Genomic DNA, 115343 nt, shown 5'->3' with positions numbered 1-115343 from the left:
TTTCATGAACTGCTCCTTGATCTGCAGCTTGATGGATTAAACAAGCGCCAAGGACAATCATAGCTGTAACAATTAAACCCCAGTATATAAACGCTTGTGATACACCAACTGATTCAATTAACTGTGCGTTAATATATTTAAAAATTAAGCTACCCGAACCATATGCAGAGACAGAAATACCAGCAATTAAACCTTTACGCTTTGGAAACCACTTTATTAAATTGGATAATGAAGTGATATATGCTGTACCATCTGCATAACCTACAACAACCCCTGCTAGTACATAAAGCAATATTAATGAGGAAGCTTGTGAACTAAGTATTAATCCAATTCCTAATGCTAGTCCAGCTATCATAATAAGTTTACGAAGTCCCCATTTTTCTTGCAATTTACTCGCAAACAAAGTTGAAAACGCTAAAGACAGGCTAGTAATTGAGAAAGTTATAGCAACAGCGTTAAGACTCCAACCGTATTTACTCACTAAGGGCTGATTGAATAAACTCCATGTATATATCGTACCAAGCCCCATTTGTACTATGACTGTGCCAAGGACAACAAGCCATGGATTAACATTTGATTTTTTCATATCATTCCGCCTCCTCTTTCTATTTCAATGCTATTCGCTAAATTTTCTTTTTTTATGTTCATATTGGCCACCTCATTTGATTTAACACCTTCATTGTATAAGATGTTTCCGCTTATGTAAGCACTTACAAGATGGAGCGTCAAAAATATGGAATCAGTTACAGAAAACGAAAGGTGAAATACAAAAAACTACTTGTTAAATACGTAGTAGTTTTTATAATGTTTTACATCAATACGACTTACGGAGCTTTCACATCCTCTTTTACCAAAAAAATTATCGAATTATCTATGGCTGACTTCAATATTTTGCTTATCCTATTCTTATTTAACTCTTCAACGTTTATAACATGTTGCGTCTGTATTTCTTGATACAAATCATTTAATAGTCTTGTAATCAAAAATTCCATCTTTTATACATTTTAACTTCCATATATCTTGTTTTTTTAACGAAACATACAGAATTACAACGTTTTTTTCACGATTTTATACATAAAAATAGAAAATATATAATTCATTTACATAATGTTGCACTTTAATTTTTACTAAACAACAAATATTTTATTGATAAATAAAACTAAACATTCACTAATATATCTATACGTGGTTTAATATATATAATAAACAAACATTTCTGACTTTTATAAGGAGGTACTATGAAAGCAAACGTAGGCGATACTATACTATTTCAACGAAATAACTTAAAGATCACAGCATCTGTACTAAAACTATACACTGAATCGGTCTTAGTTGAAGTCACAGATGTAAGCGGTGGTACTTTTGAATTTGACCGAACAATTGTAAATCATAAAAACTATAAAATTTTAAATGCAAATAAATAAAACAATACAAAATAGCCCCTGCTTAACAGCGGAGGCTATTTTGTATAATAACAATTCATTAATTTACATATCCTAAAACACTAACAATCTTGCTTGCTTTTAAATTATTAATGTAATAATAAATTTCTAATCCTCTTCTCTCAGCTCTTAGCACTTTACCTTTCATTTTTGATAAATGCTGCGAAACAGTCGATTGAGGAATATTTAATATTTCTGTTAATTGTGTTACATTACAAGTTTTGCGTGCACTTAATTCATTTACAATTTGTAATCGTATTGGATGCGCCATTATTTTTAAAATATCCACATCTTCTTCAGTTACTAAACTTTTTTTTATCTCGCTCGTATATGTTGTCATAAGACATTCCCCTTTTATATCGATTCCTTTTTCTTTAGATCCATTTCTAAAGAAAACCACAATACCCAATATGTAACTCAGACCCTTATATAGAAATAACAGGATTTTATTTCATTAAAAACAGAAATGCTATTTATTTTATTTATTTGGTACATATACATAATACAATTTTAATATGTGCTGCATGTGAAGTTAGCATAGATTTATGGTGAAGATTCTTCATTCATTTATACATAAACTGATAGGACTTCTTCGTAGTTCATTTATTATTTCGATTGGCTTATTGTCTTTTATATAGATGCGAGGTATCCTTCTACTTAACATACAAGTAATCTCATAATTAATTGTACTTAACATATCTGCAACGCAATCTACACTTATTGATTCCTCGCCTTGATTACCATAAAAGACCACTTCATCTCCAACATGTATTGGCATGATTTTTGTTACGTCCAACATTAACTGGTCCATACAAATACGTCCTATAATAGGAACTTTCATACCCTTTATTAATACAAACCCTTTATTCGAGAGTTGCCTGCTGACACCATCCGCATATCCAACCGGTATCGTCGCAATCCATTCTTCTCCTGTCGCTGTATATGTTGCTCCATAGCTAACCCCATTTCCTTTTTTTACTTTTTTGATATGCGCAACTTTTGATTTAAATGTCAGGATAGGATGTAACGAAATAGCTTCTTGATTGACATCTGCAGATGGATAGAGACCGTATAACGCGATTCCAAGGCGGACCATATTTCCTTTTGTTTCTCGCATATCAATTGTAGCAGCACTATTATTGGCATGAATCCATGGAATAACAATTTGTAACTCTTCTGCTTTGCTTACGGCTTTTTGAAATACCTCTTGTTGCATGAGAGTATACATTTTATCCCTTTCATCTGCACAAGCGAAGTGCGTGTACATTCCTTCAACCTGAATATATTTTGTACACTTTAATGTTTGTAAAAACAATGTGACTTCATTAAGTTGTAAACCAAGTCGGCTCATTCCAGTGTCAATTTTAATATGGATGTACGCATTCTTTTCCATTTGTGAAGCAACCTCTTCTATAGCATGCAAATCCTCGATTGTATATACTGTCATGCTTAAATCATACGTAATTGCATCTACTATCGCTTCATACGGTGTGTATCCAAAGATTAATATTGGTACAGTTATACCAGCTTCTCTAAGTTCAATTCCTTCATCTACAAACGCAACTGCCAAGTGACTTGTGCCTGCCTCTATTACCGCCTTCGCAATCGGAACTGCCCCGTGTCCATAGGCATTCGCTTTTACAACTGTCATAATTGCTGTACCAAATGGAATAGCTTGTTTGTACTGTTGGAAATTACGTTGCAGTGCATTTAAATCAACTTCAATAATAGTATGTCTACCGTAGTTAACGTTCATAATTTATTTACCTCCTATATTAAGCTATCAAAAATGCTCTTCCTGAAGAGCCAAGTTCATGAATCCGTAAAAGTCATTAGTATTCAAACGAAAATCCGTCGGTTATTATTTTTTTAGTATTCCTTCAGTTATTTTTACCTCGTAGCCTTTTGTGAGCTAAAATCGTTAAAAATCACATTCACTCTCACCCTCATATTTTTACATATCTTCACCTATCCAAAAAGGTACACACATTATGTATTTTTACAGTCTAGTGGTATGGTGAAGAGGTATAGATATACCTCTTTGTAATACAATTGCTTTTCGAAGTAATACTATATGAGTAATAAATATATCTACTGTATAAAAATATTCATAAGATGACGTCATGTCCTACAACTATATAATTTAACAATTCATTTTTAAGGTAATTTTAATGTATATTAACCATTTGAATATAGTAATATATAGTTTGCGAATTGATAATTAGGAGGCTGTTTTAAAGTGAATTACAAAAAGGGTATTTTAGTTGGTCTTATATGTGTATTTGTATTTTCATTAAGTGGTTGTAATTTTATCGATGGGTTTAAAAGCGGATTTGCTTCTAAAACGGAAAAGGTAGAAAACCAGGAGGAAAAATAAATCCGTACAAAAAAGACGACATTTTATATGTCGTCTTTTTTGTTTCAACTTTAAAGTGAACTCTCATTATTACTTTATTGCACCAAAGCCCGTCAGTCATTCCTTAGTTCAAAACCAGTAAAAGCTTACACTGTTTTCCATAATGATAAAGCATAAATCCAGTTTGGATCCCCATTTCCTTGGTAATTTTGGACAGCTTCATACACTTTCCCTTCGTGCATGACTCTATCTCCCTTTTTATATGCCTTTTTTGAATTCCACGCTTCGTATGAAGCGCTTTCAGTTTTTGTGGTAACTGTGAATACATCGCTTTGTATTGATTCATTACCAGCTACATCAACAACTTTCACCGCATATTTATATGTAGTATTAGCAAGCAAATTTTTGTCCATATGAGAAGTAGTGCTGGATGTTCCAATTTTTTTCATTACGCCTGATATTTCTCTGTAAATATCGTAATGGTCTACACCGTCATTATCGTCAGACGGACTCCACATCAGATCAACACTTGATGCTGTCGTTCCCATGCTGTGTAATCCTTTTGGCTGTGTAGGTGCTTTTGTATCAAGAATCGCTACTGATGTTTTCACTTTAACTGCCGTACTTTCTTTCGATACATTTCCAGCTGTGTCAATCGCTTTTACAGTATAAGAGTATTCAGTACTTGGTTGTAATTGTTTATCAATAAAATGAGTGCCTGGTACTGTGTCAATAATCTCTCCATTGCGTAGGACCTGATAACCTTTTACCCCTACATTATCTGTAGAAGCGGTCCATGCTAGTTCTACACTATTTGCTGTAACTTTTGTTGCCTCAAGTCCATTTGGATTACTTGGTACTTCTGTGTCTGGTTTTTCATTATTGACTAGATTTACATCAATTACATTATAGAATGCATTTGCTGTATCAGCTACATCCCATACCGCTAAAATAACATGGTATCCACTACGATCAGTAGGTACGTTAATTTTGTGATTTAAATTGTTTAAAGCTGCAGAACCATCATGTTGTACAGTTCCAATTGGCTCAAAGTCTGCTCTTGTTAGCGCTTTATTTGGATTCCAACCTTTTTTCGTAATATAGTAATGCCATTTGCTTGTTAAGTGAGGAGCTGTATACTTCCATGTGAACGTATTTTCTCCACCTGTTATCGTATTTTTAAACCAACGCTCTGTTGTTTGTTGATCCAAAATACCACCAAATTTCCCGCCTGCCGAAGCAATCTGCCCATCAACTGGGCCAACTTGCGGAAATCCTTTTGGAGCGCTTCTAAACTTTGAGGTTCATACATAATACTTCCGCAGTTCACGTTCAGTGCGCCGTAAGTGGGGCTACATAAAGCAGAACGACTTCCAGGTTTTTCAACAAAACTGTGTGCATATGCATTTTGAGGAATGAGAGTCGTGCCTATGATTCCAGCCGTTAATGCAACGGCTCCCAGGCTTTTCTTGTTCATCTTCATATTTAGTAGGTGTTTTAAAATTCGATTATTCATGTTCGTATCCCCTTCTTGTTATACTTCGTAGTGTGATGAGGGCTTTGATGCAAAAGAATAACAATAAAGACACTTGTTTTGGGGAGTGCGTAAGAAACGCACACTTAATAATGAACGAATGTTTCATTCATTATTATTGAATATTTAACTTTACGGATATATTATGACATATAAGCTACTAAAACTTGTGCAGAAGCGTTGAACTTAATACTAACACTAGCTAAATATTAAATTCACTTAGATGCTTATACATACAACCTCTTCATTTTTAACACATGTTAGGCGTTTGTATATACTATTACAAAACACATTTTTATAAAGGAGGGAATCATATGCCTACAATGTTACAAGAAGAAGTTGAAGAAGCACGAGAAACATATGTCAGTCGTATCATATTAGTAGGTGGATCAGCATTATTTTTAGCGGGTGGTGTTATATCGGCAATTTCTGCTTTTAAAACTTATAATCGATTATCACATACGCCGCCTACTTCAGATAACTCATAGTTCCTTATTTCATACAAACGCCGCCTCCAATAAGGAGACGGCGCTTTATTTATTATTTCACTAAATTTTTCAGCAATTAAATCTTGTTACTTCACCACAAACTTAGTCTGACTACAACCATCCTTCTGCTTCGTTACTTCTAATACAGCTGGCATTGCGTTTTTCAGTTCTTGAACGTGTGAAATTACACCGATAAAGCGACCTGATTTTTGCAAGTCGATTAGGGCGTCAACTGCTTTCGTTAATGACTCTTCATCTAATGAGCCGAATCCTTCATCGATAAACATCGTTTCGATGGAAATACCACCCTCATACGCTTGAATTACATCTGCCATTCCAAGTGCTAAGCAAAGTGATGCGTTAAATTTCTCACCGCCAGATAATGTTTTTACATCTCGGGTTTGACCTGTATATGCATCATGTACATCTAATCCTAATCCACTTTGCCGATTCCTCTTTTCAACTCGTTCGCTTCGTTTTAAATAAAATTGTCCATTTGATAATTTACGTAGTCGTTCGTTCGCAATTTGAACAATTTGTTCTAAATACTCAATTAAGATGTAACGTTCAAAGGATATACGACTATCGTTATCCCCTTTCATTACTTCATATAAATCAACAAGTTCTTGGAATGCTTTTTCTTCCTCATGAATTTGTTCATCAATTCGTTTAATATTTTCATGTAAATCCGTAATATATGATACGGCGTTTTGAGCACGTTGTCGTTTTTCTTTAATAATATCAAGGCTAATTTCCAATTCTTTCACTTGCTCATCTAATGAAGAAATGTCCATATACTCTTTATCTTTTAAGTCTGCTTTTAATTCTTCAATTTGTTTTGTAAGTACTTCTAGAGATGAGTGATAACTTTGGATTTCTTGTTGTAACTTATCCATCTCAGCATCATTTAATTTGGATTCTTTATATGTTAATTGATCTGTAAATCCGCTTTGTTCTAGCTCTTTCATAAAGCGTGTGAAAGTCTCTTCTTTCTTCTCTTTTGCACTATTAAATTGATTAGAAGCATTATCATGTTCTGCTTGAATACGTATATTTTCATTTTGACAATGTTGATACGCCTCTTGTACTTTCTCCCATTCATCTTCCATTAACCTAAGTTGTTGCAGAGCTTGGTCAAACTGTACTTTCCAAGCTTGTACCGTTTGCAAGCTTTCCGGAATATTTTGCTTATCATGTTCATATGACGTACGAAGCTGCATACACTCCATTTCAGTACGGTGCTGCACAGTTTCTACTTCACGCTTTTGTTTCTGGAGTTCTTCTACTTTTTCTTCTACGCTTTTTATATTCACAGCAATTTGCTTACGCGTTTCTTCACTTGCTTTTAACGCATTAACTTCTGCTGCTAATTGCTTTCCTTTTTGAACGAGCGCACTATATGTTTCTACTAATTCTTCCGAGCGATAGCCTCGCTTTAGCACTTCTTCTATCACTTGTTCATATTGAACTCGGTAGAAATTCCACTTTTCTTCTAATTGAACATGTAATTTTTCCGCAATATTTTTCTTTTCTCTTAGCTCATTTAACTCTTTTTCATCAATTGCATTACTTTGCTCTGTAGCTTTTTTCGGGTGGTCCACACTACCACATACAGGACAAGATTCACCATCATGTAAATGAAGAGCTAATATACCAGCTTGTTCACTTAACCAGCGGCGTTCCATATTTTCATATGTACTAACTGCCTGTTGCATCTTATGAAACGCACTTTCTTTTTCTAGCTCGTATTTTTGTTTTTCTTGCCATACATCATATGCCTGCTTTAATACTTTTGCATCTTCTCGCATATTCGTTAGTTCTTCTACTTTAGCCACATATTGTTCAAGGGCTGCTTCTAATTGCTGTAATTCGCCAGACATTCTTTGTTTTTCATTTTTATGCGCTTCTAGTTGTTCATCTAACTTTTGCATACCTTCTTTTAATTTTCCTATTTGAATTTCAGCATTTTGCAAATTTAACTTTTTCTCAGCTAATGATGCAATAATTGGCTGTAACTCTTCTAGTCTTTGAACTTGTTTTTTAGCATTTTCTCGCTCGGATGCCTTATTCTTTAATGCTTCATATTTCTCCTGAGCAAGTGCAAAACTGTTCATTATATGCTCTTTTTTTGCGATTATCTGTTTTAACAAACTTTCAGACTGCTGTTCATATTGCATCGCTTCCTCATACCATTGCTCAAATGGTAATAATCGCTTCGCCTGTTCCGCATGTTTAAAAGATTTTTCTTTCATTTCGATTACGGCACGGTTTTCTTGTAAAATACTGTACTTCTCATTCTTTTGTTCTAAATCTTTGAATTTCTCATTTACAGCTTTTGCTGCATGAAAACGTGCCTCTGCTTCTTTTAATTGTTTCGTTTTGTCATTTTGTTCTAAGTGTAATTGCCCAACCTCTGCATTGTACCAAATTGTTTCTTGTTCTAATGCCTCTACTACTTGATGTGTATTTACATGCTCTTGCTCCACTAATGTCTCTAATAATGCTCCATCACGTATTGGTAATTTAAATACATTACGGAAATATAGCTCACGTTCTTTTTGTTTTTCTTGTAAGACGTCTTTCCATTGTTTACGCTTTTGATCTAATATCTCACGCATTAATTTATAACGATCTGTTTTAAAAATGCGGCGTAGTATTTCTTCTTTATTTTCCGTTTCAGATGTTAATAATTTTCGGAACTCTCCTTGCGGTAACATGACAATTTGGCTAAATTGATGTTTACTTAATCCAATTAAATCTTCAACTTTTTTATTTACATCCGTTACATGAAAACGATCGACACATGGAACTTTTTCCTCATCAATTACTTCATATAATTCGACTGCATGTCCTGTAATTGTTTTATTTCCTTGTTTTTTATGGCCCAGTTGTCGTTTAATTTCATAACTTTTTCCTTTTAATTGAAAAGTTAATTCCACACTTGTATAAACATCATCATCAGCAAATTGGCTACGAAGCATGTTTGTATCACTGCGCTCTTCTCCACTAGCCTCTCCATATAATACATAACAAATCGCATCAAAAATCGTTGTCTTTCCAGCTCCTGTATTTCCAGAAATAGCGAAAATACGATGCTCACCAAGATCTTTAAAATCGATTACTTCTTTCTGTTTATATGGACCAAACGCGGTCATTATAAGCTGAATCGGTCTCACCCTCGCTCACCTTCCCGTTCTTGCACTGTTTGCAAAACATCTAAAAATAGACGTTCTTTCTCTTCTGATAAATCTAGCCCTTTCATTTCTTTATAAAATGCTTTTAAAAGAGATAAATCATCCGTTTTATGTCTTGAAACAGTTACTTCATTTTCATCTGTGGACTCTCGTCTTTGAATAGATCTTTCAACATGCATTGCATTTGGGTATACAGAACGTATTTTTTCCATTGGCTGCAAGACAGGATTTTCATCTAATAATTTCACAAATACATAATCTTCACTCACTGGATGAAGCAATAAATCGTCTATTTTCGCTTCTACTGTACGCATTTTACGACGTGGTGTAAGTAAACGTTTTTCAATTGTTGTTTCACCTTTTTCATCCAGTTCCACAATATAATATCCTTTTTTATGCTTTTCTTCAGAAATAGAATATGCAAGTGGTGAACCTGAATAACGAATTGTCTCATTACGTACAAAATGCGCTTGATGTAAATGGCCAAGCGCCGTGTAATGAAACTTATCAAAATAATGGCTATTTACATATTCAGCACCACCAATTGAAAGTGGTCGTTCCGCATCACTCGTATTTTCCTCTGCCTCTCCTGAAGAAGTTACAAATGCATGTCCTACAAATATGTGTCTCGCTTCTTTATCCATCGTTTCAGAGAGTTCGTTCATAAAAATACGCATCGCATCATCATGAGAACGAACATCTTCATTTTTCAATATGTGTCTAACAATACTTGGATCTGCATACGGAACGAGATGGAAATGAACCTCTCCGTATTCATCATTTAAAACAACAGGATTGTATGGAAACTGGAATTGTCCAACAATATGTAATCCTTGTTTTTTCATTAAATTACTACCAAAATGTATGCGGTCCGGACTATCGTGGTTTCCTGCAACTGCAATTATTGGTGTTTGTAAATCAATAACTATCTTTTGTAATACATCATTTAATAAGTCTACTGCTTCTGTAGGTGGAATTGCTCGGTCATATAAATCTCCTGCAATAATTACAGCATCCGGTTTTTCCTCTTCAACAGCTTGTACAAACTGATCTAACACAATTTTTTGATCTTCAGTCATATATACACCATGAACAAGCTTACCTAAATGCCAATCCGCTGTATGAAAAAACTTCATATTACCCTTCTCCTTTTAGTTTACTGATTGTAGTGAAACAAGCTGATAGTTTAGTGTAGTTTTTCCGTTCTCCCATTCTAACTTTTGGACAATTGCACTACCGATTCTTTCTTCGTTTGATTTATATAAAGGCAATATTTCTTGAATAGTAAATAGATGATAACCATCTAAAATTAATTGAAATAAATTATCTTCTATATGTAATCTTACTTCTTTTTCATTTGAAATAATTTTTGTATGCATCTCAAATTTCATGCTAGATACAACCCCTTTTTTCTAATCTCTACATTTTAATAGTATAGTGGTCATGCAAGATTGACAAGTAAATACACCGCGATGTACATACTTTTTTAATTATAAATATTTTATGTTTTTTTATATGAAATACGGTATGTGAAATTATTAATCTACAAAAATAAAAATGCCCTTTCAGGCATCCTTATTTTTGTAAGTACTCTTTCATAACATAGTACAATACAGTTATTAAGACAATCGCTACAAAAAACGCAAATACGGCCACAACATACCCATCTTTATTTAATAAAAAGCATATGGAAATAGATATTATAAAAATCGGAAACACGAGACGTACCTTAGCCTTCACTTCTTCTGTCGTATCTGTATGATGAAAATACTGTGTAATTCCTACCATAAGAGATGACAAAATAATAACCGACAATAGTAAAGGTCCTGGCATTCCGATCTCTCCTTTCTCTATTTCTAATTATATACAAACCCCGCGCTCTTTAAAAGTTAGATAATTCAGCCTTTTAACTTTTTCTACATCCACTCTTTAATTTACACCACGTATACTAACTCAATATAAGTTATACATATAATAGCGCCTTCAACACGACATTTTCAAATAATAGCACTTACAGTAATGTTGTAATATTCCTCTTCATTCTCTGAAATCCTGCAAATATAACTCGTCAAAATATGCGATAAATACTAACACTAAGCACCTAATTTAGACAAAAATTATAGAGGACATTTCAGCATGTATCAAGAAATAAGAATAGAAAGATAAGTAAGGGAGGATTTATAATGACTGAACACGTTTTATTTTCTGTTAGCGAAAACGGCGTTGCATCTATTACTTTAAACCGTCCAAAAGCACTTAATTCTTTATCCCATGACATGTTACAACCAATTGGGCAAAAACTTAAAGAATGGGAGCAAGATGAGCGTATTGAACTCATCGTTTTAAAAGGAGCTGGGACGAAAGGTTTTTGTGCAGGTGGTGATATTAAAACGCTATACGAAGCACGTTCTAACGAAGTTGCATTACAACATGCAGAGCAGTTTTTTGAAGAAGAATATGAAATTGATACATTTATTTATCAATACAAAAAACCAATTATCGCTTGTTTAGATGGAATTGTAATGGGCGGTGGTGTCGGTCTGACAAATGGAGCGACGTATCGAATTGTAACAGAGCGTACGAAGTGGGCAATGCCTGAAATGAACATCGGTTTCTTCCCTGATGTCGGTGCTGCTTATTTCTTAAATAAAGCGCCTGGATATACTGGTCGATATGTTGCTTTAACAGCATCTATTTTAAAAGCTCCTGATGTATTATATATTAACGCTGCTGATTACTTTATGACATCAGATTCATTACCAAATTTCCTTACCGCACTTGAAAATGTAAATTGGAAAAAAGAAGATGTACATACTCATTTAAAAGAAGTTATTCGTACATTTGCAACTGCTCCAAACTTAGATGGCAATCTTTCTTCTTCAGTAGAAGAAATTAATTCGCATTTTGCATTCGATACAATTGAGGGAATCATTCAATCGTTAGAGAAAGATCAAAGTCCATTTGCCCAAACAACGAAAGAAAAGCTATTATCCAAATCCCCTGTTTCATTAAAGGTAACATTAAAACAGTTTATTGATGGCCAAGAAAAGTCAGTTGAAGAATGTTTCGCGACAGATCTTATACTCGCTAAAAACTTCATGCGACATGAAGATTTCTTTGAAGGAGTACGCTCCGTTGTAGTTGATAAAGACCAAAATCCAAATTATAAATATAAACAATTAAGTGATGTTTCAGAAGAAGATGTAAATCGATTCTTTAACTTACTTAACGCTTAAACAAAGAGGCCATATATTGTAGCACACCTCAGCTACTCTATATGGCCTCTTCTTTTCAGTTAAATAATTTTAAATATAATTTAATTTTATTTAACTAAAATGTATGTTAAACTAACGTTAATCGAATTTTCTAAAAACAAAAAAAAGGAGGCGGATAACATTATGGAAAATTTTTTTCTGTTTATTATTATGTCTATATGTCTTATTATTCTACCCGGTCCTGATACAGCAATGGCTACGAAAAACACATTGATTGCCGGCAAAATCGGCGGCGTTAAAACTGTTTTTGGTACTTGTGTTGCGCTTTTAATTCACACTTTAGCTGCTGTAATTGGTCTTTCGGCACTTATTGTAAAATCTGCTCTTTTATTTTCTATTTTTAAATATGTTGGTGCTGTATATTTAGTCTATATTGGTATTAAAGCCCTTTTAGCAGTAAGAAACACAGAAGACTTAAATACAGATGACGTTCCAATAAATAATGACAATAAACATACTTCTTGCTTTCGCCAAGGGTTTCTTACAAATTTACTAAACCCTAAGGTTGCAGTCTTCTTTTTAACTTTTTTACCACAGTTTTTAAATCCAAATCATAATACATTTATACAACTTCTCGTTATGGGACTTACTTATCTCATTTTAACAGTCATTTGGTTTGCTTTTTATATATTTTTAATTGATAAAATTAGTGCCTTTATGAAAAAACCGAAGACACAGCGTTATATTCAAGGGATTACAGGAATCGTCTTAATTGGGTTTGGTATTAAATTAGCCTTTGAAAGAAATAGTTAACATAATACAAACGAAAATACACTACTCCATTATGAGTAGTGTATTTTCGTTTGTATTATTTTTATAATGAGTGGGAATGCACCCCACTCATTATCATTTTACTTTATTAAAACCAGCGCTCAGTTACAACTTTTTTACGTGTATAAAATTGAACGCCATCCGTACCATTTGTACCAAGATCTCCAAAGAATGAAGCTTTGTTTCCTGCAAATGCGAAGAATGCCATTGGTGCTGGAACATTAACGTTTACACCAATCATACCAGCATCAATATTGTCTCGGAATGTTTGTGCATGTTTTCCATTTGACGTATAAATAACAGCACCATTCGCAAATTTCGATTGATTTGTCAGCTTAATACCTTCTTCTAAATCTTTTACTCTTACAATACTTAATACCGGAGCGAAAATTTCATCTTGCCAAATTTTCATTTCTTGATTTACACCATCAAAGATTGTTGCACCAACAAAGTAACCTTCTCCAACTTCTTCATTGATTTTACGGCCATCTACTAGTAAAGTTGCTCCATCTGCTACACCACTATTAATATAGCCTAAAACACGTTCTTTATGAGATTCACGGATTAATGGTCCAACATAATTATCTTCGTTGAAACCGTCACCTACTTTTAACTTCTTCGTTTCCGCTACTAATACATCAATGAATTCATCAGCAATTTCATCAACTACTGCTACTACTGAACATGCCATGCAGCGCTCTCCACTACTTGCAAACGCAGATCCAATTACACCTTGTACTGTTTTTTCAAGATTGCAATCTGGCATTACAATCGCATGGTTTTTCGCACCTGCTAACGCTTGTACACGTTTACCATTTTTTGTACCAGTTTCATATACGTAGCGTGCCACTGGCTCAGAGCCAACAAACGAAACTGCTTGAATATCTTTATTTTCTAAAATACTATTTACAACATCTTTTCCGCCTTGTACTAAATTTAATACCCCTTTTGGAAAACCAGCTTCATAGAATAACTCTACAAGTCGCTCAGCTAAAAGTGGCGTTCTTTCAGATGTTTTTAATACGAATGTATTACCGCAAGCAATTGCAAGTGGGAACATCCATAATGGAATCATCATCGGGAAGTTAAACGGTGTAATACCAGCAACAACTCCGATTGGGTAGCGCCAAATCGATCCATCAATTCCACTAGCAATATTCGGAAGAGCTTGTCCCATCATTAAATTTGGTGCTGATGTTGCAAGTTCTACCGCTTCAATACCACGCTGTACTTCACCAGTTGCATCCGTTAGCGTTTTACCGTTTTCTAGCGTAATGATTTTTGCAAGCTCATCTTTATTTTCTTGTAACAGTTGTAGATATTTGTATAGTTGTCTTGAACGATTTGGAACTGGCACTTTAGACCATGTTTTGTATGCCGCTTTTGCCGCTTCAACAGCTTTTTCAACATCTTCTTTTGGAGAAAGTGGAACGTAAGCGATGATTTTTCCAGTTGCCGGATTCGGAACCGCTTCTACTTCCGTACCAGTAGATTCTACCCATTCTCCATTAATATGATTTTTCACTCGTTTAATTTCAGTTGTAATCATTATATTCTCTCCTTTTTTATCATGGTTTTTATAAGTGCACTATTTTTGATTAGAAATTAACTGTTCGCTAACTTTCTTATATAAAGCAGCCATATCGTTTTCACCATATCCTGCCTCACTCGCTTCTTCATATACGTTTAATAGCATCTCACTTACTGGTAAGTGAAGTTCACTTTCTTTAGCTAACTCTATCGCAAATCCCAAATCTTTCTTTAATAAATTTACAGTAAAGCCTGGCTCATAATTTTCTGATGCAATGAAACTTTTATAATTACGCTCATAAATTCTACTTTGACCGTAACTTACATTTAAAATATCAAACATTTTATCTAAATCCATATTGTTCTTTTTCGCTAATGTTAAAGCTTCACTCACACCAGCTGTATAAAAACCAATTAATAGATTATTAATTAATTTAACAGTTGTACCACTATCAATCTGCTCACTAACGTGGAAAACATTTGCTCCAAGTACTTCCATGACAGATTCAGTTTTCTCATATACTTCTTTCGATCCACCAACCATAAACGTTAATGTACGGTTTTCTGCACCAATTACCCCACCGCTAACAGGTGCTGCTAAAAAGTCTACTTTCTTTTCCTTCGCCGATTCCTCTAATTGTTTGTTTAATTGTGGAGATACTGTACTTGTATCAATTAAAGCTACATTCGAGTGGCTATTTTCAAATAATCCTTCTTCCCCAAAATATACCGCTTCCACAGCACGAGGTGAAGGCAAACTTGTAAAAATCACATCGCATGTCTCTGCTAGTTTTGAGATTGATAGGCCGATAATTCCTCCTTCTTTTTCAAAGGAAGCTTCCGCCTCTTTATTCAAGTCCACTCCATATACTGTGTAGCTAGAATTAACTAAATTTTTAGACATTGGAAGACCCATGTTACCTAAACCGATAAAACCAATCTTTTTCATATCGCTTTCCTCCTATTTACACAATATATTTCCCGCGATTTATAATAACTTTCGCAATATCTCTCTTTTTCGTAAATAAGTTTGAGTATAAAGGCACTAATAATTGACGGATTTCAGCTAATATTTCTTGTCTATTTTGTTCTTCTGTGACAGCTGCTGAAAGAATGGAAATCGCAGCTTCTTCTACTTTACGATATCCTTCTTCACAAATAACACCTGTTATCATTTGCTTCGTACGCTCTTTTTCCTCACCATTTTTACTAACTGCTTTCCTCGTACGTAAAAATGCTGATTCCATGACGTACACGTCCGTCAACATATTTGATAATACGCGTGAATATTCTTGCTCTTGCTCAATTTTTAAACCTGGAGTTTTAGAGAGCGTTTTCAAAGATTGTTTCAACAATTTTTTCGCTAATAAAATGTAACGATGGTTTCTTTCTACATTTGCCACATCAATTTCTACTTCAGCATCTTCTATTTGCTCGATTTGCTTCATTAACATTTTTGCAACTGTTAATCTATTAATTTCATTCGTTCCTTCAAAAATACGACTAATCCTAGCATCACGATATAATCGTTCTACTTCGTATTCTTGCATATAACCGTAACCACCATGAATTTGTACAGCTTCATCTACGATATAAGCAAGTGTTTCAGAAGCGTTTACTTTATTCAGTGCACATTCAATTGCAAATTGAGACATTTTTTTCATAAGATCTTCATCACTCTCATGAATTGCTTCATCAATTACACCCGCTGTACGGTAAGCTGCACTTTCTGCTCCATATGTAGAAATAATCATATTGGCAATTTTCTCTTGAATCATCGTAAAATCTACTAATTCCGTTTGGAACTGTTTTCGCTCTTTTCCATATTGAACTGATAAACCGATTGCTTGTTTTGCTGTTCCAATATTTCCAAAAGCAAGTTTTAGTCTAGCGAAGTTAAGAATATTAAGAGCTACGTGATGCCCTTTCCCAACTTCCCCTAAAATATTTTCAGCGGGGATGACAACATCTTCTAAAATAAGCGTCGCTGTTGAAGATCCTTTAATCCCCATCTTCTTTTCTTCTAATCCTATTGATACACCTTCACATGTTCTTTCGACAATAAACGCTGTCATTCCTTTATTTGTCTTCGCAAAAACAACGTATACATCTGCCATATGAGCATTTGTAATCCACTGCTTCTCACCATTCAACTTCCAAGCAGTACCATCTTCATTCAATACTGCACTCGTTTTTGCACTTAATGCATCAGAACCAGCATTTGGCTCAGTTAAAGCATAAGCCCCAATCCATTCTCCCGATGCGATTTTCGGTAAATATTTTTCTTTCTGTTCTTTCGTTCCATAATATATGTAAGGCAATGTACCTACACCGGCGTGTATATTAAAAGAAACGCTAAATGCACCCGCGTAACCCATTTTCTCTGCTACAAGACCTGAGACAGCCTTTCCTAACTCGAATCCGCCATAATCTTCTGGTACCTCAATACCTAATAATCCAAGTTCCCCAGCTTTCTCAAATAATTGACGAGAAACTTTATAGTTATGTTGTTCAATATTCTCAATTTGCGGGACAATTTCTTGTTTAACGAATTGTTCTGTCGTTTTTGCAATTAAATCTTCATCCCCTGAAAAATCTTCTGGTGTAAAGAAAGTATTATTCACATCTTTATTGAGTGAAAAAAATTCATCCCATGGTAACTTCGTTTTCTCCATCTGAATCCCCCTATCATTTCGGCCTTCGTTGATCTTTGCATATGCTCGTCTACGATGAGTGGAATATCTTATTATTGAAAACAGAAGGCGATGATTTTTCACATCAAGCAGTTCGTTTTGCCAAAGATGTATTTTCATCGCCTAAATCCTTCTACCTATTGATCTTCAGATAATACTGTTTTTGCAATTCCAGTATCTAACTCTTCAAAGTCATGATATGAAATTGTTTCATATAATTCACTTCTCGTTTGCATATTAGAAAGTGCATCTTTTTGAGAACCTGTTTCCTTAATTAGCGTAAACACATTCTCATATGCTTTTGCAGCAACACGAAGTGAAGTTACAGGATAAATTACCATTTGGAAGCCCATATTCGCAAATTCCTCTGCACTATAATATGGTGTTTTTCCGAACTCAGTCATATTTGCTAGTAAAGGTGCATTCACTTTGCTAGTAAATAAACGGAATTCTTCTTCCGATTGAAGCGCTTCTGGGAATATTGCATCTGCCCCTGCTTTTACATATGCATTCGCTCTTTCAATCGCTGCATCTAATCCTTCCACGCCGCGAGCATCTGTGCGTGCTACAATATATAAACTTGGCGCAACTTCTTTAATCGCTTTAATTTTTTGAACTAATTCTTCTGTAGTAACAAGTTTCTTACCATTTAAATGTCCACATTTCTTTGGTAATTGTTGATCTTCAATTTGAACAGCCGCAACTTTCGCTTCCACCATTTCTACAGCTGTTCTCGCTACGTTTAGTACTCCACCAAATCCTGTATCAATATCAACAAGAACTGGTAAATCTGTAGCTCTAACTAGATCCCTTGCTCTCTCTGCTACTTCAGTAGACGTCACGATCCCTAAATCTGGTAGTCCTTTACTTGCAGTGTAAGCAGCTCCCGATAAATATAGAGCTGAAAAACCTGTATTTTTCGCAACAAGAGCCGCCATTGCATCATGAGCACCTGGAATTTGCAAAATTTCATTTGCTTCTACTAAAGCTCGGAAGCGATTCGCAAGCTCCTCTTGTGTTGACTGTTTATTCACAACCCAAGCCATTCTAAATTCCCCCTATTATTAAATTAAGAATAGATCTACAAATTCGTTTACATTCATATTTTCTAGTTTTTCTTCATTTAGACAAGCTTCATGGATTTTTTCTTGTTGCTTACTAGAATAATGACCTGCCATATTTGCAGTGAATTTCCGAACAACTTTTGGAATTGCTTCGTCTCTACGGAAACGGTGGCCAAGTGGGTATTCACATTCCACATTTTCTGTTACAGTACCATCTTTAAAATGAACTTGAACAGCGTTGGCGATTGAGCGCTTGTTCGGGTCAAGGTAATCTAAACTGTACTGTTTGTTTTCAACAACAACCATCTTATTACGTAATTCATCTACACGTGGATCATTCGCTACTACATCCTCATAATCATCCGCAACGATATCTCCTTTTAATAAACCTATTGCCGTAATGTATTGTAAGCAATGATCGCGATCAGCTGGGTTATTTAATGGACCTTCTTTATCGATAATACGAATTGCTGACTCATGAGTTGTAATTGTAATACGATCAATTTCATCTAATCTTTCTTTAAGTTCCGGATGTAATTTCACTGCACATTCTGCAGCTGTTTGTGCATGGAATTCTGCTGGGAATGACACTTTGAATAATACATTTTCCATTACATAAGATTCTAGCGGTCTTGCTAATTTTAATTCTTGCTTGTTAAATAACACATCTTGGAATCCCCATCCTGGTGCAGATAATGCCGTTGGGTAACCCATTTCACCTTTTAATGCAGTCATTGCAAGATGAACACCGCGGCTCGTCGCATCACCTGCTGCCCATGATTTACGTGAACCTGTATTTGGAGCATGACGATATGTACGAAGACTAGAGTTATCAATCCACGCATGTGATAATGCATTAAAGATTTCCTCACGCGTTCCGCCAAGCATTTTTGCAACTACTGCAGTCGTCGCTACTTTTACGTATAATACGTGATCAAGACCAACACGGTTTAAACTGTTTTCTAAAGCAAGTACACCTTGAATTTCATGTGCTTTAATCATCATTTCTAGTACTTCACGTACTTTTAATGGTTCTTTTCCTTCTGAAATACGAACGCGGCTAATATAATCTGCAACTGCTAAAATTCCGCCTAAGTTATCAGATGGATGTCCCCACTCTGCTGCAAGCCAAGTATCGTTATAGTCTAACCAACGGATCATACATCCGATATTAAATGCGCCTTTTACTGGATCTAGCACATAAGATGTTCCTGGTACACGTGTACCATTTGGCACGATTGTTCCTGGTACAACTGGTCCTAATAATTTCGTACACTCTGGGTATTGTAGTGCTAAAATTCCACATCCAAGTGTATCAAGTAATACGTAGCGAGCCGTACTGAATGCCTCTGCACTTGTAACCTCTTTATTTAATACATAGTCCGTAATTTCTTCTAATAATGCATCTTTTTGTTTAATTTCATTTGTTTTAATCATGCTATTCTTCCCTTTCTGTCGAAAATTCGTTATTATTAATGATGGTTGTCGGTCAAACACCCATCTGGCGGGCGGCGCTAACAACTCCCCAGTTGTTTTTATTTACTAAATGCATGTCGCTCGCCAATATAATTTACACGTGGACGGAACAAACGATTGTTCGCATGTTGCTCAATTACGTGTGCACATAGCCCTACTGTTCTAGAACTAAAGAAGATTGGTGTGTAAAGTTGAATTGGAATACCAAGCATCCAATATACTGGAGCAGCATAATAATCAAGATTCGGATAAATTCCTTTTTCCTTCTCCATAATTTTTTCTCCAGCTTCACACATTTCATATAGTGTATAATCGCCTTTCACATCACATAACTGCTTTAATGCTTCCTTCATCATAAGTGCTCTTGGATCCATCTTTTTCATATAAACACGGTGTCCAAAGCCCATAATTTTTTCTTTGTTATATAGTTTCTTCTGTAATAACTCTTCAAATTTCTCAACATTACCAGCTTCTAAAAGCATGTACATAACCGCTTCATTCGCACCGCCATGAAGACTTCCTTTTAAGGATGCAACTGCTCCTGTTAAAGCGCCGTATAAGTCGGATTGCGTTGATGCAATAACGCGTGCTGTAAATGTAGAGTTTGGCATTTCATGTTCACTATATAAAACAAGGGAACGATCAAAGATTTTCTCTTCAAGTTCAGTTGGTTTCTTTCCAGTTAACATATAGAAGAAATTCGCACTATATGACAATTCTTGAAGAGGCTCAATTGGTTCCTCATTATTTAAAATATGGTAGCTATTCGCTACAATATTTGGCACTTTACTTAAAAGCTTGTATCCTCGACTTTTATTCACTTCTAACGAGCGGTTTTCGATATCACTATCGTAACCAGCTAATGCAGACACACCTGTACGTAGCCCATCCATAGGATGCGTTTCCTTAGGCAATGCCTTTAGAACATTGAATACACCTTCTGGCACTGCATATTCTTCTTTTAATTTCTTTTCAATTGTTGCTTTCTCATCCTCATTCGGTAAACGTTCTTCTAATAAAAGGTGCACAATGTCTAAATACTCTTTTGTTTTTGAGAGTTCGATTAAATCATACCCTTGAATTACAATTTCACCTTTTACTGTGTCAAGAAACGAAATTTTCGTTTCCGCTGCTACTACACCATCTAATCCCGGGGAAAATTTTTCTTCAGCTTTCATCATTATTTCCTCCAATCCTAATAGATCTTCGTGCACATAACTGTAAGCCTTTACAATAATATGAAACTACATTTCTATTTCAATGTATCAGAGTTTTTAGAAGATTTCAATTTATTTTATAATGATAAGTTTCCTATACTTTTACCGATGTAATAATACAATTTTTCAAAAATAACTTTCATCTTTTATAAAGAAAGGACAAACATCCTTTTACAATTTTTTAAAACGAAATATAACAATTATCCATATAATCCCACTAAATATACCTTTAATCCCTTTTTCTTCAACAAACATAAAAAACCGAGCTGCACTCATGCACAGCTCGGTTTTTTATAATATTTATTTCATATTCCCATAAATATAATTCTTATATAAAATTTATTTATTTTTAATAAAATTATTATTTTACATAATTAAATTAAATTTCTTCCGTTTCTTTACGATAGCTTACAACTAATTCATAGTTTTGAAAGTACGAAAGATCATCAAAATCTATAAAAATAAACTACCGTCTTTCTCAACTGACACTATTTCCCGAACTGGTTTCTCAGAAACAATTCCTAAAAAATATCCTGGATGAATTGAGGTACTCCCTCCGTATCTTACAATAAAGTGAAACTTTAATCAGTGGGGGTTTGTTCATCCCCCACTGATTATTAGGCCGCACCAATCGGGCGTTTAGGGCAGTTGATCTCCCGCCGAATTTTGAGGTGGAGTCTTACTGCCCACAAATAGCGAGATACATCAAATAGATTCATCATGCTTTATACGCAATTCTTCCTTAAAGCATCGTCGAGCATCATGTTCAATTGAAATTTTCATCTTCGCTCTTCCTGTTTACGCAAAATCTTTTTTGCCTAATCGTTGTTTTACAAAAATGACAAATATAATTAGAGCTATTAATCCTGAAATTGCACTACCTGCGAATAAAATACGGTAACCAAACATTTGTGAAACAACTCCAAGTAAAATCGCACCTAATCCAATCCCTAAATCAAAAGCGGTAAAGAATGAAGCGTTAGCAACTCCTCTTTTACTCGGAGCAACAATTGTAAGCATCGCTGCTTGCAAAGCGGGCTGTGCTGAACCGAATCCAACACCATATAATGCCGCTGCAATCATTACACCTATCAAACCATTTGAAATCGTTAGTACAACTATCGCTAAAATAGTAATACCTAATGTTGGCAGTATGATAAAAACTTCTCCATACTTATCTAATAGTTTTCCTGAAATAGGTCGTACAATTGTTAAAGCAATTGCATATACAAGAAAGAATGTCCCAGGATTCACATCAATTGATGACGCAAATAACGGTAAAAATGTTGTTATTCCTCCATATGCAAATGATAAAAAGAAAACAACAACCGTTATTGATAAAACAGATTTTTCAAACAGCTGAATTTTCCCTTTTTCTTTTTGTGGCGTGAATGGCATTTTCGTTATTAACGATAATACGACTGCCATAAAGGATAAAAGAGTTGCTAACAAGAATAGACCATGAAATGAATAATTTTGTACAACCCATAATCCAATCATCGGGCCAATTGCCATCGCGATTGTCATCGCCATGCCATACCAGCCCATCCCTTCACCACGACGTGAATCTGGAATAATATCAGTTATCGCTGTTCCAACTGCTGTTGTAGAAACAGCCCACGTCACTCCGTGAATAACGCGTAAAACAGCTAAAAGGACAATAGTCGATGCTAAATTATACGAATACATCGTTATCCCAAAAAATATGAGTCCGAAAATAATAAAAGATCTTCTACCATATTGATCTAACATACCTCCAATAATCGGTCGTATTACAACTGCCGCTATTGTAAACATTCCCATCATCAGTCCAACTTGCGATTCATTTCCACCAATCTCTTTAATAAAGAGCGGGAGCGTTGGAACAAGTAAATAAAACCCCGTAAATAAAAATAACATCGCGATAGTCATTTGTATAAATGATTTCGTCCATAATCGTTCCATTAAAATCCCTCCATAAACACGTAAAATATTACGATTAACACATCCATTGTATATGTTTCATATTCCTTTTCCCTCCGCTAATAGGCGTATCTTTTCGTAATAAATGGTCCACCATCAATTCACATTGGTCTTACGACTTTGTACGTATGTTTTAACCGAAAATCCTATCTATATGTACCTTTATAAGCATTAAAAGAATATACTACTTTATCATTGAAACTTAGGAGTGATCATTTTCATGTGGGTATCACCAAGAATAACCGCCGTTGTCCCAGCAGCTCCCTCAATACATGTTCCTGCCGTTCATACAGCTAGTTCTGATGTTGGTATCGAACTTCCTGCCACTTGGCAACAATATCAATCGACTGACCAAGTCACCCCTTCATTTTGGCATCATGGTACACACCCGAGTAGTACTACTTTTTATGGCCCTAGTTATCCAATACCACCAACTCAAATTTTTTATCATTTCCCATCAATTTACTTTCAAAATTTCTATGGTACTTTTAACATTTAAAAATAATATTAACCTTTATAATATAAAAAGCACCAAAGGAACCGTTTTATCGGTACCTTTGGTGCTTTTATATACATTACTTATTGTCCATTATTGGCAGGGACTTCTCCTGTGTTCCCGCCAGTAGTTGGTGGCGTTGTTGCTGGTGGCGTTGGAGTTGTATTCCCTTGGCCTCCTCCACCGTTAGTCGGTGGGGTAGTATTTCCTTGATCCCCACCGTTGTTCGGTGGCGTTGTATTCCCTTGGCCTCCACCATTGTTTGGTGGTGTTGTATTTCCTTGGCCTCCACCATTGTTCGGTGGTGTTGTATTTCCTTGGCCTCCACCATTGTTCGGTGGTGTTGTATTTCCTTGGCCATTTCCATTATTTTGTTCATTTTGCTTATTTAATTCATCTTGTTTCTTTTGCTCTTCTTGCTTCTTAAGCTCTTCTTGTTTCTTAAGTTCATCTTGTTTCTTTTGCTCTTCTTGTTTCTTAAGTTCTTCCTGTTTCTTTAATTCCTCTTGATTTTTCTCTTCTTCAGTTTTTTGCTGTTGATCTTGTTTTGGTTGTTCCGTTGTATCCGGTACGCTCGTATTTGGAGATGAATCACGTTTTTCACCTTTTATACGTAACTCACTACCTTCTTGAATAACACTACTTGGCATTTTAAAGCGTGATTTATCTGTAGCCATCTCGCTCATCATTTCTTTAAAGATCAACTGTGCAATTTTCGTATTTTTACTACTAATATACTCGTCTTTACCATCTTTCGTATATCCAGTCCATACTGCCATCGTATATTGCGGTGTATATCCTGCAAACCAACTATCACGAGTTGCACTTTCTGGAATTCCATATTGTGCTAGTTGTTTTGAAGAATAGTTAGTTGTACCTGTTTTACCAGCTACATCTAAAGAGGCCACATTTGCCGATGTACCAGTACCTGATGTAACTACAGAACGAAGCATATCAGTAATCATATATGCTGTAGAATCCGCCATAACTGATTTTGGTTTTTGTCCAAAACTTTGTGACTTGCCGTCTGGATAAACTACTTTCTTAACAAAATGCGGCTTCGTATACTTACCGTCATTCCCAAATGCCGCATAAGCACCTGCAATTTCAGTTGGTGACGCTTCATTTGTACCGATCGCTGTTGATTCTGTCGGTGCTACATTAAATGTAATACCTAATTTCTCAGAGAACTCTTTCGATTTACTAATACCTACCTCTTTAGCTGTTTTAATAGCTGGGATATTACGTGACTTTGTTAGTGCTTCACGCATTGAGATTGGCCCTAAATGACTTCTATCTGCATTTCTAACTTCTTGGCCAGTTGAATACTTAAATGGAGAGTCATCAATTTGATGATAAGTAGCCCATTTTAAATATTCAATTGCAGGAGCGTAATCAAAAATTGGTTTCATCGTTGAACCAGCTGCACGATCTAATTCAATCGCCATATTATGCCCTTTAAATACTGCTTTATTTTCACCGCGCCCACTACCTATAGCGCGAACTTCTCCAGTTTTCGTATCCATAAATGTGAAAGCACCTTGGAATTTATCATTTGGATAATTAATAATATTTGTATTCAAAATATTATCAGCTAATTTCTGTGCTTTTGGATCCAATGTTGTATAAATTTCTAAACCATCAGATCCAATATTAACATCTGGTATTTCTTTTTCTACTTCTTTCACAACTGCATCCATAAATGCAGTATGTGGCATCGCTTGTAGTTCAGCTGCACTTTTAATATTTTTATCTACTGGTACTTTCGATGCTTCTTCCATTTCTGCCTTTGTAATATAACCATGTCGATTCATTAAGTTTAGTACAGTATTTCTTCTTTCTGTTGCCCTTTGAACATTTTCTTTTTTCGTTGGGTCATAGTTATTCGGTGCTTTTGGTAAGCCAGCTAGCATCGCAACTTCTGGTAATGTTAAATCTTTCAATTCTTTACCGTAGTAGTTTTGTGCTGCTGTTGCGATTCCATATGAACGATTACCTAAATTAATTTTATTTAAATACATCTCTAAAATTTCATGTTTTGAATACTGTTGTTCTAACTTATACGCTAAATATATTTCCTGAACTTTACGTTTTGATGTTTTTTCCATCGATAAGAAGTAGTTTTTAATAACTTGCTGCGTTATCGTACTTCCACCTTGTGAACCGTAATCTCCCTTAAGACTAACTAAAACTGCACGAGCAGTACCTTTAAAATCTACTCCGCTATGCTCATAAAAACGCGAATCTTCTGTTGCTAAAAATGCATTTTCTACCAATTTAGGGATTTGATCATACGTAACATTCGTCCGCTTTTCTTTCCCATATTCATATACCAAATTCCCGTCTTTATCATAAATTTTTGAGGATAACGGATTAACAAGTTTTGCTTTCTCAAGTTTTGGTGCATCCTTAATCATTACGAAAAAGGTAGCAACCCCTGCCACTAAACCTACAATACCAAGTAGTAAACAACTGATTAAAAATTTACGAAAAAACGATGTTTTACCTTTTGGTTTTGTTTTTTTAGAAGTTGGCTGTTTTTTCTTTTGAACTTGTCGTCGCTCCTCTCGAGAACGATAATTTTCTGACATCTTACTTTCTCCTGCCTTTCAATTCTCCCGTTGATTTACTTGAAAATATTGAGGTCACTTCCCAGATACATTTAATCAAGAAAGTATATTGACCTGGAGCATTCAATATTTTCCTAATTCACAGATTATACATTTTAGAATACTTCTTATACAAACTATTTTCACTTCTATTTTTTCTAATAATACTGCCCCTTAAAGCATAGAATGTAAGAAGTGAATTTTTAATACCTCGTATAAATAATATACCTTTTTTTCAAATGGTCAATATTTTCTTATTTATAAATCAAAGGTGAAATAAAAATAGCACAACGATATGTACTTCGTGTGAACTTCCTTATAATTACGTATAACAAACATTTAATATATTGCATATAATTATAATACTCTTTTAATTATTAGGATTTCAACACGAAAATCCCCTTCTCTACAAGAAACCATCTAAAATGAAAAATAAGGAGTTGCGTAATGATGGAGCTATCTCCCGTTATTTCAAAAAAATTAGTTGCTGTTGGCTATAATCCTTTTTCTATGATTTTACGTATTCAACTAAAGAATGGTATGTATGATTTCTTTAATGTGCCAGAAAGCATTTACACCGGTTTATTAAACGCACACTCTAAAAGTTATTATCATAATACTTATATTAAAAATTCTTACCGCTATACTAAAATTTAAACTTGATTGGCATACAAAAAAGAAAGGCGAATCAAATCCCCTTTCTTTTTTGTATGTCAATCGCAATTTACCTTCTATTTCTTTTACTAATTTCATCATACGCTTGAACTTGTTTTTTAAGTCGCCTGTCGGCTTTTTTATCATGTACGACAAGAACTGCGTGTATCGCTCCTGGAACCCAAAAAATTAAGGTTAAAATAAAATTAATAATCGCTTGAAACGGCTTTCCGCAAAATAAAACAGCTACCGGCGGAAGTAAAATTGCTAATAAGTACATCATGTCTGAAAAACTCCTTAATGTTTATTTTTCGATTCTTCCTCATCCATCTCCTACACTATCAAACCTATGAAATCATGTTATTTCTAAAAGCGTATATAAGAACTCATCATTACAAAAATCACATATAATAGTATAACTAAATGAGAAGCCTCTCACTAACGTTAACAAGTTATTTTCACCTGTTCATTTATATGTATATTCTACGCCTATATGAAAAAGCCTACAAAAACAATTAACCCATCCATCTTGTCCTACTTCTAAAATTGAAATACTCCAAACTTCATTGAAATGAGTATTTCATCACCTTTTCTTAGATTCCAATCGTTGTTCCTCTACTATTTCGGTTAATCCAATTGCTGAAATTACAGTACCTATTACCTGTATCCAAATACCTATTAGCCCTATTATACGTTGATCTTCTTTATCTATATTACTATCTTCATTTCCCTCTTCTTCTTTTGATATATTGTGAATACCTTCATATGCTTGTAATCCTGCACCTAAACTTTGCATTGAATTCCCTAATATAATAATCCACTGTATTCCATTTTTCTCATTCAATGCTACTTCTACTCCTAAAAAAGCTCCAATTGATTGCAAACTATTTCCAGTAATTATAAGGAAATCATTTTCTTTCATTTGTTCATTTAGATTTAAATACGTTCCTATTACATTAGAAATATTACCTAAAGCTAATAACTCAATCCCCGTTTTCGCTAGCTCTTTATTTTTATTATCTATAGTTACCTCTTGCTTCTCACATTTATCTTCATCTTTCGCATCATTAGTTGCTATAATTTGTAATATATATCCGAGAGCTTGTAATGAACTCCCTACAATAACGAGATCCGACTCAATCTTTTCTTCCCCTGCAAACCCTCTAGTTGTTCCAATTGCTGCTATAAGATTTCCTCCTACTTGAAACCAGGCACCTGTCAATTCTAAATCGCGTAGGTTCATTTCCCATCACCTATATTTAAATTTTCTAGTACATTCGAAATAAACAAATATCACCTTTAATTCATTATTCTATTTTTCATATGTAATTTTGTGCATCACATAATGTACTAATAGTACAAAAGAGCACCTTTCAGGCGCTCTTTTTGACAAGGAGTTTCTCGATGAATGTATAATTTGCAAATGCTTCCTACATACTTCAATATATGCTTGTCCTTCAGAACTGTGAATATAACATTTAATACTTATCTGAAGATTAAATGCATACTGGACATGTCAATGACTCACCGTTTTTATCTATTGATATATTTAATATATAATGAATTGCTTTATGTGACCACATTTCAGGTGTAGGAGATTCTTTTACATATTGAGGTGCACATGAGTGAAGCATTGGAGTGCTAATACTGCCACCTGGATCTAAAGCAACTACTGCCATACCATTTGGTAGTTCCATTGCCATTGACTGCGTGATACCTTCAACAGCAAACTTCGAGGCACAATATGGCGCAAGTTCAGCCTCGCCTTCTCTTCCCCAACTAGAGCTCATATTAATAATAATTCCTTCTTTCCTAGCTATCATCGCCGGGACGAACGCCCTAATGACATTTACTACCCCGTTCACATTTACACTCATTACACTTTCAAATTCTTGAGCCGGAACTTTCCATAGCGGTGCACTTTGATTAACAATCGATGCATTATTTATTAACATATCGGGAGCCCTATACCTATTAATAATACGACTTGCCCATTTACTAACTTGGTGATGATTTGAAACATCAATTATTTGAAAATCATGTGAAGCACCGTAATATTTATTAAGCTCTTCAATTTTATTTTTTGAGCGTCCACACCCTGCTATTTTCCATCCCAATTCATGAAACCTATCAACCATTGCACGTCCTAACCCTTGCGTTACTCCAGTAATAATTACAAGTTTCCCAATGTTGTTTCGCTCCAACTTCATCTCCTCCTTTCCATTAATATTACTCTTTTTATTCTTATTCAACATCTCACTTAAGTATCAATTCATTTCATACTTTAGAAGTATTTTTGATATTACATATTACAAACAAAAAGAGTAACCATCATAGTTACTCTTTTTGTTTGTATCGTTATTATTTTTAAATTGTATCTTCTATTCCCTACATTTCTCACATCGATAAATATAGGTTACACCTTAATGAAAGTATATTTATTTTTACGGTTCGATTTATCCAAATACTTTTCAATCCACTTTTTCAACTTAACAGAGCCCACCTCTATCAATAAATTTCCACCTAGTCTTATAACATACTTTTATTTAGATTCTCAATCTCATTTTGCAACTTTTTAAATTGCTCAAAATGCATTGTTATAGATTGAATACTATTCCTTTCAACATTTTGCTTTACTAATAAAACGCCTGTATCGTGAAAAATCGCTTCAAGTTCTTTCCTTATAGATACTTTCGTAATATATGCGGTTTTAATTGCCGATAAAATTGCTATTTCATTAAACTTTAATTTTATTTCATTAGGACAAAATGCTTTTTCGATCAATGTGACATCATTACTATAAATATAAGCAACAAGTTTACTTGATTCTGCATCTGTTAAATCCACTGTTTTTATAACATTATCCATTACATTTTGCCTCCTTTAATTCCATATATATTAATTATTCAAATTTATTCTTTTTAAAATTCAGCTCTTCATTAATTTTAACATACTTTTTGCTCGATTGATTAAACAAAGCTTCAAACATTTTTCTATTCCGAAATATTTGTCAAATGAACCAATTAGACTGTACCTTCATATAGTAATGCAAACAATTACTTATAAAGTAGGTGAAAATTATGCCCTCAGTTGTTGGGAATTTAGTTGTACAAAATAGTAACGGATCTTTCAACTTAGGTGATTTCTACAATGTTTCTCCAAAAGAGAATACGAAAGCTTATAACGGCTCTGGCGCATCTAACGTTGGTTTCGTAGTGAACACTTTTAGTGGGGTTAGTGCGACTAATACATTTGATTCTGATCTAGCAGATCAAAACCAAGTTGGTACGGCCTAAACAGCTCTGTAATCATTTTTGTATAACATTTTTAAATTTGTCTATACTATACTCAGGCTGATACACAGCTATCGTCGATTTTTTGAGTACCAATCTTTTTCTCCCTTTCCCTGGGACTAAGCAGCTAGCTTCCATCTAGCTGCTTTTTCATTTAGTTCTTCACCTCTTCAAAAAATTAGGTTTTTACAGGTATCCTGACTCACAGCCGAATTTTTTGAAGAGGTGTAAATCTAATTGCCCGCAAATAGCTAGATAAATTAAAGAAGCTAAACTTCAAAATTCAGCTTCTTTTAAGTTACATCAATTATGTCCCTTGCAGCAAATATATATGTTTTATAAAATGCATCTGTACATTTTACAATTTGTTGAATTGGATTTATATGAACCACTGTCATATAACTCGTAAGTATGTATCCTTCTTCAAAATAGGTCACTAACATCTCTTTTTCAGACAATAATGAAGTTAATAATTTGTCTGAAATGCTTTCTTTCGCTTCATTCGTTATTAGTGGCCTTTGGAATTTTAATTTCTCTCCAATAATTTTTCTCATACTTAATAATTGTTCCGACATTACTGTAAATGGAACCCACTCTCTTCCTTTTTCCTGTACCTTTACATAATTCATTTTCTTTACTCCTCAATTTTCTATATCTATCCATTCTTGAACTCCCCCACTTTCACTTCGTTTAGAAGTGGGGGATTCCTAAGTAAAGAGTTCTATCGAACTCTAATTTATTAGGCTATCTCCGCAGTCCTTGCGGTTAGAAGCCTTATCGCTTCATTCTTTAGATTGATACTTGCGTTAATATCCCTATCATGATGTGTACTACAAGAAGGGCAGTCCCATTTACGTAGGTTTAGATTTTTAACGTCTTTGTTTTGATATCAACAACAAGAGCATAATTGGCTTAAAGCAAATGTTTTCGATACGACAATGACTTGTTTGCCGTATCATTTTGCTTTATATTCCAACATGGTTCGAAACTGTGACCATGTTACCTCACTAATTTCATTTCTAAATACACTTTATCCATCTCTTATTTATATGTAGCGTAGCTTTCCAATTCAAAACTATTTATGAATTTGTAGACATCGCCACTTCGAAAGAACATTCGTTCTAATTATACACGAACTAACGTTCTTACGGAAGTGCAACATGTAAATTTTTCAAACAAAATGCAACTTTAATATATGAAGTTTATTCATACTCATTTATTACTCCCTTTTATTAATCAAATTTCTTTGCACTTCCTATCGCATCATAGAATACGTGTAGCAACAATAAAAGCGACTCCACCTAATGTGAAGTCGCTTTTATTGAACTAATTATATTTCTAATTTTACTTTTCTATCCTAACTAACGTTCTTTCTGGAATACAAATTTCAGCTATATCTCATTAACCATCCTTCAACAAAAGCATACACTTTTATTATGAACGAACTTACAAAGCTTTAGAAACTTATGATGTAAAACAATTCATTCCTCATAAGTTTCATACATATCGACAATTACTACCATTTATCCTGCTATTTGCAGGCAGTAAGATTCACACTCATTAATTTTTCACTTTCTTTATTGAATATGCTTGGGTTGCATTATAATATGTAATTCTCTCTCTGTTTCTGTTTTTTTCGGATTCCGATAATATTCCAGTTTATATTCTAATACTTCATACTCAACCATCCCAATCTTTATCCCTTTTGTTTCTTTTAATACAGCTAATAGAACGCTTATATTTTCATTAGATGATTCAAAAATTTTCCCTCCGCCTTCTCTCTTAAAAATAACTTTCATATATTCTCCCCCAAATTAATTTAATAATCTAGTAAATATAAAAATATTCATCCTATTTTAATAAAGTGAAGGCTAATAATCAGTGGGGGTTTTGTCCATCACCCACTGATTATTAGCCTTCACCAATCGGGCTTTTACGAGCAGTAAGACTCCCACAAATAGCGGGATAAATAATTCTTATCATCATTAAGAACATCCTTTTGTACTAAATGTTCAACATGTCACTTCCTATAAAGTTAATTTATACTCCAATAAATATGATATGTACCATTCTTTAAATTATGTCCTCAATTCAATCTCCAAGAAAATATATTTAGTTTATATTTAACAAAATTAATTAACTAAAACATTATCATTTCAACATTTTGCGAATTTAATTGCTTATTCCTTTTATCTACATCCAAATTTTACTATTGTAATTCTTAATATTTAAATGTAATATTGTATTGTCTTACTATCTATTTATAACACACACACTAACGCGAAAAGGGAACTCTATATGAGTTCCCTTTTCTATTGAAAATAAAAAAACAGAAATATAGCATTATGCTAAATCTCTGTTTTTCTTCTAAACCTTATTTCTCATCTAAGAATTTAAATGTATCTTTAAATTCTTTATCTGTTACTTTAATATCTGCTTCTTTCAATAGATCATTGATTACTTGTTGTTTCCATTTACCTGTCGCATCTTGCAGTCTTTGTTGTTCTAAATCTTTTCGAATCGTATCTTTTACTTCATCAAATGGTTTCAATTCTTTTTTATCCGTCACTTTTATTATATGATAACCATAAGATGTTTTTATTGGCTCACTTACTTGTCCTGCATCTAATTTATACGCAGCTTCCTCAAACTCTTTCACAGTTTGACCAGGAGCAAAACCAGCTATTTCTCCGCCCTGTTCCTTTGAACCAGTATCTTCCGAATACTGTTTCGCTAAAGCAGTAAAATCTTCACCATTATTTATTTTCTCTTTTACTTCTTTCGCAGTTTTTTCATCTTTCACTAAAATGTGACTTACCTTCATTTCAGGTTTATGGTTATCTTTCACATCTTTATCTGTGACAGTCGCTCTAATCGCTTTCTCAAGTGCAATTTCTGGCTTCATTCTCTCTTTTAATTCATCTTCATTCTTTAATCCTACTTGCTCTAAAGCCACTTTAAACTTGTCACCCATTTGTTCCTTCGCTGCTTCTACTTGTTTTTTAGCTTCTTCATCTGAAACTTTATATTTATCTAGCAATGCCTTATTTAACATCATTTGAGATAAAGTACTTTTTCCATATGTTTGCCTTAATTCTTTACTTAACTCTTTCTCTGTCACGTTTCCTACTTTTGATGTTGCAACATTTTCTGAGGAACCACACGCAGACAATGTTAGCGCCACACATGCAATAATAGTTCCCATAAATAGCTTTTTCTTTTTCAATTCAAATACCTCACTTTGATAAATGTATATTAGGAACTATACAGCGCTATTGTGAAATCAATGTGTTTTCTGCAAGTATTTCTCTTCATGCCAGAGACAAGCTTTATTAAATAAAAAAGCCGGCATAAAGCCGACTTTTTAACATCATTTAATCTGCACATGTTCTTCTTTGATCCATTTGTTCCCACCTATATCTATATATCCATCTTGACGATTCCAAATACGATAAGGGACCTTCCCATCGACCGCACCTGTATCATTCCCGTTTGGCCCATCGTACGTTCTAATTTCATATCCAGGTGTGTACTTTGAATATGCATGAAACCATTGTACATTAAAATGTTCTAACTTAGCCCACTGTTGTTCACCACCTAAACAAATCATATCTTTTTCGCCACCTCCCCAATAACCTTTATAGATTAAATATGGGATTTTTTTCGTAAGTCTTCCTATAAATTGCGGATTCGCAGGATTTTCATATAAATTAATTCCGTATCCATCATCATATTTTGAAACTGCAATACCAATTCCATTTGGTTGCTTACTGTCTCCAATACTAGATTGATTTGTTTGATTTGAACCTATAAACCAAGAAAGATTTTTATTCCCAATTAATTGATTCAAATCACATTTTCCAATACCAGGAACATTTCCTGAATCAGTATATTGCCAAATATCACAAGGATATGCTGGTTTATTCCCTCCATAACGAGGAATCCAAATAAAATCAGCATCAATATTGCGAGCTCCAAATGATACATACGTGTGATGTCCTACATATAAACCAATTTTTTTTGCACCTAATCGGCGTAATTCATCAATAAATGCTTGAGTCCCGCCTTGCATATCTACCATTGTTTGAACTTCTACATCTGCCACCCAAAATTTAGCGTTTTTATCACCACGATTCCAAAAATCTTGCGCTTCTTTTTTTGCATCTGAAATAGATATAAAACGGCAAAATGCATAATTCCCAAATGGGATACTACGTTTCTTCATTTCTTTCACATAACCTTGATACATAAAATCGACCGTATTCGAACCATCTTGAACTCTAGCAATAACTAAATCTAGCTGAGACGCTGCAATATCCCAATTAATATTTCCATTCCATTTCGAAATATCTACAATATAACCCATTACTAATCAACTCCTTTTTATTATCTTATTCAAAGCTTGTTTTATTGCTAGACCTATACGCCTAATAGCAACAAGCTTCTATAAGACAAATAAATATATTTTCATCATTTTTTAAAACTAAATAATTTCTTTTTATCCATAATAAATAAGTCCTTCTTTTTTTCATTTGTAAACGATAAACTTGCGTTTATTTCATACTAAATATTGGGATAAAACTATAAATAATGTACATACTACATATAAGCAATTTTTGCTTATACTCATGAATGACCTCCAAGATTTTTCAATCTCCCTGTAAAAAGGCAGCTAAAAAAAGCTGCCTTTTTACAATTTATTATATAGAGACAAGTTAATTAACGCTTATTCCCTCATATTAGTCTGTTTTTAAGCTTTTTATAAACATGATATATATTTTTTCACAACACTATTTTGATACGTAATAGAAATTACATCAACTCATACAGTATATGTAATAATCAACTACAATAAAAATTACATATTATATTAATATGTCTTCCTAATTAAAAGGAAATAAACATATAACCTCTGTTATGTAAGGAGTTTATTTAATGAAAAAAATCCCTATCGTATTCAAAGTTCCACCGAATTCAAAGCTAAAAGTTACATTCTATGGTCCTTGTAACGAAGTAATTACAAATGTATCTTTAATTAATCAACTATTCACCCCTACCTGCCAAACTGTATCTCAATATCCAGACTTCAAGAAATATATAACTGAAGTCCGATCATTATCAAATTGTTAATCGTATAATTTTATGATTCATCATTTCGAACAGTACGATAACAAAATAATAAAAAGAGCCGCATCTTTCAAAAGAAATGAACTGCACCCCAATTGTTAGACACAGTCTAACAATTGGAGGTGCAGTTTTTCTATGGCTAAATTTACAGCTGATGAAAAAATACAAATCGTTCTACGTTATTTGAACGGAAATGAAAGTTATCGAGAAATGGGTAGAGCGATCGGTATAAGTGGCACAATCATTTTGAATTGGGTAAACCAATATAAGCAGAATGGTGTGGAAGCTTTTCTAAAACGATGTACAAATTACACACAACAATTTAAACTAGACGTACTAAACTTTATGATTGAAAACGGTATGTCCTTATTTGAGACGGCAGCTATCTTTAACATTCCTGCCCCTTCAACGATTTCTGTTTGGAAAAAACAACTCGAAACACAAGGAATTGATGCCCTTCAATCTAAAAAAAAGGGGCGTCCATCTATGAAAAAAGAGTCAAATAAACAAGTAAAACAAGCTTTAGCTGAAGGGTCAGTCGAAGCACTTGAAGCACGTATTAAACAGCTTGAAATGGAAAATGAGTACTTAAAAAAGTTGAATGCCTTAGTTCAAAACAAGGAAAAGTCACTAAACAAGACAAAGCGCAAGTAGTCTATGAATTAAGGCATAAATATTCGGTGAAGGCACTCGTGGAGTTAGCTACTATTCCACGAAGCACGTATTATGATTTAGTAAAGAAAATGAATCGCCCAGATGTAGATGCCGATTTGAAAGCTGAGATTAAAGTGATTTATGAGGAGAATGAAGGTCGTTATGGCTACCGTCGCATTCGTGATGAGTTAGCGAATCGTGGTCAGAAAGTGAATCACAAAAAGGTGCAACGTATTATGAAAGAGCTTGGATTAAAGTGTGTTGTGCGTATGAAGAAATATAAATCCTATAAAGGGAAAGTCGGTAAAATTGCACCCAATATTTTAGAGCGTAATTTTTATGCAGATGCACCGAATCAAAAATGGGTAACAGACATCACAGAGTTTAAATTATTTGGAGAAAAACTGTATGTATCACCTGTATTAGACTTGTATAATGGTGAGATTATTACCTATACAATTGGTTCTAGACCGGCGTATTCACTTGTTTCAGAGATGTTAGAGAAAGCATTAGAACGTTTACCTGAAAACCACCAGCTACTGATGCATTCGGATCAAGGATGGCATTATCAAATGAGACAGTACGTCCGTACACTTGAATCAAGAGCTATCGTACAGAGTATGTCTCGAAAAGGAAACTGTTACGACAACGCAGTAATAGAGAATTTCTTTGGGATTATGAAGTCGGAGTTCCTCTATATAAAAGAATTTGAATGCATAGAGCATTTTAAAATAGAATTAGAAAAATATATAGATTATTATAATAAGAAACGGATTAAGGCAAAATTAAAAATGAGCCCGGTACAATACCGGACTCATTTGGATCAAGTAGCCTAATGAAATAACCGTGTCTAACTTTTAGGGGTCACTTCAAAACGGCTCTTTTTCATTTCACAAAACATGACTTCATTAAAAAACTAAAATAACTCATTAATTGATATTCTGTTGATATTTTACACATATTAATGAAATGCGCATATATTATCATATGGAGATTCTCCACTCATAAAACCTATCTTTTTTTGAGCATACTTTATTTGTATGCTCCTTTTTTATTCTTTACTTAACGGCTTACCCTGTTAATATTTCCAAATATCATCTGAACGAACATTGAATATTTCAATTTTTTCTTATTATGTGCTATGAATATAAGTTTAATAATTTATCTGTAGCTACATTTTCAGTATCACTTAAATCGACAAAATAATGAAGTTGCCACAATTGACTCTTCTTAGCTTGATTACTAATAGGTTTATCCCAAATAGGGTAAACCCTCATAGCCATTTTCCCTTTTTGATTTTGAGTTTTTAATATTTTTTCTTTTAGAAGAATCTCTTTTGGAAAAATAAATTGTCCTAGTTTATTATCCGCTATACAAGTGATAACTAAAAGGTTAGGAGCTGAATCATAAGAAAATGCCTGATTGCTCATGGAGGCATTCTTCTCCCAAAAAGAAACAAATTGTCCAATCTTATTAGGCGTAATTTTTGATACCCTAAATCGGATGCTTCTATTATTTAGCTGGAATACCCCTCCTGCATATTCTGAATTTTGCTTTTCTTCTTTTCGTTTAGTAATTAATAGATTATTAGGTTTGTAAATCATTTCATCTAGTTTTTCAATTATATTACTAAAATTTGTCATGTAAACGCACCTTTTTTATTTTCCAGTATACCAAGAACATTCGTTCTTGTATATTAAACTTAAACAAATGTTGGCTTTGAATAGTCTTTCAAAGATTATTTTATCTACTCCATCCATAACTTCAAATTTACTTTTATAGTATTTATTACATTACTCTTCCAATTCCCTGTATTCTTCATTATTTCATTAATATATTAATAAAAAATGAGGTACATATTACATGAATCCATCCAAAATTGACTTCGGCTCCATAGAGCAACCTTTATTCCTATTAATTTTATATCTTATCGTAATTCTTTTAACACTCGGCATTACATTTAGTATATGTCATTCCCTTTTACTAAATTTAAATGCACCGAGATGGGTAGCAAAACTGTTAGCTATCGTATTAACTCTAGGTGTTGCTTATCAAGTGTTTATGAATTTATTTTAATATATTAACAATTTAACACCTTTAACTAAAAGGCCCTACCATAAGGTAGAGCCTTTTTTAAAAAAATAGTCCATAAATCACAAACATGTCTTTTATTTTATTGGAGATGGGAATCTTGCAGCCTCAAAATGCGTACTAATAAATCCTGGATCATTTTGTATAATCAGTCCATCTACATCACTCTCAGCAAAAATTCCAACTACATCTCCTGCATGTAATTGAAGTATTGTTGAAACAGCTACGACATTTGCAAAATTGGGTGGACCAAAAAAGTCATTATCTATCGCTATAGCTGGATTATCATTTACCCGAATTTCTACACGCGCTCTATAATTCGTATTACTATCATTAGGTGCAAAGCTGATTGTACCAATAATAGAATAAACCCCTCTAGTCTTCGGAATAAAATCTGATGTTACTGGATTATATTCATTCGCTAAATCAAACTGTTCATTTTGGAATAATACTTTAACAAAAGTATTTGCAGTGACATTTTGATCTACTGTACTAACCGCTCTAAAAGCAGATGCCCTTACAAGTTTATCTTTCTCATTATCACAACACTTATCGTAATAATCTGTACTTTTCTTACAACAATTATGCTTTGTCTTTTTATAGCCATTGCAATGCTTACAATAATAATAAGACATATTTATATCCCCTTTCTAAATCTATTGTTGTATACTATGCAAAATAAACTTAAAAAGTTTGGACGAGCTATTGCTATTATGAAATTAAAAAACTCCACCGAGAAGCAGAGTTAATAAAATTTTTTCCTTTTTAATATTTATACAATTGGAGATGGGAATCTTGCAGCCTCAAAATGAGAACCGTCTTCTGTACTACTAATAACCCCATCTATACTACTTTGTGCAAAAATCTCGACAATATCACCTGCATCTAATTGAAGTATTGTTGAAACACTTACGACATTGCCGAAATTTATTGGACCAAAAAAGTCGTTATCTATAGCAATTGCCGCATTTCCATTCACTCGAACTTCTACACGCGCTCTATAATTTAAATTTGTATCGTTCGGAAAGAAACCAATCGTCCCAATTACGGAATAAACTCCTCTAGTCTTCGGAGTAAAATCTGATGTTGCTGGGTTATATTCGTTCGCTAAATCAAATTGTTCATTTTGAAATAATACTTTAACAAAAGTATTAGCTGGAAGATTTTGATTAACTGTATTTACAGCTCTAAAAGCAGATGCTCTTACAAGGTTATTCTCCTTATGATCGCAAGAACAGTCATCACATCTTTTACCGCACTTATTATAATAATCACTTCTTTTTTTACAGCAATCATGATTTTTCTTTTGGTAACTCTCACAATTCTTACAGTAGTAATAACAAGACATATATAGTGCTCCTTTCTAATCTACTACTGCATAATATGTATGCTAGACTTGGAAAGTTTGGACAGGTTATTGCGATTACAAAAATAAAAATGCTCCACCATAAGGCAGAGCGAAGAGAAAGTATAACTTTTAAAAACAAAGCACTCATGTAATATTATGGTTAAATCAGTAATACAAATTATCTAGTTTCATCAACTCGGATTTTCAGAAAAAACTCCTCTGTACGATTTTATTATTATTGAATAGATTATATTGTTCAGTGAGATATGCAATATTTCATATTTTATTATTTCAATATCCCTTTATTATCGTTGAGTTGTAAACATTCTCTTAAAAACACTTTAAAATCAACACTTACTCTATAACAAATACTTTTTCATCCTTCAGAATTACCTGTAAGCATTATATTCAAATATTATTATTGTAAATTATTGACCTGTACAAACGTATAATTTTTGTGTATTCTATGGACAAGGAGTAAGGTAAGAGTTACTCTTTGCCATTTTAGGAAAGGCCCTGTTGGAGACAACAGGGCCTTTTTTCATAAACTAAATCGGTAAGATCCCCTAACTAGTAAGCTTTCTTTACCTAAACATCATGCATTTCTTTTTGCATACACCGCTACTCTTCTTCGACTGTTTCGTATACAATCATCAGACACTATTTAACAGTATATAGTTCATTTATCCAGCACTTTCAAAACAGCTTGTACACCGTTAAAATACTTCATGCACTACAAATAAATTATCCGTTCTCGTACAGGATGAGTATAAATTTTGGAATGTCCTGATATTAAATTACTTACAAGGTTTCATACCACTTATACTTTTGGAGACGGGAATCTTGCAGCTTCAAAATACGTACTATCTTCTACATTACTAATAACTCCAGCTACGCTACTTTGTGCAAAAATCTCGACTAAATCCCCTGCACTCAATTGAATTATGGATGAAACAGCTACAACATTAGCAAAGTTTATTGGACCAAAAAAATCATTATCTATTTCATAGACACCATTTATCAAACAATCCATGTTTCTTCACCCCTTGAATATTTTTTAAATAAAAATACATACTATTTTCAAGCCGTCGTATCCACGGCTAGTACTTCTTTCTTTTGTTACAGTAGTAAGCAGGCAGGTTCTTCACCTATCTGCTTTCTCTGTATATTTTTTTAGATATCGAAAATACTACCTACAAGCTATTTGAACTAGCAGCTTCACTCTTCTTGTAATGGGAAAGCATTTTATCACAATTAGCTAACTCATTCAACTCACAGGCAGACAACCAAAATTGTTGTCTGCTTTTTGTATGGAATTTTTCATTTTGCATATACTACTTTTGAGCCTGTTTACCAACGCAAGCCATTTTGGTGTTTTGAATTCCGACTAACCTTTTATGTTGCACAGATTATTACATCTTTGACAACACTGGTTAAAAGCGCGTTTTCTGGTTATTCGTAGTTCTAGTCCAGAATAATTTTCCTCCTATAAAGGACAGCAGGTACGACTGCTCGTCCTTTTTTATTGCCCCAAATACTTTTGTAACAATTCCAACGCTTCATTAATGCTCCCATTTAAATCATCAAGTTCAGCATCTTCTGGACACTCCTGCAAAATCACTACCGCTCGACTTATGACATCTTGTAACTTTTCGATATCGATAGAAGTTGTAATAATTCCCTCTTGTTCTTGCGGATCAGCTTTGCCATAGCCATTGTGCATAGACATCGGGTTTTCTAGCATCTAGCTCACCTCCTTAAAAAATGCAGGATTTTCCTTTCCATTATCGAATTAGTAATGTTTGAAAAGGGGGTGTAATATGGCAGAAATTAAAGTAGGACTTACACAATTTTTAGACTTCACACTGAAAAGTAGTGCAGCTAAAACAAACTTTGTAAAAAATCTAAAATCTCAACCGGAATACCAACCAGCTTTTGATTACTGGAAACAATTACGAGACACTGTTATTAAATTTCATCAAAACGAACTACCTTTTGAATGTTTCGAAACATTAGTGCAAACGGTTGATCAGAAGAAAAAGCAAAACTACATTGATGTCATAAAACAGTACAAAAAATTTATTAAAAACAAAGACGTCTCTTGGTTCGATCCAGGTAAATCACATTGGATATCAGATGATTTAATCGTCCGCTCATCGCCTGAACTCGGTTTGTTCATTAATGATGAGCCGCATCTTATCAAACTGTTTTTCAAAGGAAAAAAAGAGCGAATTGATAAATACAACATCAACTCAACGCTGACATTATTAAACGAATCGACATTTTCAAATGAACATAACGATGTGAATTATACGGTTCTTAACATCCAAAAGAACAGAATGTATACGAATAACTCTATTAATAATGATCATTTAATAGCGCTTGAATCAGAAGCTAACCAGCTTTGTTATATATGGAATAAGATGTAAAGAGTACTATTCATCTCTTTCAATACCTTTTCCATGCATAATTTGGGCACAATTTTCACAGATCCTATCAGTTTCGTTTAATTGAAGCTCACCTTCTTGTTCCTCACGAACAATGCAGGGTGGGCGTTTTTTCGAAAATAGTTTCTTTAACCATTTCCGCATCCTAACTCACCTCCTCCGAAAGAGTGATATAATGAGCTCTCTCCACTAAATCAGCGTTAACCCCCTGGTTTTTTAATCGATGAAGAAGATCTTCGTTTTTTAGAACATGCAAAAGAAAAGCGTTATTATATCGCTTATCTTCTTGCTATTACATGTGGAATGCGTAAAGGTGAAATCTTAGGTCTACAATGGAAAGAGATTGCTGATTTTACCTGACATTACTTTAATGGCACTAAATGACCATCTGCAAAAAATCTCTGAGGAAAAAGAGCGATATGATGAAAGCTATAATGACTACGATTTGGTCTGCCGTTTCAGAAGTTTGACACAGCTCTGGAAAAAGCTTATAAAGAAAAGTGGGGTTCCTGATATTCGGTTCCATAATCTAAGGCATACTCATGCAACATTAATGTTGAAACAAGGTATTCACCCGAAGATTGTCAGTGAACGATTAGGACATAAAAGAGTAGGCATCACATTGGACACCTACTCACATGTCGTACCAGGCCTACAAGAAAAAGCAGTCGAAGATTTTGCAAACAATCTATTTCAAAAACACTAATGTTTGCAAAATGTTTGCAATCACGGATTTTGCATAAAAATACTAACTTATCCGTGTGACATTGAGAGGAGTCAAAAACATGAGAGAAATCAAGTCTGACAAGGAATTCAAAGACATCATCGCAAGCGAGGAGCCAGTAGTTGTTAAGTTCTTTACTACATGGTGCCCAGATTGCGTGCGTATGGACAACTTTATCGGAGATGTAATGGAAGAGTTCAATAAATTTGAATGGTATTCTATTAATAAAGATGAGTTCCCAAGTATTGCTGAAGAGTATCAAGTAATGGGTATTCCAAGCCTACTTGTATATCAAAATGGCGAAAAGTTAGGTCACTTACATAGTGCAAATGCAAAAACGGAAGAGCAAGTTACTGAGTTTTTAGAAGCATACTAAGAAACGAAAAACCTCTGAAAAATCATCAGAGGTTTTTTTCGTTTTTAAATTATTCTTTGCCTTTGTCTCTTTCTGGAAAGTGAATATTATAATGCTTTCTCCCCTTCTTATTGAAGAATTTTGTTATCATTTCTTATATATTACTCACATGAGGAATTACAAAGAGTCATTTTGCGAAAAATATATATGAAAAAAATTTTGAGAATCATTATTCTCGCCCTCTTTCCATTTGCCATAATCATCATTAATTGTTTAATAAAGTGAAACCTTAATCAGTGGGGTTTTTGTTCATCCCCCACTGATTATTAACCTTCACCAATCGGGCGTTTACGGGCAGCCCGACTCCCGCCTAACTTCTTTGCTCCAACTGAATTTTGAGGTGGGGGTCTTACTGCCCTCAAATAGCGGGATAAATTTCTACTTTGTACTTTTCAACATATTTTTCCTTAACGAAACTTTGTTATCCCCTTCTTAAAAAGCTATAAAACGTCAACAATGTTTGTATAGACCCACACGAGTTTCGTTTGATACTCTATGTATAGAAAGAAATTCCTTGTAGAAAGGCGAGTGATTAAAATGGATTCTCTTTCTCATAAAGAAGCTGATAAAGGTGCTATTGTCAGCATTATAGCCTACATATTTTTATCCTCTATGAAAATCATCATCAGTTATATTACCCTCTCTAGCGCATTACGTGCTGACGGTTTGAATAACTTAACGGATATTGGTGCTTCTTTAGCAATATTAATTGGCCTGAAAATTTCTCGTAAGCCTCGTGACCCAGATCATCCATATGGGCATTCGCGTGCAGAACAAATCGCATCACTTGTTGCTTCCTTTATTATGGCAACGGTCGGATTAGAAGTTGTTATTAGTGCAATTCAATCGTTTTTCAATCCGAAACAAGCAGCACCTAATGTACTTGCTGCATGGGTAGCTTTATTTTCTGCTGTCGTTATGTACGGTGTATACAAGTATACGAAAAAGATTGCAATGCGAACAAAAAGTAAATCATTAGAGGCTGCTGCAAAAGATAATTTATCAGATGCTCTTGTAAGTATTGGTACAGTAGTAGGTATAGTCGGAGCACAGTTCCAAATGCCTATTTTGGACCCTATTGCAGCTTTACTTGTCGGTCTTATTATTTGTAAGACCGCGTGGGAAATTTTCGTAGAAGCTTCTCATATGCTAACGGATGGAATTGATCCTGAAAAAATGGATGAATACGCTGATGCTATAGGGCATATTTCAGGTGTAGAACATATTGTAGATATTCGTGCTCGTATGTATGGGAACCAAACGTATGTGGATATTACAATTGAAGTAGATGCTCGAATGGATGTTAGCGAAAGCCATTGTATTACTGACAATATTGAAGATATGCTTCGAAAAAAATTCGGAATTTACCATGCTCATATTCATGTGGAGCCCATGCAAAAAGAACCTATTATGACATAGGTTCTTTTTTAATGAACGCCTTATGAAATATAATACATAAAACGAGCCAGCTACCGCCCGCTGCCCATCCGGCTAATATGTCAGATGGATAGTGCACGCCAAGATAAATTCGGCTAACTGAAATAGATAATACAACGAAGCTTGCTATAAAAATAATCAGCAACTTTTTATGCAATGAAATACGATCTTCTGTAATTGTGACGTATGCAATAAATCCTAAAAAAGCAGTAGCATTCATCGTATGACCGCTCGGAAAGCTATATCCAGTTGCTGTAACAAGCTGCGTCACATCAGGTCGTGCTCGTTCATACCATAGTTTGAGCATACTGTTCAAATAACGTGATCCGTAATAATTAATTGTTAGAAGTAATGCACTTAATATTTTTTTCTAAGAAGAAAATACATTACAAGTATAATGAGTAACGGGAAATATATTCTTTTTGAACCGATAAAGGACACCCAAGTAAAATAGGTTGTCAAATACTCGTTTCGGAAACTTTGAATAAAGTGTGCGACTACATTATCAAATTTTTCAATACAAGCGGTATGATACGAAAGTGATAGTGCGACAAAACAAATGAGTAGTGTACAACTTAACAAGTATAAATGTCGGTATCGTTTCACATACATAACCTCACTATGCAAAAAAATGGAGCGGTTGTTTTAGTTTTCCTCCCCATTTCTTTTTTATGCATAGTTTATTAAAAAATATTATTGTTAATTTTTTGCTGCATCGTTGGAATATCTTCGTTTGTTACTGTAAAGCGAATAACCTTCTCATCAAGATCAAGCGCTTCTGCGAATAAACCAGCCAATCCACGTGATTTTCTATCTACTTCCATAATAATTTCTAATCGGTCGTGGGCACTTGGCAAAATTAATAATTCTAATTCATCTAATTTCCCATAATACTCTCCGGAGACTGGAATAAACTCAAATTCTTGCGCGAATGGAACTTGCTTACGTAATCGATACGGTAATTCTTCGCATTCTACATGACGCGCTTTAAAACCTAATTGATTTACACTATTTAATACACTGTTCAATAGTGCATTCGGCAACACTTGAATATAATCACGGTCACTTGGATCAATACTACGTTTAATATCAAGGCCTGTATGAATCCAAACCGTTTTCATTCCAAGTGTTAGTGGTGCTTCAATTGGCATTAAAAATGAAAATGGAATTTCCACTTTTTCATTTGGCTCTACAGAAAATGGATCTGTTAAACGAACTCGCTCCAAATCATACGTTGCCGTTACTTTTTTATCATCCACTTCTCTTACATATGACGTCGACAACGTTAAGTAAATGCTTTCAATTTCTTGGCTAACTGAACCTCCAGTTATATGAACCTTCCCTACTATCTCTTCTCCAACTGTATACTCATCTCTTTCAAGAACAGTATCTACTTTTGCACTTCCAATTCCAACGCTTGCTAAAAACTTTTGAAACATGGGGTCTCCATCCTTTCTAAAGCGTAAGCTACATCTTTTTTCAAATCTTGTACATTTTCATAGTATGGCGCTTTCATTTGTAACATTCGCATCAGCATGTCGCGATTATATTCTTCCAGCACTAACTCTTCATACCAAGGTTTTTCCTTTTTTTCAGTCGATTCATAACTAGCATACAATAAAAATAATACGAAATGACCGAGAGCATAAAAATCGCTACGAAAGTGAACTTCTCGCATCAAAGCTTGTTCACCTTCATAAGTTATAGCTCGCTCATCACCCTCACCTTTCAATTTAGCCAATCCAAAATCAATAATACTAATCTGATTTTCTTTCATTAATATGTTTGGAATACGTAAATCTCGGTGAATGATACCTTTACTATGAAAATACGAAACAATTCCTAGTACTTCATATAAAATTTCAAAAACTTCACGTTCATCATATACTTGCCCATCTAAGAAAATATGATCTTCGAAATTTTCCCCTGGCATATACTCCATCACAAAAAAGTTCTTTTTCTCCCATATGAAATGGTCATGTAGCTTAGGAATTGACGCATGATTTAATGTTTGTAAAATCACTTTCTCTTGCTCAAATGATTTTCTACCAGACTCATATCTTTGTTTACTTTGCCTTAATTGTTTTAAGACTTTATATTTATTTATTTGTAAATCATTAACGACATATGTAACCCCATAACTGCCCATTCCAATTACTGATTCAATCTTATAACGCTCTGCAACGATTGTATTTTTTCGCAGTGGTCTATCAAATAAAGCTAGTATACGACGCCATTTCATCAGCTACTTGAAAAGAAGCTACGGCTTTTACGTTTTCTTTTATAATGCTGATGCCCATAACCAGATGAACGTCGTTTATTATCGCTACTTGAATACGAGCGCCCTCTATGACGATAATCACTACTTGAATACGAACGATGTTTTTTCTTTCCTAATAAAGAATCAATAATTTTTTTGAACATCCCTTCACCTCTTATATAAAATTTTCTTTTAATTATACCAACAATTCTTGTCTATATTTGTGACAAGTTTGTAAAGAGTAAAAAACGACGAGTTAAGCCCGCCGTTACTTTCAATCTTCCTCTTCATCAAAAACTTCATCAATCATGCATTTCTCTAATAAATACTCAAATGTAATATCTGCCAGGTCCTCAATTTCTTCTCTTTTTGGAACGTACCCTCTTTCAATTAGTCGCTCATAAAAAAACTCCGCAATCTCTTCCGTGTCAATTACGACTTCAATTTCCTTCATGAGCATCACTCCTTTATTTCTGTTTTATGAAAAAATCTCAAAATTATGTATATGAGATTAGAAAAATAGTTTTTCTTTTTTTATAAGTCATATCATGTAGGTAAAGGGCATACGATGTTAGTACAAGCTATCCAAAGGGGGAAATAATAATGGAATACCAATACGAAGTAGAGCAAACAAAAGAAGAGTTCATGCATGAAGATAAATGGGCAGACTCTCTTATTAAATGGCTTTTTATTTTTTTAATAATTGTAGGCATACCTTATACTGCATATGTTGTTGTTCAATTTATTCTCTCTTTCTAGTTAACTATTTTTTCTCTGTCAATTTAACTAAATAATTTTGAACAACATCCATAACAATTTTATATTCTTCATCTTTAAATGTATCGAATAATAAATGATAATCATTATAAATATCTAATAACCCATCAATAATTTCTTGGCGATTCGTCTTTACACTTACTTTTTTCGAATTGTTAATTGACTTCAATTTTCCTAAATCTAATTTATTCATACCCGCTTTATCTTGTTTCATTTTCTTCAAAATTGCATTTGCCGTTTGTGCATTGGCAAGTAATGTTAAATCCGATTCATCAGCTTCTAACCATTCACCATCAGTAATTCGTGACAATTCATATATAGTATCTTCCCATGCATCATTTTTATATCTCCATACTTCTGTACGAAAACCAACAATACGAAAAACATCTTTATCATATCCAGTTACTTGCACGAGATCACCAAACGTAAAGTTATAATTTAATTCAATCCACTCTGTGTCGCCCTTTTTCATTTCTTGCTCTGTTACATGCTGCAAAGTTTGCTCAACGTAAAACCCATCGTGATTATTTACTTCGTATACGTAAACTCCATCTAAAACTTTCATATTTGTAACTTTCCCAACGGTTCCATATAGCGTAATCACGACTATGTCCCCTACGTTATATTTAGGTTGTTTTTTCCTTGCCATCAATATCTCTCCTTTTTTAAACGTCGTGATTTTGATAACAGTATATGCAACCTACATAAAAACGCTTATCACAGAAGCTTATATTCATAAATTTTTTCAATAAAAAAGTAGAATTTGTATATAACTTAAAAAAGCTAGTATTTAAACTAGCTTTCACTTTTCATTTATGTTCTAACAGCAAGACGTATTGTAAATAAAAAAGCATAATGAATACTTCACTTCTTTCAAAGTAATGTATTCATTATGCTTTCATTTTCCTAAAACTTCATATCGTTATCTCTCTTGTATATATAAATCCCATGCATCATCAAATATAGACATACTTTCTAGCATTCCACTTAACTCTAAGTATGAACTAATTACATCATAGTCTTCAGATTGCTTCGGAAAACTTAAATCATCATACATCGCCTCTGCTAAATCTGATATTTCATTTTTAAATAAAGCTGCACGGTGCTTCATCATATAATGGTAAAATGTCTTTTTCAAAAATATTCCCTACCTTTCTAACTTGGGTACATTATACAAGGCAAAAAAGAAAAAAACCAGCATAAAAGCTGGTTAAAAGTCGAAATAATTCCTTTTTAATAAACGTGGTCTTCCCATCAACTCTTCGTATGTTAGTTGTTTTGGCAAATCTTTCGTATAAATTAAAAACAACTGATCTTCAATTTCTTTTACAGTATGGTCTGCTTGATAGTCCATTCCACATGAGGAACAAGTAATACATGGTGTCTCTTGGATTTCAATGGCTTTCGTACCATCTGGTAATTCCCAATATACAGTATTCAAGCTTTCTTTCGCTTCTGTACTGTCACACCACATACAATTCATACTACGTCACCCTCATTTTTTTTGTCATCATCTAACTTTGCTATTTGTGCTTGATATTTTTTATCTTTTAATTGATCACGCTTATCACGTTTATCTTTTAAAGAAGCATGCGTTTCATTGACTTCATAATCTTTGCGGCGATTCATACGTTGTAAATCATCTGGAACAAGATTAAATTTCTTATCACTCATCAATCCTGCAACGCCGATATCAGAACGTTTCTCTTCATAAGTCGGATAAATTTCTTTAAAGTAGCCTTCTGCTCTTCCTGGGATATAGTTTTCTGGTTCTGGATACGTTGTAATAACCCCTTCAAAATTACGAAGAACAACTTTATCCGCACTTTGTGAAATTAAATAGTTTGGCTGAAGCGCAATTTTTCCGCCTCCACCCGGTGCATCGACAACGAAAGTTGGTACTGCATAACCAGACGTATGTCCACGTAAACCTTCAATAATTTCAAGACCTTTCGAAACTGGTGCACGGAAATGACCGATACCTTCTGATAAATCACATTGATAAATGTAATATGGACGAACACGAATTTTCACTAAATCATGCATAAGTTTTTTCATAATTGGAACGCTGTCATTAATTCCAGCTAAAATTACAGCTTGGTTTCCAATTGGAACACCTGCATTTGCAAGCATTTCACATGCTAGTTTCGATTCTTCTGTAATCTCAATAGAAGTGTTAAAATGCGTATTTAACCATACTGGATGGTATTTTTTAATTATGTTACACAGGTTTTCTGTAATACGCTGTGGGAATACAACTGGTGCTCTCGTTCCGATACGAATAATCTCAACATGCGGGATTGCTCGTAAATTCTTTAATACATATTCTAAAATTTTATCATTAATTAGAAGTCCATCACCGCCAGAAATTAAAACGTCACGTACTTGTGGTGTTTCACTAATATAAGCAATCGCATCATCTAATTGCTTTTTCGGTACGCCCATTCCAATTTGTCCACTAAAACGACGACGTGTACAGTAACGACAATACATAGAACATTGATTCGTTACTAAAAATAGTACACGGTCTGGATAACGATGAGTTAATCCTGGAACTGGTGAATCTTCATCTTCATGAAGAGGATCTTCTAAATCATATTTTGTTTTATATAACTCTTCCGAAATCGGTACTGATTGCATCCGAATCGGACAGCGTGGGTCATCAGGATTCATTAGCCAAGCATAGTACGGTGTAATGTTTAACGGGATCGTTTTCGTTGAAATCTTAACGCCTTCTTCTTCGTCAGGTGTTAAGTTAATTACTTTCTTTAAATCATCTAAAGTTTTGATCGTATTCGTTAATTGCCAAACCCAATCATTCCATTGTTCTTCTGTAACATCTTTCCATAATTCAATATCCTTCCAGTGACGATTTGGTTTGTATACATCATGTAACATTGCTATTCCCCCTTTTTATACGCTCATCCTTTATATAAGCAATAATTATGCCAACTTCATATTCTTGATAAGTAAATGCGAGAAATACCCTATTATATAAGAGAATAAATATTTTTAAGTGCTGTACTAAAACGATATTTACTATCATATTCATTACTTGTTATATATGTAAACGCTCTTTTATTGGTGCAAACACACAAAAACCGCCGATTATTCGGCGGTTTTGTCGTACTTGCTCAGTTTATATTGAAGCGTTTGACGCGGAATACCTAACATTTTTGCTGCTTGCAAAATATTCCCTTCCGTTTCAATTAACGCTTGATCTATTAATTCCTTTTCCATTTGATGAAGAGCTTCCCTAAGCGGTAATATACTTTTCTTCTTCGGAAGTTTCTCTTTCCGAAATGTTCGTGGCAAGCAATTTGCTGTTAACGAATTCCCTTCTGTAATAATGACAGCATGTTCAATCGTATGCTTTAACTCACGAACATTTCCAGGCCATTGATAAGCTTGTAATCTTTCTTTCGCTTCCTTATCAATTTGAAGTACACCTTTTTTATAACTTTTATTATATTCTTTCAAAAAGTAAGACGCTAATAACAGTACATCCTCAGTTCTTTCGCGAAGCGGCGGGATATATAATGAAAACACATTTAATCGATAGTATAAATCAGTGCGAATTTTATTTTCTCTTAAACATACTTCTGGAGGCTGATTCATTGCAGTAATAACACGAACATCTACTTTTCTCGTCTTATTATCACCAATGCGACGAATAACTCCATCTTCTAATACACGTAGCATTTTTGCTTGTAAATCAAGCGGCATTGAATTCAGTTCATCTAAAAATAATGTCCCTCCATCTACAAGTTCAAATAATCCTGCTCGTTCGATTGCCCCTGTATAACTACCTTTTGTCGTGCCAAACAGCAAACTTTCTAATAGCGACTCTGGCAAAGCTGCACAGTTTTGTGCAATAAACGGCTTATTTTTCCGTTTAGAAGCTTCATGAATCGCTTGCACAAATAGCTCTTTCCCCGTTCCAGTTTCACCATATATTAAAACATTCGCATCGGTTGGCGCTACTTTTTGTGCTAACTCTTTCGTCTGTTTAAAGCGGGAATCATCAGTTACAATTGTCTCGAATGCAACATGCTTTTTCACCGTTTTTTTGCTAGTCGATCGTTTTATTTTCGATTGTAGATCTACAATCGTATCAGTAAGCTTTTGAATAGTAGAATAATCTTTCGCAATTTCTACAGCACCAGCAATATTTCCATCTATTAAAATAGGTAACGTTGTATTGACCGTACAAACGTCTTCCCCATTTAAATTTTGGTAATGTTGAACTTGGTGTACGATTGGTTTTTTTGTATCTAATACTTTCATCAACGTACTTGTTTCTCTGGATAATGACGGGAATGCTTCTAATAAATGCTTTCCTAGCACATTTTCAATTTTAGATCCATCATGTTTTGCAGCAACTGTATTATAAAATATTGTAATCCCATTTTCATCTACTGCATGTATGGCCTCATCTATACTGCCCAAAATCGCTTCAATGACTTCCTGTGTCGAAACTGCTAGCAATGTCATCCCCCCTTTTGCCGAAAATCCAGCAAATTCAACGCCGAATTTCCGGCACCCTCTGTGCGATTATAAGCATGACGATTCCGTTCTATTATTTTGATGAAATGTATATATATTTTTATTGCTTATTTATGGTTAAGTGAAACTTTAATCAGTGGGGCTTTATTATTAACCCGACTCCCACTTAACTTCTTTGCTTTACAGCCGAATTTTGAGGCGGGAGTCTTACTGCTTTCGAATAGCTTGATAAATCTTTCACCCATATATTCATATCTTCCAACTTATCGAAAATGTAGCAATTATTCGCAAGCCTTCCCGTATATGTATAGCCTAATTGATGAAAGGCTGCATTCATACCGAAAGATAGCGAGCGAGCAATTGTATAAGAACAAAAAATAGAATTTTCTTGGAGCTCTTCCTCCAATTTAATTAACAGACTTTTCATGAAACCATGTTTTCGATATTCAGGTAATGTAGCACAATTCGTTAATTCTGCATTACCTTCTTTCACGTTCATTTCAGCAGATGCTGTACTAATAATTTTCCCCTCGAATTCATAAACATAGTAAATTGTATCGTCTTCCTTCATCGTCTGCTTTACATAATTCCCATCATTTAAAGGTGTCGGATAAACTTCAAATACTTTTCCAAAGACAATTGCTAATTCTTCCGCATCCTCTTCTATCGCTTTTCTTAACACAAATTCCTCTGGGACTATTTTTTCTTTCACTTCTTTTTCTTTTACACCACTTAAAATAGTATCTTCCTCAGTCCAATGAATACTATTTCGTCTTTCATCATTATGATATTTCACGAAGAAGTGCGCATCGTGCCCTTGAAAATAATGAGGTATCGTTGCTTCCAGTAAGAAACCGAAAGAGAGCCATGTTGAAACATGCTCTCCCTTTCCTTTAATAATACATTTAGTGAAAGAATGTTTCTTTGCTAATTCATCGATTGTTTGTATGATGCTTTCAACATTTCCTGTATAGTGATCAACTCTAATACGTTTATTAAAATAATCTAAAACCCCTTCTACTGTATAATGCTTTGTCTGTTCACTAAAAGATTCATAGTATTTCATTTTTTCACCTCACACCAATCTAGTAATGTACATGCAATTATTTTTGCGGCAGCAATCATTTTATCAACTTCTATATATTCGTTTGGATAGTGTGCTACTTTCGTCTCTCCTGGACCAAATACTATCGTGGGTACGTTAGCTATTTGTGTGAACAAACCTCCATCTGTTCCCCATGGCGAAGCTTCTATAATCGGCTCGTTCCCTTCGATTTCAACAAAGTTATGTTGAAGCGTTGTAATAAGTGGATGATTTTCTTCTAGTTCACCAGGAACCCATCTAGCCCCAAACCATTCTACTTCTACAGGATTTTTTACAAACCAACTATCCACATCTTTTAATTCACCAATCCAGCCCTCAAACTCTTCTTTTGCTGCCTCTATAGTCTCATTCGGCGCAATACCACATCTTCCTTCTAAAATTAATGAATCGGGAACAGAACTTGGCCAGCTTCCCCCTTCAATTTTCCCAACGTTAATTGGAATTGGAATCGGAATCCCCTTAAATAACGGATCTGTAATTCGACCATTTCTCTTCTCTTCTAATTTTCTCAAATGCTCTACAACAAACATACTTTTTTCAATTGCACTTACTCCTTCATAACGTGTACCACCATGTGCTGCTTTTCCTTTTATATGTAGACGAAACCACATTGATCCTTGTTGTTTCGGAAAAAACTTCATATTCGTCGGCTCAGGAATAATAACGCCATCTGCCTTATATCCTCGTAAAATAGCAGCTAATGTTCCTGCCCCACCGCTCTCTTCTTCTATTACACTTTGAAAATGTATATCACCTTTTAGTTCAATACCAGATTCAATAATCGCTTCCATCGCAAGCATAAGTGAAACATTGCCGCCTTTCATATCTGTTGTTCCACGTCCATATATGCGGTTTCCTATTTTCTCTCCACTATATGGATGATGGTCCCACTGATTTACATCCCCTTCTGGCACGACATCAATATGCCCGTTTAAAATCATAGATTTCCCTTCGCCACTTCCTTTTAAAGTCGCTACAATATTCGGGCTATCTGTAAAACTTGTACGAGGTGATACGAAATAAGGGTGATCTTTCATTTCATTAAAAGCAGGCTCCCAAATATCAAGATCTAGACCTAACTCACGCAACTTTTCAATAACAATTGCCTGCGCACCACTTTCATCACCAGATACGCTCTTTTCTTGAATTAATCGTGTTAAAAATTTTACACTCTCTTCTTCATGACCCTCAATATAATCACAAACTTGTTTTTTTAATTGCTCCATATATTACAACTCCCCTCATTCAATTACTAGTAAATTTGAGCTTATATGAAAATCAGCTGTCGTATGTCGTTTTACATCTTCTACAGTATATGGACTCATTAATTCTTGTAAGACAAGTCCTCTTTGGGTCACTTCCATGACAGCCATGTCTGTAATAATTAAATCTACACATTTTTTCGAAGTTAATGGCAATGTACATTCCGAAACAATCTTTGCATTTCCGTATTTATCAACATGATTCATCACAACAACGACCCGCTTCGCTTTTTGCGCTAAATCCATCGCTCCTCCAATACCTGGAACGCGTTTTCCTGGTACAATCCAGTTCGCTAAATCACCATTTTCACTTACTTGTAACGAACCAAGTATCGTAACATCAAGTAATCCTTTTCGAATCATGCCAAACGCCATGCAGCTATCAAAATAACTTGCTCCTGTAATAAGAGATGTTGGTAAACCAGCTGCGTTACATAAATTCTCATCTTCATTCCCTTTACTTGGCGTTGGTCCCATACCAACAATACCGTTTTCCGCATGAAACATAACATTCATATCTTCTGGCAAATGATTCGGTACAAGCGATGGAATTCCAATACCTAAATTTACAAGCATACCATTCTGAATTTCTTTCGCTGCACGTCTTGCAATCTTATCTCTTACTTCTACGCCCATACCCATTTCCAATTCACTCCTTCCGATGGCACGATATAATTTACAAATACACCTGGGACGACAATTTCTTCTGGATCTAAACTTCCAAGTGGAACAATTTCTTCTGCTTCTACAATCGTTATGTCACCAGCCATAGCTACGTGTGGATTCATATTACGAGCGCTTTTATCAAATACAAGATTGCCAAACGGATCCGCTTTTTTCGCATATACAATTGCGACTTCAGCCGTTAAAGCTGTTTCAACTAAATATGTCTTTCCATTCATTCCAACTGTACGCTTTCCTTCTTCTACAATCGTATCAACACCAACGTCAACTAAAATACCACCAAGCCCTACACCACCAGCGCGAATACGCTCTGCGAGTGTTCCTTGCGGAGAGAATTCAATTTGCAATCTTCCTTCATTTAATTGTCTTCCCGCATTTGGATTTGACCCAATATGAGAAGTAACTAAAGATTTAACCCTTTCATTCGTAACAAGACGACCGATTCCTACATCAGGAAATCCAGTATCATTTCCTATTAAATTTAAATTTGTAATTCCTTTATCTAAAACAGCTTGAATTAAAGATGGAGGGGATCCGATTCCTCCAAATCCCCCAAACATTAATGTCATATCATCATGGAACAAAGAAATTACTTCCTCTATTTCTTTTAATTTACCGAATGTATTTGTAATAGTTGTCATGCGATACTATGCCCTCCTTTTTGCATCATCTCTTCCACGCTCTTTACAAAAATTGAAAGTAATTCATCTAACTCGGAATATGTAGTTGTCATTGGTGGTGCAACAAGCAGTGCACTATCCTCTTTTCCTGCTTGCCCTGAAACAGCTTGGTATAAGAGCAGTCCATTTTTAGCAGCAACTGAAATAAGCTCCGACGCTTTTGTGAACGGTTGCAATTCTATTCCAATTAGCAATCCTTTTCCACGAACATCGGCAATGATTGTCGATTGTTGCTGAACTTTCTGCAAACCTTTTAATAAATACTCTCCCTTTTCTGCTGTTTTTTCAGGTAAATTATGTTTCTCCATATATTCAATAACAGCTAAAGCCGTTGCTGCAGACAATGGATTTGCACTAAGCGTATGCCCGCTCATTACAGAACGTGATCCACGTAAAATTGGCTCCATAACACGGTCACTTACAACTGTTGCTGCCATTGGTGTATAACCTGCTCCTAGCCCCTTACCAAGGGTCATAATATCCGGTTCTACACCCCAGTGCTCCATCGCAAACCATGCACCAGTACGACCAAGTCCAGTCATTACTTCATCCGCAATAAATAATATATCGTAATGACTACAAATATCTTTAATTACTTTATAGTATTCTTTCGGTGGGACAACCGCTCCTCCAGCAGCTCCGATAATCGGTTCAGCAATAAAAGCTGCAATATGTTCTGCACCAATTCGATCAATCGCTCTTTCTAGTTCAGTCGCACAAGAAAGTTGACATGTTGGATATACCTTTTGTACAGGACATCTAAAACAGTATGGAGCTGGAATAGTCGGATAATCTTCCAAAATAGAAACGAAACGTTGTCTGCGCAGTGGATGCCCAGACATAGATAAAGCTCCCATTGTAATCCCGTGATAGCTCATCCACCGTGACAAAATTTTATGTTTCCCTTGAATGCCACGCTCCTGAAAATGCTGAATTGCGATTTTCATAGCTGTTTCATTTGCTTCCGTACCACTATTCACAAAAAAGCTCCAGTTCAAATCTCCTACACATAAATCACTTAACTTCTTCGCTAATTTTTCAGCTGGTTCACTCGTAAACTGTGATCTATAAACGAAAGCGATCTCCTCTGCCTGTTTTTTTATAACTTCTGCTATCTCTGCTACGCCATGTCCAATACCTGCCGTAATCGCTCCAGACGAACCATCAAAATATTTATTTCCGTTTTGATCATACAAATACACGCCTTTTCCATGTGAAATCATCGGATACGGCTGACCAACAAGTGGTTTAATTAAGTAATCGCGCATAGCGCTCCCCCATTTCTCCAATTTGTATATGTATATGAAGAAAATTGACGTTTCTTTCATAAAAAAGAATCCTCTGCAAAAGCAGTGAATTTATCAAAAAACTATTATAAAATATACAAATGACTGCTAAATATCATTTTAAAAACAGAAAATTCAGAACTGAAAGTGAAGACCAACCCTACCTGTACGCTTAAATACCCCTTCCTGATTTAAGATAACAGCAAATTGAATATTTTTTTAATATAATATCAACTTTCCTCAATTGCTGACATTGTGTAAACTTCGACGAAACTCCCGTTATTCTCCTTCCTATTATCCTACTTTATATTGCATATTTTCAAACAAAATTCGACATTTTACTTCGCCTCATTTATCATAACTATTTCTTAACAAATAGTACCACCTGTTTAGAACAATAAAAAAAGAACCGATTAACCACATTAATCAGTTCGGCACGACGCTCTTTTATCGGTATTACCTTATCCAACGCATCACTAAAATTAATAGAAATACTCATAATACAAATCCATAATTCGTCCCACAGCCTATAGCACCAAATCCTCCATAACTTCATTCCCAATAACTATGGGGATATCCCCATCCTAATGGTTCCACTCCTTCCATCAAAGTCAAACTACCTTTCCTTTATAATTTATGTAGGACAATTATCGATTTGTATGTGTGTTTGCCTATAAATAAAAAAATCCCCATTTAAACTTTTCCTTCTAGAAAGGCAAGTTTTTTGCATAACCTCTTTCTAGCTTCGCATATATTTGTAATGATGATAAAGGAGGAATGTTCATGACTCAATCCGAAATTGAAAAATACGGCCAAGAAGCTGCACGTTACGAACAGCTCGCTCGTTACTATCAATATAACAATCCTAAAAGATATGTAGAAATCTATATGAAATACTATGATGCAATTACAAAACTTGTACAAGCATATGAAAAGAGAGATTCACAAGAAGCGACTTTACCGTCACATATGAGAATCTTCCACACAGCTCCCCATACACCAGCAGTTGATATTATAATAAACGGACAAAAGGTTATTAAAAATATTTCTTTTAAACAATTCAGTCCGTATTTATCATTAGTGCAAGGTAAATACCGTATTGATATTGTCCCTGTCGGAAACGAAACTCCAATATTTTCAGCATTAGTACCAATAATGGGGAATCACACTTATACCCTTGCAGCGGTCAATAGCGATAATCATCTCCAATTACAACCCATTCTTGATAATACTCATTTACCATCTGGTCAAGCAAAAATACGATTTGCACATTTTTCACCAGACACTCCAGTTGTAAATGTAAATTTAAAAGATGGGGATCATTTATTTGAAAATGTACTCTTTAAGCAAATAACAGATTTTTTACAAGTTAGCCCTGGTACAGCAGATATTGAAGTTTCACTTGCTGATACAAAAAAAGTACTATTAACCATTCCAAAATTCAACGTTGAACCAAATACAATTTACACAATTTCAATAGTTGGTTATTCAACTGAGGATCCAAAATTAGAAACCGTTATACTTACAAATTAAAACAGTCTACACCATTCGCATGGTGTAGACTGTTTACTTTTGAAACGTAATTTGAAATTCTGTCCAATCGTTATCCGAACGACACAATATGGATCCTTTATGTTTTTCTACAATTTGTTTACATACAAATAGTCCAATACCAGTTCCTAGCTTTTTAGTAGTTACAAATGGCTCAAAAATAGTCTCTACATTGTCTGCTGGAATCATAGGTCCATTATTTTTTATAACAATGCGAACAGCCTGATCCTCTTCAAATACATCAATGATAATTTTCCGCTCTTCTTTCACCGATTCAAGAGCATCAATCGAATTCATTAAAATATTTAAAACTACTTGCTTCACTTCACTCCGGTAACCAACGAGTGGAATAGGATACGGCAAATTCTTTTCAATCAAAACATTTGCATTAACTAAACTTGGATATAAGAATTGTATAATATCTTGAAATAAGTCATTTACCAAAAAACGTTCAGATTCATTCCACATTTCTTTTTTCGATACAAGTAAAAATTGCGAAATCCTAAAATTTAATTGATCTAATTCATGTGAAATAATATCTAAATACGATAGATTAGGGTGATCTGTCTTCAATAACTTTACAAATCCCATAATCGAAGTTAGCGGATTACGAAATTCATGTACAAAACTAGCCGACATTTGCCCTAGAATCGTAAGCCTTTCTTTATGTGTTTCATTTATATATTGCTGTTTTTCTTCTAAATTCCTCGATATAATTTCTGAGTATTTTAAAACGGTATAATAAATTAATTTGTCAAAACAAGTATGTATTTTGGCCATAATCGGTTTCAGTTCTCGAGCGCTTACATCCAATTCGCACATTGCTTCAAAAAGTTCATTTCTTCCCACATTTGCATTGTAAACAAAATCTCCAATATTCGCATCTGCCCCTGCACGCTCAATGGCAATTTTCTCACATAATGGCTGAAGATAATTAATGTCTTTATCTTCCATAATAAGCTCAATAATTAACTCTAATAAATTCGCTCCATTTTGAACTACCTCTTGTTTAAATGGATCTTTTTCGGAAATTATCATTTTGTTTTTCCAGTTCTCTACGAATTGGTGCCTGTTGTTTTTCAAGTGCGAACAAAATACTTCTTTAATATCCTTATCGATTGGAAAAACCTCCATTCCCTCCATTTCCATACGACGAATACCCTTTATATTTTGAATATTAACACAAAAAATACATTTCGTTAATAGATTGTTGTCACATTTTGTTAATTTCTGTTGATAAAATTTATTTTTCCCTTCTTATATAAATAAGTTTTATTCATATATCCCTTTTCTCTTCTCATTTTTTTAATTATTTTCCTGTTCAAAACTACTTTTTTTTGCATCCTTTTTAATTCATGCGTACAATAAGAAGTGAAAGGTGTGAAAAATATGGTAAATAAAAATGTGGAAGACTATCTCCAAGAAGGCATATATGGCCAAAAGCAAAACAAACCAGAAGAACGTAATATGTACTTAACTACATTACGTGAGCGTGTAGAAATCGCTTTAACAATCGGTCAAGTAATGCAAAGTAATGTGTATACAGAAGTAACGGGTAACATACGTTCTTCTCAATCATTACAACTATTCCTAAATGGAAGCATTGCTTACCCACATTTATCAAAATACATTAAATTAGCAACTGAAAAAAATATTCATTTTACAATTGTTCAAAATAAAGGTACTGAAACACCAATAGGTTTAGTACTCTCTCATAGCACTGCTGTAGATAAAGAACATATTTATGTCGAGGATGATATTTTCAAACAAGAAATGAAGTAAAAGGTACACTTGATTAAATGAAATCGTTCCGAGAAACGTAAAACAAACAATAAAAAACGAGTATGGAATCGTAAACATTTCCTGCTCGTTTTTTATTGCGGTGTTTAAGCTCGATCTACTTTATTTTTTAATACACACTAATTTCATTTCTGTCATTTCTTCTATTGCATATTTAATCCCTTCACGGCCTGTGCCACTCTCTTTCACACCGCCATAAGGCATATGATCTACTCTGAACGTTGGAATATCATTAATCATGACACCACCGACTTCTAATTCATCAATTGCACGCATTGCCTTACATAGATCATTTGTAAATACACCTGCTTGTAATCCATAACGTGAATTATTTACTTGTTCTAAAGCCTCATCAAATTCTTTAAATGTATTTACAGTCATAAGTGGACCAAATACTTCTTGGCACTGAACAGATACATAATCTGGAACATTTGTTAATACAGTTGGTTCAAAAATCCTTGCATCACGTTTGTTACCACCGTATACAACATTAGCTCCTTCCTTAACTGCCTCTTCCACCCATGAATTTATACGTTCTACATCTTTTTTTGAAATAAGTGCTGATACATCTGTTTCTTCATGAAGCGGGTCTCCTACTACAACGTTTTCCATTGCTTTCGTTAATTTTGTAATAAACTCTTCCATTTTACGTTCATGCACAAAAACACGTTGTACTGAAATACAAACTTGTCCATTATTCACAAACGCGCCCCATTTTACACGTTCAATTATTTCGTCTGTCAATTCAACATCTTCATCAATAATTACTGCAGCGTTCGATCCTAATTCTAACGTCACTCGTTTCAACCCGGCTTTTGCCTTAATTCCAATACCTACTTTCGGACTTCCTGTAAAAGTAATACTAGCAACGTTCTCATCTTTTACTAATGCCTCACCTACAACAGATCCAGGTCCAGAAATTATATTGAAAGCTCCCTTTGGTAAACCAGCTTCTTCAAATAATTCTACCAATGCATACGAAGAAAGTGGCGTTTGGTCGGCAGGCTTTAGCACAATAGTATTTCCAGCCGCAATTGCTGGGCCTACCTTATGTGCTACTAAATTAAGTGGAAAATTAAACGGTGTAATAGCACCAATAACCCCGATTGGTTGTCGAATTGTATACGCTATACGGCCACCTGCTCCTGGTGCAGCATCTAATGGTAACGTCTCACCATATATTCGCTTCGCTTCTTCAGCTGCAAACTTATATGTTTGAACAGTGCGATCTACTTCTCCCCGTGCAGCACGAATTGGTTTTGCAGCTTCTTTTGCGATAATCTCTGCAAACTCTTCTCTTCTCTCATCCATTTTTTGTGCAACCTTTTCTAAAATAGTTGCACGGTCGTATGCGGATAATTTTTTCATTTCTTTCATTGCATTTTTGGCCGAAACTATTGCTTCCTTAACGTCATCTTCTGTACCTTGCGCAATCTCCGCTAATGTTTCTTCAGAATATGGTGCATACAATGGTTTATACGTCTCCACTGATTTCCATACCCCATTTATATATAAATGTTTTTTCATAGTGGTTCTCCTTCCGAATATATGTATACAATAATACATTTCATTTATTTCACCTGGTGAAAGGTCTGACTTGTGTAATTGTATCATAGCCCTAATACATCAAAAAAACATTTTGCTCAAAAAAACTCTGCTACAAAGCAGAGTTTACGAACTAATTTGTTCTTGGAGCGAAATCTTTTTTTCATCTCCTACAATAACAATCGATTCTGAAGGTTTCGTTACTTCTAATCTCTTAATATAGTGTCCATCTAATTTTTTCACGCAAAATTTATAATTTTCAATCTCAATGGTATCACCCTCGGAAATCTCAATATTTTTTGTTAGGATCCAACCGCCAATCGTATCGACATCATCGTCGTCAATAGTCAAACCTAATAATGCGTTCACTTCACTAACAAGTACTTTTCCCTCTAAAATCGTTTTCGTCTCACTAACTTGTTGGATTTCCGGTTGTTCATCAGTATCGAACTCATCTTGAATATCCCCTACAATTTCTTCTAAAATATCTTCAACGGTTACAAGACCTGATGTACCACCATATTCATCAATTAATATAGCGATATGTGTTCTTTCTCTTTGCATTTTTAAAAATAGATCATGAATTGGGATAGATTCAATAACTAAAATAATTGGCCTAATATATTGCTCCACTGTCTTTTCACTAACAACTCGGTGCTTCACAAAATCTGTAAATATATCTTTAAAATTCACAAAGCCTATTACATGGTCCTTATCACCATCAACAACCGGATACCTCGTATATTTTTCATGAGACATTTTTTGTAAAGCCTCTTCAGCAGGCATTTCTTTATTTAAAATATTCATCTCTGTTCGTGGTACCATTATTTCTTTCGCAATACGATCATCAAATTCAAATATTTTATTCACATACTTATATTCAGATTGATTAATCTCACCATTTTTATAACTTTCTGAAACTAACAACCGCAATTCTTCTTCTGAATGCACTTCATCATGCCCTTTTGGTGGTTTCAACCCAAGAAACTTTGTAATTAACCGAGCTGATCCATTTAAAATCCAAATGAATGGGAATGCAATACGATAAAACAAAATGAGTGGCTTAGCAACAAAGAAACTCACTTGTTCTGCTTTTTGAATCGCAAATGTTTTTGGAGCTAATTCTCCTACTACCACATGGAAAAATGTGATAAACAAAAATACTAAAATTATAGCTAAAATGTCTGCGAGTTGAGTAGGGACGTTCCAATTTGCAAACAACACATCAAACATGTGCTTTAGCGCAGGTTTACCAGACCACCCAATCCCAAGAGCTGTAACAGTTATTCCTAATTGACAAGCTGATAAATATTCGTCTAAGTTTGTAATGATTGTTTTGACAGATATTGCACGATTATTTCCTTTTGCAATTAAATAGTCAATTCGTGAACTCCTCACTTTAACAATTGCAAATTCTGCTGCAACGAAAAATGCCGTTAAGGCAATTAAAACAATCACTATACTTATACTATATATGTCCAAATACTTTTCCTTACTTACAGTGTAAGCAAGGAAGCCACCTCCTACTTAAATTTATTCAAGTGAAGTAAGCATTCTTATACTCTAATAAAATTCTACATTAGTAACCACCTTTTTATATATTATATGCATACATAAAAAAGATATTTATAATTATGATAATCTAATTAGCTTATTATCGTCAAACTATAATAAGCCCAATTTTCCGATAACTAAAAATGATTTATATAAATAGTATGTGCTAAACAGCTGAACTTCGTGAAAAAACACTTTCTTTGCCGATTCCACACTTCTTTTGTCACACCTGAAGGGAACTTGCTACATAACTAGAAATCATTCAACAGGATATATATAGGAGGGATTATTTTGGAATATAAAACACCATTTATCGCAAAGAAATTAGGTGTTAGCCCAAAGGCTGTTGTCCGGATTGCACAACAATTAAATCTTACGATTAAAAAAAATAAATATGGTCATTTTATTTTCACACAAGGTGATTTAGATCTAATGTTAGAATACCATCGCTCTCAAATGGACCAGCCTCAAAACTCTCAAACTACTCAAAAACCATCTTCAAATGATGTAGAAAAATTAAAAACTCAAGTAAATACAATTGTTCAAAACACATCATCGAATGATTTTGAGCAATTAACAGCTCAATTTACCACAATTACGAGAAGACTAGATCGAATGGAAGAACAAATGCAAGATAAAGCAAATGATGTCGTTACATACCAACTTTTACAACATCGCCGCGAAATAGAGGAAATGTTAGAACGAATTCAAAAACTAGAAGCTGCCCTAAAAAAAGAAGAACCAATATACATTACTCCTGATGCAAAACCAACATATGAAAGAGAAAAGAAACCGAAGCGTCGTAAAATGATTTTTAGTATATTTGGACTATAATATTTTAGACCCTTATTCTGAGAATAAGGGTCTACTTTTTGTATGAAAACAGATGCCCGTAATAAGTAACTCTTCTTCATACTATACATATTCATATATTTTCATTTTGTTAACATAATATTTTTACTGTATTCTGCAATAAGTGCCTGCGCATGAGCATTCCCTTGAATAATATCACGGAATTCTTTCAAAGAATACAGATGTGTAGCCCCTTTTCGAGCATGAATTCGCACTGGTACACCTTGTAAAGTATCATGAAACTGGAATGGACTATCTATCGGTTCGATTGGAAAACCGAGTGTAAGTAAATACATATACATTCTTTTTGTAACTGCTGCAATATACCATTCCGCTTTCGTCTCTAACGCATGCATAAATAAAATAGCTGCCAGCCTTTTGAAATGTCCTCTCCCCCGAGACGTTTTCGCAATACTTAACTTTCCTATTTCATACACATTTTTCAAATCTTTCACTAAATCATTTTTAGAAAACGGATAGAAAAACTCAGAATTTGATTGTTCAGGTACTGTAAACTTAATACATTCTACTGTACCAATATGATGTTCATCTTCTATTAATAAAAATCGTGATGGATTTAAATTACGTTCTACAAACATTAAGTTTCTTTCTTCACAAAAATCTCCCCACAGTTGCTCGAACCAAAAATGCTCTTCCTTTGTTTGAACACGCTGGAACATATTTAACCGCCTTTCCCATCGCCGCTCCGTTTTTGATAACGCTTTCACTTACTATCATATAAGAACAAATCTTCGTATGCAACTAAAAATATTTATGTCTTATTATATTCTGCAAAATGAATTAAATTCCTACTTATTAGTCATTCATACACATGCAAAACCCCTTAATTCCCCATACTGTTACAAACATAACAAGATTCAATTACTCTAATAAAAAAATGATAATCACTATCAAGTTCGAACCGTATAATGTGTCTTTCCGTACTGCATATAATTCTTCTTAACCTAAAGAAATCCTTCATTAAAAAGGATTTCTTTTACATTTTATTACTTTTTAACCATTTCTCAAAAATTTGAATCATCCCATGCTTCCCAGCCAACTTCTCTTCTCCTTGTTTCGTTTTATATGGATATAGTTGTAAAAACAATCCACATCCAGATTCAATTTTTTTACTATGCATATGGCTACCTGGATATACACAAATCACTTCATAAATCGCTCTTCGCTTAAAAATTCTTTTGCCATTCTGTTCTTCTACATACTTAATAGACCAGTATTTATACATTTGCTCAGTTGCTTTCGTATTACCTACAGGCTGAAAAATATTGTACATAGGACTATATTTCACTTCGATAATAATAGAAGATTTATATACATACTTCTCTTCTTCCTTTACATAACAATCTAAACGAATATCCGGCTTCTTTGTGTCCTCTCCGTTATAAAAATTACTTCCTTTGCTTAGTGCAATAAGAGGGTGTGTTTCAATTAAATCATTAAACGCGACGTGCACTTTTATATCATCTCGATGTAAAATCACTGTCGTTCCATCTTGTAATCCGTCTAAATAAAAATGTTCTTGTATTTGTTCACGGATAGGATTCTTATCTTCAAATCCGATTTGTTCTAATATAGAAATAACGATAAAAAAAGCGTAATACTCATACACTAAAAACGTTGGTTTATATACGAATAATAAAGATGGAGGTTGCTCCGTATGTTGCGGTAACAATTCTAAATGGTGGATTAATTGTTGATGCGGTATAGATAAAGTGTTCGAATTAATGGTAGCTGTTTCAGAAACTTCCCTCCAAAATGGAGAATACAATAAATTTCGAAAGTATTGCACACTTTCATATACGATATGAGCTAATATTTTATATTCTTGTATTTTCACAGAACTTTTCCGTAAATCTGCTTCTTTCAGTAAATGTAGATTTCTATATTTTTGTTTTTCCCTATCCGTCACGGATCCATTTCGTTCAATCGTTTTCATAATTGTTTTAACAGCTTGAAATTCATCTGACTTTTTCTTCTTTTCTCCTTCTAGTATTTCAATAGTTTTACGTACAAAAATTTCTGCTTCAAGTAAATAATAATAGAATTGCATCGTTTTAAATTTAAGAAATGCATTTTCAATACTATTTTTTTGCTCCTTAAATTTACGGTTGTAATATTTCGCATAAAGCTTTCTTTCTGTCATAATGGCAGTTTTTCTCGTTGCCTTCCGCGCTTTCGTTTCCCATTCATATTCGTGTACAAATTCCGCATTCGATTCTACTTTCTTAAAAATTTGTTTTATTCTTTTCATTTTTTGTGGCAACTTTCTTAACAATACCAAATAAGAAGAATCTTCAATATCGCTAAGTGCTGAGAAAGTTTTCTTGTAATAACCTCTATCTAAAATTAACTCGTTTAAAATTGACTTCACATAATCTTGAATCATTTCAAATTGGTCATCAAAAAAGTTTTTAGGAACAACTTGAAACGCACCATAATAAGTTTTATCTTCTATACGCACTTCAAAATGGTATAAGCCACAGCGCCACGGATAAAAAAATTCAGTTTTTCCATGTTCATACACTAATACTCTTTGTTTTTTTTCATTTAATTCATATTGTGACTCTTTTATATTCTTTTGTCCCTCATATACTTTATTCCATATGAATGTAATATCCATTGGATTTTGATAATGGAAATGTAATTTCAGTGGTTTTAATTCCTGTACTTTATAAATACATTGAACTAATGCTGTAGTAGACGTACAAAGCCGGTTTAAAAGGATAAAATCGCCTTTCCCCTCAGTACCAATAATTAGCTTCAATACAAACGGGAGCGTTTCTTTCGTATCGACGATTGCTGTTTCATAACGCTCCTCATTTTGCATAGCCATACAGCTCCAGTTCTCTACGCTTTTGTCTTATATAAGCTAAAGAATGTTCAAATGTAGATACACGATTTGCAAGCGGAGACTGTAAAAGTGGTATCAATGTCGCTTCCCTTTTTGCTTCTTCAGAAAGTAGAGGGCCCACTGTCATTTCTGTCCCCCTTAATTTCGTTAATACACGCTGCTTTATTTGCAAATCAAAACCTTCTTCCCTGCTAATCATATAGGACTGATTATTTTGGAACGGTATATTTTGCAAATACGTAGCGATTGCGCTTGCACATCGGAAAGAAATTCCTTTTGATATATCGTGTGATGATAATACATCATGTAACTTATCCAATAACTCTAATTCCTCTTCAGTATACACTTCGATCATCTCTTTATTCCTAAACCAATTGAGTCGAAATTCTCCCGTTGTTACTTTCAGCGGGGGTTGCTGAACAACTTTCTCATGTTCTATACTCATCTCGCAAAACGGAATTTTTTGTAATGTAATCAAATTTGTTCGATCTAATAATCGATCGGAAAGCTCTTTCGTCGTTTCATCAAAATTTACAGTGCCTACGAAAATAATATTCTCACCAATTTCCACTGAAGGTGGAATTTGATTTTCTATTTCTTGTACTTTCTCATACAAACTCAAAATACGATTTTTCTTTTCAAGTTGAAGAACGGATAGAAACGGAGTAAACCAATGCTCAATATGTGACATGTTCATTTCATCGAACACAATTATATACAATTGATTTGGATTTTCTTTAGCCTTTAACAATGTCCGAACTAACTTCGTTTCACTTTCAATAAAATTACCATTCGGATGAAGGTAACCGAGAATATCATGTGGTTCTTGATACGATGGTGAAATCGGAATCCAAATTAATTCTTCCCCATAACGTAACCCAAGTGATTCTGCATAAGCTTGCACAAAGCGTGATTTCCCAACACCTGGTATACCACCAACAATTGTTAACATATTGGTTTTAATACTAATGTGAAAATTATATATATCTGTATCATCCAAATATAACCCTTTATTACGAACCATACTTTGTACATACTGCAAAAAAGAGGATTCACGCTCATCCCATTCCCAGTCATCCTTTTGCATTTTAATATCTTCTACTTCAACTAACTTACCTTCTTCAGCAATTCGTTTATTTAGTTGGTCATACACATTTTCACTTACAAAATATAAATGATCATCTACTGCTATTTCTACATGTTTCATCCAATCGTTTATTTCAATATATTTGCATTCTTTTCTTTGCTCAAAATATGAAATTGAACTTATTGATGATTTTAACGATAAATTTCCATATAGCCTTCCTTCATGCCACAATAATTCTGGAGGCTCAAAGTCTTTTGGTAATTTAGGCATAAGAAATGATAAATAACCGTTGCTTAACTTCCGTTCCAAAGACGCTCTCTTTTTATAATTTGAGACCTTTGGTGAAGGAATCAATTTATATGAAGATGCTATTTCCCGAGGCTCTTCTGTGCATATTAATTCCAGAAATAAATTTCCACGATCATAATAAAGACGAAACATAACCAGTTGCTTTTCTAATTTATGCTTCTTTAAATCAGTAAAGATTTTTTCATTCTTTTTATTACTGCATAATCCTTCAAACAAATATTTTCCAGTCGGAAATAACTCTTGTAAAGTTAAAGGTATTGAAGAAAGACATTGTACAAAGAAATTTTCTCCATTCTTCTCTCCCTCAGCTTTTGCAAACTTCCCAATAAACCTCATATAATACATTCGCTTTATAAAACTTGGATGAAGAGCTTTATGTAATTTCAACGTAGTCACCTTCTTTTTTTCATACTATTCTTATTGTATGAACTACAATCTAAAACTAGAAATAAAAAACCTGACGTCATCCGTCAGGTTCAAAATTAAAACGTATATTAATGAGAAGGAAATGCTTTTTTTTCTTGTAAAATGGCATTATGAGCGATTTTCATTTTAGCAAGTACGTACCGTAATCGATCTTCGGCATTTTCATCTTTATTTTGCTGCAAACTCGCCAAATTCTCTACAGAACTCGCTAAATTTTCAATCACGCCTCGAAGTTCAGGATGATGATTAAAAAAAGATTCTTGTACTAATACTTTCCTTAAATCACTAGCTAAATCCATAATTCTAGACAACTGTTCTTTTTCTTCCATTTTCATCCCTCCTGAATATCTTATGTATTAAATATTCTCTAGACAAGGAAAAAAGCCCTTTAAATTAAAAGGACTTTTACATTTTTATAGTTCCTGTCAGTAACATATAAAGTGATGTAATAGCTGCAATAACAATTGCCCACATCACATATCGCTCTTTGCCTGCAAAACAACGATTCCCTTTTTCTTTTCTTGCAAACATATACACGAGAATCCCAATACCATATACGATTGAAACAAGCAATAAATTCTTTAAACCAGCTGCATAAATTAACCATACAGAGTATAGGGAAGCAATTAATGCTAACAATCCATTTTTTACTCTCGCAACTTTCAGCTCTTTCGTGATGACTAATTTCAATTGAAATAGCGCTGATAATAAGTACGGCAGTAATATAGATGTTGACGCAATAAAATACATAATTTGATATGTCGATTGTGAAAACAGAACGATTATAAATATAGTTTGGGCAACGATATTTGAAATCCACAATGCCATATGCGGCGTTTGTTTCTTATTTGTTTTCGTAAAGACTTTCGGAAACACGCCGTCTTTTCCTGCTACGTGAGAAATTTCAGAAACAAGTAAAAACCAACCAATTAATGTACCTACAAGTGACGCAACTAATCCAATATTAATTGCCATTGCACCCCATGGCCCAACAACATGTTCTAATACATGTCCCATTGAAGGAGTCTCTAATACTGAAAGTTCTTTTCTTGTCATGGCTCCCATTGACAGAACAGAAATTAAAATATAAATAGACATTACTAAAATAAGTCCAAGTACTGTCGCTTTTCCAACGTCTCTACTATTTTTAGCTCTTCCTGATAATACAACTGCTCCTTCAACCCCAATGAACACCCAAAGGGTTACGAGCATTGTATTTTTCACTTGACCTAGTACAGAGGAAACTGAGATAGTTCCTTCGCCCCAAAAGTCATGTGTAAATGTATCCCAGCGAAACGCTGTTACCATCACGACAATAAATAATAAGATCGGAACTAATTTCCCAATCGTTGCGATAACATTCATAATGGAGGCTTCACGAATTCCAAATAAAATTAGAAAATGCAATGTCCATAATAAAAGTGATGCACCTACGATTGACGCAACATTATTTCCGCCTTTAAAAATTGGGAAGAAGTAACCTAATGTACTAAACAGTAACATAATTGTTGCAACATTTCCTAAAATCCCTGCTAGCCAGTATCCCCAAGCACTGTTAAAACCAATATATTCACCGAATCCAGCTCGTGCATAACTATAGATTCCGCCCTCAAGCTCCGGTTTTTGTCTTGCTAACGTTTGATATACGAGCGCAAGTGGAATCATTCCCATTGCTGTAATACACCAACCAATTATCGTTGCACCACTATTTGCTCCTACTGCTAAATCATGCGGTAAACTAAAAACACCGCCACCAACCATCGTTCCAACTACTAATGCGATTAACGGAAAAAATCCTAACTTCTTTTCTATTTGTACCACCCCATCTGTCATTCTAGGTGTTATGTTCGTTCAACTATTAAAGTCACCTTTTTCTCTAATAGACGTTTCTCTTATATTTTTTCAGGAAAACATTACTTATTCTAAAAGAAAATGAAGAAAAATGGAATACTTTTTTGAAAAAATGTATAAGTATGCACAAAAAAACCGTTCATTTTGTAATGAACGGTCATTTCATACATATAAAATTGTATATTTATTGTAAAATTAACGAAGTAACTTCTCTTTTTGTAAAAATTGTTTTGCGACTTCTTCGCTACTTTTCCCATTCACATTTACTTCATAATTCATTTTTCTCATTTCTTCATCTGTAATCTTTCCAGATAATTTATTTAATACTTTTTCGAGTTCAGGATATTTCTGTAACGTCTCTTTTCTTAATAATGATGCTCCTTGATAAGGCGGGAATAGTCCTTTATCATCTTTTAGCACTTTAAGCCCATATTGCTCAAGTTCACTATCTGTTGAATATGCATCGATTACGTTAACATCTCCCGATTGTATTGCACTATAGCGCAGTTTCGGTTCCATCGTTTTAACATTTGAAAACTTATAGTTATATAATTTTTGCATTCCTTTATAACCATCTTCACGATCAGCAAATTCTAATGTAAATCCTACTTTAGCTTCCTGTGCAATTTTTCCTAAATCAGAAATTGTATTTATGTTATTTTGATCTGCTATTTTTTTCGGCATGGCTAGTGCGTATGTATTGTTATACTCCATTGGCTTTAACATAACCATATTATATTTCTTTTCCATTCCAATACGAGCTTGTTCATATACTTCATCACGATTTGTACTTTTCGGTTCTTCTTTCACGAAAGTAGATAAAGCTGTACCTGAAAATTCTGGGTATATATCTACTTCACCTGATTTTAACGCTTCGAATACAAATGCTGTTTTTCCAAGGCCTGGCTTTAATTCCACTTGTAAATCTGTATCCTGTTCAATAAGTTGCTTGTACATTTGAATTAATATTTCTGGTTCAGATCCAAGTTTACCAGCAATAACTATATCTTTCTTTTCGGTATTCCAAAGAAATGGAGCAGCTATCATTACTACAACTATACATATCGTCAATATAACGCGCTTAGAAGAGCGTTTCGGGCTCTCAAGTATGCGAAGTACTATATCAAAGAATAAAGCGAGTAACGCAGCTGGTAAGGCCCCTAAAATGATAAGCGCATGGTCATTTCGATCTATGCCTAATAATATGAGCTTACCGAGCCCACCAGCGCCTATTAAAGCAGCTAATGTAGCCGTTCCAACAATTAATACCATCGCTGTACGAATACCAGCCATAATAATTGGCAATGCGAGCGGAAGCTCTACCTTCCATAATCTTTTCCAGCTATTCATCCCCATAGCTCTCGCCGCTTCTATAAGTGATTCATCTAATTCCCGTATTCCTGTATATGTATTTCGTAAAATAGGTAATAGTGCATACACAACTAATGCGATTATAGCTGGCAGTTTTCCAATTCCTACTAACGGAATTAATAGTCCAAGTAAAGCAAGTGAGGGCACTGTCTGCATAACAGCAGAAGTCCCTATAATAAATTCAGCCATTCGTTCTTTTCTCGTTAATATAATGCCGAGCGGCACTGCAATAATTACTGCAAAAAATAGTGAAATAAGCGATATTTGTAAATGCTCACTTAATGCACTTAGCAATTCTACTTTTCGTTCTTGGAACGTTTGAATAAAATCAGTCACTGTTTAGCCTCTTTCCTTCATTTGTTCAACAATGTAATTGACAATATGACGACTTGTTAACGCTCCAACATATTGACCATGCTCTTCAACCGGCACTGACTCTTCAGTTTGTAAGCGGACTAGTGCTTCTTGTAATGACGAATGTAAAGATAAAGCATTCCCTTCAATTCGTATACCCTCGTCTAGCGGCAATACCTCTTCTATACTCTTCCCCTCATACCAAGGTCGTCCACGATTTCCAATGAACTCCTCTACAAACTCATTTTTCGGGTTATGTATAATTCCTTCTGGTGTATCTAATTGAACAACTTTTCCTTCTTTCATTACACAAATACGATCACCAAGTGATAAAGCCTCTTGCATATCGTGCGTTACGAACACGATTGTTTTTTGAATCTTTTTTTGCAGTTGTACGATATCCTTCTGGAGCTGCTCCCTACTTAACGGATCTAACGCACTAAATGGTTCGTCCATAAGTACAATTTTCGGGTTTGCGGCTAATGCCCGTACGACACCAACACGTTGTTTCTGCCCTCCCGACAATTCATCTGGCATACGATCACGATATACATCTGGATCGAGCCCAACCATCTGTAGCAAGTCATCGACACGTGCTTTTATTTCCTTTTTAGTCCATTTTCTCATTTCAGGGACAACTGCAATATTTTCAGCAATTGTCATATGTGGAAACAGCGCAATCTGCTGCAATACGTATCCTATATTCCAACGTAGTTCGTTTATGTTATATTGTTGAATATCTTTTCCATCGATTAAAATTGATCCTTCCGTCGTTTCAATTAAACGGTTAATCATCTTCATTGTCGTTGTTTTCCCGCAACCACTCGGACCAATGAGAACAAAAAATTCTCCTTTTTTAATTTCTAAATGTAGTGAATCCACTGCTTTTGTGCCATCTTCATACGCTTTTGACACATGATTAAATTGAATCACAGACACAACTCCTTTCATGTTGTTTCCTTTATTTTGATGGAATATAGCATTCATTTCAAATGATACGCTTTATTATACAAAAAAAGAGCTCTCATTTGAGCTCTAACGGTCGAACAATATTGTTTTCATAATTGCAGCATATTCACGCACATACGCTTTTTTCTTAGAGCGTCTCGGTGTTTCAGCAGCCAAAGCTTCCATCTTTATCCCTAAACGCTTTGCAATTATTTTCGTTCGATATAAATGATACGTATTACTTACAACTACCGCATGCTTTACATCATATAAATCCATACTAAACTTTAAATTTTCATACGTATTTGTAGAGCGGTCTTCAATTAAAATACGATTCTCATCTATACCATGTACCATTAAATAGTTTCTCATACTGTGAGCTTCCGGTATATCTTCATCTTCCCCTTGACCACCTGAAACAATTACTTTCACCTCAGGGTGAGCATGTAAATATTCGAGCGCCACATCCAAACGATTTTGAAGAGATAAAGACGGTCTATCTCCAAATAACTTTGCACCTAATATAAGAACGTATGGAGAGTGATTACTCAATGTTTCACGAGCAACTTTATTCATTCGAAACGTCATATAAATGATGTATAGCGGAGGTAGTAATAAGATTATAAGCAATATCCATTTGTTCATAAATAAGTTAACACTCCCTTTCTTTTTATTATATAGAAAAAGAAAAGGAGGCAGAAGTATTTTTTAAACAATTGATTTATTAGACACATTCGCTTCCGTTTTACGTTTTGAAATTACATAATAAAAAGCAATCCCTAATGATAGGATCAATATACAGCTCAGTACGTAAAACGGGATCATTATCCCTGCTTTAGATACGCCTGCCGTAAACAACATTAATAATACAATTCGAATTCCTGTGCCAATTAATCGAAATAAGCTGTCCACACGTCCCATTACTTCATTTGGAATTTCTTCCATCATCAATACATTTCTCGCCACTCTCGTTCCAGCATTTCCAATCGCATGAAAAATCGCTAGTCCATATAATAACATAATGGAAGGCTCAATAATCATTGCGGTAATTGAAATTACATAAATAACCATCGTCATAACGATTGAAATTTCTATTTTGACATATTTCATCATGATTGGAATACTTATTCCTGCAAGAACCGCTCCGACACCGTACATCATACCTTCAATTGCGTATACAGAGGCACTAGCTTTGAGTATATCTGAAATATATACTGGGATTAAATAATTTGCCATCATGACACCGATAAACGGCATATAAGTCGCTAGTAAAAACCAAAATAACTTAGGGCGCTTTTTCATAAAGTGAATTCCTTCGAACAATTGCTTCTTAAATGTTGCTTTCCGTTTTACTTCTTTTTTCTTTACATACGGTATACATAAGAAAAGAAAAAATGCTCCTGCAAAAGTTAACATATCCACTAACAAGATCCATTTCAAAGAAATAATCTCAATTAAAAAGCTAGCAGCCGCTCCTGAAATAACTTGCGTTAATTGTCCTTGTATCTCCATCGTGCCACTTAAACTTTTATAATGCTCTGATTGAAATATTTCTTGGTTAAATGCAAATATTGTGGGATAGAATAATAGATAATAGAAAGAACCTGCTATATAAATAATAATGTAATGAATAGAATTGTATGATTGCCCAGCAAATCCCCAAATAGCCATCATTCCTATAATCGCTATCCCAATACCTTCGTTACATAACAACAAAGATTTTCTTGAAAAACGATCTATACTTTGCCCAATAAATGGCGTTAATAAAAACATTATGAGAGTCGCAACGATAGAAACATAACCAAATGTTGTCTCTCCTCCACTTTCCTTAATTAACAACCACGGAATCGTTATCATAACAATCCCGGAACCAATAGCGGATAAACTATTGGCTCCTAGAATGTAATACAAGCGAGAATCATGATAAAGAGAGGACATATCACTCAACTCCTAATTGTTTTTTCACCTCTTTATATACGCTCATATATGCTTTTAATTCTTTAACTAAATCATGAATTAATGGTTTTGCATCTTCTCCAAGTTCACTATCTTGCACATGTAATCCATCAAGCACGACTTGTTTTGGAATTGCATTTGCGTAAACGCCTCTAGCGACAGTGCGCATACTATTTAATGCGTTTATTCCCCCTTTACCTCCTCCAGCAACTGCTAGTAATGCGACAGGCTTATGGATGAATTCACTGCTACTTAAGTAATCTAACGAATTTTTCAGCGCTCCGCTCATCGCATTATGATATTCTGGTGTACATAGTACTACTCCATCCGCAGCTTTCACTAAAGCTTTTAATTTTTTTACTGCCTCTAATTCACGTTGTGATTCTTCTCCATTATATAAAGGCAATTCCGCTACTGCTAAATCGTATAACTCCCCTTCAAATTGCTCTGCAATATATTTTGCCACAACGCGAGTTCTACCGAATTTTCTTGGTGTACCGTTAATAACGACTAGTTTCATAATTATTTCTCCCCTTTGTTTTCAAGTTATATTTATATATTATCAGAAATTTCTATACAAAACACAGTAAAAAGAGGGAAAAACTTTCATTAAATAGTATGAGAAATAAAAAAACTCATACTTTCGTATGAGTTTCACAAAACTAATATTTCCTATTTTTTCACAACCTCATGTCCACCGAATTGATTACGAAGTGCAGAAACCACTTTTCCGTGGAATGTATCATCTTCTTGTGAACGGTAGCGCATAAATAATGACATAGCGATAACTGGTGCCGCTGCTTGTAATTCAAGCGCTGTTTCAACAGTCCATTTCCCTTCTCCTGAAGAGTTCATAACACCTTTAATGCCATCAAGTTTCGGATCTTCTGCAAATGCTTTTTCAGTTAAGTCCATTAACCAACCACGGATAACCGATCCGTTTGCCCATACTTTTGCAACATCTTCATAATTGAAATCAAAATCACTTTTATCTAGTACTTCAAATCCTTCAGCGATTGCTTGCATCATTCCGTATTCAATACCGTTGTGAACCATTTTTAAGAAATGCCCACTACCGACGCGGCCTGCATATGAATAACCATTTTCTACTGCTAAATCTTTAAATAAAGGTTCTAGTTGATCATAAATTTCTTTTTCTCCACCAACCATTAAGCAAGCGCCGTATCTAGCTCCTTCTACACCGCCTGATGTACCGATATCTACATAATGTAAGCCAAAGCTTTTCGCTTCTTCAGCACGGCGTAACGTATCCTTATAGAATGAATTTCCACCTTCAATAACGATATCGCCTTCCTCTAATAATGGATATACATCTTTTAGTACTGACTCAACAACTTCTCCTGCAGGTACCATTACCCAAATTGTACGAGGTGCTTCTAATTCAGAGATCATTTCTTTTAATGTATGACGAGCAGTAATCCCTAATTCCCTTGCCTTTTCAACAAGCTCATTATTTACATCGTATACAACTACTTCATGCTTGTCTTCATGTAAGTGTTCAGCTAATGGGAATCCCATTTTTCCTAATCCAATTAAACCTAGTTTCATATTAATCAATCTCCCATTCTATACAAATATATTTAATAACGAAATTAATCCAAGTGCTACAACAGATAATATTGTCTCCATTGCGGTCCATGTTAATAATGTTTCTTTCACAGTCATTCCGAAATACTCTTTAATCATCCAAAATCCAGAATCATTTACATGCGATAATATTAATGACCCTGCTCCTGTTGCAAGTGCCAGTAACTCTACATTTACTCCTGGTGTACTTGCTGCAATCGGTGCTACAATTCCAGCTGCTGTCATCATAGAAACAGTAGCCGATCCCGTTGCAACTCGGATAAGTGCAGCAATTCCCCAACCTAATAATATCGGTGAAATATGTGATTCTTTCGCCATCTCCGCAATTGTAGTTCCGATCCCAGAATCTAATAACACTTTATTAAATGCACCACCTGCACCGATAACTAACAGTATGTTTGCAATTGGGCCTAAACAATCATTTGTAACTTGTAAGACTTTGTCTTTAGAAAACCCTTTTGCATAGCCAAGACTAAAGAAAGAATATATCGTTGCAATTAATAATGCGACTATTGGATCTCCAATAAAATGCAATACTTGTGCAAGTTGGCTTGTTTTATTTAATGCTACTTCCGCTATCGATGCACCTAGCATAAGAAATACTGGAAGTAAAATAGTAAACAATGTATTTCCGAAGCTAGGAAGTTCCTTCTTCTTATCTCTTTCAATAAATTGCTCCGCTATATCTAACGGTACTTCTTTATGTATACGAGCACCAATCCATTTCCCGTAAAGCGGACCTGCAATTATTGCAGTTGGAAGTCCGACAATTAATGCATACAAAATTGTCTTCCCTACATCTGCTTTAAATATACCTACCGCTGCCATAGCTGCTGGATGCGGTGGAACAAGTCCGTGTACAACCGAAAGACCTGCTACTAGCGGAATACCGATCGTAATAAGTGATACCCCTGTTTCTAACGCAATTGTAAATACTAACGGAATTAATAGTACAAATCCAACTTGGAAAAATACCGGAATCCCTACTATAAATGCAACGAACATCATTGCCCAGTGAACACGCTTTTTCCCAAAACGTCCAATTAATGTGTTAGCAATTCGTTCAGCACCGCCAGATTCAGCCATCATTTTTCCAAGCATTGTTCCTAAAGCTAAAACAATCGCTAAAAACCCTAACGTATTACCGAGACCTAATTTAATAGAATCGATAATCCCCGGATGTTGTGGTGAAGTTCCAATTAAGGGCATCCCCATTGCTAGCCCAACTCCGATTGCTGTTAAAATTAACGCGACAAATGGATGCCATTTTACTACCGTAATTAGTAAAAGTAATATAACAACAGCCGCTAGTACGATCCCAACTACCATTTCTCCCAATCCCCCTATTGTTTACGTTGGAAAGCGGCTATACAATCAAATTCTTCTTTCAAACGATTGTAAAGTCGTTCATACATATAAAACATCTCTAAATATAAAGCCGTATTTTCTTTATTCGGTACATGGTGATGGACAATATCAATCCAATCCTTCACCTCTTCAAGAGAATCAATTTTCCCAATTGCATACAAAGCAAGTGCTGCTGCCCCAAGCGCAGATGCTTCATGACTTTCTGGAACAAGCAATTCTTTCCCCATCATGTCGGATAACATTTGTCTCCAAAATGCAGATTTCGCAAAGCCTCCTGAAACACGTATTTCAGTAAGTGGCCCTGTACAATCTCGAATGGCAAGTGCTACTGAATACACACTCATACAAACACCTTCCATAACTGCTCGTATGAAATGTTCTCGTTTATGCTGAAGGTTTATCCCGAAGAATGTACCTCGAGCATTTGCATTCCAGTAGGGTGCACGTTCTCCAGATAGAAAGGGTAAAAATAGTAATCCATCTGCTCCAGCTGGTACACTTTCTGCATACTTAATTAATAAATCATAAGGATCAATTCCAAGCTTTCTTGCTACCTCTTGCTCTGGGCTACCAAATTCATCACGTAACCATCTAAGTAATATTCCACCGTTATTCGTTGGTCCGCCGATCACCCAGTGCTCATCTGTTAATGCGTAACAAAAAGTTCTTCCTTTTTCATCTGTATTAACACTCGATGAAATTGTTCGAACCGCACCACTTGTCCCGATCGTAATTGCAGCTGAGCCAGGTGATATTGCACCGACACCTACATTTGCAAGAACACCATCACTTGCACCAATAACAACCGGAGTATCCTCACTAATACCCATCTTTTGTGCTAATTCCGGCTTCATTCCCGATAAAATATATGTAGTTGGTACAGGTGTTGATAATTGTTCTGGTGACATATTTAACATAGTTAAAACATCTTCATCCCAGTTTAATGTTTTTAAATTAAATAACCCTGTAGCAGATGCGATAGAATAATCAACTACATAGCGTGAAAATAATTGATAAATGACATACTCTTTAATGGAAATAAATTTATGAGCAGTTCTGAATAACTCCGTTTCTTCTTCTTTCATCCACAATAATTTAGAAAGTGGTGACATCGGATGAATCGGTGTACCAGTTCTTCTATAAATGTCATGACCATTCATTTGTTGTAATAGTTTTTCTGATTGCTTTGTGCTTCTATTATCTGCCCAAATAATAGAGCGCGTTAACGGCGCACCGTTTTCATCTACTGCAATTAAGGCGTGCATTGCTGTACTAATACCGATTGAAGAAATATCTTCCGGTGACACATTACACTTTTCGATGGCAACGCTTACAGTTTTATATACAGCAGCACATATTACATCAGGATCTTGCTCAGCCCATCCGACGTTCGGTTGAATAATTGGATAATCAATTGCATGTGAAGCAACGACTTTTCCTTTCTCAGTGAATACAACCGTTTTCGTACTTGTGGTACCGATGTCAACCCCGATTACTCTCCCCTTGTTTCCATGCGAATCTTCCCTTCGTTTCTAGCAAAATACGATCTAGTAAACCGTTTACATGAATTAGTATATAAAATATTTTTTCATAAATCAAGTTATGAAAAGAAAATTTTTTTCAAACAAAAATCTACCTCTCATCTTCTTAATCATTCTCTTTATCTTTTTTAAATAACCTTTTTAATTTATCAAACATTCTTTCCCCTCCACCTAAAGATAATAATATATAAGTTCTCGTTTTCTTAGCTTGATGGACATAGGGCGTGGCTCCCTACTATCACTTTTTTACCTTGTAAATATATGTCCCATACTATAAAATCTAATAGTATTTATATTTTTCTGAAAAATCAAAACAAAATATGAATTTTATTGTATAATGTTGTAAAAAGATGTCGGAGGGATTTAATGTTATATAAAATATCTCAATTCACAATAAAACTTTCATCAATTCTTTTATCACTCTTACTATTACTAAATTTACCTTATTTATTTATCACTCAACAGGGATTCACTTTTCAACCAATTCATTTTTTTAATCAGATCGTTACTATGTTAAAACAGGTTTTCTCCCCTGAATCATTAGTAGTTATAGGATCAGACCCGAAATTTGGTCATTTCAAAAAGACACCATTATTTCCAACTGTTTTAGAACCTTACCTATATTCATTTACTGTATTATTTATAGCCTTTTTGCTTGCACTCTTTCTATCATCTAGTATGGCATTTTTTTATTTTTTAGCAAAAGATTATATAAAAAAATGGATAAACCGAATTGTGTTCATATTAGAAGCTGTCCCTGATATGATGATGATGATTTGTTTGCAAATATTTTTCATATGGGTACTTCAGAAATTCGGGGAATCTCCTGTCACCATTATTTCTTTTAATGAAAATCGAGCTTATTTACTCCCTATTTTATCTTTAGCAGTCTTACCTACATTACAAATGTTTCGGATGATGGTGTTATACATAAAAGAAGAACATGAAAAACATTACGTAGAGGTTGCATATGGAAAAGGACTTTCATCAAGTTATATACTATGCATTCATTTATTCAAAAATATATCTATCCACTTCTTTCACCATTTAAAAACGATTTTTGTTTTCTTACTTTCTAACTTATTCATTTTAGAATTTGTTTTTAATATGGAAGGCATTATTCAATTTTTATTTAAGAAGGCGTTTATATCACCTCCAGCTGCATTTATCATACTTGTTATGATTATTTTACCGTTTTATGCCATTTTTCAAATAATCTCATTCATGATGAATAGATGGCAAAAGCAATTGAAAGGAGCAGCATTATGAAATCTATTTGGAAATCAAAACGATTTTTAATCGGGTTTACTTATCTATTCATACTTGTTTCAGCTAGTTTTATTTATAGTTGGTTCTTTAAAGATAACATCCCAAAACCTCCTCAGTTACTTTACAATGACAATAACGAATTACTTGGAAAGGCCCCCTTTTCGCCATCGTTAATGCCACCTTTTGGATCTGATCGTTTTGGAGAGTCTGTTTTCTTACAAATTGTAGAAGGAGCAAAATTCACCATTTTATTAGCCGTGGCAATTAGCTTCTTTCGAATTTTATGCGGAACATGTATAGGAATCCTCTTAAGTTTATACGCTCCAAGATTCAAGAGATTTTTCCAGGCATGCTCAGAAGTTTTTTATTATATCCCAACTCTATTTATCGCATTCATACTCATCACGCCCGTTAATATTGTAATTACATCAAATGCTGATAGATTAGATCCAAATATTTCATTTACGTTTTATCAAGTTCTCGTACTTATTTTCGTCGCTCTACCTACACTTTCTTTATATATCTCCTCTGAGGTTGATGAATTTATGAAACGAGATTACATTTTAAGTTCACAATTACTGGGTGCTAGCCGTTTTCATATTATCAAAAAACATTTACGAGTCTTATTACTTGATCGCTTATTTGTGTTATTCATGGAACATATCGTCCAAGCACTCATACTCGTTATCCATTTAGCGTTGCTTAACATTGTAATTGGCGGGATACAAATGCGGGAACTCTATGACGGAGTACCCAAACCTGTTTCTCTATCTAATGATTGGGCAGGTCTTATTGGATTAAATCGTTATGAAATGAATATTTCATGGTGGATTATTTTGTATACTCTCGTTTCATTCTTTATTACGATTCTATTTATTAAGCTTATGACAATCGGGATTCAAGATGCACTGAAAGCAAGAGATTCGCAAGTTGTAGCAATTCAAACCGTTCCAAATCATAAAAAATTTGTTAAAAGTAAAGATTCTTTTTCGTTTGTAGATAAAGTGAACCTTTAATCATGTCTCATCAATCAAGTATTAATTGGCATTGATATTAGTAGAATATAAAAAAGATGATCCCTATTGAATACGAGGGATCATCTTTTTTATGCCGTCTAACTTCTTTAAATGACCTTTGCTAGACTCATGCTTTTTATATTTAAAATGAATTATTTACACTCACAATTATACTGTTTAAAATCGATTACCATACGCCCTTGAATTCTACCTTGTTCCATTTCTTCGAATACGTTTTGTACTTTATCTAGAGAACACGTTTGAACAACTGGCACTACTTTTCCTTCTGCGCCGAACATAAATGCCTCCTCCAGATCCTTACGAGTACCAACTAGAGAACCAACTACTTCAATTCCGTCTAATACAAGTCGTGGAATGTTTAAATCCATAGTTTCTACTGGTAAACCTACCGCAACTACTTTACCGCAAGCACGTACTGCATCAACTGCTGAGTTAAAGGCTACTTTAGAAACTGCTGTTACTACAGCAGCATAAGCACCACCAAACTCCTCTTGAACAATTTTATCAGCAGGACCTTGAGAAATCGGATTGATAGTCATATCAGCACCAACTTCTTTTGCTAAGGCTAATTTGTCGTCATTGATATCTACTGCAATTACCTTTGCACCAAATACGTTTTTAGCATATTGAATAGCTAGGTTACCTAATCCACCACAACCATAGATTACGATAGGTTGACCAGGTTTAATGTCTGATACTTTTATAGCTTTATATGTAGTTACGCCCGCACATGTAATTGATGATGCTTGAGCAGGATCTAATCCTTCTGGTACCTTCACCGCATAATCAGCTGTAACAATACATTGTTCAGCCATACCACCATCTACTGAATAACCAGCATTTTTCACTTCACGGCAGAATGTTTCTCTCCCCGTTACGCAATATTCACAACGTCCACAAGATTGGAACATCCATGCAATACTTACACGGTCACCTATCTTTAGTGAAGTAACATCATCAGCAATTTTAGTAACAATACCTACACCCTCATGACCAAGGATGCGGCCATCGGTGTTTCCAAAATCATGATTCGCAACGTGTAAATCAGTGTGGCAAACTCCACAATACTCTACATCTACTAGCGCTTCACCCGAGTGTAACGGACGTAATTCTTTTTCAATAACTTCAATATTTGCTTTGCTGTTTTTATTAACTACTACTGCTTTCATATGTGATCTCCCCTTTAGTGTTTTAGAGTTTTAATGAGTTTATCTCACAACTACTGTCCTCACTATTTTGGCTAATTATTGTACCAAATTTAAGTGTTCAATCATCATTACAGGTTCATCATAACATGGAATTTCATAAGCTTATTGTAAAATTTTGAACAATATTTGAATTATTACCCAATACGTATTTTGATGTATCAAGCTACTTGTTAAATTTCATATGCAAAATATCGAGGTTTAAAAAATGAATGGTCTAAAAGATGAGAGATTATTATTATAGGTAATTGGCATATTTCTATAGACACTTAGAACAAGTAGATCTAGAGGGTATATCAACAGACTACTCGCCAATATAAAAAGCTCTTCATTTGAAGAGCTTTTTATATTCGCTTCATCGAAATAGTTTCACGTATACTTTGTAAATTTTGTAGTGTTTCCTCTTGTCGCTGCAATGACAATCCCACATACAAAGTATCTAATAAACTAAGCTGCGCTAATCGTGACGAACTTGCTTCTGTACGAAATTCCGTCTCACGCGTCGAAGTATATAATGTTATATGAGCAAGTTGGCTTAATGCCGATTTTTGATAGCTCGTAATCGCAATAATTTTGGCCCCTCTTGCTTTCGCTACTTCTAACGCTTCAAGTAAACCTTTATTACTGCCCGAATGAGAAATTGCAATGACCACTGCTTTTTTTGTCAGCAAGCCAGCTCCCATAATTTGAAAATGTGAATCCGTATGAGCAATACAAGAAATACCCGTTCTCATAAACTTATGATAAGCATCCATCGCAATAATACCTGAACCACCATTTCCATAAAACTCAATTCGTTTCGCTTCATTCAGCGCACTTACTGCCTGTTCCAACGCGTTATCGTTTAACAAATGTAATGTATCTTGCAGTCCTGTAATATGTGAATGAAAAACTTTTTTAGCAACAGTGACAATATTATCTTCTACCGATACTTCCTCATGAATATTTTGCATCGGGGTATGTACAATCTCACGAGCTAATGTAATTTTCAAGTCTTGGAACCCTTGAAAACCTAAGTGTTTGCATAAGCGGAATATCGTTGCTTCGGAACTATTCGTAACTTCCGCTAATTCCGTAATCGATTTATGTACAACATCTTGTGGATGTTTCAAAATATGTTCGGCAATACTTCGTAATTTCGGTGATAAACCATTTAACGAAGCCTGAATCTTTCCAATCCCACTTTTTGTACCAGGCATAGCGTATCTTCCCCTTCCATAGTAGCTTTATCCCGTATTAACGGGCAGTAAGACTCCCACCTCAAAATTCGATGAATGCAAGGGAGTTAGGTGGGAGATCAACTGCCCGTAAAAACCCGATTGGTTCAACTAATAATCAGTGGGGATGGCCCCCCCACTGATTAAAGTTTCACTTTATTGTACCTAATTATTGAAAGAAGAAAAACCTTTATTCGGCATCTCTATACATTTTAATTTCTCATATGTATTCTTCCGTAGCATATGACACAATTATTCATACTTATTTCTAGTTTTCCCCATGCTTTACTGCGTATAAGGCAGCTTGTGTACGATCATCTACTTCCAATTTAGCCAATACGTTAGAAACGTGTGTTTTCACAGTTTGTTCTGTAATATGAAGTTCTGCTGCAATCTCCTTATTGCTTCTTCCTTTCGCAATTTCACGAAGTACTTCTCGCTCCCTTTTTGTTAACATAGAAAAAGGATTCTCTTTTTCTTTCTTGACTGCTGATCGTCCTAATAGTGCTGGTGTTACTTTCGGGTGAAAATTTGCGTTTCCTTGATATACCGCAACGATTGACGCAACAAGTTGATCTGGCTGCACTTCTTTTAATTGATAACCATCTGCCCCAGCTTCTAATGCTGGTAAAACGTAATCTTGTTCTGAAAAACTACTGAGCATAAGAATTTTTATTGTCTCATCGTATTGTTTTATACGTTTTGTCGCTTCAATACCATCCATTTTCGGCATTGATACATCCATTAATACTACATCTGGCCTTTCTGTTTGGACGAATGTTAATGCTTCTTCACCATTTGCTGCTTCCCCAATAATTTCAAATTCTTCTCTCGTCTTCAAAAAGAATACGAGTCCCCTTCGAACGATATGATGATCTTCTACAAGTAATAATTTAATTTTCACTGACGTTCTCCCTCTCAAACCGGTAATTGAATTTCTATCTTTGTCCCCTTTTCCGGTTCTGCTTTTATTCGAAAAATTCCCCTCATTAATTCAATTCGTTCTTTCATACTTTTCAAACCAAGTGCTGACTCTCTTACTTGATCCTGTATAAATCCTATTCCGTTATCTTCTATGTAAAAATGCAACTTATTATTTTCTATCCTTAAATGAACACATACTTTTTCACATGAGGCATGTTTTTTACAATTATGTAATGCCTCTTGGCTTATACGCCATAAAACTTCTTCTATTTCATCTTCAATTAAAACCATTCCATCAATTCGAACTTCCACTTGAATCCCTAACAGTTTTCCGTAATTTTGAATCGCTTCTGCTAAACCTTTCTCTAATCCTTCAGGCCTTAATTGCCAAATCAAAAGTGTCATCTCTTGTAATGCTTCCTGTGATAATTCTCCAATATAACTTAACATCTCTTGCAAGTCTCTATCCTTCGTCATATTTAGAGTCCCTTTCGCTGTTAGCATAATTGAAAATAACAATTGTTTAACAGAATCATGTAAATCACGAGCCAATCGATTCCTTTCAGCTACAACTACATATTTTCGTTCTTTCTCAACTAATTGAATACGTTGTATTGTCGTTCCAATTTGAAATGCAATCGCTTCTAATAACGCTAACTCCTCCTCAGAAAAATGTGTTTTATGAGGCGAGGCTACATTTAATAGACCAAATTTCTCTGATCCAGATCTTAGCGGGATTGTCGCATGATGTGTAACATCTTCTGTCTCGCCCCAATTACATTCAATCGCATCCTCTATTCGTTTACATTCAATAATATTTGTCGCTTTTTCCAATCTTCCATTCACAAAACGTTCTACACACCAACAATCGCCTTCACACATCGGCTTCTTTTCCTGCCACGTAAGAGCTGGGGGTAAGTTTTGGTCTACAAGCATACGATGCTTTCCACTTTCATCAATAAAGAATATCCACCCTGTTTGCAAATTCATAACTTGTAATAATGTATGTAACACTTTTCCTAACATTTCCTGTAAGTTTGTTGCTTCATTTAGTAACTCAGCAATTTCTTTTAATGCCTCTAAACGATGCATCTCTTTTTCATCTATGTTCATTCTCATCACCAACTACCATTATAACATTAAGAAATTTCAAAATACTACAAACAAAAAAGAACCGAATTCCTTCAGCTCTTTTTTCGGAGATATCCCATACAGTTCATTCAAATCTACTGATTCACAAATCTAAATTCTAAACCAAAACAGAAATTAGCTAGTTTTCATTAACTGTCTGATAAAGATTGTCCCACATGGATATTCTGTAAACTTTCAGTGTTAACGAACATATTCGCTGCTGGCATTTGCACTTGATTTTTATGAAAAATAGACATTAATTCAAATCTTACTTGTCTAGAAGTTTCAAAATAATCTTCCGGTTTAATCAAACCTGTAATACAAAATTCATATCCAACATATTTAAGGTTAGGATTTAAGTCTGTAACTCCAACATATTTAAATGGTTCAACAGCTTCATCATCTACTCTATAAAGACCTTGATCCAATTTTTCATTACAAACAACACACACTTCTTCTAACAATTCCTTAACTCTTGTAGGATCTTCCTGATAACTTACCGTGATGCGTTCAATAACTCGCATCCATCCTTTATTAAAATTTTGTATCGTTCTAATCTCTCCGTGTGGTATGGTAAGGAGTTTTCCTGACCATTCACGAATTTGCATAAAACGAATACTAATTTCCTCAATGGTTCCTGAATTTGTTCCGTTAAAAGTAACAAAATCGCCAACACGGAACTCTTTGTCCGCTAATCTTGCGAAGCCTAATATTACATCTTTTAGCATCTGTTGTGCAGCAAAACCGATGACAACTCCCGCTATCCCTGCACCTGCAATAATACTTTTTATATCTACAAATTGACTAATTAAATATATGATAAGACTAATGATAATGATATACCTAAAAATAGATCGAATTACACTTTGAATCGTCTGCTCTACCTCTTCATCAAAAAAGCTTGATTTCCTAAAAAACCAATCAATAATGCGATTTATAACAAAAGAAATAATGATAAGAACTAAAGCAAATAGTAAAAACCTTAAAAGTAAAAATTCCCTTACATAATTAAAAAACTCTTCAGTATACGTTAATAAACTCATCCATCCACTTCCTTACTAATAAAAATTTCATACAAAGCTACTATATTTTAAATACGCATTTATCATCTCAACACTTGTTTTCGAAACATCTTTTATCCTGATCTTAAATCGTACTTTCTTAACTATATGTATTTGTATTCATTGTTCATCTTCAACAATATAACTCTTTAATCAATCTTTCAACTTCAGATGTTCTTTTCTATTTACTATAACCCTTTTTAATCCTCTAAAGGGATATTACAATAGAATTTTTTATAAATGACTTTCTTTTAAGTCCGCAATACTCACCTCGTTACAAGGAATATTTTCACATTACATCGAATATTGCATTTCATACTATTTTTACTCACGGAGGTTACAAACAATGGGATATATCGAAGAACTAAGAGAAGTTGTTGGATCAAGACCACTCAATCTAGCAGGAGTTGCTGTAGCTGTTTTTAATGAACAAGGACAAATATTACTCCAACAAAGACGAAATGGCATTTGGGGTGTTCCTGGAGGTTTTGTGGAACTTGGTGAATCCACAGAAGAAGCTGGCAGACGAGAAGTGCTTGAAGAAACAGGTATTGAAATTGGTACACTTCAGTTAGTAAGTGTATTTTCAGGTAAAGAGTTTTTTGTACAATTACCGAACGGAGATGAATTTTATCCTATAACAATCGCATACCTTTGTAAAGACATTACAGGTGGCTCGTTAAAAGCAGACGGAGTTGAATTATTACAGAATTTACGATACGGGAAAGCCCACGCAGGACTTTAGTCCGTCTTTAGACGTGGGATGAAAGCATCGTTTTTGCATAGCAAAACATGGTATACTTTATTCATAGTCATGCAAAAGACTCTAAAACGACTGTTCTCTGAAAATAGAATACATATGAGGTTGGGGTAGCCAATTCTTCTACTCCGTAAAATGTATTAAGTCGTCATGCAAAAGACGTAAAAACAGTTGAGAACGAACAACCTGTACGGTATGGTCACAGTACCGTAGCCCACGAACCTATATGGTCTGTTGTGGGAGTGGTGATGGCACACCGCAATCTTGCACGTCAGCGATACCAGAAATGGACTTCGCCTTTGGTAGCAAGAATCCCACTGACGTTAGTCAGCTGGCCCCTTTAGGGGTGGGAGTGTCAAATGTACAATTTTTTGATTTAAATGGGCTACCAGAAAACATTAGCCCGTTCATAAAAAAACTAATTGAGCAAAATGTCGTCTCAATTTAAACGTAAAAAGAGGCCTTTTTAAAGGCCTCTTTTTACTTCACTTCTGCATGTAAACAAGATTTAAAATGTCCAAGTGCATATTCATGCCCTTGCGCATTAAAAGATGCTACTGCTTTTTCATAAACCACAATTTGAAACCCTTTGTTATAAGCATCTACTGCTGTATGAAGGACGCAAATATCTGTACATACACCTACAAGATGCACTTCCTCTATTCCTCTTTCTCTTAGCTTCATTTCTAGATCCGTTCCTGCAAAAGCACTGTAACGTGTTTTGTCCATATAGTATACATTCTCTGCATTTTTATATTTCTCGCATACATCTTGTAATTCACCAAATAAGTCTCTTCCATTTGTACCTGCTATATTATGAGGTGGAAACAATTTCGCTTCTGGATGATATACATCATTGTCTTCATGTTTATCAATCGCAAATACTACGTAATCACCTTTTTCAATAAATTGTTTCGTTACACTTACAAGTTCCTTCTCAATTTCTTGACCTGGTTTCCCGCATGTTAAAGCACCTTTTTCAGCTACAAAATCATATGTATAATCAATATTTATAAGCGCTCTTTTCATAACTACAATCTCTCCTTCTTCTGTTTCACAGTAAACAATAGAAAATTTGTTATTACGACATCGTATGTACTATTCGACATTTCAAATGAAATCCCTACATTTCCAACTCAATACTTACCTTAATCCGAGTTTATCATAAAGCCAAACTTTAATCATAGGGGGGATTATCCTTCACCAATCGGGCTTTTACGGGCAAGTTGATCTCCCACCTAACTTCCTCGCATGTGCCGAATTTTCAGGTGGGGTTCTTATTGTCCGTTAAGGCTTGATAAAACCGATACACAATGACAAAACATACAGCTCCAATTAACAAGTCATGAATGTGATAATTGAGCGTAACTTCAACCGCCTCTTGTAAAGTAAACCAAATGACCGAAAACATTATAATAAATAAGAAAATACGAATAACTCGTTTCAAACTTTCAATCCCTTTCTCTTACATGATAGTAAAGAATAATTTCTTCCTATTCATTCGTACTAAAAAGTGACACAAATTATTCTCAATGACATAATTCAATCCAAACTAAAAAGTACACTACTTTTGAGTAATGTACTTTTTCCATATTAAGACGCAGGCTTCGTTTCAAACGTCGCTTGATTCAAGCTAATGACTTTTCCTTTTGGGTCATTGTTTTCAAACTGAGCTGCGGTAATCGTATGACTACCTGTCTCAAGCGTCTTTTCTTTTAATTGTACTGTTGTCTGTGTTGTACTAGTTACTTGATGTTTATCTGCAAATATTTGATCTACAAATACAAATGTTTCTTTATCGTTTTGAAAATTGGAAAGTTCTAATTCGACTTGCTGAATTAAAGTATCCTTTTTTATGAATACAGTTGGTATATTGCCATTTTCAGAAGTACCATCTGGAGTAGTTACTTTTACTTTCCCTTCTCCGATTGGCACTGCTCCTTCAGGAAATACGACCATATTCTCATCACTTGCATTTACAACTTGTTCTTCCTGGTTTGACTGTGCATCCTCTTTTTCCTTTGGAGTACCACAGCCTACTAATAACAATACAGACAATCCAGCGATTATGAATTTCTTCAAAATTCATTCCCCCTGTTATTTCATTATAATTTATTATACAAAAATAACTTCTTGATTTTAAAACTAGTTTTTAACACTTTCATGAACAAATATTAGCTTGCTCACGATTACTGTACCATACTTTCATTTTAAGAACATTAATTTTTTTAAAGAAATAAATAGTAATTCCACTCTATTCATCATTTTAGCCCAATTTACTAAAAAAATATCCATTCGTAGAGTAGAAAACTGAAACAGATTAAATTTTCTTTAGGGATGGCTTTGCCATCCCTTTTCTGTTTCAGCTTCCCCTCATCAAACCGTACGTGAGGTTTTCCCTCATACGGCTTTCCGATGTTCTTCCTTCTTTGGCGTTCAGTTTTGTTCTATCCTCCTACTTTCACGAGTGTATATGTTGTTTTCTTCATCAAGTCCTTGATACGACCATGTTTCTTTCGAACATTTCTTTTCTTATTCCAAAAAAGGTTAAGTCGTTCTAGGACGTACCAGTCTATTTTACAGAGCCACCTCTATCCAATTGAAGATAAGCTATAATAATTCTTGAATCCTTGCAGAATTCTATTTAAACCTTTCACCATCTCTTCCAATTGTAGATACAGTTTGTTCCTCGGCTCTGTGTATCTTTTAATGCGTTCCCGCATTTTCTTCATGGCTTTCTGGCTCGGAATATGTGCCATCACATGCACTTTCTTCCCGCCTTTCACATGTTTAGGGTATTTTCGGTGGTGAAATCCTAGAAAATCAAATCCCTCGTTTCCATCCCACGTATTCACTAGCTTCGACTTTTCTGTATGGATTGTAAGTTCTAACTTATTCATAATGGATTGTAGTATCCGAATACTCTCTAATGCTTGTTGTTTTGTTTGACATACGATGACAAAGTCATCCGCATATCGAATTAGTTCCCCCAAATGTTTACACTTCTTTTCCCAAATGGTATCCATATAGTTTAAATATATATTAGAAAGTAATGGAGATATCACGCCACCTTGTGGTGTACCTAATGTCGTTTCATGAAATTGCGCATGTTCCATGATTCCCGCTTTCAACCATTTTCTAATGAGTTTTAACACTCTTCGGTCACTGATTCTTCTTTCTACAAGCCTCATTAATTTGTCATGATTAATATTGTCAAAGTATCCTTGTATGTCTACATCTACAATCCAATGAGATGTTTTACTCGCTTTCCGTATCTTCGATATCGCTTGATGTGCTGTGCGTTTCGGGCGAAATCCATACGAACAGTCTTGAAAATCGGCTTCGAAGATAGGTTCTATCACCAATTTCGTTGCCATTTGTACAACCCTATCCTTGATCGTGGGAATTCCAAGCGGTCTTTGTTTTCCATCACCTTTTGGAATATACATTCTTCTTACAGCTTGTGGATGGTAGGATTTACTTTTCAATTCTATATATAATTCATTGAGAAAGTTTCGTTCTCCATATTGATACACGATTTCTTCAATCGTCTGTCCATCAATTCCACCGCTCCCTTGATTCCGTTTTACCCTTCTCCATGCTTCAGCCAATATGTCAGGACGATATATTTTGTCGTACAACGCGTGAAACCTACGACTTGAACTTTCTTTGGCACAAAGATATAAAGTCTTCCAAAGTTCTTGAGCTTTTACATCAGTGTAGTTAGCTAGTTTTCCAGCATTCACTCACTCTTACCTCCTTCCAACTTATGAACAAAGTAGAGGTCCTTCCCTACATAACGTTGTGTTGTCGTTATGATATTCAGTACTATGACCTCCTCCGACTCCCTCTTTACAGTCCACCATTTCGTATATGCTTATAGGTTTCCTCTCTCCTTTCTGAAAGAAAGGGCAAAGGAGGGTCTCCCCAGTTCCAGACACTACTTTCTCAACATACCGCCCTCCGTACCCCGAGGGATTCTTCGATGTCGTATTTCCAAGTTCTTCACATCTTCCATGGTCTTCGCCCATATTCACCAGGCTCGACTTCCCTTTGTCCTATTGCTAGGTTGCTTTTAACGAGGCGGCAAGGTTCACTTTATGTTACGGTCTGTTGATTCGCTCGCACTTCTAGTAGAAGTTACTTTGTCACAGGGCTTCAACCTTAGGATTTCTCCACCAGCTGCCTGTCAGCTACTAGGCGACTTGGCTCTTACCTAGGCTGGACTTTCACCAGCAAGCAGTGCCCAGCTTAGCTGGGCACGCAAAATAAAAAAAGACATTGCTATTTCAATGTCTTTTCTACATAACATTTAGAAAATAAATGTTGTAATCTCATCAACTTCTTTTCGAGAAAGTTTCTTCGGCTTATCTTTCGGAAACCCGAGTGAAATTACCATATTAATTTGTTTTTGAGGCTCAATTTGTAAATATTGTCGCAGTTCATCTTGAGCTAATAATACAGGTCCTGTCATTGGACAAGTACCCAGTCCTCTCGCATGTGCAGCCAACATTAAGTTTTGTGCTGCTAAACAGCTACTCTTAATTCCTTCCTCTTCCCATACTGAATCAGGAACGAAGGCAATTGGATCAAATATCTTTTCACGAAACTTTGATTCATATGGTGTTGCCAAACATACGATTAATACTGGCGCCTCAGAGAAAGCTGTCGCATATGGACCGAAAGAACGTGTAAGTAATTTCCCTGCTTTCTCTTCTCCATTTTCTGCTGCTTTTGCTGCAAGTTTATGTAATGCATCCCATGTCATTTGTTCAATTTCTTTAATTTTCTCTCGGTTCATAATGACCAAGAACTCCCACGTTTGTGAGTTCGTATCACTCGGTGCATAACGAGCACAATCAATAATTTCTTTTATATCACTAGTGGATACTTCTTGTTCTGTAAACTTTCTAACACTTCGTCTACCGTGAATTACTTCTTTAAAATCTTCATAATTCATATATTAAATCCCCTTTTTACAGCGTTTTCAAAACTTGTCCTATGGTTGAATTATATCATGAAAAAAAGCTGGGGGAATACCAGCTTTTCCCCTCATTATTAATTTGTCACTTTAAACAAACTAATACTTTCTTCATATGCAGCTTGTAGTTTTTTCGTAATTGGTCCTCTTTCGCCGCTTCCAAACTTCTCATCACCAATTTGAACAACAGGGAATATTTCAAGTGGTGTCGCTGTAAAGAAACATTCGTCAGCCTCGTATACTTCTTGCAATGAGAATTCACGCTCTTCTACTTCAATATGTAAAGCTTTCGCTAATGTAATAACGTAGTGACGAGTAATGCCGTGTAGAATGAAATTATCGGCCGGATGTGTAATTAATTTATTATTTTTCACCATAAAGAAATTCGAATGACACCCTTCTGTTACAACTCCATCTCGTACTAATATCGCTTCTTGATACCCTTGCTCGTTTATTTTATTTTTAATCATGATATTAGGTAGAAGGTTTAAAGATTTTATATGACAGAACTTCCAGCGTATATCCTCTTCTACAGTAACCTTTATTCCTTGTTCCATAGTAGCGGTAGGTCTTGGAAACAAAACAACATTCGCAAAATATGTTGACTGTAAATCTTTTTCATACACATGATTTCGAGCTTGAGCTCCACGTGATATTTGAAGATACACATTCCCATCCTCTTGAAATTGATTTCTTTCAATCATTTGATGAAGTTCTTCAACTAACTCTTCCTTTGTAAACGGCGGAACAATATTTATTTCCCTCATAGATTTAAAAAAGCGTTCCAAATGTAAGTCTAATAAATGAGGCTTCCCATCGTATAGCCTAAATACTTCATATATGCCATCACCAAATTGGAGTCCTCGCTCTTCCAACGCAACCATCGGCTGTTCTTCTTTCGTATTTACAATTCTTCCGTTAAACAAAATCCAATCTTTATGAGTAGCTTTCATTCCTTTCCACTCCTTTATTCCATGATTGGTTTTATTGTACAACTTATCCACACTTAAAAGAAGGAATTTTCTGTATTTAACTAAACAAAAAAAGTACATCACCTATTTAAAGTGATGCACTCAACCATTCATTTATTTCAAAAAATATTTTTCAATATCATCTAGCATTAAGTTTGCAGCTTTAATACCGCCTGCTGTATTCCAAATTACTTCATCCACTTGGAATACTTTATTGTCTTTAGAAGCCTGTAGCTGCTTAAAGAGTGGGTCTTCTGTCCATTCTTTTGCTAACGTGGTTCCTTCGTTATTCTTATCTGCATCTTTATCAGATGTGAAGTAGAATATGTAGTCCCCATCCATATTCGGAATTTGCTCTTTTGTAATTCCTTTTATCGCAAACTCATCTTTATCTTGTAGTGGTGGTCGCTTAAATCCAATATCATTTAAAACAGCACCTGAGAATGAGTTTTTCTGATAAATACGAACGTCACCTGGTACGAAGCGAATAATAGAAACTTTAGAATTCAATTTATCTCCTAACTTCTCTTTCATTCCTTCAATACGTTTTTTATAATCTTCAAGAGCCTTTTGCCCTTCTTTTTCTTTATTTACAGCTTTTGTATAGAGTGTAAAGTTTTCTTTCCAATCCCCGCGCAATGTTTCAGCGTACACAGTTGGCGCTATTTCGTTCAATTGCTCATATATTTTTTCATGACGCATTTTATTCCCGATAATTAAATCTGGCTTAAGCTTCATAACTGCCTCTAAATTAATATCACGCTCAGTACCTACAACTTTCGTATCTTTTAAATCTTTCGCTAAATGAGGATACCATTCATCACCAGCACGTGGTTTTGTAGTTCCAACTGGTGTTACTCCGACAGCTAAAAGCGCCTCCGCACCCTCATTTGTTAAAACAACTACTTTTTTAGGTGTACCATTTACTGTTGTTTCACCCATTGCATGCTTTACAGTATACGAATCTTTTGCTTTAGCCGATGTATCATTTTCTTTTTTCTCTTCTTTGCTACACCCTGCGATTATTACCATAAGTATCATAATGCAGAACATAAATATTTTTTTACTATGTACCATATGTCCTCCCTAGATGAAATCGATTATCATTAACCATTAAAGATTAATGTATATTACATACATTGTCAATGTATATCAGAAAACTTTTTCAATATATACATTTTAGATTCTATCCGCTATTCAAATGTTTATTTTTAAAATAAAGTGTATAAGTATGAAAATAATAAATGTTCTTAAAATGCGTATCTACGTTATACATAAATACGCATTCATATTACATTATAAACTCATTTCCTAATATTGATTATATTTAATATATGATGGATCATTATACACCCATTGATTTCCACCAAGGTTCAACCAACCGTTTTGATTAATATATACTAAATAAGATTCTGGATTATTTAATTTATGAATAACTGAAGAAGATGTTGATGGACCACTTCTTAAATTCACATTCGTTCCTTGTATATATGCGACACCAATTGCACTTCCATCGCTATTGCTCGTCTTTACAAAATTAATGTACGAAGGGTCATTATACACCCATTGTCCATTTCCTAAGTCTAACCATCCGTTACTTTCCTGATATACGACATACGATTCTGGGGAGTTTAGTTGATGAATAACTGAAGAAGACGTTGATGGACCACTTCTTAAATTCACATTTTTCCCAAGGATATAAGCAATCCCCTTCGTTTGTGGTGTTGGCTGAGGATTTGGAGGTTGTGGATTTGGAGGATTCGGATTTGGAGCTACTCCAAAAATAGCTGCTATTCCGTTTGCATATGCTTGACTTAGATCTTCGATAAATTGTGGATTTTTCAATAAATTAGCATCAAATGTTGTATCAATAAAAGCAGTCTCAGTTAAAATTGCATCCATTGCAGTCTCCCTTAGTACCGCATAATTTGCTTTTTTTGCCCCTCGATCACGAAGACCATATTTTGTTAATACAGGATTGACTGCTGCATGCATTTTTTGTTGCTTTTCATATGCGGAACTACTATTAGATAGCGCATTGTAAATATAACTTTCAAATCCAGTGCCACCGCCACTATTAATGTGAAATGAGATAAAATAATCTGCACCAAATGAATTAGCAATATTAGCACGTTCTGATAAAGAGATAAATACATCACTATCACGTGTCATTTTAATATTGATTGGGTAATTTGCAGATAAAATATCTCGCACACGTCTAGCAATTTGAAGTGTTAACTCTTTTTCCACTAACCCATTACCAACAGCACCAGAATCATATCCACCATGCCCTGCGTCTATAACAAGTTTCATATATCTTTTTCATTCCTTTCTTTATTGTAATAAGCTTTCATTTCTACTCGTCCTATTTTATGTTAATTGTACAAGTTCCGTTACAAGTACAAATAAAAAAACCCCCTTATGTAAGGCGGTTTCTATCGCTTTGCTTTAGCCAATTTAAAATGAATATATACGATTGATAATGGATGTAACGTATGCAAAATAAAAGAAATAAAAGAAATATCCCACCGCCGCTATATAGCAACCCAAACTTCAAAAAGATGTTCAAAAGAGGTGGGAAATACGTTATGTTTTGCAATACAAATAGCATACAAAACAAAATTACAAACACGGGTATATATTGTAATTCATATGGTCTTCTCTTCTTATACATTCTTTTCCGAATAAAAGTCTGGCATAGTTCTGCTACTATAAAACAACCTCCAACTAATACAAGACCAGAAGTTATCGTCATACGTCCACCTACCTTATATTCATATCATCACCTAATCAATATTCACTATATTTTCTTTACATATATTCCATTTTCCTCAATAAAACCAGATCCCTCTATGAAAGATTTAGCTTGTTCCGTAAACATTTCTTGCAATACTTTTATTTCTTTCACATTTCTCTGTTTCATCATTTCTTCAAATGTAAAATACGTATTTGTCCCGTATCCATAACCTTGATAATCAAAATGAATAATTAACTGTGACAAAATAGCACTCTCTTCTTGAACGCTATAATCTATTACACCAATATATGTATCATCAACCTTTACACAATACTGAACCTTTTTCTCATCTAAGCTGTGTGAGTGAAACATTTCTTTTACAGCGCTTTCATTTTCTGTATTTACTTTCTCAAACGTAATCATATGTTGTCCATCCTTTTACTATTATTGTATCAATAATAAATGCAATTTATGAAAAAAACCTTAAGATCGAATGCGACCTTAAGGTTTTTTATTAAACTAAGCTATACGCACGCTTTGTTTCTTCGTGGAACTTATTCGTATCGTATTTATGCTCAACATAAATTTGATGCCATACCATAAACGCAAGTACAGTCCAAATTTTACGGCTATAATCGCCTTTATCTGCACAATGTGCTTCCAGTAAGTTTAATACATACTGTTTTTCGATTAAATGCTCAGTTTTGCTTTCTTTAATAATATTTACAGCCCAATCGTGCATTTCATCTTTTAACCAGTGACGAATTGGTACTGGGAATCCAAGCTTTTTACGATCTAACACGTGATCCGGAACAATTCCACGAGCAGCTTCACGTAATATAGCTTTCGTTGTTCCGTTTGCAATTTTAAATTCTGTCGGAATTTTAGATGCAACGTCAAATACTTCTTTATCTAAGAACGGTACACGAAGTTCTAATGAATTTGCCATCGTCATTTTATCAGCTTTTAATAAAATATCGCCGCGTAACCATGTGAACATATCAATGTACTGCATTTTACTTACATCATCATAATCTTTAATTTCGTTATACAATGGTTTCGTGATATCCATGTAGTTAACACTTTCATCGTAATACTTCATTAATTCAGCTTTCTCTTCTTCACGGAAGATTTTCGCATTTCCATAGTAACGCTCTTCGATTGGCGTACATCCACGCTCTAAGAAGCTTTTTCCTTTAAACCCTTCTTTAAGAGCACCACTTAATGCCTTTAGAACACTCTTTCCTGGGCTAGGAATGTAAGAGAACATTTTTAAAGAGTTTGGCTCACGATAAATATTATATCCACCAAATAGCTCGTCTGCACCTTCACCAGAAAGAACAACCGTTACATGTTTACGCGCTTCTTTCGCAACGAAATACAATGGTACAGCTGCTGGATCCGCTAAAGGATCATCCATATGCCAAATGATTTTCGGGAACTCATCCATAAATTCTTGCGCTGTAATGAATACGTTATGGTTTTTAACTCCTAATTTCTCAGCAGTTTCTTTCGCAACATCAACTTCACTGAAACCACGTTGTTCGAAACCAATAGAGAATGTTAATAGATTTGGATTCATTTCTCTTGCGATAGAAGCAATAATAGATGAATCGATACCACCAGATAAGAAAGAACCTACTGGTACATCACTACGCATATGTACTTTTACAGAATCGTATAATACATCACGAATTGCTTGGATATGCTCCTCTTTCGTTGCGCTTGAAGCGTTGAAATAAGGATTCCAGTAGCAATGGATTTCCATCTCTTTACCGATTTCTTTTACAAAGTAATGACCAGGCTCAATTTTGTTAACATCAATTGTTAATGTTTCTGGCTCTGGACCATATTGGTACGTAAAGTAGTGTTGTAGTGACTTTGGGTTTACCCCTTTGTCTTCCATTACATGCATAATACTTTTCTTCTCAGATGCGAAGAATGTAGTATCACCTTGTTGTGCGATGTATAAAGGCTTAATACCGAAGTGGTCACGTGCACCGAAAAGTGTCTTTTCTTCACGATCCCAAATCATAAATGCGAACATACCACGAAGGTAGTCTACACATTTTTCTTTCATATGTGCATACAATGCAATGATAACTTCTGTATCAGATTGTGTAGCAAACGTTGCACCTTTTTCAAGTAACATTTCACGTAGTTCTACATAATTGTAAATTTCACCATTAAAAATAATTACATATCGATCATTTTCATAAGTTAACGGCTGATGTCCTGCCTCTAAGTCAATGATACTTAAACGGCGGAAGCCAAATTGTACATGTTCATCACGAAAATATCCTTCGTCATCTGGACCGCGGTGGAAAATCATCGTGTTCATATTTTCAAATTGATGTTTTTCTGTTTCTGAAAACTCTCTAGGGTTTTCACATAAACATCCTACAAAACCACACATACTTCTTACCCTCTTTCAGTTTTCATTCTGTCTCAATACTACTATATCAACCCTATTTATACTAGCATAATCAACTGAATATGGCGACCAAAAACTATAAAAAACTCACTCCATTTCACATTTTTAACATTTTTTTATGAAAACATGAAAACTAGGCACTCACCTTTCTCCGCTTTTGTCATATGATATTGCAAATTGATTTCTAGGAGGTAATACCATGAGTGAAGAAAAAAAAGATTCTTCTCGCCCACCAGTTCGTAATTATTTAAAACAAATTGATGATTTTTTCGAACAAACGCCTCTTCGTGGCGTAATTGCTGATTTAAATCATTTTTTCCAAAAAGGAAACCGTTTATTAACATTCCCAGTAGATTTATACGAAGTTGGTGACGAACTCGTCGTTACAGCCGAACTACCAGGTATACAAAAAGAACAAATTCAAATTGAAATACAAAGCGAATACTTAAAAGTCTCTGTAAAAGAAGATATACTTGAAGAGACGGAAGAAGAACAAACATCTCATAACTATTATCGCCGAGAACGTTCCATTTCAGAAGCGTCAAGAATTATTAAGTTACCATATTTAATTAATAAAAAAGCAACGAAAGCTTCTTATCAAAACGGTGTATTAGAAATTCGCGCACCGAAATTACCACAACAGCATGACATATTATCCATAGACTGAATACTAATAAAAGAAGGGTGCTAAGCACCCTTCTTTTTAATCAGCTAATCGCTTCATATCACGTATAATATCTTCGTATGGCGTATTGCTAATGCCGCTATATTTTTTCATTACTTTTCCATTTTGATCGACTAAGAAAAATGATGTACCGTGTATTACTTGCCCATTCTCTGGTTTATCTACAAGCGACTGGAAGTTATCTTTTGAAAACTTTGTAATATCCTCCAGTGAATAACCAGTTAACAAGTTCCAGTTACTTGTATCCTCTGTAAACTTTTGAATGAATGCTTTCAAATTTTCTGGTTTATCAAGTTCAGGGTCTACACTAAACGAAACAAACTGAACGTCTAATTTCTCTTCCTTAGCCATTTTCTGTAATTTCGCCATATTAGCAGTCATTGGCGGACAAACTGTTTGACAGTTTGTAAACATGAAATCAGCTACCCAAACTTTCCCTTTTAAATCTTTTGTACCAAACGGCTTTCCTTCTTGATTTGTAAATTGGAAAGTTTCTAAATCCCAGTTTAACGGTTTACGGAGTTTTGCCCCTGAACTACTACAACCTGCAAGTACAAAGAGACAAAATACAACCATAAGACCAATTAACTTTTGATAACGCTTCATTATTAAACCTCTTTTCTCTATCCTTAATTTATGTAAGTTATGTATATCATAACAAAAGTAAACACTATGAGAAAATTGTTTACATCATTTGTTCACGAAATCGTACGAATTTACGTATGTTACTTCTTTATTTCAAGCGAATTACTAGACAAAATATATTTTACTACTATTATTTCTCTAACCATTATTTGCGAAACGAAGTTCATTGTTAAATTTGTAAATAACCCCCCCTATTTTTTTACAATTACTTAAACATTAATCCATGTTAAACACTGTATTCCTTAACAACATTTCGGTACAATACAACTACAACGATTTTAAATGAGGTGATGTTCATGGCAAAGCGCTATGAAAATATGGATAATGCAAGTACAAAAAAATCAATTCGCTCCTTCTTACGTTGGCGTAAAGAGAGAAAGCAAAACAAAAAAGACTTTTCTTTTCTAGTAGAACAATCACCTGTTAAACAAAGTAAATTTCTACTAAATAACTTTGAAAAAACGACTGTCACATGGATTGGTCATTCAACTTTTCTCATTCAAACGAACGGCTTAAATATTTTAACAGATCCAGTATGGGCAAATAAATTAAAGTTAGTTCCACGACTTACTGAGCCAGGGCTCACTATAAAAGAACTACCTAAAATCGATATCGTTCTTATTTCACACGGTCATTACGATCATTTAGACTTTTCATCTCTTCGTCAACTAAATGATGATGCCTTATACCTTGTTCCTATTGGGCTAAAAAAATTATTTACTCGTAAAAAATTCACCAATGTAGAAGAATACAACTGGTGGGAAAGTACAACAATTGATGAAGTCTCTTTTCACTTCGTACCTGCCCAGCACTGGACGAGAAGAACATTATTTGATATGAACACCTCTCACTGGGGAGGATGGATCATTGATAATATGACTTCTTCAGAAACCATTTATTTTTGTGGTGATAGTGGTTATTTCCAAGGATTTAAAGAGATCGGCAAACGTTTTTCAATCGATATTGCACTTATGCCAATTGGTGCCTATGAACCAGAATGGTTTATGAAAGTGTCTCACGTTTCACCAGAAGAAGCTGTGCAAGCGTATCTAGATATAAACGCTACACATTTCATTCCCATGCACTACGGTACTTTTGCTTTAGCAGATGAAACACCAAGGGAAGCAGTAACACGACTACGAAATAACTGGAATTTACGAATGCTACCGTGGGAACAACTACATGTTCTCTTTTTAGGTCAAACTTTCACGTATAGCCCTATTGTCCCAGATAAAAAACCAGTAAAAATCACAGAAACTTCTCATGTATAATAGTACTAATTTTTGCGAGTAATTTATCATATACTTTAAAAAATTGAAAAGGGTGTTTTTCATGAAAGATTATTTACAGACTCGCTATATAATTAGCGGTAGCGCCTGTATTGCCCTTCTCATTTCTTATTTTCTGTCCTGAAATAATAAAAAAGCTACTTGAAAATTCATTTCAAGTAGCTTTTTTATTACTCTGCTAAATACATAAAACCAATTGCTCCTGGTCCTGTATGAGTACTGATAACTGGTGTTGTATAGAAAATCTCTGATTGAGTGAATCCATTCACTTTTTCAACAGCAGCTTTTACACTTTCTGCTAAAGGAATTGCTTTAGCATGTGGAATCGCAACAGCTTTCACCACTTTCCCAGCAGTATCTTCCTCGAATAGTTTAGCCAACGTTTTTACAATCTGCCCTTGGCTACGTACTTTCGTTACCGGATTATATACGCCGCCTTCTAAACTTGCAATAGGTTTAATATTAAGTAATGAACCGATAAAAGCTTTCCCTTTACCGATACGTCCACCCTTCACTAAGTTCTCTAATGTATCTACGACAACATATAAACGAGTATTCTTTCTTACTTCATCAATACGTTTTAAAATATCTTCTAGTGAGCATTCTTCTTTTGCCATTTTTGCAGCTTCAATTACTTGATATGCTAAAGCATGTGTAATAAATTGAGAATCAACAACTGTTACTTTTGTATCTGTCATTGATGCAGCACTATTCGCTGTTGCGACAGTACCGCTCATTCCACCTGTCATATGAATGGAAAGTACTTCACTTCCATCTTCGCCTAGCTTGTCATACATTTCTACAAATGTACCCATAGCCGGTTGTGATGTTTTTGGTAATTCTTCTGATTTAATCATTTCTTCAATAAATTCATCCGGTTGCAAATCTACACGATCTAAGTATGTTTGTCCATTTACAGAAATAGATAATGGTAAAACATGAATATCATACTTCTCAATTATATCTTTTGATAAATCTGCCGTTGAATCTGTTACAATTTTAATTTTTTGCATATTATATTCTTCCCTTTCCAATACGCTCTCCCTGTTATTATACTAGCATTCCCGAGGCTTTCAACAATTTCGAATGAATTTCACCAAATTAATTATATTTTTATACCTAAAATGAAAAAGACAGAGCCTACCTAACTCTGTCCCTGCTGTGTATTATGCATTCTTTTCAAGAGTATTTGTCTTATATACATTTGAATAATCATGCCACTTCAAACAACTTTGTAAATATTCACGGAAAGAGTACGAGAATCTTGGGTTTTTATGTTTTTGAATTTTTGCAATAAATAATTGAAGACGAGACTGAATTAGAAACGCTAATGGATGCTGTGTTTGTAGGACAGGGATTTCAAATATTTTAATACAATTCCCTGTTGCATGAGTGAAATAAAAACTTTTCGTAATCACAATATCAATCCTCTTTTTCGTTGGATTTTTGAACTTCCTCCACTTTATTCTTTAACACGTTTTTTAGTGTAGGTTTCCTATGAATACTAAAATATCCTTAAGCTGCCCCATTTAGAAGTTAATACTTCATTTATATCCACCTAATTCGAACCCTGTCCTATATATCCTTTGAGACAGGAGTCTTATTATCCATATATAGCTTGATAACTTCAGTATAAACTTATAAAAATGAAAAGTTTGTCTAAATTTTGGAGATTCTATAATTTTTTCCTTCTATATATTGTATACAATTATAGCTAGAGTATAACAAATAAATTAAAAAGTGCCTTTATAACGAGGCACTTTTCGACTGTATTTCTTCTCTTTTCTGTTTTCGTTTACTAACTATCTTTGATAAAGCGATACTGATTTCATAAATACAAATAAGCGGTACCGCTACTAAACTATGTGATAAAAAATCTGGCGGCGATATACATGATGCAATTATAATCAACACGACATAAGCATATCTTCTTATTTTCTGAAGAAATTCTGCCGTTAGAAGACCTATACTCGTTAAAAACATAACAACTACAGGTAATTCAAATATAACAGCAAACGGAACTGTTAAATTTAATACGAAATGAAAATATTTTTCCGTTGTAAACATCGTATTAAACATCTCATTACCAATTGTAGTTAGGAAATGAAATAAAAATGGCATGACGATAAAATAACCGAAAGATAGGCCTGCTATAAATAATATAGACAATACCGGTATATACATTAATGTCATTTTTTGTTCATTGGGATGTAAACCTGGTTTTACAAATAACCAAATTTGTATCGCAGCAAAAGGAATTGTACAAACGATAGCAAATACTGTAGCAATCGAGAAAAAAATCCACAACACATCACTTGGACCGAGAACAGTTAATTTCATTGGTAAATCTTTTACAAGCCAAAAATAAATATCCTTCGTAAAAGTAAATCCAATAATTAAAAATAATACAAAGGATAATACTGTATATATTACTCGTTTGCGAAGCTCAACAATATGTTCTACTACGCTCATTTCCCGATCTTCCATCTCGTTCACCACACTTTATTTATCCATTCCGAGAAAAACTTTAGCATATTCTTTTATTTATTTTTTTCTTTCTCTTGAAATGCCTCATCAGTCAATTCTTTTGTTGATTTTTTAAATTCTTTTAACGTTTCCCCTAAAGCTTTCCCAATTTCCGGTAACTTTTTTGGGCCAAATAAAATTAACACTGCTACTAAAATTAAAATTAACCCTGGAAAGCCAATATTTGAAAACATTTCCCCATCCCCTTCATAAGTAGATTCCTTGTCCTACTATTCCATAAGTTCATTTTGTCAAAAAATTTCGTAAACGTCAATGTATCCGTTGTCTTTTATCGAAAAAATTCGAAAATATAATCAATTGAATATCATTTTCTATTCCTTTTGTATATGATATGGTTAAGGAAAATATAACTTATCTCAATACAGTGAAAGGAATTAACATTATGACGCAAAAAATTAAAAGAATGACCCAATTTGTAAAAGAAGAAATTGCGAATGCAATTACCCATGGTATCGGTGCCATTTTAAGCATCCCTGCCTTAATCATATTAATTATTCATGCTTCCAAACATGGCACAGCATCTGCTGTTGTTGGTTTTACCGTTTATGGTGTAAGCATGTTCCTTCTATACTTATTTTCTACACTGCTACATAGTATCCATCATCCAAAAGTAGAAAAGTTATTTACCATTTTAGATCACTCCGCCATATATTTATTAATTGCCGGCACGTATACACCATTTCTACTCATTACACTGCGTGGCCCGCTCGGTTGGACTTTACTCGCAATTATTTGGACCCTTGCGATTGGTGGAATTATTTTCAAAATCTTCTTTGTTCGTCGCTTTATTAAAACATCAACATTATGTTATATCATTATGGGTTGGCTCATCATCGTTGCCATTAAACCCCTTTATGAAAATTTAACCGGTCACGGCTTCTCACTACTATTAATAGGCGGCATTTTGTATTCTGTCGGAGCTATATTCTTCCTTTGGGAAAAGCTTCCGTTCAATCATGCCATTTGGCATCTCTTCGTACTAGGCGGTAGTACAATGATGTTTTTCTGCGTACTGTTTTATGTCTTACCCGCAGCATAAAAAAAGTTTCAGCTTGTTTAAGCTGAAACTTTTTTTATTACTTATGTAATTGAGATGCAATAATATCTTTTGTATGCTGGGTTAACTCTTTAGCATCCATACTTGCATATTCTTCAGGTGTAATTGGCTTAGAAATCGTTACTGTTGCATGAGCTGGTTTCATACGATTTCCATTCGCTTCAAACATTTTATATGTACCATCTAACGTTACAGGTAAGATTGCTACACCAGATTTTACTGCTAGGTGAAAACTACCCGCTTTAAACTCTCCAATTTCGCCACCCTTACTTCTCGTTCCTTCAGGGAAAATTACGATAGAATGTCCATTCTTTAATAGTTCAATTCCATCTTTAATTGCCTTAAGAGATTGACGGCGATCGCTGCGGTCCATGAACACACAATTCATTAGTTCCATCCATGTTGGTACAACCGGAAACTTTTTAATTTCCGCTTTTGAAACGAATCCAATTGGCTTATTTAAGTAACCTAGTAAAACAGGAATATCCATATTACTTTGATGATTACTTACAACTAGCACCGGCTTGTCTTTTGGAACATTTTCAAGTCCCTTTACTTCTACAGTCGATCCAGTTACACCCACCATTTTCTTACCAAACCAGTTTGTTGTTTTATACACAACACTATCTTTTTCTTGCGGTGACATCGCATTTGCTTTTCTTTTTATACGCCACAACCTTGGTGTAATCGCAATTACGATTAAAATTAAATAAAAGATTTTAAAAAACGTTTGAATCATACAGAACCCCCACCTATTATCATTCCGACCTTCATTATACTAGACAAACGAAGGAAAAAGAAGAAAAAATGTCCAAACAACAAGTGTTTGGACATTTTGAAGTTTTCTATATTAGAAACGTTTTGCTAATTCGCGTGCATTTACAATTGCTGCTTCTTTAATGTCTTGTGCTTTTTCAGGATTTGCATTCATTCCTTCAACTGCAATATATTCAGTGTCTGATACACCCATGAATCCTAATACCGCATTTAAGTGATTGCGACCGAAGTCCATAGATGCGTATGCTCCTTCAGAGTAAACGCCGCCTGTAGCTTGAATATGAAGTGCTTTTTTGCCTTCTAGTAAGCCAACTGAACCATTTTCAGTATATTTGAATGTTTTACCTGCGATTGATAAGTTATCTAAGTATGCTTTCACTACTGCTGGGTAGCTGAAGTTCCACATTGGAGTCACGAATACATAACGATCTGCATGCATAAATGTTTCTAAGTTATTGTTCATTGCTGCAACTTTTTGTTGCTGATTTTCACTTAAAGTTTCGAATCCTTCGCCTGCTGCAAATTTCCCCCAAGCAGCGAATACGTCTGCATCGATTGCTGGTACAGTTGTATTGAATAAATCAATTGTTACAACTTCGTCTTGTGGATGTTCGTTTTTATACGCTTCGATGAAAGCTTCTCCTACTGCCATACCGAAAGAACCTTCTGCTGAATTTGGATTTGCTGTAATAAATAGTACTTTTGTCATTGTATTAGCTCCCTTTTACACATTTTATCTTTAATTTGAGATTTATATTTTAAAAGTAAATAACTTACCTTATGTAAGTATAATACAAAAAGTTATGTTTGATGTCAATAAAAAATAGCTACTTTTTTTCGTAAGTTAATGATTTATTTTGTTCCTTTAAAATTCAGTATATAGATATCTAGAATTCCTCATGCAAAAAGGCTATCTCTATACACTATAGAGATAGCCCTTTATTACATATTATTTTTGAAAAACATGTTTCACTTTTTCAGCTGGAATGTTACTTCCGCCTCTACCTTTTACATCTTCAATCATCATTGTAATGACCATATCTGGTGAATTTAAATCAAATGCAGCGAACCAGCCTAGTTCTTTTCCTTCGGCCTCTTTGGATACTTTTAATTCCGCTGTACCTGTTTTGCCAGCAAGAGTCATACCATCAATTTTAGCAATTTTTCCAGTACCATCTGGATCGTTAATTACTTTCGTTAAAGCCGTTTTCAATATATCTTGATTTTCTTTAGAAATCACGTTTTCTTTCCAAACTTTTGGTTGTTTATCTGTTTTAATAAGATACGGTGACGGAATCTTTCCATCATTTACAATCGGTGCATACGTTAAAGCTAAATGAAGAGGAGTCATTAAGACTTGTCCTTGTCCATATCCTGTATCTGCCATTTGAATATCATTTTTTATGCCATCATTTGCGATTTTAGAAGCTGGGAATCCGTATTCAATTGGTAATTTCTCATCGAATCCGAATTTTTTCGCCTCAGCCATAAATTTATCTTTTCCGATTTTCAAAGCTTCTTGTGCGAAATAAATATTATCCGAGTATTTCATCGCTTTATCAAAATCAATCGGATTTGCATCTTTTACACGCGTTACATAATAATTACCCCAAGAAGAATCTTTCGTCCATTTCAATCCTTCAATTTTCAACTCTTCTTTCGGATCGATTGTTTTCGTTTCAAGACCGATTGCAGCTGTAATTGGCTTAAATACAGAACCTGGTACCGATAATTGTGTAAATCGATTCGTCATCGGTTTTTTCGGGTCATTATTCCAAGCCTCGCGTTGTGCTTTTGATGTTCCTCGTGCAATTAAATTAGGATTATAAGCTGGACTACTTACAAGAGCAATTGTTTCTCCACTTTTCGGATTAATTGCCGCACTTGAACCAGCTTCTCCTTTCATTTCATTATACGTTTTTTCTTGAACAACACTATCGATAGTTAAAGTTACATTTTCTCCATCAACAGCATCTGTTTTCGCTAAATTTTTAATTTCTTTTCCCTGTGCATCTTCCATGAAGACACGGCCACCTTTTTTCCCGCGTAGCTGTTCTTCCAATACTTGCTCTAATCCAGCTTTACCAACTGGATCATCGGCTTGATAGCCTTTCTTTTGAAGCGTTTTTAAATCTTCTGCATTTACTTTTCCGATATAACCAGTAAGATGCGCTGCTGCTTCCCCTAACGGATATGTACGAACATTTACAGGTTTTGCTGCAACACCAGGTAAATCGATGTACGTATTTTGCGTTGCTCCCTCAGGCAAAATTCCAATTGGTACGAGATACCCTGGTTTTACCCATTTCGCAGCTAGTTTTTGATCAATCTCTTCTACAGACATATTTAACAACTTCGCTACTGCTTCTTTCGTTTGCGGAGCAGTTTCATCTAATTTTTCTGGAATAATTCCAATCTCAGAAGCTTTCCCATTCGTCGCAAGACCTTTTCCATTACGATCGTAAACTTCACCACGTTTTGGTTGTGTTGCCTGCATACGCACTTTACTATCTTTTGTCATGCCAGGGAAAATGAAATCAGGAGTCCAATCTATTTTCCAAGATTCTTTATCTCCATCTTTTTCTTTCACCATTTTTGCTTCATGGCCAAAAGAGATATTACCACCAACTGTATCCATACTTACTTTAAAAGGAACAGGACCTTCATCTTTTTTATCTTCTTTTACTTCTCCTGCTTCTACTTTTAAGTTTTTCACTTCAATGCCAGAATAAATTTTTTCATATTTCTCAGTGAACTCTTTCTTTGAAATATCTTTTTTTGCCTTTTCTGATAATTGATCATACATTTCTGCAAATTTTTGTTTATTCCATGCTTTTGTATATGTATCAAACGCTTCTTGTGGTTTTTCTTCTTTACCGCATCCAACTAACATGAACGTTAAGCAAAGAAAAAGAATCCCCCATATCTTTTTCAATCGATTCTCCTCCTCTTTCTATATGAATACTTTTGAAAATTTTAGCATTTTTACATGCTAGATTTCATTATAGCACTATTGAATATCATCTATAAACTTATATTAACGAATACAAATAAAAAGATTGATGTGAATTTCACATCAATCCTTCTTATTATTGTTGCTTCTCATACACATGATAATAGTACGTATACGGATTCTTTTCATCCGTTAAACCTTTTTCAACAAAAACTTCTTTCCAATTTGTCATATCCATTTCTGGGAAGAATGTATCTCCTTCAAATGCATGATGGATTTTTGTTATATATAACTTGTCTACGTAAGGTAAAAAGAGATCATAAATTTGTGCTCCGCCGAAAATAAAGATTTCCTCTTCATTTTTGCATAGTTCAAACACTTCTTCTACAGAATGTGCTACTTCACAACCTTCAACACGATACCCTTCATTACGTGTTACAATAATATTACGTCTTCCAGGCAGTGGTCTACCAATCGCTTCGTAGTTCTTTCTGCCCATAATAAGTGAATGGCCCATCGTTGTTTTCTTTACATACTGCAATTCACTTGGTAAACGCCAAGGTAAATTATTATCTTTGCCAATTACTCTATTCTCGTCCATTGCGACCATAAATGAAACAATCATTTTTTCATCTCCTCTACAATTATACTGCAACCGGTGCTTTAATTGCTGGGTGTGGATCATATCCTTCAATCGTTAAATCTTCCATTTCAAAATCAAACACAGATTTCACATCTGGATTTAATGTAAGTTTCGGGAATGGACGTGGTTCACGTGCCAATTGCTTTTCTACTTGTTCAAAATGATTCGTATAAATGTGTGCATCTCCAATTGTATGAACAAACTCTCCTACTTCAAGACCACATTCATGTGCTATTAAATGTGTTAGAAGTGAATAGCTTGCAATGTTAAATGGAATGCCAAGGAATATATCTCCACTTCTTTGATATAGCTGACAAGAAAGTTTGCCATCTGCTACATAAAACTGGAATAGCGTATGACAAGGCGGTAAAGCCATACTTGGTACATCTTCAGGATTCCAAGCAGACACAATTAGACGGCGTGAATCTGGTGTTTTCTTAATCATTTCAATTACATCTTTTAATTGATCAAGTGTCTCACCAGCTGTCGTTTTCCAAGCACGCCACTGCTTTCCGTATACGTCTCCTAAATATCCAAATTTCGTTGAGAATTCATCGTCTTCTAAAACGTTCTTTTTAAACAATTCCATTTGCTCATCGTATCGCTTCTTAAATTCCTCATCTTGTTGTGAGCGAAGACCGAAATCTGTCATATCAGGGCCAGTATACTCATCGCTTTCTACCCAGCTCTTAAACGCCCATTCATTCCAAATATTATTATTATGTTGCAATAAATAACGAATGTTTGTATCACCTTTCATAAACCAAAGCAGTTCACTTGCTACTAGGCGAAATGGCACTCTCTTTGTCGTTAATAAAGGAAATCCTTTACTTAGATCGAAACGCATTTGGTAACCAAATACAGATACAGTACCTGTCCCTGTACGATCTTCTTTCTTCGTACCGTGCTCCATTACATGACGGCATAAATTTAAGTATTCATATTCAGCATGTTTCATATGTAGGAAAACCTTCTTTCAATCTTATATGAAATTTATCATAACATGAAAAACAATAAATTTAATAATCTTGATAAATAAAAATTATTTCAGTAATTCTTACAAAATTATTAACTTTCCATATTTAAAAAGGTTTTCATTTTCTATTACCGAAAGTATAGTGCGGTAGGACAAAATTTATATTTGGAGGTTAGAAGTATGTCTAAAATTGAAACTCCTGTTATGACTTCGTTACAAACAACGGTTGAAAAAATGATGAAGGATTTAAACGTTCCTGGTGCTGCTGTAGCTGTTATAAAAGACGGTGAAGTTATTCTTTCAGAAGGTTTCGGATATCGAAATATAGAAACAAAAGAACCTGTTACACCGAGTACTCGGTTCGCAATTGGTTCCTCAACGAAAGCTTTTGGCACACTTTCATTAAGCTTATTAGCACAGCAAAAAAAGTTTAATTGGGATACTCCTGTCCAGTCTTATTTACCTAACTTCTCTTTATCTGAACTACTTGCTAGCTCACAAGTTACAGGACGAGATTTAGCTTCTCATCGAACTGGTGTAAGCCGTCATGAGGCTCTTTGGTATAGCTCTTCCTTATCTCGAAAAGACCTCGTTGAAAAAATAAGACATTTACCACTTGATGCACCGTTCCGGACTTCATTTCTATATAACAACTTAATGTATGCAACAATTAGTTATATTGTTGAAAACATTACAAATCAAACGTGGGAGCAATATGCTACAGAATATATTTTAGAACCTTTAAATATGAGACATACAAACTTCTCTGTTACAGATTCACAAACTACAAATGATTATGCTTTGCCTTACATTGAAAATGAAGATGAAATAAAAGAAGTTCCATTCCGTAACATCGATACAGTCGGCGCTGCTGGATGTATTAATTCTACAATTGAAGATATGGCAAATTGGGTACTTCTTCACTTAAACGAAGGAAAGTTTGGAGATCATGAATTAATCTCCTCTGAATTATTACAACAACTGTATACACCACATAATTCCATTCCAGATCAACCAGTTTTATCACTTCCTGAATCTCCATTAAATAGTTATGGGCTTGGTTGGTTTATTAGTGCTTATCGTGGTTATAAAATGGTTCATCATGGCGGTAATATCGATGGATTTTCAGCGTTTGTTTCATTTATGCCAAATGAAAATGTAGGTCTTGTTATATTAACGAATGCTGGAGGTACATTACTTCCTATTTATTTAGCAAACCAAATTTACGACGAGCTACTCGGATTAGAATCCATAGACTGGTATAAACGTGCTGTAGAAGATACTGAAAAAATGAAGGAAATGATGAAAGAGGCAACTGAAGCACTACCTGAAGCAACAAAAGGGACTAGCACTTCTCACACATTAGATGACTATACCGGAACTTTTGAGCACCCTGCTTATGGAACACTGAAAATATACAAACAAGATGATTCTTTACATGTACAATTTATGGAGATGGATATTCAATTAGGGCATCATCATTACGACATCTTCTCTGCAAAAGTTGATTTATTCCAAATGAAAATGAGTTTATTATTCGCTTATGAAATGAATGTGAGTGGTGAATTCCCATCTCTTCAATTGCATGTACCTGCAATGTTAAGTACCCAACCTCTTACATTTACTAAGATTGAATAGTTAATTTCATAGAGGGAAGCTTTCGCTTCCCTCTATTTTTCATCATTCTCCCTACTTTCCACTATGCTTTAATATAAAATTCCCCATTTCAATTGCTAAATCTTCACTTTGAGGATAAACACCTACGTTATCTCCATAAGCGTGCCCTAAACCTCGATAAAGGACTGTTTCGGTATCAACTCCTTTGTTAGTTAATTTAGCTGCATAAGCTAAGCATTCTATCATTAAAAAGTCATGCTCTCCTACCGTAATAAATGTACTTGGATAGTCTGGGGATACATCAACATATGGACTTAAATACTTAGAATCAATTTCTTTCGTACCCAGTACTTCTGACATACCTCCAACCATTGAATGCATAATATTAAGCATTTTTTCTAATCCTTTTTTATACTTTGGAGCAATTTCATATTTATCTATACTCCAAGAATAAAACTCATCTTCATAATCACACATATTAATTGTAGGATACAGTAGCAACTGTCCCTTCACGTACTTCCTACCATCTTCCAAATCTTTAGTTGTACAATACTGTGTTAAGTTCCCTCCTGCACTATCACCTGCCACAAAGATATTATTCTTATCACCGCCTAATGTGCCAGCATTCTCATAAATCCACTTTAAAGTAGTGTAACAATCTGTATGCCCAGTTGGAAAAGGATTTTCTGGAGCTAATCGATAATCCACAGAAACAGCTAGTATATCTGTTTTTTCCACTATCAATTTCACAAGTTCTTCTACTACATCTGGTGAACCTGCCATAAATCCTCCACCATGAATAAAATATAGAATTGGTGCATTCTCTTGTTTAGAACTACTATTATAAATTCTTATCGGAATATCAAATCCATCTCCAGCTTTCACAGTTTTATGCATAATATTAATGTCTTTAGTGACAATGGGAACACTTTTAATCGAATTAAATTGTTTCCGCATATTCTTTACTGATTTTTCAGAAGCATCCATTTTCATCATATTTTTAGGCATAAACCGCATTACATTCATTTGAACCTTCGTATCCTTATAAAGGCGTGGATCCATCGCTCCTTTTTCATCGCAATCCGGTATGTTTTTCACTAAAATTTTTGCTCCCTGTACATTGATGGTTTCTTGTTTTTCTTGCATTTTTTCTAATAAGTCTAAGTCATATTTTCTAGTCATCTAATATTTCTCCCCTCTAAATTCAAACGCTTTCATTATTCAGGATTATATAACTTCCCGTTTACTAAATAAAAATACGTTCCATGTACAAAATGTACCATGAACGTATTTTTATTGTTGTTCATATTTGATTCGATTATTGTCATTTTTTGATATGATATTTTTCCTATACTGTAATGGTGTATATCCGTATTTTTCTTTAAACTGTGAAATAAATGATTTTACATTTGGAAATCCGTGCTTTACTGCTATATCTTGTATAGAATTTGTACTATTAATAATATCTTCATAAGCTTTATAGAGCCTGTATCTCGTTAAAAAAGTGGTAAAATTTGATCCGAACGATTTTTTGAACATACGTGAAAAATGTTCTTCACTTACAAAAAAATGTTTAGCTACATCTTTCAGTTTAAGTTCTTCATCATAATGTTTATAAATATACGTAATCATTTCTTTCTGTTTATTTCCAAGTTGATAATTATTGTCTATGCTCTCTCCATCTTTGCAATATCGCAATAGAATATAAACAATTTCATAAATTAAACTATTAATTTTTATGTAACTTAAATCATCAGAATTTGTGACTAACTCCTTTAATTCATAAAATATTTGCTGGAGGTTAGTTTTCTGAACAACTGATTCTTTTATATTAAATCTATATTTATCAAAATCTCCATTTACCTCTTTAAGAAATTCATAAGAAATAATTAACATCATTACTGCACAACTTGTATTTTCAACTTTTTCGAATTCATGAACATCTCCACTATTCACAAAAATAAATTCGCCAGCGGATACTTTCTTTTTTGCCCATTCACATACAAGAAAACTTCTCCAAATGCGACTAGGCTAATTTCAATACTTCTATGCCAGTGAGGAGGAATATAATAGTGAAAACCAGTAGGTAACATTGTGTCCTCTATATATTCAACCATTCCTGGAATTCTATCACGTAATTTTATTTCTTCATATTTACCTTGCCTGATTTTCAATAGTCCACCCCCTTTTTATATTATAAAGTAGACGTCAAGGTTTTCATTCCTTCATAAAAAACTACATATATAGTATGTAAAGAGACCGTCTCATGAGTTATTTACAAATAGCAGGTGTGAGATTTCCCACCTGCTATCCTTATTTTTTATTCATCATTTCACTATCAAACCAGATTGGCTTTGATAATTCAAAGTTTTTATGATCCTCTAAAACTATAGTAAGACGTTCTAACGTATCATCTAACATATGCGGTGCTGCTCGTAAGGACCAGACAACTGATGAGAAAACTGTCATGCCAACGTACACCGCATATAATTTCCAGAACTCCTCTGGTATTCTCCCATTAAAGTATCCTTCTATTTGTCCGATTGAATATGGAATACTAATGTCCCTTGCAAATAG

The 115343-nt window shown here is 34.5% G+C and carries 110 protein-coding genes and 7 pseudogenes (2 of these 117 running past the window's edge); 26 read left to right on the top strand and 91 right to left on the bottom strand.

The genetic code is table 11. The features are described 5' to 3' along the window. Positions 1 to 586: the beginning of an L-lactate MFS transporter gene (locus JFU23_RS27135; protein ID WP_201033157.1), read on the bottom strand. It extends 617 nt beyond the left edge of the window; the window shows 586 of its 1203 coding nt (coding positions 1-586); it begins with the start codon at positions 584 to 586; its stop codon lies beyond the left edge, outside the window. Positions 587 to 1238: 652 nt separating this feature from the next. On the opposite strand from JFU23_RS27135, the gene JFU23_RS27130 reads away from it, so the two are divergent. Further along, positions 1239 to 1424 (top strand): YkvS family protein, encoded by a 186-nt coding sequence (locus tag JFU23_RS27130; protein WP_002012762.1) that lies wholly within the window; start codon positions 1239 to 1241, stop codon positions 1422 to 1424. A gap of 58 nt (positions 1425 to 1482) precedes the next feature. On the opposite strand, the gene JFU23_RS27125 is transcribed toward JFU23_RS27130, so the two are convergent. Both JFU23_RS27125 and alr read right to left on the bottom strand, forming a co-directional pair. Further along, positions 1483 to 1782, bottom strand: a complete 300-nt coding sequence (locus JFU23_RS27125; protein WP_002012759.1) for an ArsR/SmtB family transcription factor — start codon at positions 1780 to 1782, stop codon at positions 1483 to 1485. 219 nt (positions 1783 to 2001) lie between these two features. Further along, positions 2002 to 3198: an alanine racemase gene (gene alr, locus JFU23_RS27120; protein WP_201033156.1), complete on the bottom strand. Its 1197-nt coding sequence runs from the start codon at positions 3196 to 3198 to the stop codon at positions 2002 to 2004. A gap of 483 nt (positions 3199 to 3681) precedes the next feature. Here alr and JFU23_RS27115 point away from each other — a divergent pair, with 483 nt between their 5' ends. Then, on the top strand, positions 3682 to 3819 hold the full coding sequence (locus JFU23_RS27115; RefSeq protein ID WP_002012757.1) for a hypothetical protein: 138 nt from the start codon (positions 3682 to 3684) through the stop codon (positions 3817 to 3819). Positions 3820 to 3944: 125 nt separating this feature from the next. On the opposite strand, the pseudogene JFU23_RS27110 reads toward JFU23_RS27115, so the two are convergent. Beyond that, positions 3945 to 5314 (bottom strand): annotated as a pseudogene (locus tag JFU23_RS27110) (lytic polysaccharide monooxygenase). Between the two features lie 332 nt (positions 5315 to 5646). On the opposite strand from JFU23_RS27110, the gene JFU23_RS27105 reads away from it, so the two are divergent. After that, the gene (locus JFU23_RS27105) at positions 5647 to 5820 is read left to right on the top strand and encodes a hypothetical protein (RefSeq protein ID WP_002012755.1); all 174 of its coding nucleotides are present in this window, start codon (positions 5647 to 5649) and stop codon (positions 5818 to 5820) included. Between the two features lie 86 nt (positions 5821 to 5906). On the opposite strand, the gene JFU23_RS27100 is transcribed toward JFU23_RS27105, so the two are convergent. The 4 genes from JFU23_RS27100 to JFU23_RS27085 all read right to left on the bottom strand — a co-directional run bounded on the left by JFU23_RS27100 (position 5907) and on the right by JFU23_RS27085 (position 10847). After that, entirely contained in the window at positions 5907 to 8996 is a 3090-nt protein-coding gene (locus JFU23_RS27100) for an AAA family ATPase (protein ID WP_201033155.1), read from the bottom strand. Continuing rightward, entirely contained in the window at positions 8993 to 10150 is a 1158-nt protein-coding gene (locus JFU23_RS27095) for an exonuclease SbcCD subunit D (protein WP_201033154.1), read from the bottom strand. The genes JFU23_RS27100 and JFU23_RS27095 overlap by 4 nt, the downstream gene beginning before the upstream one ends. Before the next feature lie 15 nt (positions 10151 to 10165). Next, entirely contained in the window at positions 10166 to 10405 is a 240-nt protein-coding gene (locus JFU23_RS27090; RefSeq protein ID WP_002085739.1) for a DUF2584 family protein, read from the bottom strand. A 184-nt stretch (positions 10406 to 10589) separates the two neighbouring features. Beyond that, positions 10590 to 10847: a hypothetical protein gene (locus JFU23_RS27085; protein WP_002012747.1), complete on the bottom strand. Its 258-nt coding sequence runs from the start codon at positions 10845 to 10847 to the stop codon at positions 10590 to 10592. 350 nt (positions 10848 to 11197) lie between these two features. Here JFU23_RS27085 and JFU23_RS27080 point away from each other — a divergent pair, with 350 nt between their 5' ends. Then, the gene (locus JFU23_RS27080) at positions 11198 to 12250 is read left to right on the top strand and encodes an enoyl-CoA hydratase/isomerase family protein (protein WP_201033153.1); all 1053 of its coding nucleotides are present in this window, start codon (positions 11198 to 11200) and stop codon (positions 12248 to 12250) included. A gap of 159 nt (positions 12251 to 12409) precedes the next feature. Next, positions 12410 to 13042 (top strand): LysE family translocator, encoded by a 633-nt coding sequence (locus JFU23_RS27075; protein WP_100248442.1) that lies wholly within the window; start codon positions 12410 to 12412, stop codon positions 13040 to 13042. A 106-nt stretch (positions 13043 to 13148) separates the two neighbouring features. On the opposite strand, the gene JFU23_RS27070 is transcribed toward JFU23_RS27075, so the two are convergent. The 7 genes from JFU23_RS27070 to JFU23_RS27040 all read right to left on the bottom strand — a co-directional run bounded on the left by JFU23_RS27070 (position 13149) and on the right by JFU23_RS27040 (position 22984). Beyond that, complete coding sequence (locus JFU23_RS27070; protein ID WP_016126890.1) at positions 13149 to 14609, bottom strand: CoA-acylating methylmalonate-semialdehyde dehydrogenase; 1461 nt, start codon at positions 14607 to 14609, stop codon at positions 13149 to 13151. Between the two features lie 39 nt (positions 14610 to 14648). Further along, a complete protein-coding gene (locus JFU23_RS27065; protein ID WP_201033152.1) occupies positions 14649 to 15539 on the bottom strand; it encodes an NAD(P)-dependent oxidoreductase in 891 nt (296 codons plus the stop codon). Between the two features lie 16 nt (positions 15540 to 15555). Further along, positions 15556 to 17265: an acyl-CoA dehydrogenase family protein gene (locus JFU23_RS27060; protein WP_044439787.1), complete on the bottom strand. Its 1710-nt coding sequence runs from the start codon at positions 17263 to 17265 to the stop codon at positions 15556 to 15558. 155 nt (positions 17266 to 17420) lie between these two features. Continuing rightward, a complete protein-coding gene (gene prpB, locus JFU23_RS27055) occupies positions 17421 to 18329 on the bottom strand; it encodes a methylisocitrate lyase (RefSeq protein ID WP_002031847.1) in 909 nt (302 codons plus the stop codon). Between the two features lie 18 nt (positions 18330 to 18347). Beyond that, positions 18348 to 19784 carry a 2-methylcitrate dehydratase gene (gene prpD, locus JFU23_RS27050; RefSeq protein ID WP_002085755.1) on the bottom strand — a complete coding sequence of 479 codons (1437 nt, stop codon included), beginning with the start codon at positions 19782 to 19784 and terminating at the stop codon, positions 18348 to 18350. 98 nt (positions 19785 to 19882) lie between these two features. Further along, entirely contained in the window at positions 19883 to 21004 is a 1122-nt protein-coding gene (gene mmgD, locus JFU23_RS27045; protein ID WP_002127276.1) for a citrate synthase, read from the bottom strand. 834 nt (positions 21005 to 21838) lie between these two features. Next, a complete protein-coding gene (locus JFU23_RS27040; RefSeq protein WP_137056856.1) occupies positions 21839 to 22984 on the bottom strand; it encodes an MFS transporter in 1146 nt (381 codons plus the stop codon). A 238-nt stretch (positions 22985 to 23222) separates the two neighbouring features. Here JFU23_RS27040 and JFU23_RS27035 point away from each other — a divergent pair, with 238 nt between their 5' ends. Then, a complete protein-coding gene (locus JFU23_RS27035) occupies positions 23223 to 23501 on the top strand; it encodes a hypothetical protein (RefSeq protein WP_085310934.1) in 279 nt (92 codons plus the stop codon). 80 nt (positions 23502 to 23581) lie between these two features. Here JFU23_RS27035 and JFU23_RS27030 read toward each other — a convergent pair whose 3' ends face one another. Continuing rightward, positions 23582 to 26089 (bottom strand): transglycosylase domain-containing protein, encoded by a 2508-nt coding sequence (locus JFU23_RS27030; protein WP_201033151.1) that lies wholly within the window; start codon positions 26087 to 26089, stop codon positions 23582 to 23584. 465 nt (positions 26090 to 26554) lie between these two features. On the opposite strand from JFU23_RS27030, the gene JFU23_RS27025 reads away from it, so the two are divergent. Next, a complete protein-coding gene (locus JFU23_RS27025) occupies positions 26555 to 26764 on the top strand; it encodes a KTSC domain-containing protein (protein ID WP_002035375.1) in 210 nt (69 codons plus the stop codon). Positions 26765 to 26831: 67 nt separating this feature from the next. Here JFU23_RS27025 and JFU23_RS27020 read toward each other — a convergent pair whose 3' ends face one another. From JFU23_RS27020 to JFU23_RS27005, 4 genes are all read right to left on the bottom strand, one after another. Next, positions 26832 to 27044 (bottom strand): YqaE/Pmp3 family membrane protein, encoded by a 213-nt coding sequence (locus JFU23_RS27020; RefSeq protein ID WP_201033150.1) that lies wholly within the window; start codon positions 27042 to 27044, stop codon positions 26832 to 26834. Positions 27045 to 27344: 300 nt separating this feature from the next. Further along, on the bottom strand, positions 27345 to 28004 hold the full coding sequence (locus JFU23_RS27015; RefSeq protein ID WP_201033149.1) for a DUF6944 family repetitive protein: 660 nt from the start codon (positions 28002 to 28004) through the stop codon (positions 27345 to 27347). Positions 28005 to 28257: 253 nt separating this feature from the next. Beyond that, positions 28258 to 28965 carry an SDR family oxidoreductase gene (locus JFU23_RS27010; protein WP_201033148.1) on the bottom strand — a complete coding sequence of 236 codons (708 nt, stop codon included), beginning with the start codon at positions 28963 to 28965 and terminating at the stop codon, positions 28258 to 28260. 325 nt (positions 28966 to 29290) lie between these two features. Next, entirely contained in the window at positions 29291 to 29629 is a 339-nt protein-coding gene (locus tag JFU23_RS27005) for a hypothetical protein (RefSeq protein WP_002127270.1), read from the bottom strand. A 212-nt stretch (positions 29630 to 29841) separates the two neighbouring features. Between JFU23_RS27005 and gerPF the strand changes: the two genes are divergently transcribed. After that, a complete protein-coding gene (gerPF, locus tag JFU23_RS27000) occupies positions 29842 to 30057 on the top strand; it encodes a spore germination protein GerPF (RefSeq protein WP_001141569.1) in 216 nt (71 codons plus the stop codon). A 290-nt stretch (positions 30058 to 30347) separates the two neighbouring features. Here gerPF and JFU23_RS26995 read toward each other — a convergent pair whose 3' ends face one another. The 5 genes and pseudogenes from JFU23_RS26995 to JFU23_RS26975 form a co-directional block, all read right to left on the bottom strand. Continuing rightward, complete coding sequence (locus JFU23_RS26995; protein ID WP_201033147.1) at positions 30348 to 30683, bottom strand: YolD-like family protein; 336 nt, start codon at positions 30681 to 30683, stop codon at positions 30348 to 30350. Positions 30684 to 30793: 110 nt separating this feature from the next. Continuing rightward, positions 30794 to 31066: pseudogene (locus tag JFU23_RS26990) on the bottom strand (zinc ribbon domain-containing protein); the annotation flags it as partial. Between the two features lie 565 nt (positions 31067 to 31631). Further along, positions 31632 to 31853 (bottom strand): hypothetical protein, encoded by a 222-nt coding sequence (locus tag JFU23_RS26985; protein ID WP_002012623.1) that lies wholly within the window; start codon positions 31851 to 31853, stop codon positions 31632 to 31634. Between the two features lie 575 nt (positions 31854 to 32428). After that, positions 32429 to 33280: a peptidylprolyl isomerase PrsA gene (locus tag JFU23_RS26980; RefSeq protein WP_002031835.1), complete on the bottom strand. Its 852-nt coding sequence runs from the start codon at positions 33278 to 33280 to the stop codon at positions 32429 to 32431. A 144-nt stretch (positions 33281 to 33424) separates the two neighbouring features. Then, a complete protein-coding gene (locus tag JFU23_RS26975; RefSeq protein WP_201033146.1) occupies positions 33425 to 34420 on the bottom strand; it encodes a glycoside hydrolase family 25 protein in 996 nt (331 codons plus the stop codon). A gap of 569 nt (positions 34421 to 34989) precedes the next feature. On the opposite strand from JFU23_RS26975, the gene JFU23_RS26970 reads away from it, so the two are divergent. After that, positions 34990 to 35184 carry a hypothetical protein gene (locus JFU23_RS26970; RefSeq protein WP_002165873.1) on the top strand — a complete coding sequence of 65 codons (195 nt, stop codon included), beginning with the start codon at positions 34990 to 34992 and terminating at the stop codon, positions 35182 to 35184. Between the two features lie 132 nt (positions 35185 to 35316). Continuing rightward, a protein-coding gene (locus JFU23_RS26965) for an IS3 family transposase (protein ID WP_157404958.1) occupies positions 35317 to 36671 on the top strand; the annotation gives its coding sequence in 2 pieces (ribosomal slippage) (positions 35317 to 35770 and positions 35770 to 36671; 1356 coding nt in all). Positions 36672 to 36974: 303 nt separating this feature from the next. Here JFU23_RS26965 and JFU23_RS26960 read toward each other — a convergent pair. Continuing rightward, positions 36975 to 37478 (bottom strand): MepB family protein, encoded by a 504-nt coding sequence (locus tag JFU23_RS26960; protein ID WP_002012628.1) that lies wholly within the window; start codon positions 37476 to 37478, stop codon positions 36975 to 36977. A 220-nt stretch (positions 37479 to 37698) separates the two neighbouring features. On the opposite strand from JFU23_RS26960, the gene JFU23_RS26955 reads away from it, so the two are divergent. Beyond that, positions 37699 to 37911 carry a hypothetical protein gene (locus tag JFU23_RS26955; RefSeq protein ID WP_201033145.1) on the top strand — a complete coding sequence of 71 codons (213 nt, stop codon included), beginning with the start codon at positions 37699 to 37701 and terminating at the stop codon, positions 37909 to 37911. Between the two features lie 92 nt (positions 37912 to 38003). Here JFU23_RS26955 and JFU23_RS26950 read toward each other — a convergent pair whose 3' ends face one another. From JFU23_RS26950 to JFU23_RS26935, 4 genes and pseudogenes are all read right to left on the bottom strand, one after another. Further along, a complete protein-coding gene (locus JFU23_RS26950; RefSeq protein ID WP_201033144.1) occupies positions 38004 to 38561 on the bottom strand; it encodes an ABC transporter permease in 558 nt (185 codons plus the stop codon). A 137-nt stretch (positions 38562 to 38698) separates the two neighbouring features. After that, the gene (locus tag JFU23_RS26945) at positions 38699 to 39274 is read right to left on the bottom strand and encodes a C1q-like domain-containing protein (protein ID WP_201033143.1); all 576 of its coding nucleotides are present in this window, start codon (positions 39272 to 39274) and stop codon (positions 38699 to 38701) included. Between the two features lie 820 nt (positions 39275 to 40094). Then, positions 40095 to 40292, bottom strand: a pseudogene (locus JFU23_RS26940) (hypothetical protein); the annotation flags it as partial. A 504-nt stretch (positions 40293 to 40796) separates the two neighbouring features. Next, positions 40797 to 41018, bottom strand: a complete 222-nt coding sequence (locus JFU23_RS26935) for a hypothetical protein (protein ID WP_002085775.1) — start codon at positions 41016 to 41018, stop codon at positions 40797 to 40799. Between the two features lie 76 nt (positions 41019 to 41094). On the opposite strand from JFU23_RS26935, the gene JFU23_RS26930 reads away from it, so the two are divergent. Then, complete coding sequence (locus tag JFU23_RS26930) at positions 41095 to 41703, top strand: hypothetical protein (RefSeq protein ID WP_201033141.1); 609 nt, start codon at positions 41095 to 41097, stop codon at positions 41701 to 41703. A 6-nt stretch (positions 41704 to 41709) separates the two neighbouring features. Here JFU23_RS26930 and JFU23_RS26925 read toward each other — a convergent pair whose 3' ends face one another. Beyond that, positions 41710 to 41865: a hypothetical protein gene (locus JFU23_RS26925; protein WP_002065248.1), complete on the bottom strand. Its 156-nt coding sequence runs from the start codon at positions 41863 to 41865 to the stop codon at positions 41710 to 41712. A 199-nt stretch (positions 41866 to 42064) separates the two neighbouring features. Here JFU23_RS26925 and JFU23_RS26920 point away from each other — a divergent pair, with 199 nt between their 5' ends. From JFU23_RS26920 to JFU23_RS26910, 3 genes are all read left to right on the top strand, one after another. Then, positions 42065 to 42427 carry a tyrosine-type recombinase/integrase gene (locus JFU23_RS26920; RefSeq protein ID WP_201033140.1) on the top strand — a complete coding sequence of 121 codons (363 nt, stop codon included), beginning with the start codon at positions 42065 to 42067 and terminating at the stop codon, positions 42425 to 42427. 79 nt (positions 42428 to 42506) lie between these two features. Beyond that, positions 42507 to 42821, top strand: coding sequence for a thioredoxin family protein (locus JFU23_RS26915; protein ID WP_001206934.1), 315 nt, complete (start codon positions 42507 to 42509; stop codon positions 42819 to 42821). A gap of 576 nt (positions 42822 to 43397) precedes the next feature. Beyond that, positions 43398 to 44279, top strand: a complete 882-nt coding sequence (locus tag JFU23_RS26910) for a cation diffusion facilitator family transporter (RefSeq protein ID WP_002085782.1) — start codon at positions 43398 to 43400, stop codon at positions 44277 to 44279. Here the strand turns inward: JFU23_RS26910 and JFU23_RS26905 are convergent. The 5 genes and pseudogenes from JFU23_RS26905 to JFU23_RS26885 form a co-directional block, all read right to left on the bottom strand. After that, positions 44269 to 44903, bottom strand: a pseudogene (locus tag JFU23_RS26905) (phosphatase PAP2 family protein). The gene JFU23_RS26910 and the pseudogene JFU23_RS26905 sit on opposite strands and share 11 nt — an antisense overlap. 77 nt (positions 44904 to 44980) lie before the next feature. Continuing rightward, positions 44981 to 45736: a sporulation protein gene (locus JFU23_RS26900; protein WP_085310912.1), complete on the bottom strand. Its 756-nt coding sequence runs from the start codon at positions 45734 to 45736 to the stop codon at positions 44981 to 44983. Next, positions 45718 to 46539, bottom strand: coding sequence for a serine/threonine protein kinase (locus tag JFU23_RS26895; protein ID WP_201033139.1), 822 nt, complete (start codon positions 46537 to 46539; stop codon positions 45718 to 45720). Before JFU23_RS26895 ends, JFU23_RS26900 begins: the two co-directional genes overlap by 19 nt. Then, positions 46539 to 46721 carry a hypothetical protein gene (locus JFU23_RS26890; protein WP_002141661.1) on the bottom strand — a complete coding sequence of 61 codons (183 nt, stop codon included), beginning with the start codon at positions 46719 to 46721 and terminating at the stop codon, positions 46539 to 46541. Before JFU23_RS26890 ends, JFU23_RS26895 begins: the two co-directional genes overlap by 1 nt. Positions 46722 to 46831: 110 nt before the next feature. Then, positions 46832 to 47011 carry a YozD family protein gene (locus tag JFU23_RS26885; protein ID WP_002012644.1) on the bottom strand — a complete coding sequence of 60 codons (180 nt, stop codon included), beginning with the start codon at positions 47009 to 47011 and terminating at the stop codon, positions 46832 to 46834. A 149-nt stretch (positions 47012 to 47160) separates the two neighbouring features. Between JFU23_RS26885 and JFU23_RS26880 the strand changes: the two genes are divergently transcribed. Next, entirely contained in the window at positions 47161 to 47316 is a 156-nt protein-coding gene (locus JFU23_RS26880; RefSeq protein ID WP_002095676.1) for a DUF3930 family protein, read from the top strand. Positions 47317 to 47320: 4 nt separating this feature from the next. On the opposite strand, the gene JFU23_RS26875 is transcribed toward JFU23_RS26880, so the two are convergent. The 10 genes from JFU23_RS26875 to JFU23_RS26830 all read right to left on the bottom strand — a co-directional run bounded on the left by JFU23_RS26875 (position 47321) and on the right by JFU23_RS26830 (position 56839). After that, a complete protein-coding gene (locus JFU23_RS26875; RefSeq protein ID WP_002012647.1) occupies positions 47321 to 47983 on the bottom strand; it encodes a hypothetical protein in 663 nt (220 codons plus the stop codon). A gap of 273 nt (positions 47984 to 48256) precedes the next feature. Then, the gene (locus JFU23_RS26870) at positions 48257 to 48472 is read right to left on the bottom strand and encodes a YozE family protein (RefSeq protein WP_002085796.1); all 216 of its coding nucleotides are present in this window, start codon (positions 48470 to 48472) and stop codon (positions 48257 to 48259) included. 72 nt (positions 48473 to 48544) lie between these two features. Further along, positions 48545 to 48817 (bottom strand): YokU family protein, encoded by a 273-nt coding sequence (locus JFU23_RS26865; RefSeq protein WP_002085797.1) that lies wholly within the window; start codon positions 48815 to 48817, stop codon positions 48545 to 48547. Next, positions 48814 to 50232, bottom strand: a complete 1419-nt coding sequence (kamA, locus tag JFU23_RS26860; protein ID WP_002012651.1) for a lysine 2,3-aminomutase — start codon at positions 50230 to 50232, stop codon at positions 48814 to 48816. The genes JFU23_RS26865 and kamA overlap by 4 nt, the downstream gene beginning before the upstream one ends. Before the next feature lie 210 nt (positions 50233 to 50442). Continuing rightward, positions 50443 to 51828 carry an arginine utilization transcriptional regulator RocR gene (gene rocR / locus JFU23_RS26855; RefSeq protein WP_002012652.1) on the bottom strand — a complete coding sequence of 462 codons (1386 nt, stop codon included), beginning with the start codon at positions 51826 to 51828 and terminating at the stop codon, positions 50443 to 50445. A gap of 178 nt (positions 51829 to 52006) precedes the next feature. Continuing rightward, positions 52007 to 52906 carry a putative beta-lysine N-acetyltransferase gene (ablB, locus tag JFU23_RS26850; protein WP_201033138.1) on the bottom strand — a complete coding sequence of 300 codons (900 nt, stop codon included), beginning with the start codon at positions 52904 to 52906 and terminating at the stop codon, positions 52007 to 52009. Continuing rightward, complete coding sequence (locus JFU23_RS26845) at positions 52903 to 54171, bottom strand: peptidase (protein ID WP_002012655.1); 1269 nt, start codon at positions 54169 to 54171, stop codon at positions 52903 to 52905. The genes ablB and JFU23_RS26845 overlap by 4 nt, the downstream gene beginning before the upstream one ends. Positions 54172 to 54186: 15 nt before the next feature. After that, on the bottom strand, positions 54187 to 54849 hold the full coding sequence (locus JFU23_RS26840) for a CoA transferase subunit B (protein WP_002127246.1): 663 nt from the start codon (positions 54847 to 54849) through the stop codon (positions 54187 to 54189). Continuing rightward, on the bottom strand, positions 54834 to 55532 hold the full coding sequence (atoD, locus tag JFU23_RS26835; RefSeq protein ID WP_201033137.1) for an acetate CoA-transferase subunit alpha: 699 nt from the start codon (positions 55530 to 55532) through the stop codon (positions 54834 to 54836). Before atoD ends, JFU23_RS26840 begins: the two co-directional genes overlap by 16 nt. After that, on the bottom strand, positions 55529 to 56839 hold the full coding sequence (locus tag JFU23_RS26830; protein ID WP_033708325.1) for an aspartate aminotransferase family protein: 1311 nt from the start codon (positions 56837 to 56839) through the stop codon (positions 55529 to 55531). Before JFU23_RS26830 ends, atoD begins: the two co-directional genes overlap by 4 nt. 801 nt (positions 56840 to 57640) lie before the next feature. Here JFU23_RS26830 and JFU23_RS26825 point away from each other — a divergent pair. Next, entirely contained in the window at positions 57641 to 58390 is a 750-nt protein-coding gene (locus tag JFU23_RS26825) for a DUF4397 domain-containing protein (protein WP_201033136.1), read from the top strand. 33 nt (positions 58391 to 58423) lie between these two features. Here the strand turns inward: JFU23_RS26825 and JFU23_RS26820 are convergent, their stop codons facing one another. Beyond that, a complete protein-coding gene (locus JFU23_RS26820) occupies positions 58424 to 59557 on the bottom strand; it encodes a BA2291 family sporulation histidine kinase (RefSeq protein WP_002031784.1) in 1134 nt (377 codons plus the stop codon). A 240-nt stretch (positions 59558 to 59797) separates the two neighbouring features. Here JFU23_RS26820 and JFU23_RS26815 point away from each other — a divergent pair, with 240 nt between their 5' ends. Further along, complete coding sequence (locus tag JFU23_RS26815) at positions 59798 to 60190, top strand: YueI family protein (RefSeq protein WP_002141658.1); 393 nt, start codon at positions 59798 to 59800, stop codon at positions 60188 to 60190. Positions 60191 to 60310: 120 nt separating this feature from the next. Here the strand turns inward: JFU23_RS26815 and JFU23_RS26810 are convergent, their stop codons facing one another. After that, positions 60311 to 61735: an aldehyde dehydrogenase family protein gene (locus JFU23_RS26810; protein WP_201033135.1), complete on the bottom strand. Its 1425-nt coding sequence runs from the start codon at positions 61733 to 61735 to the stop codon at positions 60311 to 60313. Positions 61736 to 61879: 144 nt separating this feature from the next. Beyond that, positions 61880 to 63235, bottom strand: coding sequence for a hemolysin family protein (locus JFU23_RS26805; RefSeq protein ID WP_002127238.1), 1356 nt, complete (start codon positions 63233 to 63235; stop codon positions 61880 to 61882). 363 nt (positions 63236 to 63598) lie between these two features. Here JFU23_RS26805 and racA point away from each other — a divergent pair, with 363 nt between their 5' ends. Next, complete coding sequence (gene racA, locus JFU23_RS26800; RefSeq protein WP_002012665.1) at positions 63599 to 64141, top strand: chromosome-anchoring protein RacA; 543 nt, start codon at positions 63599 to 63601, stop codon at positions 64139 to 64141. A gap of 101 nt (positions 64142 to 64242) precedes the next feature. Here the strand turns inward: racA and JFU23_RS26795 are convergent, their stop codons facing one another. The 13 genes from JFU23_RS26795 to gntK all read right to left on the bottom strand — a co-directional run bounded on the left by JFU23_RS26795 (position 64243) and on the right by gntK (position 79802). After that, on the bottom strand, positions 64243 to 64839 hold the full coding sequence (locus JFU23_RS26795; protein ID WP_002085820.1) for a hypothetical protein: 597 nt from the start codon (positions 64837 to 64839) through the stop codon (positions 64243 to 64245). A 317-nt stretch (positions 64840 to 65156) separates the two neighbouring features. Further along, the gene (locus JFU23_RS26790; RefSeq protein WP_201033134.1) at positions 65157 to 67007 is read right to left on the bottom strand and encodes a hypothetical protein; all 1851 of its coding nucleotides are present in this window, start codon (positions 67005 to 67007) and stop codon (positions 65157 to 65159) included. Continuing rightward, positions 66997 to 68814: an AAA family ATPase gene (locus JFU23_RS26785; protein ID WP_201033133.1), complete on the bottom strand. Its 1818-nt coding sequence runs from the start codon at positions 68812 to 68814 to the stop codon at positions 66997 to 66999. The genes JFU23_RS26790 and JFU23_RS26785 overlap by 11 nt, the downstream gene beginning before the upstream one ends. Before the next feature lie 107 nt (positions 68815 to 68921). Beyond that, positions 68922 to 69182 carry a hypothetical protein gene (locus JFU23_RS26780; protein WP_002085825.1) on the bottom strand — a complete coding sequence of 87 codons (261 nt, stop codon included), beginning with the start codon at positions 69180 to 69182 and terminating at the stop codon, positions 68922 to 68924. 76 nt (positions 69183 to 69258) lie between these two features. After that, positions 69259 to 70686 carry a basic amino acid/polyamine antiporter gene (locus JFU23_RS26775; protein WP_002085826.1) on the bottom strand — a complete coding sequence of 476 codons (1428 nt, stop codon included), beginning with the start codon at positions 70684 to 70686 and terminating at the stop codon, positions 69259 to 69261. Positions 70687 to 70899: 213 nt separating this feature from the next. Continuing rightward, a complete protein-coding gene (locus JFU23_RS26770) occupies positions 70900 to 72411 on the bottom strand; it encodes an ABC transporter permease/substrate-binding protein (RefSeq protein WP_201033132.1) in 1512 nt (503 codons plus the stop codon). 3 nt (positions 72412 to 72414) lie between these two features. Continuing rightward, on the bottom strand, positions 72415 to 73362 hold the full coding sequence (locus JFU23_RS26765) for an ABC transporter ATP-binding protein (protein ID WP_033708324.1): 948 nt from the start codon (positions 73360 to 73362) through the stop codon (positions 72415 to 72417). Positions 73363 to 73464: 102 nt separating this feature from the next. Beyond that, positions 73465 to 74022 carry a YdcF family protein gene (locus JFU23_RS26760; protein ID WP_201033131.1) on the bottom strand — a complete coding sequence of 186 codons (558 nt, stop codon included), beginning with the start codon at positions 74020 to 74022 and terminating at the stop codon, positions 73465 to 73467. A gap of 63 nt (positions 74023 to 74085) precedes the next feature. Continuing rightward, positions 74086 to 75315, bottom strand: coding sequence for an MFS transporter (locus JFU23_RS26755; RefSeq protein WP_201033130.1), 1230 nt, complete (start codon positions 75313 to 75315; stop codon positions 74086 to 74088). Position 75316: 1 nt separating this feature from the next. Continuing rightward, complete coding sequence (locus JFU23_RS26750; protein ID WP_002031805.1) at positions 75317 to 75853, bottom strand: NADPH-dependent FMN reductase; 537 nt, start codon at positions 75851 to 75853, stop codon at positions 75317 to 75319. 152 nt (positions 75854 to 76005) lie between these two features. Continuing rightward, positions 76006 to 76902 carry a phosphogluconate dehydrogenase (NAD(+)-dependent, decarboxylating) gene (gene gnd / locus JFU23_RS26745; protein WP_201033129.1) on the bottom strand — a complete coding sequence of 299 codons (897 nt, stop codon included), beginning with the start codon at positions 76900 to 76902 and terminating at the stop codon, positions 76006 to 76008. 18 nt (positions 76903 to 76920) lie between these two features. After that, positions 76921 to 78270, bottom strand: a complete 1350-nt coding sequence (locus JFU23_RS26740) for a GntP family permease (RefSeq protein ID WP_002141651.1) — start codon at positions 78268 to 78270, stop codon at positions 76921 to 76923. Between the two features lie 14 nt (positions 78271 to 78284). Further along, entirely contained in the window at positions 78285 to 79802 is a 1518-nt protein-coding gene (gene gntK, locus JFU23_RS26735; RefSeq protein ID WP_201033318.1) for a gluconokinase, read from the bottom strand. Between the two features lie 414 nt (positions 79803 to 80216). Between gntK and JFU23_RS26730 the strand changes: the two genes are divergently transcribed. Together JFU23_RS26730 and JFU23_RS26725 are read left to right on the top strand one after the other, a co-directional pair. Then, positions 80217 to 81119, top strand: coding sequence for an ABC transporter permease subunit (locus JFU23_RS26730; protein WP_002127222.1), 903 nt, complete (start codon positions 80217 to 80219; stop codon positions 81117 to 81119). Beyond that, entirely contained in the window at positions 81116 to 82135 is a 1020-nt protein-coding gene (locus tag JFU23_RS26725; RefSeq protein WP_201033128.1) for an ABC transporter permease, read from the top strand. The genes JFU23_RS26730 and JFU23_RS26725 overlap by 4 nt, the downstream gene beginning before the upstream one ends. A 152-nt stretch (positions 82136 to 82287) precedes the next feature. On the opposite strand, the gene adhP is transcribed toward JFU23_RS26725, so the two are convergent. From adhP to JFU23_RS26700, 5 genes are all read right to left on the bottom strand, one after another. Then, on the bottom strand, positions 82288 to 83325 hold the full coding sequence (gene adhP, locus JFU23_RS26720; protein ID WP_201033127.1) for an alcohol dehydrogenase AdhP: 1038 nt from the start codon (positions 83323 to 83325) through the stop codon (positions 82288 to 82290). Between the two features lie 380 nt (positions 83326 to 83705). Then, positions 83706 to 84560, bottom strand: coding sequence for a MurR/RpiR family transcriptional regulator (locus JFU23_RS26715; protein ID WP_002031820.1), 855 nt, complete (start codon positions 84558 to 84560; stop codon positions 83706 to 83708). A 286-nt stretch (positions 84561 to 84846) separates the two neighbouring features. After that, positions 84847 to 85482, bottom strand: coding sequence for a response regulator (locus JFU23_RS26710; RefSeq protein ID WP_201033126.1), 636 nt, complete (start codon positions 85480 to 85482; stop codon positions 84847 to 84849). A 14-nt stretch (positions 85483 to 85496) separates the two neighbouring features. Further along, a complete protein-coding gene (locus JFU23_RS26705) occupies positions 85497 to 86615 on the bottom strand; it encodes a GAF domain-containing sensor histidine kinase (protein ID WP_002031724.1) in 1119 nt (372 codons plus the stop codon). Between the two features lie 167 nt (positions 86616 to 86782). Continuing rightward, entirely contained in the window at positions 86783 to 87676 is an 894-nt protein-coding gene (locus JFU23_RS26700) for a mechanosensitive ion channel family protein (protein WP_201033125.1), read from the bottom strand. Positions 87677 to 88040: 364 nt separating this feature from the next. Between JFU23_RS26700 and JFU23_RS26695 the strand changes: the two are divergent. Next, positions 88041 to 88400, top strand: a pseudogene (locus tag JFU23_RS26695) (NUDIX hydrolase); the annotation flags it as partial. Between the two features lie 534 nt (positions 88401 to 88934). Here the strand turns inward: JFU23_RS26695 and JFU23_RS26685 are convergent. The 11 genes from JFU23_RS26685 to asnB all read right to left on the bottom strand — a co-directional run bounded on the left by JFU23_RS26685 (position 88935) and on the right by asnB (position 99559). After that, entirely contained in the window at positions 88935 to 89483 is a 549-nt protein-coding gene (locus JFU23_RS26685) for a cysteine hydrolase family protein (protein ID WP_098167765.1), read from the bottom strand. 235 nt (positions 89484 to 89718) lie between these two features. Further along, positions 89719 to 89901, bottom strand: coding sequence for a hypothetical protein (locus tag JFU23_RS30300; RefSeq protein ID WP_012260876.1), 183 nt, complete (start codon positions 89899 to 89901; stop codon positions 89719 to 89721). Between the two features lie 146 nt (positions 89902 to 90047). Continuing rightward, on the bottom strand, positions 90048 to 90536 hold the full coding sequence (locus tag JFU23_RS26680; protein WP_002065200.1) for a putative periplasmic lipoprotein: 489 nt from the start codon (positions 90534 to 90536) through the stop codon (positions 90048 to 90050). Positions 90537 to 91045: 509 nt separating this feature from the next. Then, entirely contained in the window at positions 91046 to 92200 is a 1155-nt protein-coding gene (gene ltrA / locus JFU23_RS26675) for a group II intron reverse transcriptase/maturase (RefSeq protein WP_307838510.1), read from the bottom strand. 566 nt (positions 92201 to 92766) lie between these two features. Then, positions 92767 to 93414: a nitroreductase family protein gene (locus JFU23_RS26670; protein ID WP_002012699.1), complete on the bottom strand. Its 648-nt coding sequence runs from the start codon at positions 93412 to 93414 to the stop codon at positions 92767 to 92769. Positions 93415 to 93512: 98 nt separating this feature from the next. After that, positions 93513 to 94388, bottom strand: coding sequence for a D-amino-acid transaminase (gene dat, locus JFU23_RS26665; protein ID WP_201033123.1), 876 nt, complete (start codon positions 94386 to 94388; stop codon positions 93513 to 93515). 132 nt (positions 94389 to 94520) lie between these two features. Continuing rightward, complete coding sequence (locus JFU23_RS26660) at positions 94521 to 95483, bottom strand: ABC transporter substrate-binding protein (protein ID WP_002127211.1); 963 nt, start codon at positions 95481 to 95483, stop codon at positions 94521 to 94523. 234 nt (positions 95484 to 95717) lie between these two features. Further along, on the bottom strand, positions 95718 to 96719 hold the full coding sequence (locus JFU23_RS26655; RefSeq protein ID WP_201033122.1) for an N-acetylmuramoyl-L-alanine amidase: 1002 nt from the start codon (positions 96717 to 96719) through the stop codon (positions 95718 to 95720). Positions 96720 to 96825: 106 nt separating this feature from the next. Next, the gene (locus JFU23_RS26650) at positions 96826 to 97161 is read right to left on the bottom strand and encodes a hypothetical protein (protein WP_078176649.1); all 336 of its coding nucleotides are present in this window, start codon (positions 97159 to 97161) and stop codon (positions 96826 to 96828) included. Positions 97162 to 97206: 45 nt separating this feature from the next. Next, positions 97207 to 97566, bottom strand: coding sequence for a GNAT family N-acetyltransferase (locus JFU23_RS26645; protein WP_002012705.1), 360 nt, complete (start codon positions 97564 to 97566; stop codon positions 97207 to 97209). A 91-nt stretch (positions 97567 to 97657) separates the two neighbouring features. Beyond that, the gene (gene asnB, locus JFU23_RS26640) at positions 97658 to 99559 is read right to left on the bottom strand and encodes an asparagine synthase (glutamine-hydrolyzing) (protein ID WP_201033121.1); all 1902 of its coding nucleotides are present in this window, start codon (positions 99557 to 99559) and stop codon (positions 97658 to 97660) included. A 217-nt stretch (positions 99560 to 99776) separates the two neighbouring features. Between asnB and JFU23_RS26635 the strand changes: the two genes are divergently transcribed. Further along, positions 99777 to 100244 carry an Hsp20/alpha crystallin family protein gene (locus JFU23_RS26635; RefSeq protein ID WP_002012708.1) on the top strand — a complete coding sequence of 156 codons (468 nt, stop codon included), beginning with the start codon at positions 99777 to 99779 and terminating at the stop codon, positions 100242 to 100244. A 36-nt stretch (positions 100245 to 100280) separates the two neighbouring features. On the opposite strand, the gene JFU23_RS26630 is transcribed toward JFU23_RS26635, so the two are convergent. Further along, positions 100281 to 100868, bottom strand: a complete 588-nt coding sequence (locus JFU23_RS26630; RefSeq protein WP_002141632.1) for an SCO family protein — start codon at positions 100866 to 100868, stop codon at positions 100281 to 100283. A gap of 335 nt (positions 100869 to 101203) precedes the next feature. Between JFU23_RS26630 and JFU23_RS26625 the strand changes: the two genes are divergently transcribed. Further along, entirely contained in the window at positions 101204 to 102178 is a 975-nt protein-coding gene (locus JFU23_RS26625; RefSeq protein ID WP_201033120.1) for an MBL fold metallo-hydrolase, read from the top strand. 188 nt (positions 102179 to 102366) lie between these two features. Here JFU23_RS26625 and JFU23_RS26620 read toward each other — a convergent pair whose 3' ends face one another. The 4 genes from JFU23_RS26620 to JFU23_RS26605 all read right to left on the bottom strand — a co-directional run bounded on the left by JFU23_RS26620 (position 102367) and on the right by JFU23_RS26605 (position 104916). Next, entirely contained in the window at positions 102367 to 103209 is an 843-nt protein-coding gene (locus tag JFU23_RS26620) for a DegV family protein (RefSeq protein ID WP_201033119.1), read from the bottom strand. 153 nt (positions 103210 to 103362) lie between these two features. Next, complete coding sequence (locus tag JFU23_RS26615) at positions 103363 to 103614, bottom strand: DUF2535 family protein (RefSeq protein ID WP_201033118.1); 252 nt, start codon at positions 103612 to 103614, stop codon at positions 103363 to 103365. 328 nt (positions 103615 to 103942) lie between these two features. Continuing rightward, positions 103943 to 104683: a twin-arginine translocase subunit TatC gene (gene tatC, locus JFU23_RS26610; RefSeq protein WP_033708120.1), complete on the bottom strand. Its 741-nt coding sequence runs from the start codon at positions 104681 to 104683 to the stop codon at positions 103943 to 103945. A 53-nt stretch (positions 104684 to 104736) separates the two neighbouring features. Then, complete coding sequence (locus JFU23_RS26605; protein ID WP_002012719.1) at positions 104737 to 104916, bottom strand: twin-arginine translocase TatA/TatE family subunit; 180 nt, start codon at positions 104914 to 104916, stop codon at positions 104737 to 104739. Positions 104917 to 105125: 209 nt separating this feature from the next. Here JFU23_RS26605 and trhA point away from each other — a divergent pair, with 209 nt between their 5' ends. Beyond that, positions 105126 to 105782, top strand: coding sequence for a PAQR family membrane homeostasis protein TrhA (gene trhA, locus JFU23_RS26600; RefSeq protein ID WP_002085872.1), 657 nt, complete (start codon positions 105126 to 105128; stop codon positions 105780 to 105782). 37 nt (positions 105783 to 105819) lie between these two features. Here the strand turns inward: trhA and JFU23_RS26595 are convergent, their stop codons facing one another. The 5 genes from JFU23_RS26595 to JFU23_RS26575 form a co-directional block, all read right to left on the bottom strand. Next, positions 105820 to 106539 (bottom strand): lysophospholipid acyltransferase family protein, encoded by a 720-nt coding sequence (locus JFU23_RS26595; RefSeq protein ID WP_002065190.1) that lies wholly within the window; start codon positions 106537 to 106539, stop codon positions 105820 to 105822. A gap of 111 nt (positions 106540 to 106650) precedes the next feature. Then, entirely contained in the window at positions 106651 to 107286 is a 636-nt protein-coding gene (locus JFU23_RS26590; protein ID WP_201033117.1) for an FMN-dependent NADH-azoreductase, read from the bottom strand. Positions 107287 to 107526: 240 nt separating this feature from the next. Then, the gene (pbpC, locus tag JFU23_RS26585) at positions 107527 to 109512 is read right to left on the bottom strand and encodes a penicillin-binding protein 3 (protein WP_201033116.1); all 1986 of its coding nucleotides are present in this window, start codon (positions 109510 to 109512) and stop codon (positions 107527 to 107529) included. Between the two features lie 154 nt (positions 109513 to 109666). Then, the gene (locus JFU23_RS26580) at positions 109667 to 110155 is read right to left on the bottom strand and encodes a dihydrofolate reductase (RefSeq protein ID WP_002031690.1); all 489 of its coding nucleotides are present in this window, start codon (positions 110153 to 110155) and stop codon (positions 109667 to 109669) included. A 19-nt stretch (positions 110156 to 110174) separates the two neighbouring features. After that, positions 110175 to 111131 carry a thymidylate synthase gene (locus tag JFU23_RS26575; protein WP_002065184.1) on the bottom strand — a complete coding sequence of 319 codons (957 nt, stop codon included), beginning with the start codon at positions 111129 to 111131 and terminating at the stop codon, positions 110175 to 110177. A gap of 198 nt (positions 111132 to 111329) precedes the next feature. Here JFU23_RS26575 and JFU23_RS26570 point away from each other — a divergent pair, with 198 nt between their 5' ends. Further along, a complete protein-coding gene (locus JFU23_RS26570) occupies positions 111330 to 112787 on the top strand; it encodes a serine hydrolase (protein WP_201033115.1) in 1458 nt (485 codons plus the stop codon). Between the two features lie 51 nt (positions 112788 to 112838). Here the strand turns inward: JFU23_RS26570 and JFU23_RS26565 are convergent, their stop codons facing one another. The 3 genes and pseudogenes from JFU23_RS26565 to JFU23_RS26555 all read right to left on the bottom strand — a co-directional run. Then, positions 112839 to 113948 (bottom strand): alpha/beta hydrolase, encoded by a 1110-nt coding sequence (locus JFU23_RS26565; RefSeq protein WP_201033114.1) that lies wholly within the window; start codon positions 113946 to 113948, stop codon positions 112839 to 112841. Positions 113949 to 114059: 111 nt separating this feature from the next. After that, a pseudogene (locus tag JFU23_RS26560) lies at positions 114060 to 114940 on the bottom strand (AraC family transcriptional regulator). 139 nt (positions 114941 to 115079) lie between these two features. Further along, a pseudogene (locus JFU23_RS26555) lies at positions 115080 to 115343 on the bottom strand (aminoglycoside phosphotransferase family protein) (it continues 595 nt past the right edge of the window).

Source organism: Bacillus sp. TH50 (assembly GCF_016650565.1).
GTDB classification, from domain to species: Bacteria; Bacillota; Bacilli; order Bacillales; family Bacillaceae_G; genus Bacillus_A; species Bacillus_A mycoides.
The sequence above is the reverse complement of the archived record's forward strand: the minus strand, read 5'-3'. Positions and strand labels throughout refer to the sequence as shown.

Excerpts from the sequence above, each read along its gene's own strand:
- JFU23_RS26825 (WP_201033136.1), top strand. The coding sequence starts at position 57,641 with ATGACTCAATCCGAAATTGAAAAATACGGCCAAGAAGCTGCACGTTAC.
- JFU23_RS26670 (WP_002012699.1), bottom strand. The coding sequence starts at position 93,414 with ATGAATTATGAAGATTTTAAAGAAGTAATTCACGGTAGACGAAGTGTT.
- ablB (WP_201033138.1), bottom strand. The coding sequence starts at position 52,906 with ATGAAATACTATGAATCTTTTAGTGAACAGACAAAGCATTATACAGTA.
- JFU23_RS27125 (WP_002012759.1), bottom strand. The coding sequence starts at position 1,782 with ATGACAACATATACGAGCGAGATAAAAAAAAGTTTAGTAACTGAAGAA.
- JFU23_RS26890 (WP_002141661.1), bottom strand. The coding sequence starts at position 46,721 with ATGTTCAAAAAAATTATTGATTCTTTATTAGGAAAGAAAAAACATCGT.
- JFU23_RS26645 (WP_002012705.1), bottom strand. The coding sequence starts at position 97,566 with ATGATTACGTTTGAGAAAGTAAATACAGAAAATGAAAGCGCTGTAAAA.
- JFU23_RS26885 (WP_002012644.1), bottom strand. The coding sequence starts at position 47,011 with ATGAAGGAAATTGAAGTCGTAATTGACACGGAAGAGATTGCGGAGTTT.
- JFU23_RS26985 (WP_002012623.1), bottom strand. The coding sequence starts at position 31,853 with ATGAAAGTTATTTTTAAGAGAGAAGGCGGAGGGAAAATTTTTGAATCA.
- JFU23_RS26655 (WP_201033122.1), bottom strand. The coding sequence starts at position 96,719 with ATGAAACTTGTTATAGACGCAGGGCATGGTGGATATGATTCTGGTGCT.
- JFU23_RS26570 (WP_201033115.1), top strand. The coding sequence starts at position 111,330 with ATGTCTAAAATTGAAACTCCTGTTATGACTTCGTTACAAACAACGGTT.
- JFU23_RS27005 (WP_002127270.1), bottom strand. The coding sequence starts at position 29,629 with ATGGATAATGTTATAAAAACAGTGGATTTAACAGATGCAGAATCAAGT.
- asnB (WP_201033121.1), bottom strand. The coding sequence starts at position 99,559 with ATGTGTGGTTTTGTAGGATGTTTATGTGAAAACCCTAGAGAGTTTTCA.
- JFU23_RS26960 (WP_002012628.1), bottom strand. The coding sequence starts at position 37,478 with ATGACAAATTTTAGTAATATAATTGAAAAACTAGATGAAATGATTTAC.
- JFU23_RS26635 (WP_002012708.1), top strand. The coding sequence starts at position 99,777 with ATGAGTGAAGAAAAAAAAGATTCTTCTCGCCCACCAGTTCGTAATTAT.
- JFU23_RS26780 (WP_002085825.1), bottom strand. The coding sequence starts at position 69,182 with ATGGAAGAAAAAGAACAGTTGTCTAGAATTATGGATTTAGCTAGTGAT.
- trhA (WP_002085872.1), top strand. The coding sequence starts at position 105,126 with ATGACGCAAAAAATTAAAAGAATGACCCAATTTGTAAAAGAAGAAATT.
- JFU23_RS27060 (WP_044439787.1), bottom strand. The coding sequence starts at position 17,265 with ATGGAGAAAACGAAGTTACCATGGGATGAATTTTTTTCACTCAATAAA.
- JFU23_RS26875 (WP_002012647.1), bottom strand. The coding sequence starts at position 47,983 with ATGGCAAGGAAAAAACAACCTAAATATAACGTAGGGGACATAGTCGTG.
- JFU23_RS26950 (WP_201033144.1), bottom strand. The coding sequence starts at position 38,561 with ATGTCTTATTATTATTGTAAGCATTGCAATGGCTATAAAAAGACAAAG.
- JFU23_RS26750 (WP_002031805.1), bottom strand. The coding sequence starts at position 75,853 with ATGAAACTAGTCGTTATTAACGGTACACCAAGAAAATTCGGTAGAACT.
- JFU23_RS26605 (WP_002012719.1), bottom strand. The coding sequence starts at position 104,916 with ATGTTTTCAAATATTGGCTTTCCAGGGTTAATTTTAATTTTAGTAGCA.
- alr (WP_201033156.1), bottom strand. The coding sequence starts at position 3,198 with ATGAACGTTAACTACGGTAGACATACTATTATTGAAGTTGATTTAAAT.
- JFU23_RS26650 (WP_078176649.1), bottom strand. The coding sequence starts at position 97,161 with ATGACGATAACTTCTGGTCTTGTATTAGTTGGAGGTTGTTTTATAGTA.
- JFU23_RS26760 (WP_201033131.1), bottom strand. The coding sequence starts at position 74,022 with ATGAACAAATGGATATTGCTTATAATCTTATTACTACCTCCGCTATAC.
- JFU23_RS27130 (WP_002012762.1), top strand. The coding sequence starts at position 1,239 with ATGAAAGCAAACGTAGGCGATACTATACTATTTCAACGAAATAACTTA.
- JFU23_RS26795 (WP_002085820.1), bottom strand. The coding sequence starts at position 64,839 with ATGTTCCAGCGTGTTCAAACAAAGGAAGAGCATTTTTGGTTCGAGCAA.
- gnd (WP_201033129.1), bottom strand. The coding sequence starts at position 76,902 with ATGAAACTAGGTTTAATTGGATTAGGAAAAATGGGATTCCCATTAGCT.
- JFU23_RS26775 (WP_002085826.1), bottom strand. The coding sequence starts at position 70,686 with ATGACAGATGGGGTGGTACAAATAGAAAAGAAGTTAGGATTTTTTCCG.
- JFU23_RS26700 (WP_201033125.1), bottom strand. The coding sequence starts at position 87,676 with ATGAGTTTATTAACGTATACTGAAGAGTTTTTTAATTATGTAAGGGAA.
- JFU23_RS26935 (WP_002085775.1), bottom strand. The coding sequence starts at position 41,018 with ATGCTAGAAAACCCGATGTCTATGCACAATGGCTATGGCAAAGCTGAT.
- mmgD (WP_002127276.1), bottom strand. The coding sequence starts at position 21,004 with ATGATGAAAGCTGAAGAAAAATTTTCCCCGGGATTAGATGGTGTAGTA.
- JFU23_RS26755 (WP_201033130.1), bottom strand. The coding sequence starts at position 75,315 with ATGTCCTCTCTTTATCATGATTCTCGCTTGTATTACATTCTAGGAGCC.
- JFU23_RS27030 (WP_201033151.1), bottom strand. The coding sequence starts at position 26,089 with ATGTCAGAAAATTATCGTTCTCGAGAGGAGCGACGACAAGTTCAAAAG.
- prpD (WP_002085755.1), bottom strand. The coding sequence starts at position 19,784 with ATGATTAAAACAAATGAAATTAAACAAAAAGATGCATTATTAGAAGAA.
- JFU23_RS26580 (WP_002031690.1), bottom strand. The coding sequence starts at position 110,155 with ATGATTGTTTCATTTATGGTCGCAATGGACGAGAATAGAGTAATTGGC.
- JFU23_RS26915 (WP_001206934.1), top strand. The coding sequence starts at position 42,507 with ATGAGAGAAATCAAGTCTGACAAGGAATTCAAAGACATCATCGCAAGC.
- JFU23_RS27065 (WP_201033152.1), bottom strand. The coding sequence starts at position 15,539 with ATGAAAAAGATTGGTTTTATCGGTTTAGGTAACATGGGTCTTCCAATG.
- JFU23_RS26790 (WP_201033134.1), bottom strand. The coding sequence starts at position 67,007 with ATGCAAAATGAGGAGCGTTATGAAACAGCAATCGTCGATACGAAAGAA.
- JFU23_RS26840 (WP_002127246.1), bottom strand. The coding sequence starts at position 54,849 with ATGGGTATGGGCGTAGAAGTAAGAGATAAGATTGCAAGACGTGCAGCG.
- gerPF (WP_001141569.1), top strand. The coding sequence starts at position 29,842 with ATGCCCTCAGTTGTTGGGAATTTAGTTGTACAAAATAGTAACGGATCT.
- JFU23_RS26975 (WP_201033146.1), bottom strand. The coding sequence starts at position 34,420 with ATGGGTTATATTGTAGATATTTCGAAATGGAATGGAAATATTAATTGG.
- JFU23_RS27020 (WP_201033150.1), bottom strand. The coding sequence starts at position 27,044 with ATGATGTACTTATTAGCAATTTTACTTCCGCCGGTAGCTGTTTTATTT.
- JFU23_RS26705 (WP_002031724.1), bottom strand. The coding sequence starts at position 86,615 with ATGAACATAGATGAAAAAGAGATGCATCGTTTAGAGGCATTAAAAGAA.
- JFU23_RS26685 (WP_098167765.1), bottom strand. The coding sequence starts at position 89,483 with ATGAAAAGAGCGCTTATAAATATTGATTATACATATGATTTTGTAGCT.
- JFU23_RS26590 (WP_201033117.1), bottom strand. The coding sequence starts at position 107,286 with ATGACAAAAGTACTATTTATTACAGCAAATCCAAATTCAGCAGAAGGT.
- JFU23_RS27070 (WP_016126890.1), bottom strand. The coding sequence starts at position 14,609 with ATGATTACAACTGAAATTAAACGAGTGAAAAATCATATTAATGGAGAA.
- JFU23_RS26595 (WP_002065190.1), bottom strand. The coding sequence starts at position 106,539 with ATGATTCAAACGTTTTTTAAAATCTTTTATTTAATTTTAATCGTAATT.
- JFU23_RS26730 (WP_002127222.1), top strand. The coding sequence starts at position 80,217 with ATGTTATATAAAATATCTCAATTCACAATAAAACTTTCATCAATTCTT.
- JFU23_RS27015 (WP_201033149.1), bottom strand. The coding sequence starts at position 28,004 with ATGAACCTACGCGATTTAGAATTGACAGGTGCCTGGTTTCAAGTAGGA.
- JFU23_RS26620 (WP_201033119.1), bottom strand. The coding sequence starts at position 103,209 with ATGCAAAAAATTAAAATTGTAACAGATTCAACGGCAGATTTATCAAAA.
- JFU23_RS26625 (WP_201033120.1), top strand. The coding sequence starts at position 101,204 with ATGGCAAAGCGCTATGAAAATATGGATAATGCAAGTACAAAAAAATCA.
- rocR (WP_002012652.1), bottom strand. The coding sequence starts at position 51,828 with ATGACATTGCTAGCAGTTTCGACACAGGAAGTCATTGAAGCGATTTTG.
- JFU23_RS26630 (WP_002141632.1), bottom strand. The coding sequence starts at position 100,868 with ATGAAGCGTTATCAAAAGTTAATTGGTCTTATGGTTGTATTTTGTCTC.
- JFU23_RS26880 (WP_002095676.1), top strand. The coding sequence starts at position 47,161 with ATGGAATACCAATACGAAGTAGAGCAAACAAAAGAAGAGTTCATGCAT.
- JFU23_RS26895 (WP_201033139.1), bottom strand. The coding sequence starts at position 46,539 with ATGAAATGGCGTCGTATACTAGCTTTATTTGATAGACCACTGCGAAAA.
- JFU23_RS27035 (WP_085310934.1), top strand. The coding sequence starts at position 23,223 with ATGTGGGTATCACCAAGAATAACCGCCGTTGTCCCAGCAGCTCCCTCA.
- JFU23_RS26995 (WP_201033147.1), bottom strand. The coding sequence starts at position 30,683 with ATGAATTATGTAAAGGTACAGGAAAAAGGAAGAGAGTGGGTTCCATTT.
- JFU23_RS26715 (WP_002031820.1), bottom strand. The coding sequence starts at position 84,560 with ATGCCTGGTACAAAAAGTGGGATTGGAAAGATTCAGGCTTCGTTAAAT.
- JFU23_RS26910 (WP_002085782.1), top strand. The coding sequence starts at position 43,398 with ATGGATTCTCTTTCTCATAAAGAAGCTGATAAAGGTGCTATTGTCAGC.
- JFU23_RS26845 (WP_002012655.1), bottom strand. The coding sequence starts at position 54,171 with ATGGAGCAATTAAAAAAACAAGTTTGTGATTATATTGAGGGTCATGAA.
- JFU23_RS26830 (WP_033708325.1), bottom strand. The coding sequence starts at position 56,839 with ATGCGCGATTACTTAATTAAACCACTTGTTGGTCAGCCGTATCCGATG.
- JFU23_RS27085 (WP_002012747.1), bottom strand. The coding sequence starts at position 10,847 with ATGCCAGGACCTTTACTATTGTCGGTTATTATTTTGTCATCTCTTATG.
- JFU23_RS26815 (WP_002141658.1), top strand. The coding sequence starts at position 59,798 with ATGGTAAATAAAAATGTGGAAGACTATCTCCAAGAAGGCATATATGGC.
- JFU23_RS27080 (WP_201033153.1), top strand. The coding sequence starts at position 11,198 with ATGACTGAACACGTTTTATTTTCTGTTAGCGAAAACGGCGTTGCATCT.
- JFU23_RS26575 (WP_002065184.1), bottom strand. The coding sequence starts at position 111,131 with ATGAAACATGCTGAATATGAATACTTAAATTTATGCCGTCATGTAATG.
- JFU23_RS26660 (WP_002127211.1), bottom strand. The coding sequence starts at position 95,483 with ATGGTACATAGTAAAAAAATATTTATGTTCTGCATTATGATACTTATG.
- tatC (WP_033708120.1), bottom strand. The coding sequence starts at position 104,683 with ATGGAAGATCGGGAAATGAGCGTAGTAGAACATATTGTTGAGCTTCGC.
- JFU23_RS26955 (WP_201033145.1), top strand. The coding sequence starts at position 37,699 with ATGAATCCATCCAAAATTGACTTCGGCTCCATAGAGCAACCTTTATTC.
- JFU23_RS27090 (WP_002085739.1), bottom strand. The coding sequence starts at position 10,405 with ATGAAATTTGAGATGCATACAAAAATTATTTCAAATGAAAAAGAAGTA.
- JFU23_RS27095 (WP_201033154.1), bottom strand. The coding sequence starts at position 10,150 with ATGAAGTTTTTTCATACAGCGGATTGGCATTTAGGTAAGCTTGTTCAT.
- atoD (WP_201033137.1), bottom strand. The coding sequence starts at position 55,532 with ATGACAACTATTACAAATACATTCGGTAAATTAAAAGAAATAGAGGAA.
- JFU23_RS26925 (WP_002065248.1), bottom strand. The coding sequence starts at position 41,865 with ATGCGGAAATGGTTAAAGAAACTATTTTCGAAAAAACGCCCACCCTGC.
- JFU23_RS27040 (WP_137056856.1), bottom strand. The coding sequence starts at position 22,984 with ATGGAACGATTATGGACGAAATCATTTATACAAATGACTATCGCGATG.
- JFU23_RS26900 (WP_085310912.1), bottom strand. The coding sequence starts at position 45,736 with ATGTTTCAAAAGTTTTTAGCAAGCGTTGGAATTGGAAGTGCAAAAGTA.
- kamA (WP_002012651.1), bottom strand. The coding sequence starts at position 50,232 with ATGTTACATGATGTATACAAACCAAATCGTCACTGGAAGGATATTGAA.
- JFU23_RS26725 (WP_201033128.1), top strand. The coding sequence starts at position 81,116 with ATGAAATCTATTTGGAAATCAAAACGATTTTTAATCGGGTTTACTTAT.
- JFU23_RS26740 (WP_002141651.1), bottom strand. The coding sequence starts at position 78,270 with ATGGTAGTTGGGATCGTACTAGCGGCTGTTGTTATATTACTTTTACTA.
- JFU23_RS26945 (WP_201033143.1), bottom strand. The coding sequence starts at position 39,274 with ATGTCTTGTTATTACTACTGTAAGAATTGTGAGAGTTACCAAAAGAAA.
- JFU23_RS27025 (WP_002035375.1), top strand. The coding sequence starts at position 26,555 with ATGATGGAGCTATCTCCCGTTATTTCAAAAAAATTAGTTGCTGTTGGC.
- JFU23_RS26810 (WP_201033135.1), bottom strand. The coding sequence starts at position 61,735 with ATGAAAAAACATTTATATATAAATGGGGTATGGAAATCAGTGGAGACG.
- JFU23_RS26930 (WP_201033141.1), top strand. The coding sequence starts at position 41,095 with ATGGCAGAAATTAAAGTAGGACTTACACAATTTTTAGACTTCACACTG.
- JFU23_RS26970 (WP_002165873.1), top strand. The coding sequence starts at position 34,990 with ATGAAAAAAATCCCTATCGTATTCAAAGTTCCACCGAATTCAAAGCTA.
- JFU23_RS26820 (WP_002031784.1), bottom strand. The coding sequence starts at position 59,557 with ATGGAAATGGAGGGAATGGAGGTTTTTCCAATCGATAAGGATATTAAA.
- prpB (WP_002031847.1), bottom strand. The coding sequence starts at position 18,329 with ATGGCTTGGGTTGTGAATAAACAGTCAACACAAGAGGAGCTTGCGAAT.
- JFU23_RS26865 (WP_002085797.1), bottom strand. The coding sequence starts at position 48,817 with ATGAATTGTATGTGGTGTGACAGTACAGAAGCGAAAGAAAGCTTGAAT.
- JFU23_RS27105 (WP_002012755.1), top strand. The coding sequence starts at position 5,647 with ATGCCTACAATGTTACAAGAAGAAGTTGAAGAAGCACGAGAAACATAT.
- adhP (WP_201033127.1), bottom strand. The coding sequence starts at position 83,325 with ATGAAAGCAGTAGTAGTTAATAAAAACAGCAAAGCAAATATTGAAGTT.
- JFU23_RS26565 (WP_201033114.1), bottom strand. The coding sequence starts at position 113,948 with ATGACTAGAAAATATGACTTAGACTTATTAGAAAAAATGCAAGAAAAA.
- dat (WP_201033123.1), bottom strand. The coding sequence starts at position 94,388 with ATGAAAGCTACTCATAAAGATTGGATTTTGTTTAACGGAAGAATTGTA.